Raw genomic sequence first — 87,504 nt, 5'->3', positions numbered from 1 at the left:
CCGCCATAAATGATAGTATCTTTATTATCTAACTTATTTAATATGTTAACTTGATGCTCGATTTTATTAGGATAATATATATCATCATGGCTAAGCCATGAAAAATACTCCCCTTTCATGTTTTTTATACCATAATTTAAAGCCGAACCGCAGCCGCCGTTTTCTTTATGAAAATAGCGTATTTTATCACCGTATGATAATGCTACGCGTTCTGTCTCTCCATTATCTTTTGAACCATCATTAACAACAATAATTTCAATATTTTTGTAAGTTTGTGCTAAAGCACTATTTATAGCTTCTTTCATATAATTAGCCCCATTATAGACAGGTATAATAATGGAAACTAAAGTATGATAAATATTTAGAGGTTTATCTTTTCTAGTTGTCATAACTTTTAAAAATAATTTATAAAATGTTAGTTTTATTGTTTAAATTTTTCTATAGAGCTTTAAAAAAATAGATTTTTCTTCTTCACTAATAATTAGTTTATTTTTAAGAATTTTTATTTCTTCTAAAGCATTATTTAGCTCTGTTACAGTATTATTTAATTTACTTTCATAGTTTAAGTTTTTCTCTTCGCTATTTTTAAATGCATCCCTAGTTTGCAGCAATTGTTTTAATATATCTTGGAATTGCAAACCTAACTTTTCTAAAAATTCCGGGTTCCAAGCTGAGATTGGATAGTTAAATAATTGTTTTATAGGCTTTAAATCTGAGTTACTGGATATACAGATTATAGAATTAGGAGGATTTTTTTCAGAATGCGTGTCGTTAGTTACGCCATCTAATCCTTCATATAAAAATTCTTGGTTCTGATATGATTCAAAGTCTTTTTCAGTAATCCAATTAACTAAATGATATATATTCCCTTCCGGTTCATTAAAAGGTACATTTACTATTAATCGTTTTTTATATTTAAGATTAAGCACCAGATTTAACCCATCTTTAATATGCTCAAGTGCATGTCTTGATACAATATAATCATATTCTTCTGCCTTTTTAATAAAACTAACTAAATCAGATTTAATATATTTTATATTAGATGCTCCATAATTTTGTTCAGCATAAATTATAGATTCTTTACTGATATCTATTGCTGTAATTTCTACTCCTAATATATCGCTAAGCATGAAAGTTCCGTGTCCTGTTCCACAACCTATATCTAAAATTTTTATTTTTTGATTTAGCATTAATGGGCTATTAAGTATATCGACTTCTATAATTTTTTTAAAAATCTTATAGCTACTTTTATGACGAATTACCTCTAAAATATCATGAGTTTTTCCAGGAATTAATCTTTCTCCGTCATTATAAATTTCTTCTAACATAAATTATTTAAACTATTATAATTTTAATAAATATTCGGCGATAAATGCAGCAGGGTTTTCTACAGGATCAAGCATCTTTTTAAATTGATTTCTGCCGCTACTATTTTCATGATAAGGCAAATAATGATTTTGCTTAATAAATTCTATATAGTTAATAATATCTTGCGGCTCATAAGCAAAATACATATATTTTTTTAATTCTTTAGATAGGGCATTGCTATTAAATTCATTATTCCAACCATTACTTAAGTAAATTATAGGCTTATCGGCAACTACTACTTCAGCAAGAGATGAAGTACCGTCACTTATTACAATATCTGACACCATTATATCATCTAGTAACGACCTGAATGCATGTGCAGAAACAGTAACATTCTTTAAAGAATTAAATCTACTTAATATATTATCCATATCACTTTGGCTTAAGTAATTTTTACCGACCGCATAGGTAAATAGTGTAACATGCGGTCTTATAATAAAATGAATATTAGGATGTTGTAATGCATAATTATAGAAAAAATAGTGATAATTTAAGAAAGTAGAACCTCCTTCATATAAATCTCTATTTTTAAATGATAATTCCCATCTAGGAAGCCATAAAATGGTTTCCGAGTTTGGTTTTTCTTTAATATTATAATTTCTTACTTCATAGTATGGTTGATAACCTGAAACAACAACTCTATCCTTAGGAAATTTATAATTACTAATAAAGATATCCTTTGTACTTTCTGAATCAACAAATACCGTCTCTATGAAACTTGATAACTTATCATCATCAATATTTTTTTGATGAAAGATATGCGGACCATAGACTATATACATAATTTTTGTTTTAGTTCCTCTAAAGCTCTTATACAAATTAGCAGCCGTAAAAGGTTCTGATATATAGCCTTGGAAATTTTCGTAAGGGTTTTGCGTAAAGATAAAATCCGGCTGATAATTTTTTAGTTCAGAAATTTCACATTTTGTATTAACATTTGAATAAGAAGCATACTTACCACATGGATATATCACATCTTGTGTATCAAATTTACTAATAAACCCGGTATCTATTCCTCCTTGAATATTAGGATGAGGATGAGGTACTATTACAATTTTGACATCATGACCTATTTTTTTCATCTCATTATACATTGCGTATACGCCTTTGCCGCCGAATGTCTCTGTACTAACAAGGAAAACTATTCTTTTATAAGAATTTTCGTTGGAATAGCAAAAAGAAGATATAAGAGTTATTAGTAAAAAAACACTTAAAAATAAAGTGTTAAGTTTTATTAATTTAAAGAATTTCATGTTTTTGATATGGTAATAATGAATAGGATTACTTTTTAAACCACACTGTGCGATTAACATAATCCACATAACTTAAAACTATACGCAATATTTTCTTTGATACAAGACCTGCTTCAGCATAATCCGGTACAATATCTTGCGTATTTTTATTATTCTCGTGTTCTTCCGTAATAGCTTTTACCGATTGCAGCACCCGCTCAGCCTTAAAACCTGACATAATAAGCGTGCCGGCGTCCATACCTTCAGGACGTTCATGTGCTTCTCTAATATTTAAAGCAGGTAAATTAAGTATTGATGCTTCTTCGGTGATAGTACCGCTATCGGATAAAATACAAAAAGCATTCATCTGAAGTTTGATGTAATCCGTAAAACCAAAAGCCGGTAAAAACCTTATTTTATCACCAAGCTCCTTAAATCCCTCTAAATCCTCAAGCCTTTTTTTAGTCCTTGGGTGTGTTGAGAAGATTACGGGGAAATTATACTCTTTAATAAGCATTTGTAAACTACTTAATAATTCTTTCAGATTATTTTTGACATCGACATTTTCTTCACGATGTGAACTAATTAAAAAATATTGCTTAGCGGTTAATGATAATTTATCTAAAATATCAGACTTTAATATTTTAGGCATAAAGCGATCAAGGACCTCAGGCATATGCGAACCTGATTTAAAAATAAGCTCAGCAGGTAGTCCCTCAGCAATTAAATAACATCTTGCATGCTCGGTTAACGTAATGTTAACGTCGCTAATATGATCAATGATTTTACGGTTTATTTCTTCAGGTACACGCTGATCAAAACAACGATTTCCTGCTTCCATATGAAAGATCGGAATTTTACGGCGTTTAGCAGCAATTGCCGATAAACAAGAGTTAGTATCACCGTAAAATAAAACGGCGTCAGGCCTTTCTTTCTCAAGTACTTCATCAACTTTTTCAATAATAAGCCCGATAGATTTTGCCGTATTATCTGCCGCTACTTCTAAGAAATAATCCGGTTTTCTAATTCCCATATCATCAAAAAAAACCTGATTTAATTCATATGCATAATTTTGACCGGTGTGAACTAGGATGTGATTAGTATATTTATCAAACTCGGAAATCACAAAGCATAGTTTAATAAGTTCAGGACGAGTACCGACAATCGTCATTACTTTAAGCATTTTTTAGCTCCTCTTGCACATAATCAAGATTTAGTAGCAGCTCTTTTACTTCTTCCAAATTTAAACGTTTTGTATTATGAGAATTGTAATCCTCTAAAAGAGCTACTTTCTTTTCACCCTCAACAAAATATTTGGCATAATTAAGATCGCGTCCATCCATAGGAATACGGTAATAACCACCTAAATCATCAGCTTTTGCCATTTCTTCCGATGATACTAACGATTCATAATGCTTCTCTCCGTGACGTGTACCAATAAAGCGTATTTCATTTTTGCTACCGAATATTTCTTGTAACGCTCTTGCAAGTACCTCGATTGTACTTGCCGGAGCTTTTTGTACAAAAATATCGCCTTGACGTCCATGCTCAAACGCATATAAAACTAAATCTACGGAATCTACAAGCGACATTAAAAAACGTGTCATTGAAGGTTCAGTGATGGTAAGGTCTTTATCCTGCTTAATTTGATTGATAAAAAGAGGAATTACTGAACCACGGGAAGCCATAACATTACCGTATCTAGTGACACAAAGCACGGTCTCACCCTGGCTACGCATACGAGCTTTTGCTACTGCTAACTTTTCCATTAACGCTTTTGATAACCCCATTGCATTAATTGGATATACAGCCTTATCGGTACTCAGTACTATAACTTTTGCAACTTTATTATTAATGGCTACACTTAAAACATTTTCAGCCCCTAAGACATTAGTATTTATTGCTTCCATAGGATAAAATTCGCAAGTCGGAACTTGCTTTAAAGCAGCGGCATGGAATACATAATCTACACCGTGCATTGCCTCATCAATACTTTTATAATTGCGTACGTCCCCGATATAGAATTTAAGTTTCGGATTATTTAAAACAATACGCATATCCTCTTGCTTTTTTTCATCTCTACTGAAAATCCTAATTTCTTTAATATCATTAATAATATCGGATTTCAGAAAACGAGAAAGCACCGCATTACCAAACGAACCGGTGCCTCCTGTAATCATTAAAGTTTTATCTACAAACATTATATATAAATACCTATTTTGTTATTATTCATTCTGTCATTGCGTAAATCGAGAAACACTCTAAGGTAGTCATCCTGTGGTCAAGCCACGGGATGACAAGAGTGGACAAACCTATATTCGCAATGACGGCCTTACTACCCAAACTCACACATACGCTTTACAAGCTCACGCCATTCAGGAGGCGTATATCCCGTTACCTCGTTAAAACGAGTAGCATCTAGTGATCGATCTATTACAAGCTCATCTGACGGAATAATATCGATTTCTTTATTATATATTTCCGCTACTAATTTTAATAATTCTAACTTATTAATCGGTTTTGATGCAACATGATGAAGCCCATGCAGCTCTTTATTAGGTAACACAAAATCCCTTATTATTCTTGCAAGCTCTACAGTCGGGAATCCTGAATAAATAGCTTTCTCAAAACCTTTCACTTGCCCTTCTGCACTTAAAAACCAATTGATTAAGCTTCTATTGCCTGCCAGCTCATGACCTATAATTGAAGTACGCAAAGTGATAGCATGAGGATAATCTACCTCACCAAGAAACTTAGAACGACCGTAAAGGTCATAACAATCAGGAAAATCGCTTTCCTTATAATTACCTTTTTTTCCTGAAAATACACAATCCGTACTAATATGGATTAACCTTGAATTAGCTAATTTACATAAATTAGCTAGCCTATGCGGTAACAAACTATTTATCGGCAATGTTTTTAACGGATTGTTTGCATCAGCTAGTTGTTTTACAAGCCCTATACAATTTATTACTATATCGGGTTTTGCTTTATTAAATACCTCAACTAATGAATCATGGTTCTCAACATCTACATTTGTAATTAATTTATCGGATAAATCCTTAGAAAAATAAGAACGAGCGGAATTATTTCGGGCTGTCGCAAAAATGTCAAATTTTTTATCACTACTTAAAAACCTGAATATGCTATTACCTAGCATACCGGTAACACCTAGAATTAATATTTTCATGGTATATCTTATTTATACCGGATCGGTTTTATCATAAATAATATATCTTTACAATAAGGTTTTTGAAAAGCTAGAAAGGCATTACTTAAAAAAGGGGATAATTTAAAAAGTTTACGTCATTGCGAGGAAGATTACAAAGTAATTGACGAAGCAATCCAGTTAAAAATTCTGATTTACATATTTTCTGGATTGCCACGTTCCTTACAGTCGCTCGCAATGACGATATTCAATTAATGATAATCTAAAGTTTTTTTATAGAATCAAGCACGGTTTCAAGAATCATACTAGCAGCTACTGCATCATCGTTATTATTACGGTCTTTTCTTTTCACGCCGAATGATTTAAGGAAATTATTTGCAGCTTTTGTAGTTAGCCTTTCATCTTGTAAATATATAGGCAAGTTTATAGATTCTGCTAGCTCCTCAGCAAATTTCATCACTATATTTGTTTGCTCCGTTACTGCTCCGTTCATATCAATCGGTAGACCTATTACCACGCCACAAACTTTATATTTTTTGATGATATTAAGCAAGGAAGTAATAACAAATTTTTTATTTATCTCGGTTATAGTATTTAAGGGCATAGCAATACTACGTTCTTGATTAGATAATGCGATTCCTAATTTTTTGCTTCCGTAATCAATAGCGATAAGCGGAGCATTTGGTATTAAAAGCCGATAAAATTCTTGAAGATTTTTTATGATCATGATAGTTATAAAAATTACTTTATTAATTTATTAATTATTATATATGCTAAAAACTATTCAAAAACACATAGATATCAAATTAATTAAATTATCGGCGATTTTAGCCTTTATTTATTGTTTGTTATTTAATACCGCAATATTGATTTATAAATTTGATTATTATAAAGCAACGATCTTTAGAGGGATATTAGAGTTATTAAAAGATTTTTGTTATATTTATATATTTTCTTTTATAGCATTTTTTGGTCTTAGCGTACATAGATTAGTGTTAAAAATCGGCGTGGGGTTTTTATTTATAACATCCGCTATTGCTAGTTATTACATTTATTTCTTCAAAATCAATCCTACTAAACAAGTAATAGGTAGTTTTTTCTCAACGGATTTAAACGAAGTTTATGAATTAACCAGCATTAAGTTAATAATATGGATAATTTTTTGTCTTTTTACTTGTTTTTATACTCTCAAATCTTTTGCCGCCGAAAATTCTAAATCATTCGTAACAAAACTATTATCTGCCGCTTGCTTACTTATTTTTGTATATAATATTATTACTCCTTCATTTAAAATACTAAAAAATTATTTTCCCATTCAGTATTTACATAATAGCTACCTTAATTTTGCTGGAAATTTCGGTGATAAAAATTATGCATGTATAGATATTAGCAAACAATATAACTTTATAGATAAGTCAGATAAAGATATTATCGGTGTTTTAGTTATAGGAGAATCAGCAAGATTTGATCATTTCGGTATTAACGGTTATGAAAGAGATACGACTCCTTACTTAAAGACTACTCAAAACCTAATTTCTTTCAAAGCTAAATCTTCTTCTAACCTTACCTATCTTTCCGTACCGTCATTACTTTCACGTTATCCTGCAAGTCAAATTGAAAATACTAGACAAGAGAACAGCTTTTTATCAATTTTAACAAATCTTGGATTTAATACTACCTGGATCGGTACTCAAACTTTAATGAGGAGTTTTGCAAATTTTGACCTCAGTAATATATATAACGACGTTAATTTTACTATAGTACCGGGCGGCTCTGCCCTATTCTCTTTAAATGATTATGATGAAAAAATATTGCCTTTTATAAAAGAAATAATAACAAATTCAGAGAAACAATTTTTAGTAGTTCACACCTCAGGAAGTCACTGGAACTATAACGCAAGATATCCAAAAGAGTTTGAGTATTTTACCCCTACCTGCCCTATTAAGGTTAAGGGGGATGCAAGTGATTGCGATAAGCTTGCTTTAGTTAACAGTTATGATAATTCAATTTTATACACCGATTTTTTTTTATCTAATTTAATAGATTTGCTTAAAGATAAAAATGCATTTTTATTATATGTATCCGATCACGGCGAATCGCTAGGAGAAAATGGTTATTACGGTCACGGTGGCCCACTACTTGCAGAACAAATAACCGTACCTCTTATAGTTTGGGTATCGGACGATTTTAAAGCAAAATATCCTGACTCAGTATCTTCAATTAAAAATTATGCTAATACCGAAATTAGCCATGATTATGTATTTCACTCAATCCTTGACTGTTTAAATATAGATTCCGACATAGTAGATAAAGACTTAAGTATATGTAAATCTAGTTAAAAATTATTGAATTATTAAAAAATTTATATATAAATTAAGATCTCAATAATTATATGATTTATTATTATGTCTGATATACCTAAACTAGACGACTATTATTATAGATTTTTACAAAATATTTTACTTAAAACACTAGAACAAAATAAAACTGCTGAAACTTATTTATTACAGAAAGATTTTAATAGTGCTTTAAATGAGATAAAAAATGTAAATGAACCACTTGAAGAATATTCAAGCATTCTTTCTTTACTCAAAGTAATTAAAACCCATTTTATTGATAAAAAAATATATAATTAAGTACCGTTTAACTTAAATCCTTTTTTTATAATTAAAAATAATATAGAGTGGAAATAAAAAAAGGTATTGAATTATGGAATATGCATTATTAATTTTCAGTATTATAGCGATTTTAGTTATAATACAAATGGTTAAAGTTGTACCGCAACAACAAGCATGGGTAGTAGAAAAATTGGGAAAATTCGATAAGGTACTGCAGCCTGGCTTAAATTTACTAATCCCTGTCATTCAAAGAGTAGCATACAAACATACTTTAAAAGAAGAAGCAATAGACGTTACCGCTCAAACAGCTATTTCAAATGATAACGTAACATTATCTATTGATGGCGTTTTATATGTTAAAATCATTGATCCAATGGCAGCATCTTATGGTGTTAATAATCCTTACTATGCCATAACACAGCTTGCTCAAACTACTATGCGTTCGGAAATCGGTAAACTCCCTTTAGATAGAACTTTTGAAGAGCGCGAAACTTTAAACGTAGCAATTGTAACAGCTATTAATCAGGCTGCTATAAATTGGGGTATACAATGTATGCGTTATGAAATTAAAGATATTCAACCTCCGCAAACTATACTTAAAGCTATGGAATTGCAGGTAGCAGCAGAGCGTCAAAAAAGAGCTCAAATTCTAGAGTCGGAAGGTAATAGACAAGCAAAAGTTAACCATGCAGAAGGTGAAAAAGCACAAATTGTACTGAATTCAGAAGCTTCTTATACAGATCAAGTTAACAGAGCAAAAGGTGAAGCTGAAGCAATAGGCTTAGTCGCTACCGCTACAGCAAATAGTATTGAGATTGTCGCAGCTGCCGTACAAAAAACGGGAGGAAGTGAGGCGGTAGCTCTTAAAGTGGCTGAGCAGTATATTAGTGCATTCGGTAATTTGGCTAAAGATACCAACACTGTAATTTTACCCGCAAACCTTTCAGAACCGAGTAGTTTTGTAACCGGAGCGTTAACTATATTTAACCAATTAAAAGCTTCTTCGGAAAAGAAAATAGATAAGTAGCAATTTATAAAGATTTATTATTGTAATAATAATTAGTTTTATATATCATATTAGATTATTAATTAATAAAAGGTTATGAATATGTCAGTATTTGTCGGCAAAACTGCTCCGGATTTTACAGCTAAAGCTATTATGCCTAATAATAATATAGACGATAAGTTTAAACTTAGCGATTATGCTGCGGGGGATAATATAGTGTTATTTTTTTATCCCCTAGATTTTACTTTTGTTTGTCCATCGGAAATTATAGCATTTCACAATAAGCTTGGTGAATTTACCGAAAGACGTACTAAAGTAGTAGCTGTTAGCGTTGATTCTCATTTTAGCCATTTAGCTTGGAAAAATACTCCGCATAATAAAGGCGGACTTGGACAAGTACAATTCCCAATGGTTTCCGATATAAAAAAGGATATTTCTTCAAAATATAACGTACTTAATGAAGACGGTGTTGCTTTGCGTGGAGCTTTTTTAATTGATAAGGATTTCATAGTACGTCACATGCTAGTTAACGACTTACCTATCGGTCGTGATATTAATTATACATTAAAAGTAATCGATGCTTTAACTCATCATCAAAAACACGGCGAAGTTTGTCCTGCCGGCTGGCGTAAAGGCGAGGAAGCAATTACCCCATCACATGAGGGTATAGCACATTATTTAAGCTCACATGCCGAGAAGCTGTAGTTGCTCTTATTTATGTCATACCGTGGCTTGACCACGGGATCTTGTATCACAGGCTGTGTCCTGAGATCCTGCGATCAAGTTGCGGGATGACACTAACTCATATCAAATAACCCTAAATAATGTTGAAAGAATTATTTTCTGCTCCTAAAATATCTTATGATATTGAAACAATTACGTCTTATTAGGAGTGAAAATATTGGTCCTAAAACTTTCTTTAGTTTAATTAAATTATTCGGTGATGCAGCAACTGCCATAGATAACGCTCCGGATTTTTCATTGCGAGGCGGAAAGTCAAAACCAATTAAAATTTTTAGTAAAAGCGATGCTGAAAAAGAGTTAGAACTTCTCGAAAAAGATAATGCTAAGATCATCACATATAAATCTCCGGAATATTCAAAATTGTTACTTGAAATTTATGATTCACCGCCAATATTAAGCTATAAAGGTAATATAGAGTTATTAAATCATAATAAATGCGTTGCAATAGTAGGTGCAAGAAACGCTTCTGCAAACGGAAGAAGCTTTGCTCATAAAATTGCAAATGATTATAGTAAAAGAAAGTTATATAACCGTTTCAGGGTTAACACGAGGAATAGATAGCAGCTACATCCAGCAGAAGTTTCTCGAACCATCGGAGTCATTGCCGGAGGTATTGATCATATATATCGGAAAACAAAAAACTATTTGGAAATTTAGCAGAAGAAGGTTTAATATTAGCTGAGTTACCTATCGGCTCTATACCGCTTGGAAAACATTTTCCACAGCGTAATAGGATAATATCGGGACTAGCCTTAGTAGAAGCAAGCTTAAAATCCGGTTCATTAATAACTGCAAAATTTGCACTTGAACAAAATAGGGAAATATTTGCTGTTCCCGGCTTTCCTTTAAATCCAAGATGTCAAGGTACAAATAAATTGATTAGAGAGGGAGCATATTTAGTGGAATCAGCGGAGGATATTGTAGCTAATTTACCGCAATATGAAAAATTTATCGAAAAAGATGATGGGTTATTTAAGGATTTTGTTGAGCTAGGAACAGTAAATACGAGATATGTTAAAGAACCGTCACAAAAGGAGCGTACTTGCTATATTGGAACTATTATCGGCAGTACCTATAGATTTTGAATATTTACAAAAAGAAATAGAATTACCGCTTCCTATCATATATACGGTAATATTAGAATTAGAACTCGCCGGAAAAGTAATGCGTCACGCCGGTAATAAAATATCATTAGTTTATAATAAGTAGATGAAATTAGTAATAGTAGAATCGCCGGCAAAGGCAAAAACGATAAATAAATATTTAGGTGATGAGTTTAAGGTCATTGCATCATTCGGTCATATTAGAGATTTACCTTCTAAAAAAGGCTCGGTGTTACCTGATGAAAACTTTGCAATGAAATATGATATTTCCGATAAAGCCGGTAAATATGTAGATGCCATAGTTAAGGATGCTAAAAAAGCTGATGCAGTATATCTTGCAACCGATCCTGATCGTGAGGGTGAATCTATCTCATGGCATGTTGCAGAGGTAATAAAAGAAAAAAATAAGGTTAAATCCGATGATTTTTTCAAAAGGGTAGCCTTTAATGAAATCACTAAAAAAGCAATTATTCATGCCGTTGAGAACCCTAGAAAACTTGACACTAACTTAGTAAATGCCCAGCAAGCAAGAAGAGCTTTAGACTATTTAGTCGGCTTTACCCTTTCACCTCTTTTATGGCGTAAGTTACCGGGATGTAAATCGGCGGGACGTGTGCAGTCCGTGGCTCTGCGATTAATATGTGAGCGAGAAGATGAAATAGAGCGTTTTAAGTCAGAAGAATATTGGGATATTAGCCTTAAAATGCAAAATAGTAATAACGAACTATTTACTGCTAAATTGACTCACGTAAACGATCAGAAACTAGAAAAATTCTCAATTATTAACGAAAAAGATGCCAAAGATTTAACCGAAAAATTAAAATCTCAAAATTTTCATGTTGATAAGATAGAAAAGAAACAACAAAAACGTCAGCCTCAACCTCCTTTTATTACTTCATCACTACAACAAGAAGCAGCAAGAAAACTAGGTTTTAGTGCTAAAAAGACTATGCAAATAGCACAAAAACTTTATGAGGGCGTTGACATAGGTAAGGAAACTATAGGACTTATTACCTATATGAGAACCGACGGCGTTACATTATCAAATGATGCAATAGCAGATATACGCAAGTTAATCGATAAAAGTTACGGCGATAAATATTTACCGACTAGCCCTAGAATTTATAAATCCAAAGTAAAAAATGCTCAAGAAGCTCATGAGGCGATAAGACCGACGAATATTACTTATACTCCAGATAGCTTAAAAGAAAAGCTAGAAAAGGATTATTATAAGCTCTATGAACTAATTTGGAAAAGAACTATAGCCTGCCAAATGGAAAATGTTATAATGGATTTGGTAGTTGCAAATTTAGCTTCGGAAAATAAAGAATATTTGGCAAAAGCAAACGGATCGACTATAGCTTTTGACGGGTTTTATAAGGTTTATCGTGAAAGTGTGGACGATGAGGCTGAAGAAGAAAATAAAATGCTGCCGCCTTTAAAAGAACAAGAACCACTTAAAACTAAAGAAGTTATTCCGAATCAGCATTTTACCGAGCCGCCTCCAAGATATTCGGAAGCAAGTTTAGTGAAAAAACTTGAAGAGCTTGGGATTGGTCGTCCTTCGACCTATGCTAGTATTTTATCGGTTTTACAAGATCGAAAATATGTTTCTCTTGAGAAAAAACGATTTATATCTGAAGAGCTTGGACGTTTGGTAACAGTATTTTTAGTCGGTTTTTTCAAAAAATACGTTGAATATGATTTTACTGCAGGACTTGAAAATGAATTAGACGAAATAGCAGCCGGCAAGCTTGAATGGAAAGCTGCCTTAAGTAATTTTTGGAGCGGTTTTAACCATAATATTGAATCGGTAAACGAGCGGAAAATAACCGAGATTATTAGCTATGTACAGAAAGCCCTTGATTATCACTTGTTCGGTGAGAATAAAGAATCTAAAGTTTGTCCATCATGTAAAACAGGCGAGCTTAGCTTAAAGCTTGGTAAGTTCGGGGCATTTTTAGCATGTAGTAATTACCCTGAATGTACTTTTAGAAAATCTATTGTTAGCGGTAACGATAACAACGAGAATAAAGGCGAGCCTTCCACTATTCCTAATGAGAATAAAGTTTTAGGTACGGATAAAGACGGAGTAGAAATATATCTGAAAAAAGGACCTTACGGACCTTATATTCAACTTGGCGAACAAGAAGGCAAAGTAAAGCCGAAACGTAGCCCCGTGCCTGCTAGCCTGAACCAAAACGATATTACACTTGATATAGCATTAAAGCTTCTAAGCTTACCGCTTAAAATCGGCGTGCATAAAGATAGTGGCGAGGAAATTATGATAGGATACGGTAAATTCGGTCCTTACATAAAATATATGGGTAAATTTATTTCAGTGCCAAAAAAATATGATTTTCTAAATTTAAGATTAGATGACGCAATGAAGCTAATTGAAGACGATAAAGCGAAGTTAGAGAAGAAACAGGCGTAAGAATGTCATAATCGTCATTGCGAAGAGGCATTGTTGCGTGGATCAATTTCACCCCTGTCATGCCGTGGTCAAGCCACGGCATGACATAGTTTTTTAGTAGGATGACAATTAATAAAATTACTTATTTATGACAAAAGTTATAACACGATTTGCTCCGTCACCGACCGGTATGTTACATGTCGGGAATATCAGGGCAGCACTGCTTAACTGGCTATATGCAAAGAAGCATAACGGACAGTTTATTTTAAGATTTGACGATACGGATTTAGAGCGTAGTAAACAGGAATATAAATACGCTATCGAGGAAGATCTAAAATTTTTAAATATTAATTGGGGTCAAACATTCAACCAATTAAGCCGTTTAAATAGATATGATGAAATCAAAAATCTATTACTAAACAAAAAAAGATTATATGCCTGCTATGAGACTTCTGAAGAGCTAGAATTAAAGCGTAAATTTCAATTATCTAAAGGTTTGCCGCCGATTTATGATCGAGCTAGCTTAAATCTAACTGAAGAGCAAACAAAGAAATATATAGAACAAGGAAGAAAACCGCATTATAGATTTTTGGTAAATCATGAACCAATTAGCTGGCATGATATGATCAAAGGCGAAGTTAAATATGACGGCAAGGCTTTAAGTGATCCAATAGTGATAAGAGCAGACGGTAGTATGACCTATATGTTATGCTCGGTTATTGACGATATTGATTATGATATTACTCATATTATTAGGGGTGAAGATCACGTTAGCAATACCGCTATTCAAATTCAGATGTTTGAAGCATTAAATAAGATTCCGCCGGTTTTTGGGCATTTGAGTTTAATAATAAATAAAGACGAGAAAATTTCTAAACGAGTGGGAGGGTTTGAGATCGCAACTCTTAGAAAAGAAATCGGAATCGAAGCTATGGCAATTGCTAGCTTTTTTAGTTTACTTGGTTCATCCGCACAAATCTTGCCTTATAAATCAATAGATAAGCTAGCAAATCAATTTGAGATAAGTAGTTTCTCTAAAAGTCCAACTATCTATCAGCCGGAAGATTTAGAAAAATTAAATCATAAATTACTTATAAGTTTAGATTTTGATGAAGTAAAAGAACGCCTTAAAGAAATAGATGCCGAGTATATTGATGAAAATTTTTGGTTATCGGTAAGATCTAACTTGCAAAAATTACGTGATGTAAAAGATTGGTGGGAAATTTGCCATCAAACTCCGAATGTTCAAAATCTAAATTTAGATAAGGAATATTTAAAGCAAGCAGCAGAATTATTACCGCCAGGTGAAATCACTAAAGATAGCTGGAGCATTTGGACTAAAGAAATAACAAATATAACAGACAGGAAAGGTAAGGAGTTATTTTTACCTCTTCGCCTTGCTTTAACCGGCAGAGAATCAGGACCAGAAATCGCAGACGTTTTACCTTTGATTGATAGAGAAGAGATAGTAAAACGATTAATTTGTCATACCGTGGCTTGACCACGGGGTGACAGAGGCGGAATTGATCCACGCAACAATGCCTCCTTGCAATGACGATTGAGTATGACAATATTTTAACTATAATACTCTATCATGTTAGTATTAATAGCACCGGCAAGCTCTGCGGTATCACCGTAAATATTATAGGCAATAAGAGAAACTATACCTTCTGCTACTAAACCTTCCACAGTTTCATAAGCTACATATCCTGCAGTTACTGTATTTTTTACACATTCGATAGAATCGGACGGCGAAATTAAAATTGTTCCTAAGGTAAAAGCACCGATAAGAACCGGAGGATTGTAATAAGCAAAAGTTGCAAGGCTTGCTAAAGTTGCTTGAGCAAATATAGATACAAAAGAATAATTAGAGTTGTTCACCTCAGAAACAAAACCTTGAACGGAACATACAGTTTTTGCACCGTTTTCTATCACATTAATAGCATGTTCCGTTGCTAAGGTAGCATAATTGTGAAATCTGTCGCAGCTTTGGTAGCATTTTGAAAATGAATTGTAGCACTATCAAAGTAACTAGATGTTTTTTTTGAGGTTTATGGCCCCGTATAGTTTTTTGTCATGATTTTTTCCCCTTAAAATTAAATCGTGACGCAATTATAACTTAAATGTTGGGTTGTGTCAATGGATATTATTAATAAATGATTAGATTATTAATAATATTTTAAGATAGAAGGAATGTTTAGTTGTTAAAAAACTTTTTGATTTTTAGCTTATCTTCTTTAGATAAATTAGGCTTGAACCTATATATCTTTTTTATTAGCACTTTCAGGTCTAAATTTAAACTCGCCTTTAGTTGTTTTGATTGTAACTATCTGATCAGGAGAACCCCATTTAGGAAAATCATATTTTATAACTATATCCCCGTTTCTAAGTCCAGATTTATAAGCATTATTATTTTCGTCAATATTTTTTATTGTATAATTATTTATTAAAGCATCTCTATCAAAACCACTATCATATGCCCCCATTTTTATTTTCTCGATCGGCAGCACTTTAGCAACATCAGCTAAATCTATAGTTTTACCTTGTTCTATATATTCGTTTATCTCTTTATCTATCCCTTTTGGAACATAATTTTTAACTATTTTTTTAAAATAATCGCTTGAAAATTCTTGTTCTTTTGAGGTTTTAAATAAATCAAGCATAACATTATCCAACGATTTACTCTTATTATTCTCTTTAATTAGGCTGTCCAAATAAAGTGCAAGAACAAATCCACGATAATACGGTAATTTCTCTACTGCATAATCTTTCCAGTTATCATCTTTTATTCTGCTATTAGGTTCATTTATAACAGGTGATAAATAATAATCCTCAAAGAATTGATTAAATTCTTCTATAAATTCCTCAAGCGTTATAACACTGGAACGTAAGGCTAAAACCCTGCTATAATAATCGGTAAACCCTTCACTCCAACAATAATTTAATCCTTCTAAGTTATTACGTATTTTCTTCCCTGTCCAATTATGTATATGTTCATGAGCAAGTAACGTTATATAATCCTATTTGTCTAAACCTTGAGGAATAAACGCAGTAAAACTATGAGTTAAACCCGTTGTACATATGTCTAGGTTGATCGCCTTCGAGCAAGCTTATTAGATAATAAGGAAAATCATTATCATGGAAAAATGTTCTTTGTCCCTTGATAATTTTATTTATATAAGAAGCTATTTCTTCATCTTTAAGATCAAATTGACCATGTAACGAAAGATGTACAGGATTTTTTTGATCGACAATTTTGTAAACACGTAAATCACCCGCTGCATAAACTGCACTATATAATTCAATCGGCGTAGCTTTAAATTTTACCCTTTTACCAAGACCATAATCTGATATTGTCCAGCTATCAGGAATATTATTCCATTCAATATTAAACTCTACTATGTCATTTCCATTTAGATCACCGTGAATAGCAAAAAGCCCATAACCCGGTAAATGAATTAAATTTTGTCTAATTATTGCTTCGTGGATATCACAAGGATTACGGCTTTTTGATATATTTCGTAGCTTAAACGGATAATATTAATTTTCCCCGTATTTAAAATAGCTTCATTAGAGTCTTGATTTCTAAATTGTAATTTTCCAATTGGATATTCAAGCCTAACATTTTTGATTTGCTTGTAATATGTAGCATTTGCTCATGCATAGGGTAAATCTAAAATAATCTCGTCGCTCATATCGCCTATTATTTCCGTCTCAACTTTGATAGCCGAAACAGGCGTGTTAGACAAAGGTGTTATTTTGTAGTTTATTTGCCGATAAGTGTTTGCGGATACTAGATTTGGAATTAGAATTACAAGTATTATCAAAAAATTTTTTAGAAAGTACGTTTTCAAAACTCATGGATTTTGAGGATTATTTAGAACGTTGCCTACCTAGATTCTTTTATGTTATTCTTAGCTAGAAGCGGCGTTGTTGCATGACTTTGATGTCATTCCCGCCTCCGCGGGAATGACATCGAGTAGGTTTTTCGAACCATGCAATAATGTCTATGCGGGAATGGTCTCAATCTTATTTTTTAAACTTCTGAATACACCCCAGTAGAATCATGTATTTTATTATTTTTAAAATCATCTATCCCTTCAGCAATAGCTATTTTCAATACTTGCTCTTTAAAAGCTTCTAATCGCCTGAATTCTTTATCAGACATATTAATAATCATTATTGTGATCCTTTTAAGTTAAATTATTCCTGACCATTAACCCATAAGCTTCTTCATCTTCAAGCCATTTAGCATTTTCTATTAAATATGATTCTTGAAATTCGGCGAGTTTTGGATCAGGTTCACCTGTTAAATGTTTAAGCCCATCAAATAAAATACCTAAAAAACCTATATTATTCTTTTTACAATAATCTCTTACATCTTCAACATGCTTCGTACGATCATCAACAAATACAATAAAGCTAGCCTTTAACTTATCAGAAAATTTTGATAAAGTACCGCTTTTTGAATGATTACCTGTTATGAATATCCCTTTATAACAAATAGCATCATCCTTTTGTCCTGAGTTATAAATTGCTAATTCTTCATTATCTGAAAATTCTATACCTAGATTCTTTATATCGCCAATCTTGCATAGAAGGAATATTGCCGAATTCTCCCGTATTCATTTGTGTAAGAGCGTAAACCGGAAACTTTGTTTTGAGCTTGTTTATAACTTCTACCCACTCTTCATCAATTAATATTACTTTTCGCTGCAGACGCCAATTACTGATAATTTCCTCATAATTGTCATAATTACTTTTATTTTCCTTAATTCTGTCAATCATTTAATTATAAGGTGGCTTCTTAAAAGTTTTTGATTTAGGAGTTATAATAGTATCGTCAACACCAAGGAATATATATGCATCAATAGGGGCATTTTTTATTATTAAATCATAGATTTTTGCAGCACTGTCAGCAGTTTCAAAATTTTTCATATATATTCCGAAGTAAAATGAAGAGTAGCTATACGAAGTTCAACTTGGAAAAGAGCAAGGAGTCTGTAAGCCGAGGAGCGGAGCGTATATTAAACGTTCAGCATCCGAGATCTTACAAAGACGACATAGCCAATTTTTCAAGTTCATCGAGTATCAAATTTAATATTAAGTTCTTCAGTTAAAATAGCCATTAATTCAAGCCCTGCTCTATTTTTCCATTCGCCTTGTTCATAAAAAAAATGATAAGGACCGCTAACTGGCGATGACAACCAAATTTCTTTGGCAGCACTTTGTTTATTTATTACATATATACCTTTATCAGTATCAAGATTTAATATATCGCCTTGTAAATCTATATCTATACTTGCTTCTTCATCCTGCTCTTCTATCTTGTCTGCTATATATGCAATTGTTATCTCGGCTATTTTACTAAATTCACTATTATTCATGATAACATCCCTTAAGTAGATAAAAATATACGAAGATCAACTTCAAAAAGAGCAAGGAGTCTGTAAGCCGAGGAGCGGAGCGTATACTTAATACGTGAGCACCACAGATCTTATAAGACGACGTAGCCAATTTTTCAAGTTCATCGAGTAGATGGTTTTTCAGGATCAATTTCCGACTCAGGTACTTTAATCAAACTTTTTCGATAAGTTTCAACAAATCTATTATGATCATTAGGATTATTAGAAAAATTATGCCCGCCTTTACCGTCAACTACAAAAAATAATGCATCCGTCTTAGCAGGTTTTACCACTGCTTCTAAAGATTTTAACGACGGACAAGAAATCGGACCGGGTGGTAAACCTTTTATATAATAAGTATTATAGGGTAGTTCTTGCAATAAATCTTTTTTTGTTAAAGCTCTTGCTAATTTAAATTTTCCTTCAGTCAAAGCATATATAGTAGTCGGATCGGCTTGTAGCTTCATATTTTTCTTTAAACGATTAATGAATACTGCTGCTATAATAGGCTTTTCTGCATTTGAGCCGGCTTCTTTTTCAATTATTGAAGCTAGCGTTAATACCTCAAGTCTAGTTTTTAACGGAGAATCTGGTGCAAGATTTTGCATTACTTTATCTAAATTAGCAGACATTAAATTTCTCATTTGATCGATTATCTGCTCTTTTTGATCACCGTAAGAAAAAAAATACGTGGAAGGCATTAAAAAACCTTCAGGTATTATCCCTTTTATTTCTCCAAGTAATCGACTTTCTTCATTAATTTTCTTTATAACCTCACTAACTACCGTACCTTCCGGTACAATTATCTTGTGTATTATAGATTTACCGCTTGCTAATATTCTTAAAGTTTGCAGAGGCGATATATTACGAGTAAACACATATTCACCGCTTTTAAGAGGTCTTTTTATAGAATAAATTTTAGCAATTACCTTAAAAATTCTCGGATATTTGATTACTTCATTAGAATAAAGTTTTGTAACTATTTGATTTACGGATAATTTAGGTTCAATAATTATCGTTTTATTTTGAGTAAGATTACCCGGCACAAAAATATAAAATATACTAAAATTTAGCAAAGTAATAAATATAGTTAGAGATACTATAACTAAAAAAAGTTTAGTTTTTAATAGGTTTTTTAACATAATAACTATTATTTTTATAAGGCTTAGAAATATTGATAAAAAAAAATTACCACAGAATATGGTTTTTTCTTGACATTTGAAATAACATATAGTAAAATTAACTTAAAGTTTGGTTGAAGTTAAATATTTGCTAAATAAACCAATAGTTTTAATATTTGGTAATTAAAATTAGATGACTAATGAGCAACAAATTAATAACGTAAACCAATTTACTATAACAATAGTATACTCCTGTAAAATGAAAAGTTGGAATTTTCATTACAAACAAAAAATATAAATCTTTATTCATAGTTCATATTACTATACCGGCGTTAATACTGATCTTATAATGGGCATTATATATTATGATACAAGATCACAATACCGATCTAAAACACGAAGAACATACTGAAAGGTTAAAAGCTTTACAAAATAAGTTAGGAAACTTATCCGGTTTCTTGACAACAATGCGTTCTGATAACAATGAGGAATACAAAAAAATTTCCAATGATTTAGAAATTTTAATGAAACAAATTAATACTATAAGAAAAAACATGGAAATATATTTTGTTATTATATTAATATTAATGTTTATTATAATTCAGAAAATGTTGTGGACCACCGGCTCAAGTACTAATCTTTCTCTTTTAACAACTTTATTTTAGGTTCTAAGAACTCCTGTTTAATAATTTCTGCAGCTATATAAGAAGGTACAGCGTCATCTCGATCACTTGATACAAGCGAATTTTCCAAGCTAAGCCTGTGCTCACGTACTTTTGTACGCCTATCTAGCTTGCCTTTAAATTCATCGTGTCTAAAGCTTTCTGAATTTAGCTGTAATCGGTTTGATTTAAATCCTAATTGCTGCAAAATTTTTTGGTTTTCTATTACCTGCTCATAAGCTTTTTTAGAATTAAATAATAACTCTTGAAGCTTATTACTAATAAGACTAGCTCGGCAATTAAATTGGATAAATTCTGGAATTATTTCTTTATCAGCTATAATATTTATTAACGTAACATATTTTATTTTTATCAATAGCCTAATGATAAGAAAACTTAAAATATTAACCTTATATGCTACAATCATAGGGGTACCGGAAGCTGCTATCTCTAAAGTATTAGTACCGGATTTTGCTAGAGCTACATCCGCAACAGCATAAGTTTTAAGTCTCTCACTTGAAAATAAATAATTAAACTTAACATCTTCTAAAAATGGTTTTATTATTGCCTCATGAGCAGGATTTGCAAGAGTAAATATAACTTTAAGATTATTACAACTCTTAAATATTTCTTCAATAGAAGAAACAAAAACCGGTAAATGCTTTAGAATCTCTCCTTTTCTGCTTCCGAGAGTAACACATAAAACTCTCTCATTCTCGTCTATTTTAAACTCTTCACGTAAAGCTATTTTATCGCTATAAAACTCCTGCTCCATAATCGGATGACCTATATATCTACAATCAAGACCGACTTTAGTAAAATATGGAGGCTCAAACGGTAGTAAAGCAAATAAACAATCATAAATTTTAGCGTATTTTACTGCTCTACCCTCTTTATATGCCCAAACTGACGGTGCAACGATATGAATCATTTTCAGCTTTGGTAAAAGTTTTCTTACCCGCTTTGCCACACGATAAGTAAACCCTGGTGAATCTATGGTAATTAATAAATCAGCTTTACTATTTATTATATCCTCCACAGTTTTATCAATTAATTTTTTAAGCTTAAAAATATGAGACAAAATTTCTACAAAACCCATTAAATTTATGGAAGTAATAGGAAATAAGCTTTTAAAGCTACCAGCTTCCTCCATATATTTGCTGCCAACACCAACAAACTGTACAGCATCATTCACAAAGCTTGATACAGGCGAATTTTTTGAGTTAAGTCTATGCTCACGTACTATTTGTACTGCTTTCGCAGACTTACTCTTAAATTCATCCTGTCTGAAGCTTTGTGAATGATGCTGTACTCCTATATTGTTTTTTAAATGCTGAATTATACGACCACCTACAAAGTCTCCTGACACCTCACCGGCTATAAAGTAAATTTTTGTCATTAAATATAGTTATTTTTTAAGGTTCTCAATTTCTGCTTTTAATCGCTCTATTTCTTTTATAGATACTTCAGTAATCTCATGTATTTCTTCTATCGAGTTTTTTTCATTAACATCTTTTTTGCTATTTTTATACTTTTTGTAACTTCGCCTTCTTGTATCCCTTCTTGTCTACCTTTTTCCCTCCCTTCTTCTATTCCTTTTGCCATACCTTGTTCTCTACCTTTTTCTTCAGCAGAAACTATATAATCACGCTCTTTAAAGCTTTTATTCATATAGGCACGATAAATAATTTGCTCTTTAGGAGTCATCTTAAGTATATCAAGACGCTTTGCTACTTTCTTCATATATGGTGATTTAAAATCTTTCTTAACTTCAGAATGTTTTACTACATATAGCCATTCATCCAATTCATCTCTTATAACATCATTAAATAATGGTACTGATATTACAAAATATTCTGGAAATACATTACATAAATCAAATATTTTATCTCCCAAAGAAAATTTCATAGGGTGTTTTTATCAACTTCTCTAAAAATAGTCTTACCGTGATATAAAGGTGCTTTCATATTATCAAAAGGAAAATACAATAAATTAATATGAAATATTTTTTTATAGTAGAATAATCCTCGCTCTTAGAAATACTATCAACTATTAATCTACTAGAATTAAAACAAGCTTTATGCATAAAAAGATTTGTATAGGATTTATCTATTTCTACTATATATTTATGCCCTTCTTCATCTTCCACAATTACATCTGCTACGCTAGATTTTAAGCTATCATTTTCTTTATTGCTGCTACTCTCAAGTAATGCTTTTATTTTAACGGCACTATAACCAGCATCTTTAAGTATTGCCGAGATAAATCCTTCAACTATCTCGTAATCACCTTTATCCTTAAGCAAATATTTTATAGCATAATCAAAACTTAATTATAGTACTCATATCTTTTATCCTTAAATCATCAAATCATCTTAAATATATTGCAAAAAATGAAGACAGTATACGAAGTCAACTTCAAAAAGAGCAAGGAGTCCACAAGGCGAGGAACGCAGCGTATACTTAATACGTGAGTACCGAAGCTCTTGTAGGACGACGTAGCCAATTTTTGAAGTTCTATCTACGTATACATATTATTAAATTCCATTTTACTATAGCTCAAAGCTTCAGCAATATGAATTTTCAAGACCTTATCAACATTCTCAAGATCGGCAAATCGTGCGTGCTACTCTAAGTATTCGGTTATAAGCACACATTGATAAACGAAATTTGCCGCTTCATTCAGTAAATCTCTACCTTCATCCGCAGGCATAGCGTAATCTATTAATAACTGCCCGTCTAATTTGTTATTTGTTTTAATATTATAGCCCTCATATCTCTTTTCTTGAATCAAACGCACTTTCTCGACTCTTGCAGCTATATATTCAGATTCTTCCTCAGAGTTATCTACAATCAAGTCATAATTATAATACTAGATACTTCTATATGCAAATCAAATCTATCCATAATAGGTCCCGATACTTTCATTTGATAGTCGCTAGCACATTTTGGAGCTTTCATACATTCTTTATAAGAATCGCCTAAATAACCGCATTTACAAGAATTCATAGCTGCTATTAACTGGAAATTTGCCGGATATTTTATATGAGCGTTTGATCTGGAGATTAGTATTTCACCGTTTTCAATAGGTTGTCTTAATGCATCAATAACATGCTGTGGAAATTCAGGTAGTTCATCTAAAAATAATACTCCGTTATGAACTAGCGTAATTTCTCCAGGCTTTACTTTTTTTCCGACACCGCCGCCGACCATAGCGGCAAGTGAGCATGAATGACGCGGAGTTCTGAACGGCCTTGCTTTGGTAAGTTTACCGTCTAAAAATTTTCCTGCAATACTTGTAATCGTGCTGCATTCTAAAATTTCTTTTGTAGACATTTTAGGTAGTATACTGGGAAGACAGGCAGCAAGCCTTGATTTACCGGTTCCGGGAGGACCGAACATTAAAAGGTTATGCCCACCTGATGCTGCAATTTCTAAAGCTCGTTTAGCAATTTTTTGACCTTTTATATCTTTAAAATCGGGATAATTTATCGGCTCATCTTGCAGCTTAGCTTCCGGAGGAGTTAAAACTTGTGAACCTATTAAGCGGTAAGTATCGAACAAGCAATCGCAAGATCAAAATGGCTTCCTTCTTTTACTAAATCTACCGGAGCTAAATTTATTAAAATCTTTTTAGTAGGTAGTGCAAGCCCTATAGAAGATAACGCTGCCTTAACTCGTTCTTTTGATTCAGCTATAGTTTTATCGGCAAGCCCTACTATAATAAAAGCAGGGATACCCGGTGATATTTGTACCTGCACGTCAACATCAATAATATCAATTCCATTAAACGTTAGACTTGCTATATGAATTATCATGAAATTTTTCTTAAAATGCCATTTTGCTAGGTTGTAGATGTTATTGCATGGATACTAAAGTCGTCATTGCGAGCAGCCATAGGCTGCGTGGCAATCTCATGAAATAATAACAAACTCCTGAGATTGCTTCGTCAATTACTTACGTAATTTCCTCGCAACGACGAAAAATAACAATCTTAGCTCGAACCATTAATTGAAAAAGCATACTATAGAACAAACTTAGCTAAGTCAAGATTAGTTATTATTTTTGATAATTGATTTTCTACGAATTTATCATCGATAGTTATTTTTTTGCCTTTCATTTCGCTAGCTTCAAAGCTTATATCCTCAAGCAAATTCTCAAGTATAGTATGCAATCTTCTAGCCCCTATATCTTCGACTTCTAAATTAACGTTGATCGCATAATCCGCTATCTTTTCAATAGCAGAAGCAGCAAATTCAAGATGCACGTCTTCAGTACCTATTAACGCCGAATATTGCTTTATTAAACTAGTTTCAGGCTCAAGCAATATTTTAATCATATCATCTTTGGTAAGCGAATTTAATTCTACTCTCATCGGTAATCTTCCTTGTAACTCCGGTAATAAATCAGAAGGTTTAGCAATATGGAAAGCACCGGAAGCAATAAATAATATATGATCGGTTTTAACCGGTCCATATTTAGTATTAACCGTCGTTCCCTCTATCAAAGGTAGCAAATCTCTTTGCACTCCCTCTCTACTTATTTCGGCATTTTTTGCTCCGGAACTACCGGTCGAAGCTATTTTATCAATTTCGTCAATAAAAACTATCCCGTCATTTTCAGCTAAATTTATAGCTTGCTGAATAATTTTTTCTTGGTCTATTAATTTTTCTGATTCCTCAGATATAATAATAGCCATAGCATCTTTAACTAGCATTTTTTTTGTTTTAGTCTTACTGCTACCAAGGGCTCGTCCAATCATATCGCCAAGATTAAGAACGCCCATAGATGCTCCCGGCATGCCCGGTATTTCAAAACTTCTACCGCCGACAGGTGTAGTATCAGCTACACTAATTTCAATTTCCGTATCATCAAGTTCGCCGTTTAAAATTTTTTCTTTGAACTTTTCTCTAGTCTCACTACTAGAAGTTTTACCTACTAAACTATCTAATATTCTCTCTATCGCTTTCTCACGGGCATTAATATCTACTTCTGTTTTTGCTAAAGTTTTTTCAGTATTAACGGCTATTTCGACTAAATCACGAATTATTGATTCTACATCACGCCCTACATATCCGACTTCGGTAAATTTAGTTGCTTCTATTTTATAGAAAGGAGAATTAGTCAGCTTTGCAAGGCGTCTTGCTATTTCCGTTTTCCCTACACCGGTTGAACCAATCATTAAAATATTTTTCGGTACTATTTCATTACGTAAATTACCTTCTACTCTTTTACGACGACAACGATTTCTAAGTGCAATAGCAACGGCTTTTTTGGCCTTTTCTTGACCTACGATAAACCTATTAAGTTCATTAACTATTTGAGAAGGGGTAAGCCCCATAGGGTCTTTTTTATAAGTAGTTTTAGTAGCTTTCATACAACTTTTTCCATTATAATATTATGATTAGAAAATACACACAAATCTGCAGCTATATTCATAGATTTTAAAGCAATTTCTTCAGCAGTTAAATTATTCTCGTAAGACATTAGAGCACGAGCAGCAGATAGTGCAAATAAACCGCCTGAACCTATTGCTGCAACATTATTTTCAGGCTCTACGACATCACCGTTACCGGTTAAAATTAATATATGACTACGATCAGCAACAATCATCATTGCTTCCAAACGTCTCAAATATTTATCGCTACGCCAATCTTTTGCAAGCTCAACTGCACTTCTAAGTAGATTATGCTTATGTTGCTCTATCTTTACTTCAAGTTTTTCAAATAACGCAAGACCGTCAGCCGTAGAACCCGCAAAACCGGCAATAATTTTATTATTTGCTATAGTCCGAAGTTTTCGTGCTGTAGATTTTAGTACGGTATTACCATGCGAGACTTGTCCATCTGCTGCTATAATTATTTCTTCGTTCTTTTTTAAACAAAGTATTGTTGTGCCGTGTAAGGCTAAATTATCTGACATAATATAAAATTTATTGATATTAAGTTGTTAATTAAGTACTATATAGTATTAGAATTACTCCTAAATAAAATGAAGAGTTATTATACTTCGATACAACTTCAAAAAGAGCTAGGAGTTCAAAGTCCTCGGAACGGAGCGTATACTTAATATAGTTCGTACCGTAGCTCTTGTAGAACGATGTAGCCAAATCTTGAAGTATCAAAGGCATACTAGACTGATTCAATTTAATTAATTATTGTCCCTTGAATTTTCAAGGCTTAAACTTAAATAATGAATATATACGCAATATACATTAACTCCACACAAAAAAATAATAATTTTATTGTTATTGAAGAAGGCTTTTCATGGATAGCTGCTCTTTTAAGTATATTTTGGGCATTATACCATAAAATGTGGTTAGTTGTTGCTATTACCGTAATAGCGAATATAATCGTTACGGAGATTAATATCGAAGAGTTAAAGTTTATATTTAAGATAGTCTTAATATTAGGCTTCGGCTTTTTTGCTTCAGATATTAGAGAAAATTATTTAAAAAGAAATAATTACCGACTAGAAGATATAATAATTGCCAACTCTAGAATTGAAGCTGAATTAAAATTTCTAAAACGTAATATACTCGTTTAATGAATAGAAAAATGTCCTTAATGTCATTCCTAGCTAAAAGCACATGAGTGTCAACTTAAGGATCGATGTCATTCCCGCATGGCATTGTTGCGTGGATCGATTTTTCCGTCATTGCGAGGAAAAATTGAAATTTTGACGAAGCAATCTCAGGAGTTTGTTATTATTTCATGAGATTGCCACGCAGTCTACGACTGCTCGCAATGACGATTAGGTGTCTACGCAGGAATGAAATAAACGAGCCATGCAATAAAGCTTTTAACAGGAATAAAATGATGTATAACAAAGAAAATGTTTTTGCAAAAATCATAGGTAAAAATCTTCCGGCAGAAATAATTTATGAAGACGAACAAATTTTAGCATTCAAAGATATAGCACCCGTAGCACCTGTACATATTATCGTTATACCTAAAAACGAATATATAGATTATGCCGATTTTATCTCTAAAGCTTCTATAGACGAAATAAAACATTTTTTTGCTAAAATTTCTGATATAGCAAATGAAGCGGGTTTAGATAAAGACGGTTATCGTTTAATAACTAATAAAGGCGAGAAATCGGGACAAACTATTTTTCATTTCCATTTCCATATTATCGGCGGCGAAAAACTCATCGGATTAATAAATAAAAATGACTGAAAAATACAATATTGCAGTAATTGGAGCTACAGGAAATGTAGGGCGTGAAACTCTAAATATTCTAGCTGAGCATAATTTCCCCATTAATAAAGTTTATGCTATAGCTTCAGATAGCTCTCTAGGGCGAGAAGTAAGCTTTGGAGAAAAAATACTACAAATTAATAGTTTAAAAAATTTAAATTTTGACGATATCGATATTGCTTTTTTTTGTGCAGGTTCAGAAGTTTCAAAAGAATTTATACCAAAAGCTACTGCTAGTAATTGTGTAGTTATCGACAAATCCTCACTTTTTAGGGTTGACGATCAAGTACCGTTAATTGTACCTGAGGTTAATTTATCAACACTTAAAGAGTTTAATACTAAAAATATCATAGCTAACCCTAACTGTATAGTAATTCCGCTTGCAGTAGCATTAAAACCGCTAGATAATGAAATAAAGATTAAAAGAATAGTGATATCTACTTATCAATCAGTATCAGGAGCAGGTAAAGCAGGAATGGACGAACTCTACGACCAAACAAAATCTAAATATGTTTTTGGAGAGAATGATCCTAAGAAATTTCCAAAACAGATTGCATTTAATCTTTTTCCTCATATAGGTGATTTAAATAAAGATGGCTATACAAGTGAAGAAGCAAAAATTGCTTTTGAACTAAACAAAATTATAGGTAATCACTTTAAAGCTAGCGTTACTTCTGTTAGAGTACCGGTATTTATCGGTCATTCTATATCGGTTAACATAGAATTTAACGACAAAATTGATGCCAAAGAAGTCGAAGAAATATTACAAGATGCCGATGGAATTGTTACAATTTCTAATAATAATGACCTTGCTTATATCTCACCCGTTGAAGTGGTAGGCGAAGATGCCGTATATGTCTCCCGCATTAGAAATGACGTAAGTAAACCTAATACGATAAATCTATGGATCACATGTGATAACTTACGTAAAGGAGCAGCTTTAAACAGCGTCCAAATTGCTGAAGAACTAATTAATAATTATTTATAATATAACTAATATGGATAATAAAAATAATAATCTAAATAAAAAAACCCCGCTAGTAATAGCATTAGGCGAATGTAGAACAGCTTTTTGGACAGTCTTTTGGTTTGCTTTTGTAATTAACTTACTAATGTTAATTACTCCTCTTTACTCACTACAAGTTCTTGATAGAGTCCTTGGAAGCGGTAATCTACAAACATTATTATTTTTATCAATAATAATCGCATATATTTATTTTGTTTATGGATTATTACAAATTGCCCGTTCTTTTACACTTATAAAGGTAGGAGAATGGCTTGATAGAACAGTAGCTCCCGTAATTTTTGCTTCTTCAATTTCTGCAGCTGCAACACGAGCAAATATGGGTTCTAGCCAATTATTACGTGATTTTCAAGCCGTCAAAACATTCCTAACAAGTACCGGAATTAATACCTTATTCGATGCACCTTGGAGCCTTATCTATATTGCGGTTATTTTTTCAATTCATCCATATATCGGTCTTATTACCGTTTTTGGTGCAATTATAATAGTTTCAACCGCTTTCTTTAACGCTGCAGCTACTAATAAAACGCTCGGTGAAGCTACCGAATTTTCGATAAAAGGTATGACACAAGCCGATATTGCAAACAGAAATGCAGAAGCAATTGAAGCAATGGGAATGATGAAGAATATTACAAAAAATTGGCATAAATTTAACATATTAGCACTTGATAAGCAATCGGTTGCTAGCTATCGTAACGGTGTTATTTCTAACTTTTCAAGGTTTATTCGTAATATAATGCAAATGGCTGTTACCGGAGTCGGTGCTTACATTGTTGTAAAATCTCATAGTGCAGATATGACTCCCGGTAATATGATTATGAGTTCTATCATAGTCGGTAGAGCTCTTGCTCCTTTCGATAATGCTATTGATTTATGGAAAAGTATGAGCGGCGCTATTAAATCATACAAAAACATTAATAATTTATTTAACACTTATTCTTCTAGAGACGAAGCGATGCCAATTCCGAACGTTGATGGTCATCTTACTGTTGAAAATATTTATTATGCTCACCCTATACCGAAACATTTACCGCAACCTCCCGCACCGAAATATATCTTAAAAGGTGTTAGTTTTGCAGTACAACCGGGCGAAGCTTTAGCAATTATCGGTCCTTCAGCTACAGGAAAATCAACTTTAGCTAAAATCATAGTCGGGGTATGGAAAGAATCATCAGGTTCCGTACGTTTAGATAGTGCTGAAATTTATCGTTGGAATAGAGAAGATTTCGGTAGACATGTCGGCTATCTTCCTCAAGGAATAGAACTTTTTAGCGGTAGTATTAAACAAAATATAGCTAGAATGGAAGAAGATGCCGATCCACAAAAAGTTATTGAAGCAGCTAAAATAGCCGGAGCTCATGAAATGATATTAAGATTCCCTGATGGTTATGATTCTGATATCGGTCCTGCAGGCTCTAATCTATCAGGTGGTCAAAGACAACGTATCGGGCTTGCTAGAGCTTTTTACGGTAATCCAAAACTCATCATTTTAGATGAGCCTAATGCTAATTTAGATGAAGCAGGTGAAGTTGCCCTTGCAAGTGCCTTAAAACAAGCAAAACTTAAAGGAATAGCAGTTCTTGTAATTTCACATAGACCATCCGTATTATCCGTTGTTGATAAAATTCTAATATTACAGGATGGAGCCGTTACATTTTACGGAACGGAAGAAGAGATTCAAAAACACTTTAAAACTTTAAAAAGCGGTACAATTCATATTAATAACTAAAGTGTCATATCAAAATAAGTTTAATTGTCATACCGTGGCCCCGCCACAGTATCCAGAAACAACTTAAAATACTAATAATTTCCTGGATCCCGTGAATAAATCACGGGATGACAGAGGAGAATAATGATTAAATATTATGCAGGACTTAAAACACAATAAACCTCAAATTACCCCGGAACAATTAAAACAATTATTGTCCTTAAGAGAAGATGCGTTAAACCTTAAAGGTCAGAGTTCTAAACGTAAAGCTTTAATAAACACTACATTAAAGAAAACCTCTCATGCTATAGAATTCTTATTAGTAAAACTTGATAGGTTTGTTAATTTTATTACCAAGAAAACCGATAAAGATCGTAATAACGTAGCCCAAACTGCAAGATCACCTATACTTTTCGGTATTTATGTTATTATCTTTTTAGTATTAATAGGCGGATTATGGTCGGCTCTTGCTCCGCTTGATAGCGGTGCTGTAGCTGTCGGTATCGTAATACCAAGCACAAATAAAAAAACGATTCAACATCATGAAGGCGGAATAATCAATGCTATTTATGTTAAGCAAGGTGATAAAGTCAAAGAAGGCGATAAATTAATAGAACTTGAAGAAACTAGAATAAAAAGCGAACATGAAAATATTCTTGGTCAGTACCGTAATTTTTTAGCAACTGAAAATCGTTTAATTGCCGAACGTGATAATTTAGAACAAATCGAATTCTCTGATTTTCTAATGCAGGATATAAATTTACCGGAAGTAGCTAAAATAATTCATACACAGGAAAATTTATTTAGATCTAGAAAAGAAGTATATAACTCAGAGAAAGATGCATTACATCAAAATATTGCTCAACTTGAGAAAAAAATTGAAGGTTTAGAAGCAAAAAAAGTTGCCGCCTCCAAAACTGCTGAAGTTTATCAAGACCGTTTAAAAGCTTTAAGAACGTTAAAAGAAAAAGGCTTTGTACAAAAAGCAGCCTTATTAGACCAAGAGGCAAAAGTTGCCGCTTCAAAAAGCGATGTTGCAATAACTGAAGCCGAAATAGCAGGAATACGCCATGCTATTACCGAAACTCAAATTAAAATTATAAATCAACAAAATAAATACACTGAACGGACTTTAACAGAGCTTCGTGAAGCTCAAGTACAAACAGCATCTCTTAAAGAAAAATATAATTCCCTGACGGATTCGCTTAATCGTGTGATAATCAGATCACCTGTTGACGGTATAGTTAATAATTTAAAATATCATACAATAGGCGGTGTTATAAGTCACGGACAACCTATTATGGAAATTTCGCCAATTAATGACCCATTAATAATAGAAGCAAAGGTATCTCAAAAAAACATTGACTCAGTACATGAGGGATTAGTTGCAAAAATACGTTTCAGTGCATTTAAATCAAGAACAACTCCAACATTTACCGGTAAAGTAGTAAGCATATCTCCCGATATAGTACAAGATGAAAGACAGCATCCGGGACAACAGCAAGATAATTATTATGTTGCAAGAGTTGAAATCGATATGGATGAATTTAACAAAGTTGCTAAAGTTAAAAATCTTGAATTACACCCCGGTATGCAAGCTGAGGTACAAATCGTAACAGGTACTAGAACACTACTTAGATATTTACTTGATCCCGTTACTGATACTGCATTTAAAGCTTTCAGAGAAAAATAGATAATTTGAAAATTTTAGGTTAGATAACTTTACGGAACCTAGATATTTTGTAACAATATTTATTAAAAATATTTATTAAAAATTATTAATCCTTTATTGACTTTTAACCAAAAAAGTATAACCTATTTGTAATCTAATTATATATATAAGGTTATGTTAGGCTACGAAAAAGAACAAAGAAGTTTAAATAAAGAACAAAAACAAGCTGTCGGATTACTTTCTATAGGTACATTTCTAGAGTATTTTGACCTTATGCTTTATGTGCATATGGCGGTGCTTTTAAATAATTTATTTTTTCCGGAATATGATTCTTTCACTTTTTCGTTGCTTACTGCCTTTTCTTTCTGTTCTACCTATTTGCTAAGACCTATAGGAGCATTAATATTTGGGTATATAGGTGATCGTTTTGGACGTAAGATTGTAGTTGTTTTAACTACCCTATTAATGGCTATTACTTGTGTGATTATAGGCAGCATGCCAACATATGCACAGATAGGTATAACAGCCTCTTGGGTTCTTACTATATGTCGTATAATTCAAGGTATGTCGGCAACTGCAGAAACACGAGGTGCAGAGCTGTATTTAACCGAAAATTCATCTCCTCCTATACAATATCCATTAGTAGCAATTATAACCGTATTTTCTGCCGTAGGCACGACGATAGCACTAGGTGTTGCATCAATTTTTACTAATCAAAATATTTATCACTATGAATCAAGTTGGCGTATAGTCTTTTTCGTTGGTGCAACTATCGCTTTTGTAGGTACTATTGCAAGGACTAGTTTAAAAGAAGCAGAGGCATTTTCAAATAAAAGAAACAAATTAAAACTAAGACTTCAAGAAAATAATATTATGCTTGAAGAAATTGACAAAGATATTCTAGATCAAAAAGTTCCAAACGCCACTTCTATTTGGTATTTTTTTATCCAGTGTGCTAGACCACCGTGTTTTTATTTCGTGTATATATATTGCGGTGATATATTAAAAAGAGAATGCGGATTTACTCCGAATCAAATTATAAATCAAAATTTTTGGGTATCTATAATAGATTTACTCGGTATTATCAGTCTTGCATTTATTAGCTATAAAATTCATCCTTTAAAAATCCTAAAGGTAAAATTATATCTATTTTTTACCTCTCTCATTTTTTTTCCTATAATGTTAAATTATAACCCTACTCCTTTATATATTTTTATTTTTCAATGTTTAGCTGCATTATTCGTATTTGATCACGTACCGGCAGCTCCTATATTTTATAAATATTTTCCGGTTTTTAAGAGATTTACATATACTAGTATGCTAAGTGCAATAGCAAAATTATTTACTTATATTATAACGTCATTTGGTTTAGTTTATATTACCAATTATCTAGGATATTGGGGATTATTTTTAATTTTCATTCCGGTAGGTATAACTTTCTTCATGGGAGTAACTTATTTTGATAGAATGGAAAAGAATCAAAGTTTATAATTTTATTAAAAGTAGAATTTATATTAAACTTTAAATTGTTTTTATAACATTCAGTATATATAAGCTCTGAAACTACAGGTATTTCAAGTATTTCACTTAACACTAAAAAGCTTTTTAATGTCTCTTTAATTATTTTATGAGCTTTTTCAGGCGATTTTGCTTCTAAAGTTTGTAAATTATGTATTCTATCAAAAAGTTTTATAAGAGCCGTATCGTATCTTTTTTGTTTAATTAATAAAATAAGACTTTTCTCGCTACTTATTTTTCCACAAGGTTTAATTCTAGTTAGACCTTCTACATGCCTTGCTACTTCTTCATCAAAAATGTTGCTAATCATTTCTTCAGTAAGTTCAGTATCTTCAATAGTGTCATGAAGTAATGCAGCTTGTAGCATTCTAAAAGTAAAGAGTTTAGGCACTTCTTTTGCTACAAATTCCGCTACCATAATTGTTACTGCGATTGGATGAGAATAATAAGGGTCACCCGATTGACGCATTTGCTCACCATGATATTTACGAGCATAATAAATACCTTTTTTAACTTCTCTAATATCGATAGGTTGTTTTACTTGAGTATTTAAAAACAAAAGCCTTTCGATTAATTTATCTGAATATTTACAGCTTTCAAAATTTTTTTCCCAATATTCTATATCTTTCATAAAATCTCCCAATTCTATATATTATTTTATTGGTTTTTCTTATGATTATCTTTTATATTTTCTTTTTAAAATCCAATTATTATTTATTAAAAATCTCTATATTTAATAATTTTTCTATTTTTAATGCTAAAAAATAACCATATATTAAAAATAGTTTTTTACAAAGGTTTATATGCCATCCTTAACTATCCACCTACATTTTTCTCATTACAACAATCTTAATATCTTTATTTTGTCGTGATAAAAGACCTGCATATTTAGGCATAGGCATTACAATTTTAGCCGCTTTATATCAAGGCGTAATAAATATTATAGGAGTTGGGGCTTTATCTATTTTTGCTGCTATTACCTATGCCTATTCTAATTTACAGTTAAATAAAGTACTAAAAACCTTATTATTTATATTAATCTCCCTTTGTTTTACTTTATTTGCTTTTCATAAAGTTCCGGGATTTTTTTAATATACTTGCTATTAATAAAGTACAGTTATCGGAATTATCCATACCGTTTTCTATGTATCTAAATTTTGATAAGGTAATGCCGGCTTTAATAATTTTCTCTATCAGTGATTTATATATTAGACATCTTTCTAGACCAGCTTATAGAGAGGAATTTAAAGGAGACACGGAACGCAGCACCGCATAGACCGTGAGGATGCGAGTACCGGTTCAACGTCTAAATCACCTCTAGAAGCGAAGTTTAGAAAGATGTCTTTAGAAAAACAAGAGAGTAGCGGCACTGTAAAATACACATTACTATCTTTATTACTGTGTATAATAATTATTATGGTTCTATCTTTAATAAGCGGTTACGTTTTATTTGAACCTAAAACACCAAGCACATTACCGATATGGGCAATTAATAATTTCTTTCTTGTTTGTATGGCTAAGGAAGTATTCTTTCGAGGGTTTTTACAAAGAATATTACAAAATCTTTTACCGAAACAGCAAATTCTAGCTTTTATTGTAGCATCTTTAATATTTGGGGTCAACACAATTTTCAAGGCGGGCTAATATATATAGCTTTAAGCACTATATGCGGTTTTTTCTATGGTTATGCATATTATAAAACAGGCTATGCTCTATGATAGTCCATTTTGGTCTAAATCTATGCCATTTATTGTTATTTACTTATCCTGCTCTTAAAACTTTGTGAAATAAATCTAATTTTAATAGACAAAGTTATAGAGTTTTTTTATTTACAAATAGTAAACATAATAACTAAGTTTTATGAACAAAGACATCCCTACGGATTTATTACCTTCAGAATATGAGCTAACAAGCTCTAGTAGTACTGCTTTGACTCTACTTTTAATGGGAGCAACTTTATTATTCTTGATAGATTATTGCTGCTATTGTTGTTTTGATAATGAGCGAAAAGATATGGGTCTTGAATTAATCGGTGATTACCACGAACATGATGAATAATATTTTTAAATTATTGCATGGTTCTTAATGTCATTCCTGCGAAAGGCTTGCCTACGTGGCTCGAAAATAGTCATTGCGAGGAAATTGCATAGCAATTGACGAAGCAATCTCAGGAGTTTGTTATTATTTCATGAGATTGCCACGCAGTCTACGACTGCTCGCAATGACGGGGTGGTATTGGTATCCACACAGGCAATGCCCAACCTACAATTTACTCGGATCAAAGCTAAAATTAATCTCTTTCCAATGGTTAAAACGAGCAGGATCAATGTTTTCGATAGGGCTTGCCTGCCATACTGCTCTAATTGCATTATCCGCTAAAGCTTCACAAACGCTAGCCAGAATATTAGGACAGATTTTTTCTTTAACCTTTGCCTGTTCAACATTACCTGCTTTATCTAGTGTAATGCTAATAATAACTTTTACCTTATTATTACCTCTAACCCCTGCCGGTACATTACTCCAATGTCTTTCAATTTGTCTTTTTATTAAAGATGTTTCACTATCGGAAAGAAGCAGCCCATCCGTATAAACCCCTTTAGCTTCTTTTGCATTATCAGCTTTTTTTGACCTTTGATGCTTATTGGATTTTACATTATTCCCTTCCGAAGATTGTTCTAAATTCTTCAGCAAAGAATCAAGCTCATCGGTTTTAGGCTCTTTTTTCTTCACCTCTTTAGGTTTCTCAGCCGGTTTCTTTTCCTCTTTCTTTTCTTCGGGCTTCTTCTCTTCTGCTTGTTTTTTTTCCTCTTCTTTAGGTTTTTCTTCCTTTACTTCTTCTTTTTTCTCAGGCAACGCTTCTTTCGCTTCTTCAGGCTTTGGTTCTTCTATAGGTTTTTTCTCTTCTATTTTAGGCTTTTCTTCTATTGTTTTAGCCTCAGGCTCTTTTGCTTTTTCTTCTTTAGGCAAATCTTGCGGTTCTTCTTCTTTTGGCTTACTCTGCTCAGATTTTTTAGCGTCTTCGTTTTCTATGGGGACTTCTTTTTGCTTTGTCTGAGTGATAATATTTGATTTATCGCTAACAGGTAACATTTCAAAAGTTATAGTTTGCTCTTCCGGTAATTTTTCAAAAAGTGACGGCATACTGAATAGAAAAAAATATAAAAGAAGTAAGTGCAGAACAACAGAGAAGGTAAGGAAAACCGTAAAATTATCCTTATTTTGATTACTTTTCATTATTCTTAATATTTGAAATAAGAGCTACACGAGAAAAGCCAGCAGCATGAATTTCGGCAACTATCTCTACTACCTGCCCATAAGAAACATTTCTATCGCCTCTTACAAAAATTCTAGCATCCTTTTTTTCTTTAGTGATATTTGCAAGCTTGTCGGTTAAATGCGTTCTTTCTATTGGAGTTTCAAGTAAGAAAATTTCGCCTTTATTATTGATAGTAACAACCAAAGGCTCATCCTGCCCTGAAATCGGGCTTGAATTTGTCTCAGGCAAATCCACATTTACCCCTGAAACAAGCATTGGAGAAGTAATCATAAAAATAATTAATAGCACAAGCATCACGTCAACAAGTGGCGTAACGTTAATTTCGCTAACTACCGCTCTTTTACTTTTTCTATTACTTCCGGCAAACTTTATAGCCATTACATTTTCTCCTGATCAATTGCCTTAGAAAGTATAGAATTTAACTCAATAATAAAATCTTCAATCTTATTATTGATAAGAGTAATACGGGAAATCAGATAATTATAAAAAATTCCTGCCGGAATAGCTGCAAATAAGCCTATCGCAGTTGCAAGTAACGCCTCGGCAATTCCGGGAGCTACTACGGCAAGAGAAGTATTTTTTGAAGTAGCAATCGATTGAAAGCTGTGCATGATCCCCCAAACGGTACCGAATAAACCCACGAAAGGAGCACTTGACCCGACGGTTGCCAAGAAGCTTAAATTCTTCTCAAGCTTTTCGACTTCTCTATTTTGAGCTAGATACATTGAATTTGTGATACGCTCTTTATGGTTATTTTTTAATGCATCAGAAAGCCCTTTAGTACTTAAACTCTTACACTCATCCATAGCGGATACGAATATTAAAGCTAGCGGATTATTAACCGACCTCTTTATGCTTTCATATAATTGCTCCAATACTCCACCGGACCAAAACACATTTTCAAAGTTCTTCATTCTTCGCTGTACTTGTGCTAGCTTAAATATTTTGTCCAAAATAATAGCCCACGACCAAATCGAGGCAATAAGAAGCATCAACATAACCGACTTACCGATAGTGTCGGATGAACTTATTAAAGAAAAAATCGATAAATGATCTTGCGTAACAATTTCTAAGCTATCGCTAATATTAGTATCTGCACTCATTGAATGTATATTATTTAATTATTCTAAAATTAAATAATATATTCATATTTTACTTTTGTCATTAGGTTATGTGAAAAATTTTTAGTGATCAATTCAGTGTCATACCGTGGCTTGACCAAGGTTATAGGAGACTCAAAATATGATACCGGATATTTTCATAAATATTTTGCTGGATTTGTATTTGAATAATACAAAAAAATATTGTACAAAATAGAAATTGGATTTATAATTTGTACAATATTAAATAAATTATATTATGTTTGATCGTGATATAACCGATTATATAAAATATTCAGCAAAATATTATCCGGTAGTTTACTGTTACAGGGCCTCGTCAATCCGGCAAGACTACTCTAGTAAAAATGATTTTTTCAGATAAACCTTATGTCTCGCTTGAAGATGTAGATGTAAGAGAATTTGCTAAAAAAGATCCTAGAGGTTTTTTATCTACTTATAGCCAAGGAGCAATTATTGATGAAGTACAATATTGTCCTGACTTATTTTCATATATACAAACGAAAGTAGATAACGACCAAATTGCCGGACAATTTATTTTAACAGGCTCACAGAATTTTTTATTACTTGAAAGTATCTCACAATCCTTAGCAGGTAGAGCAGCTATAGTATATTTACTGCCTCTTAGTCATAACGAAATCAATAGTAAATTACCTGTTACGGGAGAACCTCTAAATTTTATATTTAAAGGTTTTTACCCTAAACTTTACACTCAAGACTTATTGCCTACAATATGGTATAGAAACTATATACGTACCTACATCGAAAGAGATGTTAGGCAACTTAAAAACATTACCGACACTTCAACATTTCAAACTTTTTTGAAAATCTGTGCTACTCGTATAGGACAATTAGTAAATTTCTCATCTATAGCTACTGAATGCGGTTTAGCTATAACACGGTAAAGTCATGGCTTTCTCTATTTCACTATCATTTTAAATTAAGAACTCTATTGTCTTCTTAAGCTTCTTTGTTATTATTTTAGAGGCTATTGTAAATAATAATTCTATGTAAAACTTCAAAACTTTCTTATCATATTATAGCAGTTCTTAAGCCCAACTAATACTAAATTATATTCATGAAAAATGCAGAGCCTTCAATTACCTTTAAGCTCGATACTACTGAGATTTGTAGCAACGCTGATATATTATCGCAAACTAGTATAAAACAATTTAGAAAAAACTCTCCCGGTCTTAGTGTAGTAGAAATGGATAAAAACTTTTCATCTATACCAACTGTTGGTGCTGCTATAGAAGTGATGACCTATATATTTGGACATTTAAATAGTGAAAAAGCTAAAAATGTTAGTAGTAAAAAAGCTATAGAAATTAAGCATTCACTAATGCATAGATTAATGTCTAATTATCCGTATAAAAGCTACAAAAATCATGAATTGTTGAAAAATTATAAGATAATACAAGACCCGGCTTTTTTGAATATAAATTAGATGGTGAATCCATAAAATGGATACCGGATAAAATCATTACTATACCACCTGATACGCTAACCAAAATTCAAATAATGAGTCTCGCCTTTCAATGTAGTATATTAAATAGACATAATGAAGCTGCTAAAGAGATATTTAAATATATAATTACAGCAACAAATTTATATTTTAATCACTTTGCAAAAGAAGTTGAACAATATAGCAAATGTGCAGAATATATACTTCTTGTGCTAAAACTTATTGAACCGGAATCTAAACTTAAAATTACCCAAGCACTAGTACCATATATAAAATTCAGCTTAGATTTGTCAGGTCAATTCTCTGATTTATTAATAGAGAATAAGAATTTTGAAGAGGCAAAAGCGTTACTTGAGGAATCTATTTTTTCGTTAAATACTAATACTGAAAATCAGGTTTTAGCCCAGTAGTATTATAGAATAGGTCGTGCTTATGAGGAAACCGGAAGCTATGATATGTCTACTAAATGTTATGAATATGCCTTTGTGCTTCTACCCACACATCCAACAGCAGCCTATCATTTATGGTCTAATTATAGAATACAAGGCGAATTTGATAAAGCTAACGGCTTAATACAATATGTGCCGGTAGAATATATAAAATACATTCTAGAAATGTTAACTAATCCATATGAAATTTCTTATAAGAAGTTAGATGTAATTAAAAAAAATACCTTAGTTCCTTTCTATTCATCAATATATGATGGCTGTGAATACATGGCTTTTTATAACAGAATTTCCAATAAAAAAAATTCATCAATATTATCAACTAAAAAAGAAACATGAATTTTATCTAGCCATTCAAAAGATTACTCACTTCAATAATAATTCTTGGAATATTCCTAAAGAAGGTCAAACTAAAATTGATAATCAGGAAGTAACAAAAGGTACGGCTAAATTTATATAGAGGATTTGATTGTTACGGTACAATTTCTAAAAAAATCTATAATACCTTTGATAACAGTAAAATTACGCCTTTTATCTCTGCTTTAAAAAAAGAATAATATATCACAAACACGGAGTAAACGGAGTTAAACTTATTAAGGAAAATGCTTTTAAAGCTAAATGGGACTGTGATGACCGACTATTTACGAATATATTATATTTTAACGAACAAACAAGGGTTATTATTAAATTTTGATGAGTACGGTAAACATGCTGAAGTAAAAAAGTTTATTAGCGGTCATCATTTAGAGTTTTATAATGTGGAGTGATTAAATTTAAGATTCTGCTTTGTTGTATGACTCGATTTTCATCGTCATTGCGAGGAAAATTACGAAGTAATTGACGAAGCAATCTCAGGATATTTGACGAGATTGCCACGCAGCCTATGGCTGCTCGCAATGACGTGGGGTATCCACGCGGGCAATTCCTGCTCGCAATGATGATATCTATATTTAGTGAGCAATTTACCGTATTTCTCAATATAATCATCATATTTACCTTTAAAATCAACAATATTTTTCCTATGGGAAAGAGCAATAATTCTTGTTGCTATGGATTTTGCAAAATCACGATCGTGCGTTACTAATATTACCGTACCATCAAAATCAATTAGAGATTTTTTAAGAGCTTCTCTTGACTCTATATCAAGGTGGTTTGTCGGTTCGTCGAGTAGTAAAATATCGGGATTATTAAATAGATTTTGTGCGAGTAATACACGAAGCTTATAACCTTCTGACAACGCAGAAAGCGGCTCATAATGGTATTTTTCGGCTATTCCAAAACCTACAAGCAAGCTAGCTGCAAAAATTTCAGCAGTATAACCGTCATTATCGTATATTACCTGTTCAAGTTCACCAAGCTTATACCCATCTTCATCGCTACATTCTTGCCGATTTAATATCTCTTCTTTTTCCTGTAAAGCTTTCCATAACTCCTTATTCCCTGCTATTACCGTATCTATAATTTTAGTATTTTCATAAAGAAACTGATCTTGTTTTAAACAACCTATTTTAGAGTTTTTTGGTATGTTAATCTCATCGAAAGCCGGCTCTTCTTCCTTAGTTAAGACTTTGAAAAAAGTTGTTTTACCTGCTCCGTTGGCACCTACTAAACCATATCGTTTATTGTTTTTAATATGCAAATTTACTTCGGTAAATAGTCTTCTTGCACCATAACTCATGGCTAAATCGTTTATAATAATCATATTTTTAGATGTCGTGGTTAAATTTAGGGTAAAAAGAGATGGTTTTGTTTTATACAACCCTTAAAAAGAACCTTATTGGCAGCATTATTGCGTGGATACTGAGGTGTCATTGCGAGCAGCCGTAAGCGTTGTTGCGTGGATCGAAAAACGCACTAGGTGTCATCCCGTGGCTTGACCACGGGATCCAAAAAACTACTTAAAATATAGTATTTTTAACTGGATCCCGCGATCAAGTCGCGGGATGACAATGAGAATCCGATCCGTGCAACACCCTCTCCTCTCCTCGCAATGACGATATCAACTACTTCGGAGCAATGCTAATATTTCTTCAATAACTCAAGAGCTTTTGCAAAATCTACTATATATTCTTCTTCTTTTTTTAAGTCTTTGATTTTTAAGCTATTATTCGTCTGCTCTTCGTCACCTATAAAAATAATAAGTTTAGCATTTTCATTAAGAACGCGTTGCATTCTTTTAGCTATTTTACCTAGGGGTTCTATGATAGTAGCAATATTTTCTGTTCGCAATTTATCTACAATTTCTAAAGCATAGCAAATATTATTTTCGCCTATAGGTAATACAAATACCGGCTTTACTTCAGATATGTTATATTCTCGCATTAAAGCAATTCGCTCGATACCGGCAGCAAAACCGATAGCCGGTACATCATCGTTATTACCCATGATTTTAGCAAGCCCGTCATAACGTCCGCCGGCTAGAATAGTAGATTGTGACCCAAGCTTTTTCGTAGTGAATTCAAAAGCAGTATGACAGTAATAATCAAGTCCTCTAACCAAACGTGGGTTTATAGTATATTCTACGCCTAAAATATCTAGATACTTTATTAACTCCTCAAAATATTCTTTAGACTCATCAGTGTAATATTCAGATAAAACCGGTGCGTTTGCTATTATTTTCTGATCGGTCTCACTTTTAGAATCAAGTATCCGCATTGGATTTTTGGATAACCTTATTTTGCTTTCTTCTGATAATTGATCTTTAAAATCATTTAGATATTCTACTAATTTTTGCTGATAAACGTTTCTTGATTCACTACATCCAAGAGAGTTAAGCTCTAAGGTAGTATCCTGCTCTATTTCGAGTGCTTTTAATATATCAACGGCTAACTTCAAAGTTTCAGCATCAGTAATTGCTCCTTTAGCACCAATATACTCATAATTTAGTTGGTGAAATTGTCTTTGACGCCCTGCTTGCGGTCTATCATAACGAAAAACAGGACCGGTAGAGAAGAACTTTAATGGTAATTTATGTTGTAATCCGTTTGAGATAAGGCTTCTTATAATACCTGCTGTAAATTCAGGTCGTAATGCTACGGAATCATTGCTTTTATCTAAAAAACTATAGATTTCTTTGCTGATTACGTCAGAGCTTTCACCCATCGAGCGGTTAAAGACTTTAGTATACTCCAAAATAGGAGTACTCATTTGCTTATAGCCGTACAATACTCCAACATCTCTTGCTTTGTTAATTATATAGTCGTGAACTTTATAATCATCCGGCAAGAGATCTTTCATTCCTCTGAGTGGTTGCAGCTTTTCAGTCATTTGCTTAATTTTGTGGTTTTGTGTGGATTAACGTCATTGCGAGGAGGCGTTGTTGCATGGACCATTTTATGTCATTCCCGCGAAAGCGGGAATCCAGTAAAATCTAAAAAAACTTGTTTTTTAGACTTATTTTACCAAATATGTAACTTCTATATCAATATTGAAGTTATTTTTCTGGATCCCCGCTTTCGCGGGGATGACATCGAGTAAGTTTTTCGATCCACACAACAATACCTTGCGAGGAAAGGCAAAGCCTCAACGTGGCAACCTCAGGAATTTTCTACTACTTCATGAGATTACCACGCTCCTTTCAGTCGCTCGCAATGACGACTCGGGTATCCATGCAACAACGCCGACTTGACCACGGTATGACATACGTCCCTAATTTTGCTCTTTTTTCATAAAGAACGATCTTATAATATATAAAACAAATATCGTAATAAACCAATATATTAACGCACGACCTGCCGTTAATATATTAAAGCTTCCTTTATATATTTCATCACCATATATTTGTGTAAGTAATAGATAGATACAAGCAAACAAAATAAACGGTGCAATAACAAATACTATAGGACATTTAAATGCTCTTTGAGCAGTCGGTAATTTTATCCTAAACATCATTACTATTATTGCTACAACAATATAATCAATAAGTGCTCCCATTGAAGTTAATTGCGTTATAATTTCAGTAGGACAAAAACCTCCTAAAAACGCTGCAAGTGCAGAGAATATTATAATCGTAACATATGGGCTATCATATCTAGGATGCAATTTTGCAAAACTTTTCGGTAGTAAACCGTCACGTGCGATAGCATAAAAAATACGAGAAGTACCGTAAATATTCATCATCAACACCGTCATCATACCACAAACCGCTCCGGTTGAAATAATTGCTGAACCAATTTTACTATTATTGATAGTTAAGGCATAAGCAAGCGGACGATCATTATTTAGCTGATCAAAAGGAGCTATACCGGTAACTAAGCCTGACATTACCACATATACTAAAGTAGTTAAAACTAGTGATCCTATAATACCGATCATTATATCACGCTTTGGATTTTTACATTCTTCAGCTGCAGTTGCAATTGTTCCAAATCCCGTAAAAGCTAAGAACAAAATAGAAGAACCCATCACGACGCTACCGAAACCGAAAGGCATAAAATTACTCCAATTAGTAGCATCAAAATGCGGAGCAGCTGCCACAACAAAAGCAAATATTGCTGCCATTTTTACAAAAACTAAAATAGCATTTATTTTTTTACTATCTTTAGTACCTAAAAATAAAATAAATCCAATAAATGCCGAAATTAAAAATGCCGGTAAATTTATTACTCCACCATTTGAAGGTACGGTAGTTAAGACTTTTGGTAAATATACTCCGCCTGCTTCCAATATTCCTTGTATATAACCTGACCAACCGGCAGCTACTATTCCAGCAGATACTCCAAGCTCTAATATTATAACGCTACCGATCATCCAAGCGAATACTTCACCGAATGCAACGTAAGAGTAAGTATAAATACTGCCGGAAGTCGGAAGCATAACAGCAAGTTCGGTATAAACAAGTGCGACGAAAATACAGGTAATACCGGCAATCATATAAGATATCATCACTGCAGGCCCTGAAAATTTAGCAGCAATTATACCGGTAACAACGAATACGCCCGTACCAACCATTGCACCAAGACCCAGTAATATTAAATCGAATGCTCCAAGCGTCTTACTAAGACCGCTTGAGCTACCTATCTCTTTTACTGATTCAAAACTTTTCTTCTTAAAAAAACTCATTATTTTCTCCCGTTTTAGTGAGCTTATTTTTTTGTGAATTGTGTCATTGCGAGCGACTAAAAGGAGCGTGGCAATCTCAGAAGATCTAACTAGATTGCAACGTCGCTTCGCTCCTCGCAATGACGCAATTACCTCATATCCCTAGTAATCCATCCGCCGCCAAGTACCCTCTCTCCGGCATAAATAACGCATGCTTGTCCAGGGGCAACGGCTTTTTCTTCGGATAAAAATTTTATCTTCATTTTATCATCACCGAGTTTACTTACTTCGGCTAAACGAGGCGGTCTTGTTGAACGGATTTTAACTGCTACTTCTAGCTTTTCGTTATCTTTAGTCTCATCTGCAAGCCAATTCACGTCTTTAATTATAAACTCCTGCACATGTAATGCAGACTCCGATCCTACATATACTATATTGTCCTTAGGATCAATCTTTACTACATATAAAGGCTCGTTATAAGCTATACCAAGCCCACGACGTTGCCCTATAGTGTAATTAATTATACCGCTATGTTCTCCTAGCTCAAACCCGTTTACGTGAACAATCTTACCGCTTTCGCTGCTACCGGGACGTATTTTATTTATTACGCTCTTATAATTCCCGTCAGGTACGAAGCAAATATCTTGGCTATCCGGCTTATCCGCTACCTCAAGCCCAAATTTACTAGCAAGCTTTCGTGTTTCATCCTTAGTAAGTCCTCCAAGAGGAAAGCTTAAATATTCTAATTGTTCTTTAGTTGTCGTAAATAAAAAATAACTTTGGTCTTTTGCCGGATCAAGCCCTGTATGTAATTCCGCTCCATTATCACCGTTTATTTTTCGTACGTAATGACCGGTAGCAAGCTTATCTGCCCCAAGTTCTCTAGCCGTTTTAATTAGATCCCTAAATTTTACCGATTTATTACATTGCACGCATGGAAGCGGTGTTTCACCTTGTAAATAGCTATCGACGAAATTATCTATTACCGACTCTTTAAATTTGCTCTCATAACCAAGTACGTAATGGGGAATACCTAGCTTATTTGCTACCATTTTAGCATCGTAAATATCCTGACCGGCACAACAGGCATTTTTTTTCCCTACTGCCATACCGTGATCATATAGCTGCAAGGTAATACCTATAACATTATGTCCCTGTTCATGCAGCATTGCGGCAACCGCCGAACTATCAACCCCGCCTGACATTGCGACAACTATAGTAGACTGCTTATCCCCTAAATTAATCATACCAACCTTAAATAAACAGCAAGTTATACTAAATTTATAATTAAATTACAACACTATCTTTTAATATATTAAAATGCTATAATTGGCGTTGTCTAATAATTATCGATTTCGTCATTGCGAGCAGGCATTGTTGCGTAGGCCGATAAAATCCACTGTGTCACCCCGTGGCTTGACCACGGGGTCCATAAAAACAATTTAAAATACTAATAATATTAGTATTTTAAGCTGGATACCGTGGTCAAGCCACGGTATGACATCGCACGCATTTTTTGATCCACACAACAAGACACATAGCTTAAAAAAAATTAAAAATTATATGTTATTTAAAATATTATACAAAACAGTTATTACATTAGCTCTAATTTATTTTCTACTGATTATTTTAGAATATGCACGTCAAGGTTTTATTAATGACCTATCATTACAAAAAGTAGATTTATCTATTCATAATTCTATAAAAGAGCCTATTTATTTAGTTTCTTATGCCGACGGTCCGGAGTATGTTTATCGTAATCAAAATGCAACTACTCATTATACGATTAATAAAGGTATAGATTTCATATTTAACTATAAGAAAAAGCATATAAATCAAGCATTTATAGAAAAAAATCAAGAAATTTTTAATGAACCTGCAGGAGCGGGGTTATGGCTATGGAAGCCTTATATTATACTTGAAACAATGAAAAATGCACCGGAAGGAGCTATTATAGTATATTTAGACTCAGCATTTGTTATTAAAAAGCATATCAGTAATTTAACAAATCTTTTAGGCGATAATGATATATTACTGGTACATGATCGCAATCGTAAAAACGGTAGTTTTGTTAAAGGTGAAACTTTTGCTTTAATGGATTGTCTTACTGACGAATGCAGAAATGACGATCATATTTGGTGTGCCATTATTATTGTACGTAATACCAAGCTTTCTCGTTCTTTTATTGAAAAATGGCTAAAAAGTTGTGAAGATATTAGAATTCTTTCAGGCAAAGATTATAATATTTACCCTAATTACGATGAATATAAATGGCATCATTCCGACCAATCGGTACTTAGCCTTATATATCACAAAAATCCACAATCGGTTAAAGTAATAGAGTATAAAGAAACAACACCTTTTTTATCTTGGTTTCACCGTAAATATTCAAATAGCTCGCCGTTAAAGCCTTGGTATAGCATATACGGTATAGATCCTATAATTAACTTTAATACTAACGGCAAAGTTTTACCTTCTACTGCTCTTATAAATACTCCGCCGATTGTTAGACTTCGTAAATGGGTTATTGAACATCAATGATGGGCTTTGTTGCGTGGCTCTTGAAAAACGCTCCGTTGTCACCACGTGGTCAAGCCATGGGGTGACAGCTATAGTTCTCTTACTTTAAAGAAACTATAAGATAAAGTAAGTACTTTAATGTCTTGCATTTCAGGATCAAGCTCAAAATCCTTATCTATATAAAATGTAACCGGCATTAAGACTTTTTCGCCGGCTTTTAATAATTGTTCTTCAAAACAAAAACAATGAATTTTTACGAAATATTTTCCTGCTTTATTTGGAGTAACATTATATACGGAAGTACCTATTATATCGTTATCACTTAGATTCTCCGTTTCATAGAACACTAGAGTATTCTGCCCCGGAACAATTTGCACTCTTTGCTGCCTTGGGATAAAACGCCAAGGCAAATCTTTATCAACATTAGCATCGAACTCGATAATTATAGGTTTAGTGCCTTTTACCTTAGAATATACACTCACCGTTTCTTTTGCAGTAGTGCCGCCATATCCTGTAACTTTACAAAATAAATTATAGATAGGTACAGAAGCAAAGCTTAGTAACACCATGCTAATTATTAATCCCAGCAAGGAAAAAGCTAAATTTTTATTGGATTTTTTAGACATTATTTGATTTTATTTAAAAATACTCTAGAAAAAGTTTATTTTAGATCATATATGTGTTAGTATAAAGAAAAATAGTTTTTAAGGTTAGTATGACTAATAATATTAATGCATTAGAAATTTCTAGCGAATCAGGATTTTATAGCTACTTACAGAAAATCAATAAAATTCCTTCACTTACGCAAGAAGAAGAATTTTTATTAGCGAAATCCTATTTAGAAGAGAATGATTTACAAGCTGCACATAAATTAGTAACGAGCCATCTTAAGCTTGTTGCAAAAATTGCAAGCGACTATAGGACTTACGGTCTTCCTATTACCGAATTGGTTTCAGAAGGTAATATAGGTTTAATGCAGGCAGTAAAAAAATTCAATCCCGAACTTGGTTTCCGCCTATCAACATATGCGATGTGGTGGATTAAAGCAGCCATACAAGAATATATATTAAAATCTTGGTCATTAGTAAAGATGGGAACAACGGCTGCACAAAAAAAATTATTTTTTAGTCTTAATAAAGTTAAGCATAAAATTACTAATTTATACTCAAGGGCTATTACTACCGATGATTTTGCACAAATAGCAGATGAGCTAGGCGTTTCGGTTAATGAAGTTTCCGAAATGAATACTAGAATTTCAGGTCCTGATTTATCGTTAAATAACTCTATAAATAGTGACGATGCAGAATCCGGAGAGTTAATAGAACTACTACCGGAAACACGCCCTACTCCCGAAGCTATGGCTATTAATAAGCAAAATTCTACCAGTAAAAGGAAGTTACTATCAAATGCTATGAAGATTTTAAACGATAGGGAACTTCGTATTTTAACAGAGCGTAAATTAACAGATACTCCTAAAACTCTAGATATTCTAAGCAGTGAGTATAATATTTCTAAGGAACGTATTAGACAAATAGAAAATACGGCTTTTGAAAAAATAAAGAAGTTTATCTTAAACCATAGTAGAGAAGTAGCTTAACTTCATTCCTGCAGAGTTATGACCTTGTTGCACAACTCGTTTATGTCATTCCCACGAAAGCGGGAATCCAGTAAAAAAATGATAAAAACAAAGAAAATTATATAAAAATTTAGTATATAATTTGCTTAAAAACTGGATTCCTGCTTTCGCAGGAATGACATTAGTTCAGCACACCTGACCATTCCGGATCAGAAGCATCTGCCGGTGTTATAATTTCTCTTTCATTATGACCTGTTAGATCAATTGCAAAAATTTTATTCTTTCCTGGAGCTTTAGCTCTTGAAGGCCAACCTTTAGCAAACATAATAACTCGTCCGTTAGGCGACCAACAAGGGCTTTCGACTAAATACCCACTTGTTATTATCCTTTCGCTATTCTCATCATCTTGGGGGCATGCTTTCATAATTCCGATATTAAAAGTTTTTCCTCCGTCTCCTCTAGTAATCTTAGTAAATGCTATATAATCTCCTCTAGGCGACCAGCTAGGAGCAGTGTAAGAACCTCCACCAAAACTAATACGCTGAACGTCACTTCCGTCCGAATTCATGATATATAATTGAGGTACACCGTTTCTATCGGAATTATACACAATTTTTTTACCGTCCGGTGAATAGCTAGGAGATGTATTAATACCAAATCCGTCAGTTAATTTATGAAGCCGTTTAGTAGCAAGGTCGATTTCATAAATATGCGTCGAGCCGTTTTTAGCTATCGACATTACAGCTTTTCTACCGTCCGGTGAGAATCTAGGAGCAAAAGATATACCGGAAAAATCACCTACTACACTTTCTTTGCCTGTTTTTAAATCTTTTTCATAAACGAGTGCTCTTTTTTTGGTAGCATATGAAACATAAAAAATCTTATCCGCCGAACGAGCAAATCTTGGGGTTAAGACTAATGACTTTCCATTGGTAAGGTATTTATTATTAGCCCCGTCATAATCCATCAAAGCAATTCTTTTTATTTTCGGTAAAGAACTGCTTTCTGATACATACACTATTTTGGTATCAAAATAACCGGCATCACCGGTAATTTTTTCATAAATTTTATCAGCAATTTTATGTGCCGCTCTTCTCCATAAGGTTTCAGGTACTTCAAGAATTTCACCGGCGAGCTGTTTTTCAAGCAATGTATCCCATAATATAAAGCTAATTTTAAGTTTACCGCTTTCTAGTTTCTTAACTTCACCATTTACTAAAAGACTAGCATTAATTTGACGCCATGCAGCAAAAAGCGGTTTATATTCTATTCCTGTCTTCTCTTCTATAAAAGATGCAGAGGAAATAGGACGGAATAATCCCGAAAGCTTTAAATCATTAGAGATAACTTTAACCACATCGTGACCTACTACATTATCAGTAGAACTATCAGCATTAAATTTATTTACTGCTATAGGCGTAGGGTCGGCTCGCCCATGCTCAATATTTATTGTTTCAAGTGCATAGCCGGTAAAGCTAAATAATAGTGATAGTATAAAATATATAATATTTCTCACTCAAAATAATCCTTTTTATCAAATTCCGTCAGCACGGTGTCATCCCGCGACTTGTTCGCGGGATCCAGCTTGCAACACTATTATAAGTTATTTTTTTGGATACTGCGATCAAGTCACAGTATGACATTAAAGGTTACTAGATTCCTGCTTTCGCAGGAATGACATCCACTACCCAAAAATCTTCATTAATTCTTCCCATTCTCTTTTAGTCATGCCGCTAGTTTCATGGGTAACTTTTTCACCTTTTATCATTCTTTTAATTACATCTAAACCTTTACGTGAAATATTCGCTCCCTGCAAACGATATTCCTCAAAAGCTTCGTAAGTAAAAGGTACCCAAGCTTTAACTATTTCAAACATTTTTTCAGCATAAACTCTAATTTCATATTGTGCGTGAGGGTCGGCACGCAACCTTAAGAAATGAAGTAAATTATGTAAATTAATCTTCCAATACCATTCCGTATAATAATTTAAAGTTAAATTCATACGAGCAAGCTCTCTTGCTATCCCTGTGGCGTTCTCATTTATAATATTACCTTCTTCATCAGCATTCATCAATTCCTTATAATGCCCGTAGCACTGTCTAGCATCTTCCTCTAAAATTGCAAGGACCTTTTCAACCACTTCTTTCGGTAAGCTATCCCCTTCCCTACATTGTTTATTTACAGCAGATTGGGAAGCAACATTTGCCGGTTCGGGTAAATAAAATTCGTTGCCTAAAATAGAATACCTTGCCGAATATTCGTTAACGCTAGCTGTTCTATGCCTAATCCATTGCCTTGCAATAAATATCGGTAGTTTAATATGGAACTTGATGTCACACATCTCAAAAGGAGTGGTATGATAATGACGAAGCAAGTAGTTTATCAGCCCTTTATCTTGGTTTAATTGCTTCGTACCCTTACCGTAAGAAACACGAGCTGCTTGTACTATAGCACTATCATCCCCCATATAGTCGATAACTCTAATAAAGCCGTGATCTAACACTTTTATAGGCTCATATAAGATTTCTTCAAGTGCCGGGACTGTTACTCTTTTTGTGGTGTTGTGCATTCTATTTATCCTTTATGTTTTTCTTTAAATTAACCTTTCCGATGTCATTCCCGCTTGGTATTGTTGCGTGGATCAATTTCACCTCTGTCATGCCGTAGCTTGTCCACGGGATCCAGTTAAAAATACTAATATTATTAGTATTTTTTATTGTTTTTCTGGATGCCGTGGACAAGCCACGGCATGACATTTCATGACAAATAACTATATAAATTTTTACCGTTTCTTTTTAGCCATAATTTTACCGGTTGGTATTCAGGATATATATCCTCAACTAACTGCCAAAAATTTTTGCTATGGTTCATTTCTTTTAAATGTGCCATTTCATGAGCTACTAAATATTTTAGTACTTCAAAGGGGGCAAAAACTACCCGCCAATTAAAAGCAAGATTCCCTTTGCTACAACAACTCCCCCAACGGCTAACATTTTCCATTATTCTAATATTAGAATAAGTCAAATTATGTTTTTTGGATATATTCTCTACTATTATTTTTATTTCTGCTAATAATTTCTTTTTAAGGAATACTTCTATACTAAGTTTTTTTAGTACCTTACTGCAATACACTTCTAACGTAGAATCATTTAGTTTTATCTGATTTTTAGACGAATCAATATGTATTATTTCATAAGATTTACCCAAAATAGAAATCTTATCTTCATCCTTTGGTATCTCAGTTACATTACGACGTAATTTTTGCCTAACCCAATATTCTTTACTTAATAAAAAATTATGACCTTTTTCGACTTTTACCTTAAGAGGTAATACAAGCTCTGCACCTTTAGACGTAATTCGGATGGCTATATTTTTAGCTTTGCTACTCCTCCTTACTATAACATTTTGAGGTTCGCCGTATTTGGTAAGAGTAATAAAATCTTCCATTTAAAATTCTATATATTTGCTTGGATCAACCGCTATTTTGTTTTTACGCATCGCAAAATATAACTTATGTTCTACATGTCCGATAACACTATTTTTAGCAATTTTATCACCTTTTTTAAGTAACAAATCATCTAAACTCGCATATGCTACTTCCAAATCATCTTTATCTAACTTAACTATTACTAAATTACCGAATTGTTTATTAAAGCCTGAATATATTACCGTTCCTGCAGCAATAGATTTAACTTCGCTATATTCTTTAGCAGCAATATCTATCCCTTTACTTTTACCGGCTTTAAACTCGGTAATAATTACCCCATTTAACGGTTTTACAAAATTTAATTGTTCTATAGCTTCTTCATCTTCGTCTTCATTCCGAGATATAGGAATCTCAATATTATCATTATCATCTTCTATAATTTTTGCCTTTGGTTCTTCGAGTCTACCACTAACTTTTTCTGATACGTGATCGTCTTCCATAGTTCTTTGAACTATCAACCCCTCATCGTGTTCTAGTTCGGTAGAATTATTATTTGCAGTAACATCTCCTACTTTATACTCAATTGGAGCCGGTGGCTGATCAACACAAGCAACTAAACAAAAACATATAACGATACTAAGTGCAACAGGATATTTCATATACTTAACAAAACTATTATTTACATTAGAAAATAAATCTTACATAGTATATAATTTTTATCATTATTTTCCATCAAAAAATTAACTATGAAAACTTATAATATTGTCATAGCTAGTGATCATTCAAGTTATGAGCTTAAGTCTGAAATTATCAATTATTTAGAGCAGAAATCTCTAAAGATTTATGACTGCGGAACGAATAATACACAAACCGTTGATTATCCTGATTATGCTAAGAAAGTAGTAGATATTATTATTGAAAAATTAGCACCTATCGGTATTTTAATTAGTGATACGGGGATTGGTATGTCTATAGCTGCTAATCGTAGCTCGGAGATAAGAGCCGCTTTGTGCAATGATATATTAACTGCCGAAAATGCTAAAGCTCATAATGACGCTAATATTTTGATACTCGGAGCAAAAACCGTAGATCACAAAATAGTATTTGATATTATAGATAAGTTTTTAACTACCAAATTTGAAGGCGGCAGACATAGCACCCGCCTATCAAAGATAAAGTAGTTTTATATAGATAGACGTCGTCATTGCGAGCGGGCATTGTTGCATGGATATAAAAAAGCACTCGGTGTCATACCGTAGCTTGACCACGGGGTCCATAAAAACAATAAAAAATACTAATAATTTTAGTATTTTTAACTGGATCCCGTGATCAAGCCACGGTATAACAATTAGGAAACTGGTCTACGCTAAAGCCTATATCTGATAAACTAATATATAAGTTTGCTTAATATGAATCTTCAAGAGTTTAAACAAAAATATAATTACGATGTTGCAACGAAAATGATGCAGCAATATCTAGACATTAAATTTGCTCATTTAGATTGTTTATTATTATTTAGAATGGGTGATTTTTATGAGATGTTCTATGAAGATGCAATTCTAGCAAGCAATGTACTTGGCATTGCTTTAACAAAGCGAGGCAAAAACGGCGAAGAAGAAATTGCGATGTGCGGAGTACCTTATCATGCTCTTGAGAATTATTTAACTAAGTTAATTGAAGAAAATTATAAGGTTGCTATTTGTGATCAACTAGAAACACCTGAAGAAGCAAAGAATAGAGGCGGTTATAAAGCGGTAGTTACTAGAGACGTCACACGTATTATAACTCCAGGAACTATAATTGAAGAAAATCTAATTGCTTCAGCAGAACCTAATTATTTAGCAAGTCTCGTAATACCAAAAAATAAAGAAACGGCTAGCCTTTGTTATGTTGATCTTTCTACTTCCGAAATTTTTGTAGTTAATGTACCGGAAGCCGAAATTCTTAATGAACTTGCCCGTTTAAAACCTCGTGAAATTTTACTTAGCGAAAATCTAAGATCTTCTAATCTTGCGGATAGTATTTTTAAACAATTAAATTTTCGTATTACCTATCAAGTCGATAGTTTTTTTGCAGTTAATAAATGTGAAAAAATTATTTTAGATTTTTATAAAATGAAAGATATTAAAGGAGTTGGAGAAGTATCTAGCAGTCAAATTTGTGCCATAGGTAGCATTTTAGAATATTTATCGTTAACGCAAAAACAAAATATTCCTCGTTTGCCAATCCCTAGAATTATCAATTTTCATAGCTATATGACTATTGATTTTGCAACTAGACGCAATCTTGAAATTGTAACAAACTCACAAGGCGGCTCGAAAGGAAGTTTACTAAGCACCCTTAATCATACGGTTACTAAACAAGGCGGACGTTTACTATATAATTTTCTTTCAAGTCCTTTAACCGACATTGCTAAAATAAATCATCGTTTAAATATTACCGAGTTCTTTTATTCCAACTTAGAAATAGTAAAAAGAACTAGAGAACTTCTAAAAAAAACTAGTGATATAGAACGCTGCTTAACCCGTATTATGATGAACAGAAGTTCGGGTCGTGATTTACTTAGTATTAAATATACCTTGGAAACTGCAACGATTATTAAAGGAGTATTTTTTGATGCTTACGGTTTTAATTTGCCTGATTTTATTGAAAAAATTATTAAGCCACTGTCAGGTAATGAAGAGTTATATAATTTAATAGATGAAACAATACGGGAAAATGCACCGAATAATTTAAATGAAGGGGGTATAATAAAACATGAATATCATCCGAAAGTAGCACAATTACATGATTTAATTAATAACGGAAAATTACATATTGAAAAGCTAAAAGAGCAATATCGCAAAGAAACGGGAATAGACAGTTTAAAAATATCCCATAATAATGTTATAGGGCTTTTTATCGATATAACTGCTAAAAATGTCAATAAAATCACCGATTCCAAATTTATTCACCGTCAAACCACAGTTAATAATGTCCGTTACACTACTGCCGAATTACAAAAGCTTGAAAGCGACTTAGTCAATGCCAAAACCTTAGTAATAAGTTTAGAAAAAGAATTATATGCGGATATTTGTAGCCAAGTAATTGAAAAAGCTTCCTATTTACGAATACTTGCAAGCTCTTTAAGCGGACTTGACGTATTTTGTAATTTTGCTTACATCGCTGATGAATATGATTATGTTAAGGCTGAATTTACCGATGATTTAAGCTTTGACATCGTTAAAGGACGGCATCCTGTAGTAGAGAAAGCACTACAGCAAGAAAGCAAAAGCTTTGTATATAATGATTGTCATTTATCGGAGCTTGAGCGTATTTGGTTAATTACCGGTCCTAATATGGCAGGTAAAAGTACTTTTTTACGTCAAAACGCCATTATTGCAATCATTGCTCAAATAGGTTCGTTTGTACCGGCGAAAAGTGCTAAAATAGGAGTAGTCGACAAAATATTTAGCCGAATAGGTGCTGCCGATGACTTAATTAAGGGACAATCGACCTTTATGGCAGAGATGCTTGAAACCTCAGCGATTCTTGCCCAATCTACAAAAAACTCACTAATCATACTTGATGAGGTAGGTAGAGGAACATCCACTTATGACGGGGTATCTATAGCATGGTCGGTGCTTGAATATATCCATGATAAGCTAAAATGTCGCTGTTTATTTGCAACGCACTATCATGAGCTAACCGTTATGATTAATTTCCTGCCGGCTTTGCAAAATTATACTATTGCTATTGAGGAGTCAGGTAAAGATATTCTATTTTTACATAATATTATATCAGGTGCTACCGATAGGTCTTACGGTCTTCATGTTGCGGCTCTTGCCGGTCTTCCTGCGAGTGTTATAAACAGAGCTGAGCAGATTCTGCTTAAATTTGAAAAAACTTCTACAGGTAAAGGAAAAAATATCTTATCGACGGAATCAAATAATTTGAGTTTGTTCAATCTTGAGCCTAATAAAACTACTATAAGCAGCAAATTAGATGAAAAATTTAAAACTATAGATCCTGATAAACTATCCCCTAAAGAAGCACTTGAGTTAATTTATGAGTTAAAGAAGTTGGTTTGATGCGAGTTTGGCAGTGTCTGCGTGGATCGAAAAACGCGTTCGATGTCATACCGTGGCTTGACCACGGTATCCAGAAAAACAACTAAGAACACTAATAATTTTAGTATTTTTAACTAGATCCCGCGATCAAGTCGCGGGATGACATTTTTACCTCCCTTTCCAATCAATATTTACTACAGGCGAAAAAATTAGGATTAGCGAAATTTTCTTTACAGTAAGTAATTTCTTATCCATGCGTATCTAAAATATTACCGCCGCCGGCTTTATGACCTGCCGCTATGTCCCATTCCATAGTTTGACCGAATTTTGGATATATATCAGCTGCTCCTTCAGCAATTAAGCATAGTTTAATTGAACTGCCTATTGCATTTATTTGACCGAATGAATATTTACTTAAAAATTCTTTAGTAGCTTTATTTGAATTATAAAAACCTATTACCGCGTTAAGCTCTTCATGTTTAGATTCATGATTAACAAATATTTCTTTAGAATTCTGTTCGATTTTTAACCGACCGTTTACATCGGTATAATATAGTTTTGCTGTTTCAGGGTGTATATCAAGCCGATGGTTGGAAAATCGTTTTCAATAAGCCCTATATTTACCGTATATGTACTTTTACCGTTTACATAGCTCCGTGTCCCGTCAATAGGATCAATTAACCAAAAAGTATCACTGCTTAATATAGGTAGCGACTGCTCTTCACATACTATAGCTATTTGAGAAGTTAAGGTTTGTAGAGTTTGATAAATTATTTTACTAATTTCCTTATCGGCATTAGTGACTACTGACCCATCTGATTTAGTATCAGTCAATATTCCTGCCTTTTTTATATCTAATGCAACCTTACCGGTATTAATAATTAAATCTTTTAAAGCATTAATTAAATTGTCATTCATAATTATTTATTTAACATCTTTGCAGCTGTATCATCTTCTAACCACTGACCGGTATTTAAAAACGTAGATTGCTGCAACTCAGCGATTTGATGATCAGGTGACCCCGGTAACATTTGCCATCCCAAATATTCAATTCCATAATACCCTATATCAACCATACTTAAATAAGAGTCCATATTTTCTAAATCTTTTTTATTATTTGCAAAAATTACTATTTTTTTAGGTTGTTTTGGTATAATTTTTAAGAACTCTATAAGAGTTTTTACTCTATTTATATTACCGGTAAATATTATACCTAAATAAAAAATAGGAGCTCCAGCATCGCTTGGATTAAATCTAAATACATCTTTATCATTAACCTTATTAGTAAAATTAATATTGAGTCCGTAAAGTAAGGTATATAACCATCCTTCATAATTTTCAATTAAATTACATGGAGCCGTTATTTCTTGAAGACCTAAAACTGTTGCACCTTGCTGTTTCATCTTATTAATTAAATCTACCCACTTAGATTCAACAAGCATCATTTGACGCTGCACTATCAATTTTGCAATAGTTTTATTAACTGATGCGTTATCCGCTGCAAGACTATATAAATATTTAGTAAAATTTATATAAGAATTATCCTGATATCGAAATAATTTGGACTTCGGGGTTATAATAGTATTATCTATATTTATAAGTACCAGCGTATCTGCATCTATCTTCGGTAATAAATTTTTCATTGTTACTGAATCTACGGAGTAAGTAGGAATAATTTGACCGTAGCCCGCGCCCGCATACGAAATAACTAAGCAAAGTAAACTCAATAAAACTTTATTTATTCGTGTCATAAGGATTTTTACCTTTCACATTATTATTCTTTAAAGGTGGATTATTTCTTTTTAGCTTATTTATTTGAGGTATTAAATCACCAATGGTTTTATTATAATATGCAGCATCTTTATTTTCCGGGGTATTTTTATAATGATAACCAATAAATAATATATTAGAACTATAACTACTAAGTTGAAATTCCATTGAGTTTAGCAATTCTATGCTACTACTAATCATTATAAAGCATTTCGGTATAAAATTCATTTGAACAAGGAAATTGATCATCATTTCCGCTTCCGATATATTATTACTCGTCAATATACCCTTATAAAATACCGGATAAGTATTAGCAAAACTGTCTAAATTATTAAAAATAATATAATTATTGTTTGGAAAACTATTTGAAAAATCAATATCGAAATTTTTCTTTAAATAATCGGCAAACCATATTTCAAATTTAGGAATATTATTAAAATTACCGGTAAAGCCATCATTTACTGCTATTATAGGGATTTTACTATTACTCATTTCATTTACAAAATTTGGAAAATCAGATTCTTGTAATTCTTTCTTATAACTATCATTAGTTAAAATCAATTGATTTATATAAATAGCTTTTGGATTTTTATTAATATTACGCAAAAGAGGAATTAGTGTAAGATAAATATCTTTATCAATTTGTTCACCATTAGCCACTAAAGATTTAAACAAAAATTTATCTAAAACCGTTACTACTAATAAATCCTGAGGTACATAATTTTTATTATAATTTTCTTTAAAATCTTGTTTTATTTTATCTAAGTTATCTACTTCGATAATCTCTGCACAAGCTATAGACGTAATAAATAATATTAGAATAAATATATATTTTTTAAACATTTATGGTTCCGTTTTTTAAAGGCAGCGTGTCACCCCATGGCTTGACCACGGGGTCCATAAAAAAATTAAAAAGACTGGATACCGTGGTCAAGCCACGGTATGACAATTGTTATATACTACATCATACTGCTAATATCAATCCATATTAAACTATAATATGGTAAATATGTTTGGAAGTTTTTTTAGTTCGCTTGGTGGTACTGTTGGAAATACATTTGGCGGCGGCATATTATGGCGAAGCTATACCTCTAATTTTCGGTACTGCAAGAGTTAACGGAAAAATAATTTGGGCAGACACAATAAAAGAAGTCGCAAATAGTACCCGTCATAAAGAATATTTCCCTTATTTTCATAACTTAAAATCCGTTACTAATTTCACTGAATATAGCTATTTCTTTTCTTTTGCAGTTAGGATTTGTGAGGGAGAAATTACTGAAATTAATAGAGTATGGGCGGGTGATGAAGTTATAAATTTAGGTAAGTATAATTTTAGATTATATAAAGGATCAGAAATGCAATTACCTGATCCTTTAATTGAAACCAACTTAGGTAGCGGTAAAACTCCTGCTTTTAGGTCACTTAGCTATATAGTATTTGAAGAATTACCTTTAGAAGATTTCGGCAATATTATTCCAAATTTCTCATTTGAGGTAACAAGAAAACCAAATATTTATTTACCGAGTAATTATGCAAAAGTTGAAAATTTTAGCATTAACATGATCCCGGGATCAGGGGAATTTGTTTACGATACGGAAGTTCAATATAAAACTCAAGAAAGTTCTTACGGCGGTGTCATAAGCCATGAGGCCATTAACTCCCATAATCATTATAATATTGCAGATAGCGTATTTAGTCTTAATCAGCTACAAAACACCTGCCCTAATATTAAATAGATAGCACCTGTAGTTTCTTGGTTCGGCGATAGTTTAGATATAGGCTATTGCAGCATAAAACCGGCTATAGAGTTTAACGACCCTCTAACCTCATATTCATGCACTTGGCAAGTCGGTAGTTATAATAGAGAGAATGCTAAAATTATCTCTAAAGATGAGCGTGACAACCCTCATTACGGCGGCACGATTAATGATGCTAGTTTAGTGCGTTACTTAACCGAGTTAAAAAGACGTAATTTAAAAATTATGTTTTATCCAATGTTTTTCATGGATTTATCAGATAAACCGTGGCGTGAACATGTAACAGGTTCTGCAAATGCAGTAAGCAATTTTTTCATAAAGCGGACGGTTATAATAATTTCATCCTGCACTACGCACAACTTGTTAAAGATTATGTCGATGCCTTTATAATCGGCTCGGAGCTGATCGGCATAACTTCTATAAAAGATGCAGCCAATAATTTTCCGGCAGTAAACGAGCTTTGTAATCTTGCACATTTAGTAAAAAAATAGTAGGAAGTAATGTACAAGTTACTTATGCTGCCGATTGGTCGGAATATCATCACACTAGCGGTGGCTGGTATAATCTAGATCCGTTATTTGCCTCCCCTTATATCGATTTTGTAGGTATAGATGCTTATTTCCCTTTAACTAGTTCTTTAAGTTCTCAGATAACTAAAGAAGAAATTATGAAAGGTTGCCGTTCAGACGAAGGGTATGATTATTATTTAGACGGTAACGGTAATAAACAGCCTCTATCTGCTGCTTATGCTTGGAAGAATATAGGGTATTGGTGGGAAAACCATCATTATAATCCTGATGGAAATCGAACGGCTTGGGAGCCGAAAATGAAAAAATATGGTTTACCGAGTTTGGATTTCCGTCAATAAATAAAGCTCCAAATCAGCCAAACGTTTTCTTTGATCCTAAATGCACGAATGGCGGTAGCCCTAAATATTCCTCGGCAGGTATGGATTTCTCTGTACAACGCACGGCTATTAAAGGATTTATAGAATATTGGCAAATGCAAGAATATATAGAAGAAATGTTTTTATGGACTTGGGATGCACGCCCCTACCCTGCATATGGCCACACGGTAATATTTGGAGCGATAATCATTTATGGGAAAAAGGACATTGGGTTAACGGTAAGTTCGGAGCTTGTAGTCTTGCCGAGATAATCCTTGAGCTATCTGCTAGAAGCGGTATTGACCTACAAAAAATCGATATTTCTACTATTGACGAAGTGGTAGACGGTTTTATTTTGAATAAAATTTTATCTACAATAGATGTTATTAATTCTCTAAGAATATTTTACTTTCTTGATATGATAGCAAGCGAATGTGAAAAAATTAAATTTCTGAAGCGAGGAGCAGGTAATTTAGAGTATCTAAGCAGTGAGAACTTAATAAAAATTTCAGATAATAGTTATTTAAAGCAAACGGAAATACCTGAAGAAAATATTATTAGCAAACTTAGTATTAATTTTATCGATAGGTTTATAATTATACTAATTCCTATTGTTACATAAGTAATGAAGCAGGTTCAAATAGTCCAACCCTTAACGTCAAAATCCCTATTATCTTATCACTACCCGAAATAGAGATTAATTTTAAAAAATGCTTCTATTGAGAGCAAAGTAATTAAATTCCTAATACCAGCAATCTTTCATGGATTCAAACCAGGAGATTTTTTAATACTTCATTATAACAAACTTAAATCCCAAATTAGAATAGTAAATATACAACTACTTTCTCTAACTTCTTATGTTACAGGCGTTATAGATAATTTATCTTCTTATTATTTGCCTGCTGCAAATATTTTATCCGGTTTTGAGAAAACCGTAAATGAACAGGCTAAATGTATTATACTTGACTTACCTTTTAATATAGTAGAGGGAAATGATCAGCCTTATCTAGCCGTTTATTTACAAAGTAATATTAATAAGCCTTATATGTATCTACAAACGGCAGAGATTATACCAAAATAGCAAATTTAACTAATCGAACTTTCATAGGAAGCGTAGTGGGTTTTGCTTCTGATAATATTACTATTAATTGTAAAAATTTTGAAACGCTAGTTAATTATGATTGGAATTTGGCAGCTTTCGGTCTAGAAATTATAAAATTCAAAAGATGGGAAAAATTAGATACCGATACTTATAAAATAAGCGAAATAGTTAAAGGCGAATTTGCAACGCAAAACTTAATTCACTCTCATCTTCATCATGAAAATTTTATTTTACTTAAAAAGAATTTTAATATCATACCCGTAGCTAAAAAATTAAAAGGTAAAAAAATATATTTTAAAGTCGGTAACCTATCATCTATAGAAATTACTTTCCAAAACAAAGCAGGGTTATAGGTTTGCATAAAGGAATAGAAAAAATTACGGACGGTTATTTCAATTCCTCAATCTCTCTTTCGGTTAAACCTGTAAATTCAATAATTTCATCTAAAGGCTTATTTTTCTTTAACATTTTTTTCGCCATCTCAGCTAATTTCATTTCACCAATTTGTATGCCTTTTTCTATACCTTCTTGAAGCCAATGATGTGCAATACTTCCCATAATCTCCTCTTCTACTTTAGGATTTAAACATGTTTTAAGCATATTTTCTAACTCTATTTTATCAGTTTGATCTATTTTAGTCAAAGAGTAACTCAAAGCACTTTTTATATAATCAACACCGGTATTAGAATTAGCAATTATTGTCAAACAACTAGATATTTCTTGCCATTTATCAAATAAATTAGTTTTGTGAACATATTTCATTAGAATCTGTAAAACAGCTAGCCAAGGATTTTCTTTTAATTTCTCATCAGGTATATTTTGTAAATCTATAAGTTGATAATCATTGCTCCAAGTAGCTTTTACTAATTCACTATTTTCAAATAAGTCCCATAAATTTAAAGAAGCAGTATATTTTTGATTATCATTAAAAAATACTAACGGATATATAAACGGAAATTTCTTGGAACTAGGATACAAATTCGAGTACCACTCAGCGATATTTAACATATACTTAAACAAGCGAAAAGCCATCAAGTGATCGGAGCTACTTTGATGTTCCAGTAGTAGATATAAATAACTTTCGCTGTTATTAATTTTAACAGAAAATAAAACATCCATGATAGATTCTTTAAGGCTTGGCTCTATAAAACTATCATTTTCCAGTGTTAAGGTAGTAGGGGAAAATAAAGCTTTTATATGCGGCGGCAAATGCATATTAAAAAATTCTCTAGCGACGAAAGGATTTGCTAAAGCTTTTTGAAAAAACTTATCATGCTTTATTTTTTCTGACATATATTATTTAAAGTAGTATATTAGGATAATAGCAGAAAAAATTTAATAATCCAGAGTTGAGATTTATGTTTTAAAAATAAAGCAGGGTTGTAGATAAGTAATTTGCTATTGACGATATATAACTTATAAATTCACTTTAAGCCTTAAAGAACCTTGATTAACTATGTATTTCTTCGCAAGGGATAAATTATATCTAATACCAAACTCCATCATATTATATTGAACAGAAAGACTCCCGCCTAAATTATAATTTAGTTTTGTAGGTTTAAATTTAACTGTTGTAAGCGGCTCATCTATTCCATCAAGCCATGCATCGGTATTCGGTAATTTTCCTCTAAAATCATAACTTACAAAACCATGTAATTCCGGTTTTATTTTTACGTCTTTTACAAAGAAATTAGTTACGCCTTTTAACCCTACTATACCTTCAAATCTATCATATGATTTTTTTCTAACGGATAAATTCTGGAAAGTAGTTCCTACTTCAGTATAACTATTATTTTTAAACGTAGCATAACGAGTTCCAATCATCGGGGTTATAGCCGTGAGGTTAGATATTAAATAATTATAACCGCCAAGTAATTCACCACTATAAGAAGTGTTATTAAATTTACCGATTGCAGTTTGATCACTTATAGAAACCTTACGGTTTTCAAATTTTGAAGGCAGATTTCGTAAAAAATGCACCATATCAAAATAATTATAGAATATTTTCGCCTAAAAATTTTGAAAGCTTAAAGAGCTTAATTAATAATTCACATCAATATAGTAAAGCAGCAAAACCAATGCTTGATTTAACAGTAAATTTAATATTAGCACCAGAGGAAAGAAATGAAATTAGTAGTAAATATAAAGATAGTAAAGAATTGATTAAATATTTAAAAAACTAGACTATATTACCTATATTTTACTTTAACAATTATAGACCGGAGAAAGCAAATACAAGAGAATTAGGAAGTTATAAAAACTAATTCTCATGCCCATATTATGACTAATTTAATTATTAATTTACTAAAATTACCTTTTGTAAAAGAACAGAATTATCATGAATTATTTGCAACTGATCAAAAAATTCAATTACAATGTATATTAACCAAGATTCTACCGCAAATAATAAAAGATAAAATCTTACTAGCGAGCAAGTTTACTACTTAGAAAGAATTGGAGATCTTATACACAGAGAATCAGATGATAGAGCTGCAGAGTTCATAGTTAGGTATCTAGAAATTAGTATAGATAATTTATTACATTCTATTGAAGATTCACGTATTATTGATGCAATTCAACCGCTGGCAGATTTTTGGGAGGAACACATAGTTCCTAAAATGGAATCTACTATTATAGGATGTACAAAGGAATATAATTGTGACGCATTTGATGGAACGTAATTAATAATGCATAAAAGCGTTGTTGCATGGATACCAAATCGTCATTGCGAGCGACTAAAAGGAGCGTGGCAATCCAAAAAAAACACACAATAAAAAAATGCTAAAATTAGCATTTTTTACTGGATTGCTTCGTCAAAATTTTCAATTTTTCCTCGCAATGACGTTGAAAAGTGACCCACACAACAACGCCTTCGCAGGAACGACATGGTAACCATACGTACCTAATCACTAAAATTATAACTAATATTTTTTCTAGCAGAACTTATATCTTTTAAACGTTCACAAACCTTTTCAAAAACTTGTTTAGGCAAGATATTTGAAGCATTAATTTGTAAAAATTTATCGTCTTTTAATTTAATCGAAAAAGAAGGCTCTTGAAATTCCGGTCCATCAATTTCTCTAGCAATTTTTATATAATAACCGATTATATGACTGTTGTAATAATCACTTTTACTAATCATTTTCTTAGCTATTTTATTAATCTGCATGTCAGTTTTAGCAGTATAAGTAACTGTAAGGGCAATACCTAGCATAAGACGCTGTCTATGACTAAAAGGAATGTCTGAAGATAATATAAATTCCAAAACAAAATTTGCTCTGAGCGTTTTATCAATATTTTTATTATATTGTGCTAGCATTATAGCGAGTTCAATAATAATAAGAGTCGTGGCATCGGAATTAATTAAAAGATATTGTACTGCTTCAATATATTTTTCAATTTTACATATATTTCTATCAAATTTTACTAATCTCTTTACCCTCTCATAAATAATATCTTTTTCTGTTTCATGAGACGGCAACGAGTCAAATCTTACTCCTTCTTTTAAACCGTAATTTGAGATAATAATTTTTTCCGGTGAAAATACCTTAATCATCGCCTTTATTACTAAAACTGCATTATAATTTATGGCTTTCTGCTCATAATAACTTAGCTTTAATTTATCGATTTGCGATAATTTCTCTAAATATAACTCAAACTCTACACGATTTATTTCAAAATTATGTAAATTTTTAAGAGGATAATTTATAGACTCCATATATATACGGCTCATTAGACGTAATGCACCGCCAATTAAATATAAATTAGGATAATGTGCAGCTCCAAATTCCTCCTCTAGCATTTTAGTAATCAGCCCAACATCACCAAAATTGCTACTAGCAATAATTTTTGTACCAAGCGGCAATGATTTTAATTTACCGACTTTTTTATTTCCAATCTGTGCAAGCTCAAGACTTCCACCGCCAAGATCGGCTACAATACCGAAAGCATCACTAATACCGGAAATTAATCCAGCAGCAGTTAAATAAGCTTCACATTCACCTGAGATAATTTCAATATCAATATTGAATCTCTTTTTAATTATAGCTTTGAATTCATCCGCTTTAGGATGCCCTCTAAGTATAGCTGTTGCAACACATCTAATATTAGTAACGGACAGTTTGGTAAAAATATGGATAAGATATTGTAGAGATAAATATGTTTGATGTTTTACGTCTAAATTATCTAAATTAAGTAAATTTGTAAGATAATTTCTAAATTTATAATTAAAAATTTCCGGAGCTCCAAGCTCATCACTTTCATAAACTACAGCTCTTAAAGCATTTGAACCGATATCAATAATAGCTGAACGCATTTTTGGATCTTACTCATTATTTTCCGAAGCAGTTGTTGTTTCGGTCTCTTCAGAAGCCTCATTATTATTTTTATTTGCCCTAGGGTCAAAAGGTACTTGAGTAGGTACAAAAGTCGGCGGTAATAATCTACTAGTAAAAAACTTATCTTCGTAATATTTAATTTTACGAGATTTTATAGGCGGAAAGGATTCTATTAAAACAATTTGCTCATCTCTGGGTAACTGTATTACTTCTTGAGGTAAAAGTAAAGCTCTTTGAACTTGAGAAACGTTTTGGGTTCTAGTAGAAATATTAAGGTCAAAAAATAAAGGTTTACTAAATGATCTTTGTTCTACCGTCTTATTACCGACAAGCTGCGATATTAAATTTGCCGTTTCATAGTTATTAGCAGCAAAAGTAATACGATATGTTGCATTAGATAAGAAAGAATTCATCCCTGCATCTTCATATGTTCCTTTTAGCTGCTGCGTATCTTGAATAATCAAAAATAACCGAACTCTATAACCTCTAAAATAAGCTATACCGGCTTTAAAAGTATCCATCTTTCCAAGTGTCGGGAACTCATCAAGTAAGAACATTACCCCATGCGGTTCTTCCTTTAAATCCGGCATTTTGCGGCTTAAAAATTCTGTCGCCTGCTGATAAAACACCTGCATTAATTTTTGTAAACGCTGTATATTATCGGGTGTTAACCCTACATATACAGTTGTTTTTACTTTTTTAAATTCTTGTATGTTGAAATCAGAAGATGCTGTAGCTGAATCAATAAGCGGATTTGCCCATAATTCAAGCGATGAGTTCATTGTAGATATTACACCCGAACGCTCTTTATCGGCTTTTTGCAAAAACGCAGCAATATTCATATATGCAACAGGATGTATTACACCGCCAAGCGTATCGAGTACGACCGCTAGATTATAAACTACGTCGTCACTTCTCATGGTACGCACTACTTCACCGAAAGATTTAGTTTTAGTAGGATCGGCTATTAAATATAAAGTTACACCTAAAAATAAACTTCGTGCTTCGTTATTCCAAAAATCCTTTTCCGGCATTATAAGATTTGAAATTTTCTGCACGTCATCAACCATCTGCCCAGGCTTAGTACTAACCCAATCAATCGGATTGTAACAATGCGTAATACCGTCGGGATTAGAAGGCTCCCATACAAAAACCTTCTGACCTTGTTTCTCACGCCAACCGCTTGTTAAACCGTGGTTTTCAAGCTTTATGTCGTGCACTACTACCGAATCACTCCAAAATAACAGGTTAGGTATCACAAAACCCACACCTTTACCTGAACCTGTAGGAGCAAATAATAAAGCATGCTGGAACCCATCTGCAACAAAATATCCACCGGCATCAACACCTATTAACATACCTTTTTTGGATCTAAGACCAGCAGCCTCTATATCTGACGGATTAGCCCAGCTAGCATCTCCATATACTTTTTCCGGTTGCTCAAAAAATTGTAATGATTTTATTCTTTCAAAATTTTTAATGTAAAATATTATAACAACAATAGCGGGACCAAGAAGAGATGCAAGTAGCTTCAATTTTAAATAATTATAGTCGGCAATTTTTAACTGCCCCCAAACGTTAATAAGCCAGTAAACCCACTTATAAGCAATATTTATAGCATTTATATCTACACCTAAAGCTCCAACCTCATTAGTAAAAATTGCAACAAATGCACCGCTTATCCAAATGGTACAAAAAATAACAACCGGATGAATTATAGCATGACCGAATATATTCCTAGTAACTTTAAGTATCTTATGCCATTCCATGAATTGATATTCCTAGTTTTTACTTATCACTTAATATTGTTAATATTTTTAGTTATATTTCTGGATACCGTGGTCAAGCCACGGTATGACATCGCTCCTTAAACTAACACCTATGCATATTGCATAGAAAACGGTAGACAAAGTTTAATTTGGAAAAGAGCAAGGCGTTTCATATTTTTTGACCGCAGCGTACATACTATAATAGTACGTGAGGATCAAAAAATATGAAACAACGACGCCAATTTTTCAAATTAAACGAGTCTACACCATCCCCTCAGCGTTCTTGTTCTTCTTATAATATACTTCCGAAACATATCTTTTCCCACCGCTACCGCGTTTTAACTGCACAACGATATCTACAACGGTTAAAATATACTTCTTTACTTCTTCAGGCGGCATACCAAGATCTGCTTGCATAACCATAAGCTTTAACTGCTCAATAGCCATAGTGGGACTATCGGCATGCAGAGTTGATATTGAACCAGGGTGACCTGTATTAATAGCACGCAAAAAGCTAAAAGCTTCCTTACCTCGAAGCTCACCGACTATAATTCTATCCGGTCTTAAACGCAAACAGGCCTCTATTAAATCTTGAGTAGTAACATTTGCACGCCCCTGTCCTCCTTTGGAAGCAAGTAAATGCACTCTGTTAGGATGGCTTGATAGCACAACCTCACGAGCATCTTCTACAGTAATTAATCTTTCTATTGCAGGTATTTCAGTAAGTGCCGCATTAGTAAAAGTAGTTTTACCGGTTGAAGTACCGCCGCTAATTATGATATTTTTCTTTGAAACAACTGCATGTCTAATAAATTCTTTAATCTTTTTTTCAGCTAAGAAATTATTTAAAATTACTGCATCTTCATCTACTAAACTCTCTGTTGCAGTATCATCAAATGCCCCCATTTTAGCATATTCATCTAAAGTTAGATTCATACCGCTAGGCTTTCTTATAGAATAAATGATTTGTCCTATCTCACAAGCAGGAGGAAATACTATTTGAATACGGTAGCCATTCGGCAAAGTTGCCGAAAGAAGCGGTTTTTCTTCTGAAATCATCTGTTCGGTAGATTGAGCGACTAAACGCCCTAATGAAAGTAGATGTTCGCTATCCAGTTCCGGTATTTGCTTAGAATATATATCGCCTTTTTTTTCAACCCATGCTTCTCCAGGCTTATTAACCATAATTTCGTTAATACCGTCTTCAGCAAATAAATTTTTAAAAGGAAGTAAAAACGTCTCTAAGGCTGCAAATTCTTCATTCATTTCATTACCTTCGATTTTAATAAAACGGCTTTTGGGAATTTATAATCCTTATTAACGTATATTCTAACCGGCGTACCTTGATTAACCGTTGTCGTCGGCTTAAACTGCTGCTGAGTTACCATATTTTGTACAACATTCGTCACATCCGTAAAAGCTTGAGTAGAAGCTTGTTGTGCTTGCGTCGGAGTTGATGCTATAGAGGTAGTAGTAAGCAAACTTGAAGCTGCCGTATTAACTGCCTGTACTAAGGTTTGAAGTCTCTGCTCAGCAGTATTCGCTGAAGAAGCAGTTTGTGCTGTTGTACATGCTTGAGTCATAGTAGTATAAGCAGTCGAAGTTTTATCGGTAATAGCAGCAAGTATATTAGTACAAATTGTAACTATCCTAGTATTTGCATCCATAGCGGTATTAGACGCAATAGTTTGAGCAGTATTTAACAATTGTGTGGCTGTAGCACTATTAGTTGCTGCTGCCTGCGAATCTATAGGAGGCGGCACTAACTTATCAAGAATTTTAGCAAGACCTATATTAAAGCCGGATTGTAATACGGCATTTGCAAATTGTTCTTTATATTTATTATCAACTCTTCCTTGTAGTCCCGGTCTACCTAAATTATCAACTGCAGGTGAGTCGAATTCTATAGTATAACCGTTAGTTAAATCGATTCTATCCCATATTATAGAAACTCTACCGTAACTATCTAACGAAGTTGAGGTTGCATATTTACCGAATATTTTTGACCCTTTCGGTATCAATATAACTTTATCTTTCTCAGAAAATACGTCTCTACTAATAATGGCTCTTATTTCACCGCCGAGATCACTATTTATTGCCGTCTCAAGGACTGCATCAATTAATTTACCGCGTCCGAGAACCAAAGACATATCACCGCGATCTTTAAAGGCCGCTTCTGCCGTAATCTGTTCCGGTGTTTTTTTAGGCTCTACACCACCAACTAACACTATAGCTGATTTTCTTTTTGCTTCACGACGTTGCTTCTTTGCATCGCTCTCAACTAGCGTTCCTGGGGTCGAAGGCAATGAAATCGGCGGCAACGGAGTTTTGTCTTTATTCTCTTCTACAGGAGTAGTAAGAGGTAAGACCGGTGGAACTTCTACTACCGGAGGAGGAGGCAATGGAGAAGCGGTGGGCGTCTCAAGCTTAGGCGGATCAGGTAACTTTGGAATCTCCGGAATATTATCATCAACCTCCGTAACAGGTTTTACAATATTAGTCGGTATCTGAGTCTCCGGTATTTCTTCTTTTTTAGTACCGAAAAAAAGAGTATAAAAAATATATATAAAAATACCGCAAATTATGACTACTATAGCAATACTCTTATTAAAGCTAACTGAAACTTTTGATAATTCTCTTTGTACTTCAGGAAAATCTTCTCCTGATAAAGAACCGGTATTATTATTGTTATTTTGCTCTTCAGCCATATCTAAATTATATTAGTTAAAGTGTTTTATATTAAAAATTGTCATACCGTGGTCAAGCCACGGTATGACACAGTACCCTACTAAAACCTTGCCATGTAATTACTATTTTTCCTAGGATAGTAAAATTTAATTACATATACTAAATCCCTTTCGTTACCCATCATAAGTTCCGTAGAAGCGATATCAAATTCATATGTTCTTTTATTAGTTATAATAGTCATATTTGTACGGATATCTTTTTCAAGAGGCTTAATAAATAATCTATTTGCCAGAGGAGTTATTTTCCACGCATAAGCATCCCCAAGAATTATATTTTGGATTTCTTCGTTTTTAGCAAATTCTATATGCGATTGAAAGCCAAAATGCAAAACTAATAAATAAACTTCATTTGGATTATATATATAAGTTTTTATCCTATTATCTTTAGTTATAGATAAATCATCTACATAATTATTACTACTACTATTGCATGGATCATCTACAAGCGGACATTCTCGTTGTACTGTAAAACCGCTTAATAATATAAAAACTAAAAAATAAAATCTAACTATTGTCATCGTCTACCCTATATCCGTTAACTTGAAACCCTACCGGATTTACATCAAGTTCTGAATCTGTTAATTGCATAGGCACATAAGCATAACTTACTACCGCTATTTTATTATAAACTAATTGGCTTCCTGATGTTTCATTTACGGAAAATCTAACTATATATTTATCTGCTGCGATTTTTGACCATGATTTTATTACTAAAAATGTAGTATTATCTTCTTTATATTTTATCGTAGGATCAAAATCTTTATTTCTTATATAGCCAAGATAATTATAATAAACACCGCTTGTTGAGAATAATCTTATTGTCGTACGAGCTATAGTCGCAAAATCAACCGGATTATATGTTTCCCGTGCCGTTATGTATTTCTTTATAAAATACCTTGTAAGAGACTCATCTGCCGTTAACACCGGTGATGAAATAGGTTCTACCACCGAGGCACGTCCGGTATTACTATTAAGCTGAATAACAAAAGGATCAAACCGTTTAGATTTTACTACAAATGCTATTACTAAAGTTGATATAACCATAAAAATGGTTAGTAGTATTATTAATATGACAAGTAAGTTACGTTGAACAATTAACTTATCAGATCGCTCTTCATACCAATTCTGAGTAATTTTTAAAGGATTAGCCGATTTAATACTTTCTTGATTTTGTGTATCTCCTGAACCGCTTTTCGAGTTGTTACTTGATTTAAAGAAGCCAAATATATTATTCATATCAAAGGTATTTTTATTATTACATTGTTATTGTGTAAAACTATTACTGCTATATTTACTGAATTAACCGGTCTTCTTACACAAGGATTTACGCTTAAACTCGACCCATCATCTATATCAGCAGAAACGCACGGGCTTTTAATTTCATAAGGAGCTGAAGGGGTACATGACAACAATTGAGCAAGCATAATTAATACTAATAGAAACTTTAATGATTTTAACATTCTAATTATACATTATTAAATTATCTTGTTACTATTTTAAAATTACCTTACTATACAATAGTTCACAAGCATTTTTTGAAAAAATCTATTTATAAATATAAAAAAATATTAAAAAGATTGTAAACTATTATACTCTGAAGTAAATAAAGAGTAGTTATACGAAGTTCAACTTGGGAGCGAGCGTATACTTAATACCTGGCTACCTGCGGACTTATTAAAGACATTGCCGCCAATTTTTCAAGTGGGACGAGTATAACATAATAACTAACATCAATAATTGTTATTGTATAATTTTAATTTATAATTTATTTATTTTAATTTTAAAGTTAAATAATATTTGATATTGTAGCAACAATATAAACTTATTTTATAGCTTAAATAACATTAAATTAACAAATCATAATCATATTATAATAATTATGGTAGAGTTAAAACAAAATAAAATTAGATATTAATCTAGTAATTATGGACCCATTAACCAACGCAATACAAGAATATATAAAATCCGGTGAATATTTTATTGATGCAAGAAAATGGTATAATTTTAAATATATCTTACCGTTAAATCATAGAAGTCTTCTACTTTTAATATGCACGATTTTTACCTTATTATTAACCTTAATTTGTATAAATATCAATATATTGCTACCAATAAGCAAAAAAGTAAGTTATTTAATAAAAGATGATGCCGAAAAACAAGCTGCCGTTACTAATACTAACCATTCAACATTAGCAAATCCTTATATTTCTGTTGCAAATATTATGCTTCAGAATTATGTAAAACAACGAGAAGACTATAATTATGATATATTAAAAGAACAATTTACCTTTATTAAAAATAGCTCTACAAGCATTGTTTACATGCAATTTGCCAATTTTATGAATATTGATAACCCATTATCACCGGTCATAAGATATCAAAAACTATATAGACGCTCAATTAATATATTATCAATTAACAATATAAATAATAACGAGGCAGTTGTTACTTTTGAATCATTGGCAAAAAATAGTACGGGTAAAATTTTAGAAAATATGGTATGGGAGGCAAGAATCGGATTTATAATGGATTCTATCAGTACAAGTACCTCACCTGATATGCCGTTCAATTTTACCGTTACTAGTTACAAGCTAAAGTTATTAAGGAATAAAAATCAGAAATAATATGAAGCAACTAATAATATTTTGTACTTTTATAATACTTACATTAGATGTATTTGCTCTTACTATATCACGACCTCTAGGTCGAGACCCACGTCTAAGAGTTATGACTTATAACCCTGACGATGTTTTCAAATTCACAGGATATTACGGCTATCAAGCAAGTATAGAGCTAGCAAGAGATGAGGAAATAGTAAGTATTTCTATGGGAGATACTACTTCATGGCAAATAGTACCTGCCGGTCATAGGATTTTTATTAAACCGATGGAACCGGATGCTACTACTAATATGACTTTAATTACTAATAAACGGACTTACTTCTTTGAATTATATGCCGCTGAAACTCTTGATATGCGTGATCCTGAAATGGTCTTTAACGTAAAGTTTCTTTATCCGGATGACGAAAATGACAATATGAGCGGTCATATGCAAACTTTTTCTGCTTCCCTAGCAAGTCCCGATCTTACTCATCCTGAAAAATATAACTTTAATTACTATATTAGCGGTAGCGAAGAAATAGCTCCTATTAAAATTTTTGATGACGGCGAGTTTACCTATCTACAATTTAGGGATAAAAACGCTGAGATTTCCGGTATTTTTGCCGTAGACGATTCACTTCGAGAATCTTTAGTAAATTATCGCCTTGCTCAAGATAATCCTAATATGGTGATCCTTGAACAGGTTTTTCCTAAGCTCGCTATACGTAAGGGCAAAAAAGTCACATGCGTATTTAATCAGTCTTTCAAAGCATATTAACTATCATCCCGCAAGCTTGTAGGCGTTGTTGCATGGATCAGTTTTTCCGTCATTGCGAGGAAATTGCATAGCAATTGGCGAAGGCAATCCAGTAAAAAATGCTAATTTTTAGCATTTTTTTATTATTTTTCTGGATTGCCACACTCCTTGACAGTCGCTTGCAATAACGATTCGATGTCCATGCAACAACGCTGAGCTTGTAGCGGGATTTAGTCTTTTTTAAATTTTTTTTGGATACCGTGGTCAAGCCACGGTATAACAATGTTATGTCGCATTTAATATATTTCTTTGCCTCGATTTTACTAACTAGCGGCTTATTTATAATGCTTACAAGTCGTAATTATATTCACAAAATTATCGGGCTTGGAATCTTTCAAAGTTCGGTGTTAGTATTTTATTTAAGTATCGGAAAAATTAAAACTGGCGGTGTACCTATTTTACAAGAGGGCATCACTACTTACACTAGCCCTTTGCCTCATGTATTAATGTTAACTGCTATAGTAGTTGGGTTTGCTACTCTTAGCGTAGCTTTAAGTTTAATATATCAAATTTATAAATATTTTGGTACAATATCAGAAAATGAAATTAATTTTGATAAATGATTTTTTCAATTATGTCATTCCCCCATTCGATTATGTTATTCTTACCGTCCTTTATGTCATTCCCCCAAAGCATTGTTGTATGGATACCGGATCGTCATTGCGAGCGACTGCAAGGAGCGTGGCAATCCAGCAAAAATAATAAAAAAATTCTGATTTACAGAATTTTTTACTGGATTGCTTCGTCGAAACTTGCAGTTTCTTCTCGCAATAGACATCTTTCCAAATTCGCTTATAGAGAGGAATTTAAAGGAGACACTTCACCTCGAACCGCAGCGTACACAAGCGTACGTGAGGATTCGAGTACCGGATCGACGTATTTACCTCTAGAAGCGAAGTTTAGAAAGATGTCTAATGACGATGGAGAATAAAGCCCCATGATCCTAACTAACCATTTCCCTATCATACAAATATTATTCCCTTTATTCGGGGCTTTACTCTCAATAATATCTCTCCGCTTTACTATATTGGCACGAGTAATTACTGTAGTTTGCATTTTATCTAGTCTTTTAGTCAGTGTTTATGGATATAACATTATACAAAATACGGAACTATCTTACACCATGGGAGGATGGACTTCAACAATAGGAATAGAATATCGGCTAAATTCACTAAACCAAGCTATTATTATTTATCTTAACTTGGTTTTATTATTCTTTTTAGTTTTTTGTCATAAGATTACTAATCGAACAATCTTAAAATATATCAACAATAATAGAAAATCTTTATTTTACGGTATATTATTATTCGCTCATACGGGCTATTTAGGAATGATTAGTACTAATGATTTCTTTAATTTATATGTGTTTATAGAAATTTCGGCACTTAGTAGCTATGTCTTGATAGTCTCAGGTAATAATCCAAAATCTTTAATCGGAGCTTTTGACTACTTGATAATGGGTAGTATTGGTGCAACTCTTATTCTTATAGCCATAGGATTTTTGCTGAGCATTACAGGTAGCTTAAATATGTATGATGTTGCAGCTTATTTGCAAGAACATACTAATTCCCGTATAATCACTATAGCTATCGGTTTTTTCTTAATAGGAGCTATTTTAAAAACGGCTTTTTTCCCTATGCATTTTTGGATGATGAGAGCTTATAATAACACGGCTTCAGTCACTTTAGTATATTTAGCAGGGATTTCTACTATAATAGGAATATATATAATATATAAATTTACTTATATTATTATAGGCTATGAGACGATTAAAACTGCTATTACAAACTTTATAAGACCTATTGCTTTAGCTACTCTTATTATAGCCCCGTATTTTGCTTACCAGGCAAAAGATTTCAAGAATATTATAATTTATTCATGTTTCACTCAAATAGGTTATGTATTTCTATTGTATGTTACCGAGGGCGGTATAATAGTTTTGCCAAGTTTATTATTTGCAGATAGTATAAATAAAATAGCTCTTTTCTTGATAGATGCTTATAATGAAAGCTATAAAAAAAATCCTAACAAAGTTTTAACAATAATTGTTATTATTTGCAGTTGCGGCTTACCTATAAGCCCATTATTTTTTATCAAAATAAATATTCTTGAATTATTATTTAGACAAAGACTATTATTAGATTTTGTTATAATTTTACTCAGCTCCGTAGGATCACTATTTTATCATTATAAAATGGTACTATTGTCATTCCCGCGAAAGCGGGAATCCAGTAATTAAAATTTTTAAAACTACTGTGTCATGCCGTGACTTGATCACGGCATCCAGTAAAAATATTTAAATTATTAGTATCATAAGTTGTATTCTAGACCCCGTGGTCAAGCCACGGGGTGACAAGGGAAAGGAAAACATGATTACACAATTTACTACTCCGAGTCTTTTGATTCTATCAACTTTGCTAGTTGGTGCATTAAACTTAACCAGTCCGTATGCCACACAAAAAGATAGTTTTATACGTAATTTTTTACTTATTACTATCGCTATTTTTTTCTTCGGTAATATTTTAATTATAGACTGGTTGTTTTTAAAAGGTATTAGAGCAGGATTTGAATTTAATATATTCGGTAATTACTCTATAGGATTCCATCTTGAACCTTTAGGGCTTATTTTCTTAAGCTTAATAGGTTTTTTATGGATCTGTGCTTTACTTTACACTCCAAAATATCTTGCTATTAATAATATAGAACACTCTTCTAGATTCTTATTTTTCTTTAACTTAACTATTCTAACCGGTGTTTTAATTGCTCTGTCTAGTAACTTATTTACGATGTTTATTTGCTATGAGCTTTTAACTATTTCTACAGCTTTTTTAATAGGACATACCAAAAATAATATAGTACTAATACTTAGCGGGTTATATAAATATCTAAAAATTCTGATGATTTCTGCCACAATATTATTTTTACCGGCAGTGATAATTCTTTATACTAAAGTCGGTAACGGGAATTTTGCAAGTGGGAGTTTAGTAGAAAATTATTTTTCTAAAAACCAGTCAATTATTTTATTATTAATGTTTATTTTTGGAATTGCTAAAACTGCAATTTTTCCGGTACATTCGTGGCTTCCTGCTGCAATGGTTGCACATTATCCCGTTAGTAGCTTACTGCATGCCGTAATAGTGGTTAAAACCGGACTATTTTGTATTTACAAAATCCTATTATATATATTCGGTTTATCGTATTTACAAATGATATTTGCCGAGTTTAACTGGTTAATTTTTATACCGATAGTGAGCATATTTTACAGCTCAATCAAAGCACTAGGCACGGATAATATTAAAAAAATACTCGCCTACTCCACTATGAATCAACTAAGCATCGCCTTACTTAGTGCTCTTATGTTAACACCTAAGGCACTTGGAGCCGCAATACTTCATTTAGTTTCACATTCTTTTAGTAAAATTTGCTTATTTTATAGTATGGGAAGTATTTACAGTTTAAAGAAAGCCGATCAAATACAAAATTTACACGGAGTATCTAAAGAGTTTCCTTTAATTTCTTTTATTATATCTATCTCTTCATTATCATTAATCGGTATACCTATCTTTAGCGGATTTATTAGCAAATTCTCAATATTACTTGCTGCAAGCGAACAAAATCAAATTATCGTTATGATTGTCATAATAGCGAGTAGCATATTCTCAAGCCTTTACCTTCTCAAAATATTAAGCTCTATTTATAAACCTTCTTTGGTAGAATCTAGTGTAATAAAATCACTCCCCTACTCTATGCAAATCAGTATAATAATTTGCTGCTGTGCTGTAACTCTCTTCTATTTTATTCAAATCTTAATCAGAGAATTTTTAGCTTATATTACATAAACATATTTACATAATTTACATATAATCATATAATATGTATACCGCGGATACTTCAAAAGTTGGAAGTCAAATAAGCGGTGAGCCTGCACAGCAATAGTACATGAACACAGGAGAATCCCGAAATTTGACGTACCAAATCTTGAAGTATCAAAGGTATAAATATGGCACAAATTATTAGAGCAACAGAATTTGTACGATCTTTTTCAGATATTATGAATAGAGTTTACTACAAAGGCGAAAGCTTTGACGTTCAAAAAGGTAATAATATAGTAGCAAGAATTACGCCTGCAGAAATCAAGCCTTCTATAGCAGTAAGAGACTTAGAGGAAGCCTTTAAAAATGGTCCACATCTTGATCCTGAAGATGCTGATCAATTCATGAAAAATATCGAAGAAATAAGACGCAATACTAAACAAGATATTAAAAAATTGGTTGAAAGATGGGTTAATTATTGATACTTCTATAATCATAGCTTTAGAAAGAGGAAAGGTAAGTACTAAGCAATGGTCACATTACGGTCAGGCTTATATTAGCCTTATTGTGTTAACTGAACTATTAATAATAGGAATAGATAGAGTCAATAATGAGAATAAACGTATAAAATGTTTAGCTTTTATAGAATATGTAAAAAGTCTGTTTACTATATTACCTTTCGGTATTGAAAAAGTATATACATATGCACGTATTATTCATGATTTATCAACGTATAACTATAGGAACTCATGATATGCTTATTGCAGCAACGGCTATTACAAAAGGTTTTCCGATATTAACTCTAAATGTAAAAGACTTTAAAAGAATTCAGAGACTAGAGGTTTTAACAGTTTCTTCTAAAGATTAAAATGTTTATTCAAAATACCAAGTTTACATTTCCGCTTACTAATTTTGAGCTTATGTTTGGTTTTAACCCACAAAATCAGCTAATAGCTCTAGCATTTCTAATTGTTACTACTATCTTAAATCTTTATACAATTTCCCAAAATAGAAAATTAGAATGCTTAATAGGTGGTTTATACTGTTTATCCTCTATTATATGCGTATTTGCAGCTGATTTTATTTCCATGATAATCTCGCTTGAATTCATGACGATTTTTGCCTGCATAATTATTTTTTGCGACCAATTAAAGATAAAACCGGCACGTCAATATTTCCTCACTCATTTATTCAGTAGTGGGCTAATTTTAATCGGTATGACTCTTTTAATTCAAACAACAGGTAATACGGCTTTTACTTCTTTAACGGAATCAGTATATAATTTTGAGTTACCGGCAATATTCATACTTGCAGGTTGTTTAATTAATGCCTCGGCTATTTTTGTAAACGGCTGGGTGGTTAATTGCTATCCTGCAGCTTCAAGTAGCGGCGTGGTATATTTAATTAGTTTTACTACTAAAGTTACTTTAATTATCATTTTAAAATTATTTAGCGGTCTTGAGATATTAAAGTTTTTTGGGATATCAATGATCATTTACGGGTTAGTATTTTCTCTAATTGAGAAAAACCTAAAACGATTGATATGTTATCTTACCGTATCACAGCTTGGTTTTATATTAACGGCTATTAGCATAAACTCTCCAAATATAGCTTATCTTATTACAAGCTTTATATTCATACATATATTATATAACGGGTTATTTGCTTTATATTTCACTTATATAAAAGATGAGTATGATATTAAAAATTACCAAGATCTTCAGAATGCTCAAATTAATCTTATTTTGTTAATCGGATTTGTTATTAGTATATTGATATATACATCTATACTGCCTATTAGCTCTTCTTATATCAAAGATGGAATTGCTAATATTTTAAACGAGAATAATATAATGCTATTTTCTAAGATAGCAACTTGTACCGTGTTATTTGGATTATTGTTGGAAAGTTTGCTATCGTCATTGCGAGCGACTAAAAGGAGCGTGGCAATCCAGGAAAAAAATCGATCTATTTTTACTGGATTGCTTCGTCAAAACTTACAGTTTTTCCTCGCAATGACGTTAAGGGAGTTACTCTACCTCTCTTTCTGCATCATAACTTTATGCGTATGTTTATTCTACCCTATTCAAATATCACATACTGCTAACTTTAAGCTAGTTATCCCTGCAATCTCGCTATTATTAGCTTTAATATTTAAAAAAATACCACGCATTTCGACAGAAAACATAAACCTTGACCTATACCAATATATCGAAAAACTTATCTATTTCAGTATCGATAAATATAAAGAAATGGCAGACAATAACGAAGATGCGGAAGAATATCTTAATTCTAAGGTTATTTGGGATAATATTTTAAGTAAAATATCTGCTTGGCATAATCAGCAAACTGCTATATTCATTGTATTATTCCTATTAATTAGTTTGATTTTAACACTCTGTCATCCCGTGGCTTGACCACGGTATCCAGAAAAAAATTAAAAAAGACTGGATCCCGCTACAAGCTCGCGGGATGACACTAAAAAAAGAACAAAAACATGAAACCACCAATAACAGACAAACAAAATTACAGCTTTGAAGTTCACTCAGCAACAATAAACGATGATTATCACTGGCTGCGTGATCTTAAGTGGCCAAATGTAGAAGATTCTAAAATCTTAGACTACTTAAAGGCTGAGAATAAATATACCGAAAATTTCTTTGCCGATCTGCAAAAGGATAAGGAAAAGATTTTTGAAGAATTAAAAGGACGGGTCAAATTAGACGATGAGTCAGTTTATGTTAAGAAAAAAGATTATTACTATTACCATAGAGTAGAAGGCGATAAAAATTATCCGATATATTGCAGAAAGCATAATAGTATGGAAGCACATGAAGAGATAATATTAGATGTTAACCTTCTTGCTCCAAACGGCGGTTTTACCGATGTTGCCAAAGTCGCAATATCGCCTGATCAAAATTTAATGGCTTATAGCGTTAATTTTACAGGTAATGAGCAATATAATATCAAAATATACAATCTTAAAGAGCAAAAATACTTACCTGATAATGTAACGGATATAGCTCCTACTGTGATTTGGCATGAACAATTAAACGGCTTTTTCTATATTACTATTAATGAGAATCAACGCTGGGATAAGGTAATGTTTCACCGTCTAGGTGAAGATATTACTCAGGATAAATTAATATTTGAGGTAAAAAACCCTCTTCATTTTATCAGCTGCGAGAAATCAGCAAGCAGTGAATATATTTTTATAAATTCAGGTGATTATAATGAAAATGAAATTTACGTAATTTCTATGCAGGATGTTAGTTTTACGCCTAAATTAGTACGAGCTGCAGAAAACAAAATATTCTATGAAATAGAACATAATGGCGATTATTTTTATATTAAAACTAATTATAAAGCTAAAAATTTCCATGTTATAAAACTGCCGGTAAATAATTTTGAAAATACTAGCTGGGATGATATTTATATTAAGGAAGAACAAGACAAATATTTAAAAAGCTTTGATGTTACAAATAATTATTTAATCTTAAATTATCGTGACCAAGGTTTACCGCTAATTAAAATAAAGCGATTTAAAGATTTACAAGAAAACACAACTCATTTTCCTGACGAAAGTTTCCAAGCAAGTAGCTTTTCTACAAACTTTGAGGAAGACGATATCAGAGTAAATTACTCTTCTCTAGCAAGACCAAATACCACCTATAGCTACGATTTTGATAGCAATAAATTAACGATATTAAAGAGCCAAGAAATACCTTCAGGCTTTAATCCGGAAGAGTATAAAGTCGAGAGAATATTCGCAGATGTAAAAGTACCTATAACCTTGTTTTATAAAAAATCTTTATTTAAAAAAGACGGCTCGAATCCTTTATATTTAATGGGATACGGAGCTTACGGGATTAGCATGCCTGTCAATTTTAGAAATACAGCAGTGACACTTGCCGATCGTGGCTTTATTTACGCAGTTGCTCATATTAGAGGTGGCGATGATCTAGGTCATGATTGGTATGAAGCTGCTAAGTTTTTAACCAAAAAAAGAACATTTGAAGACTTCATAGCCTGTAGTAGAGCTTTAATTAACGAGCAATATACAAGTAACAACAATATAGTAATAATGGGCGGTAGTGCCGGCGGTATGTTAATCGGTTACGTACTCAACGAAAAACCGGAAATCTATAGAGCAGCAATCGCTCATGTGCCGTTTGTAGACGTGCTGAGTACCATGCTTGACGAAAGCTTACCGTTAACTCTCTTGGAATATAATGAGTGGGGTAATCCGAAAGAGAAAGAATATTTTGAATATATTAAATCATATTCCCCTTATGATAACGTAAAAGCACAAAACTACCCTGCTCTATTCGTTACTTGCGGTATATCCGACCCACGTGTAGGTTACTGGGAACCTGCTAAATGGGTAGCAAAATTACGAGAACTAAAAACGGACAATAATCCATTATTATTAAAAATAAATATGGATAAAGGACATAAAGGTTCTGCCGGTCGTTTTGATTATCTGAAAGAGATAGCCGACGAATTAGTATTTATTTTTAATATATTTAATGTGGGGGTTTAAAAGGTATATGTCATTCCTGCGTAGGCGGGAATGCATTGTTGCGTGGATCAAAAAAAGCACACATTGTCATACCGGGGCTTGTCCCCGGTATCCAGTAAAACAACTAATATTATTAGTATTTTTAACTAGACCCCGTGGACAAGCCACGGGGTGACGGTGGTGAAACCGATCCACACAAACAATGCCGTCCTCCTCCACGGTATGACAAAATAAATATAAAAAACCACATGCATAAAAATTATCTAGAACAATTACAAAAATTACCGATTACTTTAATTTTACTAATTAGCTTAATTTGCTGTATTGGTTTCATTGTGCTTTATTCTGCAGCGAATAGTAATTTGCAGCCTTGGGCTTACAAACAAATTATAAATTTTTGTATATTCTTGCCTTTAGCTATTATTATTGCATTAATTGATTTACGAATAATATTTAGGTTATCGTATATCTTTTATTTTTGCGTACTCGCTTTACTAGTAGCCGTGGAGCTTTTCGGCTCAACTGCCATGGGCGGTAAAAGATGGATCGATATCGGTATAGTTAAGCTTCAACCTTCCGAACCGATAAAAATCGCCGTTGTACTAATGCTTGCTAGATATTTCCATTCACTAACAATTGATGATCTTATAAAATTTCATATCATACCTATTATAGGAGTTTTAATACCGGCTTTTCTAATAATTAGAGAACCGGATTTAGGTACAGGAATGATTGTTTTAATTGTTTCGGCAATTATATTTTTTGCAGCAGGTTTTAGAATAAAATATTTTATAATACTAGCTCTTGCTGCTCTTATTAGCCTCCCTATTGCTTGGAATATGATGTATGATTATCAAAAAAAACGGGTAATGGTTTTTTTAGATCCCGAACATGATCCGCTCGGTGCTAGCTATAATATTATTCAGTCTAAAATCGCTATAGGTTCAGGTAGCCTATTTGGACGGGGTTTAAATCAAGGCAGTCAAAGCCATTTAGATTTTCTTCCCGAACATCAAACAGACTTTATCTTTGCTACCTTCGCTGAAGAATTCGGCTTTATAGGAGGAATGTTTTTACTAATATTATATTTTGCACTTATAACTATTTCTTTATTAATTGCCGCAAATTGCCGAGAGATTTTTAGTAAATTAATGGTAATAGGTATCACTTCAATCTTATTTAGTCACGTATTTATTAATATAGCTATGGTTATGAGCTTGCTTCCCGTAGTAGGCGTACCTTTACCGTTTATTTCTTACGGCGGAACAATGATCGCATCCATGCTAATCGGCTTTGGGCTTGTGATGAATGCTCAGGTACACAGACATACTGCTTTAAACTAGGTTCAATTATATTTATAAAATTGATAATATAAATTAATAATAAGTTGCACTTCACTTTCTTATTTATCGTGTAAAGCGAAAATTCCTATTGACTTTTATATAAAACAGTATGGATTTCTTTACAATTTAACTTTTATTAAAGAATTTATGCTAGGCTATTCACAAGAACAAAGAAGTTTAAATAGAGAACAAAAAGAAGCAATAGGACTATTATCTATTGGTACATTTCTTGAGTTTTTTGACTTTATGCTCTACCTACACATGGCTGTGTTATTAAATGATTTATTTTTTCCAAAAGGAAATGTACGTGTAGCTGCTCTTTTAGCTGCTACTGCTTTTTGTACCACTTATGCTGTCAGACCCCCTTAGGAGCATTGGTATTTGGGCATTTAGGAGATAGAATAGGACGTAAGTCTACTGTTATAATTACAACAAGTATGGTGGCATTAGCATGTTTTACAATGGCTAACTTACCGTCAAATAGGCATTACAGCTTCTATTGCTATAACGGTCTGTCATATTCTTCAAGGTATGTCTTCTATTGGTGAAATAATTGGAGCAGAACTTTATATTACAGAAATCACAAAACCTCCTATACAATATGTTGCCGTAGAAGTAATCGCAGTTTTAGGAACTACCGCTGCTTTAGGTATTGCTTTTCTTGTTACTTTTTTGGGGCTTAATTGGCGGTTAGCTTTTTGGTTTGGAACAATAATTGCAATAGTTGGTATAGTTGCAAGAACTACCCTTCGAGAAACACCAGAATTTATTGATGCTAGACTACGAATTAAGAAAAAATTAGAACTTGCTTCTGTAAACGAAGAGAATCTAAAGGATAATATTGTTTATAAAATTAAAGTTAATAAAAAAACAGCTTTATCTTATTCCCTTTTAGATTGCTTTTGGCCTTTATGTGCATACTTTACTTATTTTTACTGCGGAGGTATTTCAAAAAACTCCTTAGGCTATACAGCAGAACAAGTTATAAGCCAAAATTTCATAGTATCTTTATTACAACTATTCTCATGGATAATACTAATACAGCTAAGTTATAAAATATACCTACTAAAGCTATTAAAAATTAAATTTTTTATTTTTATACCTTTTGTTTTGCTTATTCCTTTCTTGATGACTAATGCTACTACTCCTTTTTATATATTTTTAATTCAATGTTTCTGTGCTATGTTTGCACCAGCTACTACTCCAGCTCTACCAATTATTTTTAAAAATTTTCCACTTTTTAAGCGTTTTATTAGTACAGGAGTGATATACGCTTTATCACGTGCAAGCATTTATATTGTTAGTTCATTCGGACTTATATATTTAACAGAGTATTTTAAGTATTGGGGTTTACTATTTATTATGATACCTATAGCTATTGGATATTGGATTGGACTACGTCATTTTTATAAGCTAGAGTCAATGGCTGAAATTGATCATTAAAATAAAATTCTCTATACTTATATGAATTTTTTATTCCTAAGTATTCAAAACATAATACACTTAATTTTTCTTCAGCTTTATGTAAGCCAAGGTACATACTTAAAGTTACAAAATTAATTAAAGTTTCTTCAATAATCTTCTTCGCTTTCTCAGGTGATTTAGCACCTAAAGTTTGTAAGTTATGAATCCTATCGAAGAACTTTATTAATGCTGTGTCATGTTTTTTTGTTTGATTAATAAGTTTAAACTTTCTTTAGCAGTAATTTTACCATAAGGTTTGATCCTAGTTAAACCCTCTACGTGGTTTGTAACTTCTAGCCCAAAAATTGTAGTTATTACTTCTTCAGTAAGTTCTGTATCTTCAATAATATCATGCAGTAAAGCAGCTTGCAGCATAATAGCGTTATAAAGTTTAGGGGCTTCTTCAGCTACAAATTCAGCAAACATATAAGCCACCTCAATTGGGTGAGAATAATAAGGTTCATCCGATTTACGCATTTGTAACCCATGATATTTACGAGCGTAGTAGATGCCTTTTTAACTTCCTCTATATCAACAGGATTTTTTACTTTAGTGTTCAAATATTCTAGTTTATCAAGTAGCTTTTTAGCGTAAACACATACTTCAAACTTTTCTTTCCAAGAGCTTAAATCTTCCATAAAAGTTATTTTCTTATTTTTGTTAATAATAGTTGATTACAATTATAGTAAAAATTAAAAAATTGCAATAACAAATAGCTTTTTAACTTTAAATATATTATTAATATTAATTTAAGCTCTTTCCTTGCGTTTTCAGCTTTTAATCTCTTTTCTTCCTCTTCATCAATATAAGATTCAGAGGTTAAAATTTCTTCTTCTTTATTTTCCATATTTTAACTCTTTTAAATTAACTTATATATGAATGATAGAGCTTAATTATCACCTGAGAGAAGTAATCTATAGAAGTAATTAAAATAAATCAATAACTATAATTGTTGATTGTAATAATTATATATTTAATAAATCCTCTTTCCCTAAAATACTATACGTTCTATTTGACGACGTTTAACGAGCCTTTCTAGTTTTTTAACATAGAACAAATAAGCTCGATTCATTAGCAGATGGGATTATAACCAGAGAAGAGTTTGTACGTAAGAAAACATAATGAAAAAAACATCAAAGTAAAGTAATGCTAGAAATAGCGGAGCATAATAAAGGTGATGATTGTTTTACGAAAAAAAAATGATAGATGTACTAAATTTAGTTGCCAATGCACATCAATATTTTAATTTGTCGAATGCCCAAGGAAAAAGACGTTTAATAAAAACTGTGTTTTCGACAATTAAATTAACAGGCAAAAAGCTTGACTTTATGCTGCATCCGCCGTTTGATTCATTCATAAATTTGTTGAAAACCGAAGAATGGCTCCCCGGGCCGGACTCGAACCAGCGACCGAACGGTTAACAGCCGTTTGCTCTACCACTGAGCTACCGAGGAACATTAGAAGCATCTGGAAAATTCAGATACTTCCTTATAACAAATCTTTATTATAACGTCTAGCGTTTTCTTTATATAAAATAAAAAAAAAGTTTTATTCATCACCTATTTTTAAAGCTGCAATAAACGCAGATTGCGGAATTTCGATATTACCGTACTGTCTCATTCTCTTTTTACCTGCTTTTTGCTTCTCAAGTAATTTACGTTTACGGCTTATATCACCGCCGTAACATTTAGAT

The 87,504-nt window shown here is 32.6% G+C and carries 87 protein-coding genes, 1 tRNA gene and 14 pseudogenes; 52 read left to right on the top strand and 50 right to left on the bottom strand.

The window, feature by feature from the left end; translation table 11 throughout:
• From MB29_RS06660 to ruvX, 7 genes and pseudogenes are all read right to left on the bottom strand, one after another.
• Positions 1 to 389, bottom strand: a 389-nt coding sequence (locus tag MB29_RS06660; protein WP_032139571.1) for a glycosyltransferase family 2 protein, incomplete at its 3' end; no start/stop codon positions are given.
• A gap of 456 nt (positions 390 to 845) precedes the next feature.
• A pseudogene (locus MB29_RS13105) lies at positions 846 to 1,328 on the bottom strand (class I SAM-dependent methyltransferase); the annotation flags it as partial.
• A gap of 15 nt (positions 1,329 to 1,343) precedes the next feature.
• Positions 1,344 to 2,690, bottom strand: coding sequence for a glycosyltransferase family protein (locus MB29_RS06650; RefSeq protein WP_032139570.1), 1,347 nt, complete (start codon positions 2,688 to 2,690; stop codon positions 1,344 to 1,346).
• A complete protein-coding gene (wecB, locus tag MB29_RS06645) occupies positions 2,650 to 3,783 on the bottom strand; it encodes a non-hydrolyzing UDP-N-acetylglucosamine 2-epimerase (protein WP_032139569.1) in 1,134 nt (377 codons plus the stop codon). The genes MB29_RS06650 and wecB overlap by 41 nt, the downstream gene beginning before the upstream one ends.
• The gene (locus MB29_RS06640) at positions 3,776 to 4,801 is read right to left on the bottom strand and encodes a polysaccharide biosynthesis protein (protein WP_032139568.1); all 1,026 of its coding nucleotides are present in this window, start codon (positions 4,799 to 4,801) and stop codon (positions 3,776 to 3,778) included. The genes wecB and MB29_RS06640 overlap by 8 nt, the downstream gene beginning before the upstream one ends.
• 134 nt (positions 4,802 to 4,935) lie before the next feature.
• Positions 4,936 to 5,790, bottom strand: coding sequence for a dTDP-4-dehydrorhamnose reductase family protein (locus MB29_RS06635; RefSeq protein ID WP_032139567.1), 855 nt, complete (start codon positions 5,788 to 5,790; stop codon positions 4,936 to 4,938).
• Between the two features lie 241 nt (positions 5,791 to 6,031).
• Positions 6,032 to 6,496 carry a Holliday junction resolvase RuvX gene (gene ruvX, locus MB29_RS06630; RefSeq protein ID WP_032139566.1) on the bottom strand — a complete coding sequence of 155 codons (465 nt, stop codon included), beginning with the start codon at positions 6,494 to 6,496 and terminating at the stop codon, positions 6,032 to 6,034.
• A 43-nt stretch (positions 6,497 to 6,539) separates the two neighbouring features.
• Here ruvX and MB29_RS06625 point away from each other — a divergent pair, with 43 nt between their 5' ends.
• From MB29_RS06625 to gltX, 9 genes are all read left to right on the top strand, one after another.
• The gene (locus MB29_RS06625) at positions 6,540 to 8,108 is read left to right on the top strand and encodes a phosphoethanolamine transferase (RefSeq protein WP_032139565.1); all 1,569 of its coding nucleotides are present in this window, start codon (positions 6,540 to 6,542) and stop codon (positions 8,106 to 8,108) included.
• A gap of 66 nt (positions 8,109 to 8,174) precedes the next feature.
• Positions 8,175 to 8,405: a hypothetical protein gene (locus MB29_RS06620; RefSeq protein WP_032139564.1), complete on the top strand. Its 231-nt coding sequence runs from the start codon at positions 8,175 to 8,177 to the stop codon at positions 8,403 to 8,405.
• A 73-nt stretch (positions 8,406 to 8,478) separates the two neighbouring features.
• Entirely contained in the window at positions 8,479 to 9,414 is a 936-nt protein-coding gene (locus MB29_RS06615; RefSeq protein ID WP_032139563.1) for an SPFH domain-containing protein, read from the top strand.
• Between the two features lie 81 nt (positions 9,415 to 9,495).
• Complete coding sequence (locus MB29_RS06610; RefSeq protein ID WP_032139581.1) at positions 9,496 to 10,098, top strand: peroxiredoxin; 603 nt, start codon at positions 9,496 to 9,498, stop codon at positions 10,096 to 10,098.
• 162 nt (positions 10,099 to 10,260) lie between these two features.
• Positions 10,261 to 10,698, top strand: a complete 438-nt coding sequence (locus tag MB29_RS13525) for a DNA-processing protein DprA (RefSeq protein ID WP_215426274.1) — start codon at positions 10,261 to 10,263, stop codon at positions 10,696 to 10,698.
• 62 nt (positions 10,699 to 10,760) lie between these two features.
• Positions 10,761 to 11,222, top strand: a complete 462-nt coding sequence (locus tag MB29_RS13520; protein ID WP_324607286.1) for a DNA-processing protein DprA — start codon at positions 10,761 to 10,763, stop codon at positions 11,220 to 11,222.
• Complete coding sequence (locus MB29_RS13095; protein WP_233418998.1) at positions 11,149 to 11,346, top strand: DprA-like winged helix domain-containing protein; 198 nt, start codon at positions 11,149 to 11,151, stop codon at positions 11,344 to 11,346. The genes MB29_RS13520 and MB29_RS13095 overlap by 74 nt, the downstream gene beginning before the upstream one ends.
• Entirely contained in the window at positions 11,347 to 13,677 is a 2,331-nt protein-coding gene (gene topA / locus MB29_RS06595) for a type I DNA topoisomerase (protein WP_032139562.1), read from the top strand.
• A gap of 127 nt (positions 13,678 to 13,804) precedes the next feature.
• Positions 13,805 to 15,157 (top strand): glutamate--tRNA ligase, encoded by a 1,353-nt coding sequence (gene gltX, locus MB29_RS06590; RefSeq protein WP_032139561.1) that lies wholly within the window; start codon positions 13,805 to 13,807, stop codon positions 15,155 to 15,157.
• A gap of 74 nt (positions 15,158 to 15,231) precedes the next feature.
• Here the strand turns inward: gltX and MB29_RS11880 are convergent, their stop codons facing one another.
• From MB29_RS11880 to mltG, 7 genes and pseudogenes are all read right to left on the bottom strand, one after another.
• Entirely contained in the window at positions 15,232 to 15,591 is a 360-nt protein-coding gene (locus MB29_RS11880; protein WP_032139560.1) for a hypothetical protein, read from the bottom strand.
• 323 nt (positions 15,592 to 15,914) lie between these two features.
• The gene (locus tag MB29_RS13090) at positions 15,915 to 16,370 is read right to left on the bottom strand and encodes a hypothetical protein (protein WP_233418997.1); all 456 of its coding nucleotides are present in this window, start codon (positions 16,368 to 16,370) and stop codon (positions 15,915 to 15,917) included.
• A 165-nt stretch (positions 16,371 to 16,535) separates the two neighbouring features.
• Positions 16,536 to 16,622: pseudogene (locus MB29_RS13085) on the bottom strand (peptidase); the annotation flags it as partial.
• A 1,070-nt stretch (positions 16,623 to 17,692) separates the two neighbouring features.
• Positions 17,693 to 17,824, bottom strand: coding sequence for a hypothetical protein (locus tag MB29_RS13515; protein WP_032139579.1), 132 nt, complete (start codon positions 17,822 to 17,824; stop codon positions 17,693 to 17,695).
• Positions 17,825 to 17,849: 25 nt separating this feature from the next.
• A pseudogene (locus MB29_RS13855) lies at positions 17,850 to 18,594 on the bottom strand (DUF2608 domain-containing protein).
• Between the two features lie 143 nt (positions 18,595 to 18,737).
• Positions 18,738 to 19,043: an iron donor protein CyaY gene (cyaY, locus tag MB29_RS06560; protein ID WP_032139559.1), complete on the bottom strand. Its 306-nt coding sequence runs from the start codon at positions 19,041 to 19,043 to the stop codon at positions 18,738 to 18,740.
• Positions 19,044 to 19,183: 140 nt separating this feature from the next.
• The gene (gene mltG, locus MB29_RS06555; protein WP_032139558.1) at positions 19,184 to 20,203 is read right to left on the bottom strand and encodes an endolytic transglycosylase MltG; all 1,020 of its coding nucleotides are present in this window, start codon (positions 20,201 to 20,203) and stop codon (positions 19,184 to 19,186) included.
• A gap of 344 nt (positions 20,204 to 20,547) precedes the next feature.
• Here mltG and MB29_RS06550 point away from each other — a divergent pair, with 344 nt between their 5' ends.
• On the top strand, positions 20,548 to 20,847 hold the full coding sequence (locus tag MB29_RS06550; protein WP_032139557.1) for a hypothetical protein: 300 nt from the start codon (positions 20,548 to 20,550) through the stop codon (positions 20,845 to 20,847).
• On the opposite strand, the gene lpxB is transcribed toward MB29_RS06550, so the two are convergent.
• From lpxB to hslV, 6 genes and pseudogenes are all read right to left on the bottom strand, one after another.
• Complete coding sequence (gene lpxB, locus MB29_RS06545) at positions 20,816 to 22,243, bottom strand: lipid-A-disaccharide synthase (RefSeq protein ID WP_032139556.1); 1,428 nt, start codon at positions 22,241 to 22,243, stop codon at positions 20,816 to 20,818. The genes MB29_RS06550 and lpxB overlap by 32 nt on opposite strands.
• Before the next feature lie 9 nt (positions 22,244 to 22,252).
• Positions 22,253 to 22,832 (bottom strand): annotated as a pseudogene (locus MB29_RS11875) (hypothetical protein).
• Entirely contained in the window at positions 22,808 to 23,149 is a 342-nt protein-coding gene (locus tag MB29_RS10675; RefSeq protein ID WP_233418993.1) for an Rpn family recombination-promoting nuclease/putative transposase, read from the bottom strand. Before MB29_RS10675 ends, MB29_RS11875 begins: the two are co-directional and overlap by 25 nt.
• Positions 23,150 to 23,364: 215 nt before the next feature.
• Positions 23,365 to 24,661, bottom strand: a pseudogene (locus MB29_RS13065) (YifB family Mg chelatase-like AAA ATPase).
• 206 nt (positions 24,662 to 24,867) lie between these two features.
• Positions 24,868 to 26,220 (bottom strand): ATP-dependent protease ATPase subunit HslU, encoded by a 1,353-nt coding sequence (gene hslU, locus MB29_RS06525; RefSeq protein ID WP_032139555.1) that lies wholly within the window; start codon positions 26,218 to 26,220, stop codon positions 24,868 to 24,870.
• Positions 26,217 to 26,765 (bottom strand): ATP-dependent protease subunit HslV, encoded by a 549-nt coding sequence (hslV, locus tag MB29_RS06520; RefSeq protein ID WP_032139554.1) that lies wholly within the window; start codon positions 26,763 to 26,765, stop codon positions 26,217 to 26,219. The genes hslU and hslV overlap by 4 nt, the downstream gene beginning before the upstream one ends.
• A 270-nt stretch (positions 26,766 to 27,035) precedes the next feature.
• Between hslV and MB29_RS06515 the strand changes: the two genes are divergently transcribed.
• The 6 genes from MB29_RS06515 to MB29_RS06490 all read left to right on the top strand — a co-directional run bounded on the left by MB29_RS06515 (position 27,036) and on the right by MB29_RS06490 (position 33,940).
• Positions 27,036 to 27,389, top strand: coding sequence for a DUF2628 domain-containing protein (locus MB29_RS06515; protein ID WP_032139553.1), 354 nt, complete (start codon positions 27,036 to 27,038; stop codon positions 27,387 to 27,389).
• Positions 27,390 to 27,661: 272 nt separating this feature from the next.
• Complete coding sequence (locus MB29_RS06510; RefSeq protein WP_032139552.1) at positions 27,662 to 28,024, top strand: HIT domain-containing protein; 363 nt, start codon at positions 27,662 to 27,664, stop codon at positions 28,022 to 28,024.
• The gene (gene asd, locus MB29_RS06505; RefSeq protein WP_032139551.1) at positions 28,017 to 29,033 is read left to right on the top strand and encodes an aspartate-semialdehyde dehydrogenase; all 1,017 of its coding nucleotides are present in this window, start codon (positions 28,017 to 28,019) and stop codon (positions 29,031 to 29,033) included. Before MB29_RS06510 ends, asd begins: the two co-directional genes overlap by 8 nt.
• 10 nt (positions 29,034 to 29,043) lie before the next feature.
• Entirely contained in the window at positions 29,044 to 30,798 is a 1,755-nt protein-coding gene (locus MB29_RS06500; RefSeq protein WP_032139550.1) for a type I secretion system permease/ATPase, read from the top strand.
• A gap of 136 nt (positions 30,799 to 30,934) precedes the next feature.
• Positions 30,935 to 32,470, top strand: coding sequence for an HlyD family type I secretion periplasmic adaptor subunit (locus tag MB29_RS06495; RefSeq protein ID WP_032139549.1), 1,536 nt, complete (start codon positions 30,935 to 30,937; stop codon positions 32,468 to 32,470).
• A gap of 153 nt (positions 32,471 to 32,623) precedes the next feature.
• Positions 32,624 to 33,940: an MFS transporter gene (locus MB29_RS06490; RefSeq protein ID WP_032139548.1), complete on the top strand. Its 1,317-nt coding sequence runs from the start codon at positions 32,624 to 32,626 to the stop codon at positions 33,938 to 33,940.
• Here MB29_RS06490 and MB29_RS06485 read toward each other — a convergent pair.
• The gene (locus MB29_RS06485; RefSeq protein WP_032139547.1) at positions 33,891 to 34,598 is read right to left on the bottom strand and encodes an HD domain-containing protein; all 708 of its coding nucleotides are present in this window, start codon (positions 34,596 to 34,598) and stop codon (positions 33,891 to 33,893) included. The two genes, MB29_RS06490 and MB29_RS06485, sit on opposite strands and share 50 nt — an antisense overlap.
• A gap of 573 nt (positions 34,599 to 35,171) precedes the next feature.
• Between MB29_RS06485 and MB29_RS14515 the strand changes: the two are divergent.
• From MB29_RS14515 to MB29_RS06475, 3 genes and pseudogenes are all read left to right on the top strand, one after another.
• Positions 35,172 to 35,240, top strand: a pseudogene (locus tag MB29_RS14515) (palindromic element RPE1 domain-containing protein); the annotation flags it as partial.
• 65 nt (positions 35,241 to 35,305) lie between these two features.
• Positions 35,306 to 35,611, top strand: coding sequence for a CPBP family glutamic-type intramembrane protease (locus MB29_RS13845; RefSeq protein WP_032139546.1), 306 nt, complete (start codon positions 35,306 to 35,308; stop codon positions 35,609 to 35,611).
• Between the two features lie 216 nt (positions 35,612 to 35,827).
• On the top strand, positions 35,828 to 36,025 hold the full coding sequence (locus MB29_RS06475; RefSeq protein ID WP_032139545.1) for a hypothetical protein: 198 nt from the start codon (positions 35,828 to 35,830) through the stop codon (positions 36,023 to 36,025).
• A gap of 204 nt (positions 36,026 to 36,229) precedes the next feature.
• Here MB29_RS06475 and MB29_RS06470 read toward each other — a convergent pair whose 3' ends face one another.
• The 3 genes from MB29_RS06470 to tolQ are packed head-to-tail and all read right to left on the bottom strand — an operon-like array spanning position 36,230 to position 38,347.
• Entirely contained in the window at positions 36,230 to 37,201 is a 972-nt protein-coding gene (locus MB29_RS06470; protein WP_032139544.1) for an energy transducer TonB, read from the bottom strand.
• Positions 37,191 to 37,622, bottom strand: a complete 432-nt coding sequence (gene tolR, locus MB29_RS06465) for a protein TolR (protein WP_032139543.1) — start codon at positions 37,620 to 37,622, stop codon at positions 37,191 to 37,193. The genes MB29_RS06470 and tolR overlap by 11 nt, the downstream gene beginning before the upstream one ends.
• Positions 37,622 to 38,347 carry a protein TolQ gene (gene tolQ / locus MB29_RS06460; RefSeq protein ID WP_032139542.1) on the bottom strand — a complete coding sequence of 242 codons (726 nt, stop codon included), beginning with the start codon at positions 38,345 to 38,347 and terminating at the stop codon, positions 37,622 to 37,624. The genes tolR and tolQ overlap by 1 nt, the downstream gene beginning before the upstream one ends.
• A gap of 362 nt (positions 38,348 to 38,709) precedes the next feature.
• On the opposite strand from tolQ, the gene MB29_RS08750 reads away from it, so the two are divergent.
• From MB29_RS08750 to MB29_RS11850, 5 genes and pseudogenes are all read left to right on the top strand, one after another.
• Positions 38,710 to 39,267 carry an ATP-binding protein gene (locus MB29_RS08750; protein ID WP_233418992.1) on the top strand — a complete coding sequence of 186 codons (558 nt, stop codon included), beginning with the start codon at positions 38,710 to 38,712 and terminating at the stop codon, positions 39,265 to 39,267.
• Positions 39,268 to 39,440: 173 nt separating this feature from the next.
• Complete coding sequence (locus MB29_RS13055; RefSeq protein ID WP_233418991.1) at positions 39,441 to 39,809, top strand: hypothetical protein; 369 nt, start codon at positions 39,441 to 39,443, stop codon at positions 39,807 to 39,809.
• A 74-nt stretch (positions 39,810 to 39,883) separates the two neighbouring features.
• Positions 39,884 to 40,237 carry a hypothetical protein gene (locus MB29_RS13050; protein WP_233418990.1) on the top strand — a complete coding sequence of 118 codons (354 nt, stop codon included), beginning with the start codon at positions 39,884 to 39,886 and terminating at the stop codon, positions 40,235 to 40,237.
• 334 nt (positions 40,238 to 40,571) lie between these two features.
• Positions 40,572 to 40,907: pseudogene (locus tag MB29_RS13045) on the top strand (hypothetical protein); the annotation flags it as partial.
• Entirely contained in the window at positions 40,903 to 41,040 is a 138-nt protein-coding gene (locus MB29_RS11850) for a hypothetical protein (protein WP_215426271.1), read from the top strand. The pseudogene MB29_RS13045 and the gene MB29_RS11850, both read left to right, overlap by 5 nt.
• A 59-nt stretch (positions 41,041 to 41,099) precedes the next feature.
• Here the strand turns inward: MB29_RS11850 and MB29_RS06435 are convergent, their stop codons facing one another.
• From MB29_RS06435 to mnmA, 4 genes are all read right to left on the bottom strand, one after another.
• Positions 41,100 to 41,975, bottom strand: coding sequence for an ATP-binding cassette domain-containing protein (locus MB29_RS06435; RefSeq protein WP_084686973.1), 876 nt, complete (start codon positions 41,973 to 41,975; stop codon positions 41,100 to 41,102).
• 317 nt (positions 41,976 to 42,292) lie between these two features.
• Entirely contained in the window at positions 42,293 to 43,540 is a 1,248-nt protein-coding gene (hisS, locus tag MB29_RS06430) for a histidine--tRNA ligase (protein ID WP_032139541.1), read from the bottom strand.
• Between the two features lie 381 nt (positions 43,541 to 43,921).
• Positions 43,922 to 45,334: an amino acid permease gene (locus tag MB29_RS06425; protein ID WP_032139540.1), complete on the bottom strand. Its 1,413-nt coding sequence runs from the start codon at positions 45,332 to 45,334 to the stop codon at positions 43,922 to 43,924.
• A 128-nt stretch (positions 45,335 to 45,462) separates the two neighbouring features.
• Positions 45,463 to 46,560 (bottom strand): tRNA 2-thiouridine(34) synthase MnmA, encoded by a 1,098-nt coding sequence (mnmA, locus tag MB29_RS06420; protein ID WP_032139539.1) that lies wholly within the window; start codon positions 46,558 to 46,560, stop codon positions 45,463 to 45,465.
• Between the two features lie 316 nt (positions 46,561 to 46,876).
• Between mnmA and MB29_RS06415 the strand changes: the two genes are divergently transcribed.
• Positions 46,877 to 47,854: a hypothetical protein gene (locus tag MB29_RS06415; protein WP_032139576.1), complete on the top strand. Its 978-nt coding sequence runs from the start codon at positions 46,877 to 46,879 to the stop codon at positions 47,852 to 47,854.
• A gap of 68 nt (positions 47,855 to 47,922) precedes the next feature.
• Here MB29_RS06415 and MB29_RS06410 read toward each other — a convergent pair whose 3' ends face one another.
• On the bottom strand, positions 47,923 to 48,459 hold the full coding sequence (locus MB29_RS06410) for a cytochrome c oxidase assembly protein (protein WP_008580370.1): 537 nt from the start codon (positions 48,457 to 48,459) through the stop codon (positions 47,923 to 47,925).
• Between the two features lie 89 nt (positions 48,460 to 48,548).
• Here MB29_RS06410 and rpoH point away from each other — a divergent pair, with 89 nt between their 5' ends.
• Positions 48,549 to 49,430 carry an RNA polymerase sigma factor RpoH gene (gene rpoH / locus MB29_RS06405; RefSeq protein WP_032139538.1) on the top strand — a complete coding sequence of 294 codons (882 nt, stop codon included), beginning with the start codon at positions 48,549 to 48,551 and terminating at the stop codon, positions 49,428 to 49,430.
• A 160-nt stretch (positions 49,431 to 49,590) separates the two neighbouring features.
• On the opposite strand, the gene tolB is transcribed toward rpoH, so the two are convergent.
• From tolB to MB29_RS06385, 5 genes are all read right to left on the bottom strand, one after another.
• Entirely contained in the window at positions 49,591 to 50,925 is a 1,335-nt protein-coding gene (tolB, locus tag MB29_RS06400) for a Tol-Pal system beta propeller repeat protein TolB (protein WP_032139537.1), read from the bottom strand.
• A 168-nt stretch (positions 50,926 to 51,093) separates the two neighbouring features.
• Entirely contained in the window at positions 51,094 to 51,978 is an 885-nt protein-coding gene (thyX, locus tag MB29_RS06395) for an FAD-dependent thymidylate synthase (protein ID WP_032139536.1), read from the bottom strand.
• 1 nt (position 51,979) lies between these two features.
• Positions 51,980 to 52,165, bottom strand: coding sequence for a hypothetical protein (locus MB29_RS13040; protein WP_233418989.1), 186 nt, complete (start codon positions 52,163 to 52,165; stop codon positions 51,980 to 51,982).
• 1 nt (position 52,166) lies between these two features.
• A complete protein-coding gene (locus MB29_RS06390) occupies positions 52,167 to 52,856 on the bottom strand; it encodes a M48 family metallopeptidase (RefSeq protein ID WP_032139535.1) in 690 nt (229 codons plus the stop codon).
• Positions 52,857 to 53,495: a murein hydrolase activator EnvC family protein gene (locus MB29_RS06385; RefSeq protein WP_032139534.1), complete on the bottom strand. Its 639-nt coding sequence runs from the start codon at positions 53,493 to 53,495 to the stop codon at positions 52,857 to 52,859.
• 87 nt (positions 53,496 to 53,582) lie between these two features.
• Here MB29_RS06385 and rpiB point away from each other — a divergent pair, with 87 nt between their 5' ends.
• The 4 genes from rpiB to MB29_RS14360 all read left to right on the top strand — a co-directional run bounded on the left by rpiB (position 53,583) and on the right by MB29_RS14360 (position 57,023).
• Positions 53,583 to 54,017 carry a ribose 5-phosphate isomerase B gene (rpiB, locus tag MB29_RS06380; RefSeq protein WP_023507749.1) on the top strand — a complete coding sequence of 145 codons (435 nt, stop codon included), beginning with the start codon at positions 53,583 to 53,585 and terminating at the stop codon, positions 54,015 to 54,017.
• A 43-nt stretch (positions 54,018 to 54,060) separates the two neighbouring features.
• Complete coding sequence (locus MB29_RS11845; RefSeq protein WP_215426278.1) at positions 54,061 to 54,165, top strand: proline/betaine transporter; 105 nt, start codon at positions 54,061 to 54,063, stop codon at positions 54,163 to 54,165.
• Between the two features lie 80 nt (positions 54,166 to 54,245).
• Positions 54,246 to 56,906 (top strand): DNA mismatch repair protein MutS, encoded by a 2,661-nt coding sequence (gene mutS / locus MB29_RS06375; protein ID WP_032139533.1) that lies wholly within the window; start codon positions 54,246 to 54,248, stop codon positions 56,904 to 56,906.
• Between the two features lie 21 nt (positions 56,907 to 56,927).
• Positions 56,928 to 57,023 carry a palindromic element RPE4 domain-containing protein gene (locus tag MB29_RS14360; protein WP_233419002.1) on the top strand — a complete coding sequence of 32 codons (96 nt, stop codon included), beginning with the start codon at positions 56,928 to 56,930 and terminating at the stop codon, positions 57,021 to 57,023.
• Between the two features lie 46 nt (positions 57,024 to 57,069).
• Here MB29_RS14360 and MB29_RS08735 read toward each other — a convergent pair.
• The 3 genes and pseudogenes from MB29_RS08735 to MB29_RS06360 all read right to left on the bottom strand — a co-directional run bounded on the left by MB29_RS08735 (position 57,070) and on the right by MB29_RS06360 (position 59,498).
• Positions 57,070 to 57,803, bottom strand: a pseudogene (locus tag MB29_RS08735) (3'(2'),5'-bisphosphate nucleotidase CysQ family protein).
• Positions 57,804 to 57,805: 2 nt separating this feature from the next.
• Complete coding sequence (locus tag MB29_RS06365) at positions 57,806 to 58,636, bottom strand: DUF2608 domain-containing protein (protein ID WP_032139532.1); 831 nt, start codon at positions 58,634 to 58,636, stop codon at positions 57,806 to 57,808.
• Positions 58,620 to 59,498: a DUF2608 domain-containing protein gene (locus tag MB29_RS06360; protein ID WP_032139531.1), complete on the bottom strand. Its 879-nt coding sequence runs from the start codon at positions 59,496 to 59,498 to the stop codon at positions 58,620 to 58,622. Before MB29_RS06360 ends, MB29_RS06365 begins: the two co-directional genes overlap by 17 nt.
• 2 nt (positions 59,499 to 59,500) lie before the next feature.
• Between MB29_RS06360 and MB29_RS14510 the strand changes: the two genes are divergently transcribed.
• The 6 genes and pseudogenes from MB29_RS14510 (at position 59,501) to MB29_RS06340 (ending at position 62,753) form a co-directional block, all read left to right on the top strand.
• The gene (locus MB29_RS14510; RefSeq protein WP_233418988.1) at positions 59,501 to 59,647 is read left to right on the top strand and encodes a palindromic element RPE4 domain-containing protein; all 147 of its coding nucleotides are present in this window, start codon (positions 59,501 to 59,503) and stop codon (positions 59,645 to 59,647) included.
• A gap of 17 nt (positions 59,648 to 59,664) precedes the next feature.
• Positions 59,665 to 59,785: pseudogene (locus MB29_RS13830) on the top strand (host specificity protein); the annotation flags it as partial.
• Between the two features lie 810 nt (positions 59,786 to 60,595).
• A complete protein-coding gene (locus tag MB29_RS11830) occupies positions 60,596 to 60,802 on the top strand; it encodes a hypothetical protein (RefSeq protein ID WP_215426268.1) in 207 nt (68 codons plus the stop codon).
• A pseudogene (locus tag MB29_RS14345) lies at positions 60,754 to 61,570 on the top strand (baseplate megatron protein TIM-barrel domain-containing protein). The gene MB29_RS11830 and the pseudogene MB29_RS14345 overlap by 49 nt, the downstream one beginning before the upstream one ends.
• A gap of 623 nt (positions 61,571 to 62,193) precedes the next feature.
• Positions 62,194 to 62,379, top strand: a complete 186-nt coding sequence (locus MB29_RS11825; protein WP_215426277.1) for a hypothetical protein — start codon at positions 62,194 to 62,196, stop codon at positions 62,377 to 62,379.
• 35 nt (positions 62,380 to 62,414) lie between these two features.
• A complete protein-coding gene (locus tag MB29_RS06340; protein WP_233418987.1) occupies positions 62,415 to 62,753 on the top strand; it encodes a hypothetical protein in 339 nt (112 codons plus the stop codon).
• Positions 62,754 to 62,787: 34 nt separating this feature from the next.
• On the opposite strand, the gene MB29_RS06335 is transcribed toward MB29_RS06340, so the two are convergent.
• Positions 62,788 to 63,693 carry an Rpn family recombination-promoting nuclease/putative transposase gene (locus tag MB29_RS06335; protein WP_032139528.1) on the bottom strand — a complete coding sequence of 302 codons (906 nt, stop codon included), beginning with the start codon at positions 63,691 to 63,693 and terminating at the stop codon, positions 62,788 to 62,790.
• 123 nt (positions 63,694 to 63,816) lie between these two features.
• Entirely contained in the window at positions 63,817 to 64,383 is a 567-nt protein-coding gene (locus MB29_RS06330) for an autotransporter outer membrane beta-barrel domain-containing protein (protein ID WP_051965332.1), read from the bottom strand.
• On the opposite strand from MB29_RS06330, the gene MB29_RS06325 reads away from it, so the two are divergent.
• Positions 64,353 to 64,583 (top strand): hypothetical protein, encoded by a 231-nt coding sequence (locus MB29_RS06325; RefSeq protein ID WP_032139527.1) that lies wholly within the window; start codon positions 64,353 to 64,355, stop codon positions 64,581 to 64,583. The two genes, MB29_RS06330 and MB29_RS06325, sit on opposite strands and share 31 nt — an antisense overlap.
• A gap of 97 nt (positions 64,584 to 64,680) precedes the next feature.
• Positions 64,681 to 64,848 (top strand): hypothetical protein, encoded by a 168-nt coding sequence (locus tag MB29_RS13025; RefSeq protein ID WP_233418986.1) that lies wholly within the window; start codon positions 64,681 to 64,683, stop codon positions 64,846 to 64,848.
• Between the two features lie 454 nt (positions 64,849 to 65,302).
• Here MB29_RS13025 and MB29_RS06315 read toward each other — a convergent pair whose 3' ends face one another.
• From MB29_RS06315 to MB29_RS06285, 7 genes and pseudogenes are all read right to left on the bottom strand, one after another.
• Positions 65,303 to 66,715 (bottom strand): Ppx/GppA phosphatase family protein, encoded by a 1,413-nt coding sequence (locus tag MB29_RS06315; RefSeq protein WP_032139526.1) that lies wholly within the window; start codon positions 66,713 to 66,715, stop codon positions 65,303 to 65,305.
• 9 nt (positions 66,716 to 66,724) lie between these two features.
• Positions 66,725 to 68,506 (bottom strand): type IV secretory system conjugative DNA transfer family protein, encoded by a 1,782-nt coding sequence (locus MB29_RS06310; protein WP_032139525.1) that lies wholly within the window; start codon positions 68,504 to 68,506, stop codon positions 66,725 to 66,727.
• 261 nt (positions 68,507 to 68,767) lie between these two features.
• Entirely contained in the window at positions 68,768 to 69,772 is a 1,005-nt protein-coding gene (gene virB11 / locus MB29_RS06305; protein WP_032139524.1) for a P-type DNA transfer ATPase VirB11, read from the bottom strand.
• Positions 69,769 to 71,214: a TraB/TrbI/VirB10 family type IV secretion system protein gene (locus tag MB29_RS06300; protein WP_032139523.1), complete on the bottom strand. Its 1,446-nt coding sequence runs from the start codon at positions 71,212 to 71,214 to the stop codon at positions 69,769 to 69,771. The genes virB11 and MB29_RS06300 overlap by 4 nt, the downstream gene beginning before the upstream one ends.
• Before the next feature lie 80 nt (positions 71,215 to 71,294).
• The gene (locus MB29_RS06295) at positions 71,295 to 71,771 is read right to left on the bottom strand and encodes a TrbG/VirB9 family P-type conjugative transfer protein (RefSeq protein ID WP_032139522.1); all 477 of its coding nucleotides are present in this window, start codon (positions 71,769 to 71,771) and stop codon (positions 71,295 to 71,297) included.
• Positions 71,758 to 72,489, bottom strand: coding sequence for a VirB8 family type IV secretion system protein (locus tag MB29_RS06290; RefSeq protein WP_032139521.1), 732 nt, complete (start codon positions 72,487 to 72,489; stop codon positions 71,758 to 71,760). The genes MB29_RS06295 and MB29_RS06290 overlap by 14 nt, the downstream gene beginning before the upstream one ends.
• Before the next feature lie 50 nt (positions 72,490 to 72,539).
• Positions 72,540 to 72,713 (bottom strand): annotated as a pseudogene (locus MB29_RS06285) (DUF2706 domain-containing protein); the annotation flags it as partial.
• Positions 72,714 to 73,178: 465 nt separating this feature from the next.
• Between MB29_RS06285 and MB29_RS06280 the strand changes: the two are divergent.
• From MB29_RS06280 to MB29_RS06215, 14 genes and pseudogenes are all read left to right on the top strand, one after another.
• The gene (locus MB29_RS06280) at positions 73,179 to 73,877 is read left to right on the top strand and encodes a VirB8 family type IV secretion system protein (protein ID WP_032139519.1); all 699 of its coding nucleotides are present in this window, start codon (positions 73,179 to 73,181) and stop codon (positions 73,875 to 73,877) included.
• Between the two features lies 1 nt (position 73,878).
• Entirely contained in the window at positions 73,879 to 74,631 is a 753-nt protein-coding gene (virB9, locus tag MB29_RS06275) for a P-type conjugative transfer protein VirB9 (RefSeq protein ID WP_008580257.1), read from the top strand.
• 266 nt (positions 74,632 to 74,897) lie between these two features.
• Positions 74,898 to 75,233, top strand: coding sequence for a Na+/H+ antiporter subunit C (locus MB29_RS06270; protein WP_032139518.1), 336 nt, complete (start codon positions 74,898 to 74,900; stop codon positions 75,231 to 75,233).
• Positions 75,230 to 75,601: a palindromic element RPE1 domain-containing protein gene (locus MB29_RS09200; RefSeq protein ID WP_032139517.1), complete on the top strand. Its 372-nt coding sequence runs from the start codon at positions 75,230 to 75,232 to the stop codon at positions 75,599 to 75,601. The genes MB29_RS06270 and MB29_RS09200 overlap by 4 nt, the downstream gene beginning before the upstream one ends.
• A gap of 6 nt (positions 75,602 to 75,607) precedes the next feature.
• Entirely contained in the window at positions 75,608 to 76,909 is a 1,302-nt protein-coding gene (locus MB29_RS06260) for a proton-conducting transporter transmembrane domain-containing protein (RefSeq protein WP_032139516.1), read from the top strand.
• A 130-nt stretch (positions 76,910 to 77,039) separates the two neighbouring features.
• Entirely contained in the window at positions 77,040 to 78,509 is a 1,470-nt protein-coding gene (locus MB29_RS06255; protein WP_032139515.1) for a proton-conducting transporter transmembrane domain-containing protein, read from the top strand.
• A gap of 37 nt (positions 78,510 to 78,546) precedes the next feature.
• Positions 78,547 to 78,665 (top strand): annotated as a pseudogene (locus tag MB29_RS10615) (palindromic element RPE5 domain-containing protein); the annotation flags it as partial.
• A gap of 5 nt (positions 78,666 to 78,670) precedes the next feature.
• Positions 78,671 to 78,964 carry a type II toxin-antitoxin system antitoxin VapB gene (gene vapB / locus MB29_RS06250; RefSeq protein WP_032139514.1) on the top strand — a complete coding sequence of 98 codons (294 nt, stop codon included), beginning with the start codon at positions 78,671 to 78,673 and terminating at the stop codon, positions 78,962 to 78,964.
• A pseudogene (gene vapC / locus MB29_RS06245) lies at positions 78,942 to 79,350 on the top strand (ribonuclease VapC). Before vapB ends, vapC begins: the two are co-directional and overlap by 23 nt.
• Before the next feature lies 1 nt (position 79,351).
• The gene (locus tag MB29_RS06235; RefSeq protein ID WP_032139511.1) at positions 79,352 to 80,899 is read left to right on the top strand and encodes a proton-conducting transporter transmembrane domain-containing protein; all 1,548 of its coding nucleotides are present in this window, start codon (positions 79,352 to 79,354) and stop codon (positions 80,897 to 80,899) included.
• Positions 80,900 to 80,979: 80 nt separating this feature from the next.
• Entirely contained in the window at positions 80,980 to 83,025 is a 2,046-nt protein-coding gene (locus MB29_RS06230; RefSeq protein ID WP_032139510.1) for a S9 family peptidase, read from the top strand.
• A gap of 227 nt (positions 83,026 to 83,252) precedes the next feature.
• The gene (gene rodA, locus MB29_RS06225) at positions 83,253 to 84,347 is read left to right on the top strand and encodes a rod shape-determining protein RodA (protein WP_032139509.1); all 1,095 of its coding nucleotides are present in this window, start codon (positions 83,253 to 83,255) and stop codon (positions 84,345 to 84,347) included.
• Between the two features lie 147 nt (positions 84,348 to 84,494).
• Positions 84,495 to 84,716 (top strand): hypothetical protein, encoded by a 222-nt coding sequence (locus tag MB29_RS13825; protein ID WP_032139508.1) that lies wholly within the window; start codon positions 84,495 to 84,497, stop codon positions 84,714 to 84,716.
• Between the two features lie 162 nt (positions 84,717 to 84,878).
• Positions 84,879 to 85,790, top strand: coding sequence for an MFS transporter (locus MB29_RS06215; protein WP_084686961.1), 912 nt, complete (start codon positions 84,879 to 84,881; stop codon positions 85,788 to 85,790).
• Here MB29_RS06215 and MB29_RS09195 read toward each other — a convergent pair.
• From MB29_RS09195 to MB29_RS10600, 4 genes and pseudogenes are all read right to left on the bottom strand, one after another.
• Positions 85,723 to 86,449: pseudogene (locus MB29_RS09195) on the bottom strand (HD domain-containing protein). The gene MB29_RS06215 and the pseudogene MB29_RS09195 sit on opposite strands and share 68 nt — an antisense overlap.
• Positions 86,450 to 86,454: 5 nt before the next feature.
• A complete protein-coding gene (locus MB29_RS06205; RefSeq protein ID WP_032139507.1) occupies positions 86,455 to 86,658 on the bottom strand; it encodes a hypothetical protein in 204 nt (67 codons plus the stop codon).
• Between the two features lie 532 nt (positions 86,659 to 87,190).
• Positions 87,191 to 87,265: transfer RNA gene (locus MB29_RS06200), tRNA-Asn, on the bottom strand.
• A 94-nt stretch (positions 87,266 to 87,359) separates the two neighbouring features.
• On the bottom strand, positions 87,360 to 87,504 hold a 145-nt coding region (locus MB29_RS10600), incomplete at its 5' end, for a hypothetical protein (RefSeq protein WP_215426275.1).

Origin of the sequence: Rickettsia tamurae, assembly GCF_000751075.1 — a bacterium.
GTDB classification, from domain to species: Bacteria; Pseudomonadota; Alphaproteobacteria; order Rickettsiales; family Rickettsiaceae; genus Rickettsia; species Rickettsia tamurae.
This window is presented reverse-complemented; position numbering and strand designations above follow the sequence as displayed.

Bases quoted from the DNA above. Each gene is read 5' to 3' on its own strand.
- MB29_RS06650 (WP_032139570.1), bottom strand. From the start codon at position 2,690: ATGTGGATTATGTTAATCGCACAGTGTGGTTTAAAAAGTAATCCTATT.
- wecB (WP_032139569.1), bottom strand. From the start codon at position 3,783: ATGCTTAAAGTAATGACGATTGTCGGTACTCGTCCTGAACTTATTAAA.
- MB29_RS06640 (WP_032139568.1), bottom strand. From the start codon at position 4,801: ATGTTTGTAGATAAAACTTTAATGATTACAGGAGGCACCGGTTCGTTT.
- MB29_RS06635 (WP_032139567.1), bottom strand. From the start codon at position 5,790: ATGAAAATATTAATTCTAGGTGTTACCGGTATGCTAGGTAATAGCATA.
- ruvX (WP_032139566.1), bottom strand. From the start codon at position 6,496: ATGATCATAAAAAATCTTCAAGAATTTTATCGGCTTTTAATACCAAAT.
- MB29_RS06625 (WP_032139565.1), top strand. From the start codon at position 6,540: ATGCTAAAAACTATTCAAAAACACATAGATATCAAATTAATTAAATTA.
- MB29_RS06620 (WP_032139564.1), top strand. From the start codon at position 8,175: ATGTCTGATATACCTAAACTAGACGACTATTATTATAGATTTTTACAA.
- MB29_RS06615 (WP_032139563.1), top strand. From the start codon at position 8,479: ATGGAATATGCATTATTAATTTTCAGTATTATAGCGATTTTAGTTATA.
- MB29_RS06610 (WP_032139581.1), top strand. From the start codon at position 9,496: ATGTCAGTATTTGTCGGCAAAACTGCTCCGGATTTTACAGCTAAAGCT.
- MB29_RS13095 (WP_233418998.1), top strand. From the start codon at position 11,149: ATGTTAAAGAACCGTCACAAAAGGAGCGTACTTGCTATATTGGAACTA.
- topA (WP_032139562.1), top strand. From the start codon at position 11,347: ATGAAATTAGTAATAGTAGAATCGCCGGCAAAGGCAAAAACGATAAAT.
- gltX (WP_032139561.1), top strand. From the start codon at position 13,805: ATGACAAAAGTTATAACACGATTTGCTCCGTCACCGACCGGTATGTTA.
- MB29_RS13515 (WP_032139579.1), bottom strand. From the start codon at position 17,824: ATGTCTGATAAAGAATTCAGGCGATTAGAAGCTTTTAAAGAGCAAGTA.
- cyaY (WP_032139559.1), bottom strand. From the start codon at position 19,043: ATGAATAATAGTGAATTTAGTAAAATAGCCGAGATAACAATTGCATAT.
- mltG (WP_032139558.1), bottom strand. From the start codon at position 20,203: ATGTTAAAAAACCTATTAAAAACTAAACTTTTTTTAGTTATAGTATCT.
- MB29_RS06550 (WP_032139557.1), top strand. From the start codon at position 20,548: ATGATACAAGATCACAATACCGATCTAAAACACGAAGAACATACTGAA.
- lpxB (WP_032139556.1), bottom strand. From the start codon at position 22,243: ATGACAAAAATTTACTTTATAGCCGGTGAGGTGTCAGGAGACTTTGTA.
- hslU (WP_032139555.1), bottom strand. From the start codon at position 26,220: ATGAAAGCTACTAAAACTACTTATAAAAAAGACCCTATGGGGCTTACC.
- hslV (WP_032139554.1), bottom strand. From the start codon at position 26,765: ATGTCAGATAATTTAGCCTTACACGGCACAACAATACTTTGTTTAAAA.
- MB29_RS06515 (WP_032139553.1), top strand. From the start codon at position 27,036: ATGAATATATACGCAATATACATTAACTCCACACAAAAAAATAATAAT.
- MB29_RS06510 (WP_032139552.1), top strand. From the start codon at position 27,662: ATGTATAACAAAGAAAATGTTTTTGCAAAAATCATAGGTAAAAATCTT.
- asd (WP_032139551.1), top strand. From the start codon at position 28,017: ATGACTGAAAAATACAATATTGCAGTAATTGGAGCTACAGGAAATGTA.
- MB29_RS06500 (WP_032139550.1), top strand. From the start codon at position 29,044: ATGGATAATAAAAATAATAATCTAAATAAAAAAACCCCGCTAGTAATA.
- MB29_RS06495 (WP_032139549.1), top strand. From the start codon at position 30,935: ATGCAGGACTTAAAACACAATAAACCTCAAATTACCCCGGAACAATTA.
- MB29_RS06490 (WP_032139548.1), top strand. From the start codon at position 32,624: ATGTTAGGCTACGAAAAAGAACAAAGAAGTTTAAATAAAGAACAAAAA.
- MB29_RS06485 (WP_032139547.1), bottom strand. From the start codon at position 34,598: ATGAAAGATATAGAATATTGGGAAAAAAATTTTGAAAGCTGTAAATAT.
- MB29_RS13845 (WP_032139546.1), top strand. From the start codon at position 35,306: ATGTCTTTAGAAAAACAAGAGAGTAGCGGCACTGTAAAATACACATTA.
- MB29_RS06475 (WP_032139545.1), top strand. From the start codon at position 35,828: ATGAACAAAGACATCCCTACGGATTTATTACCTTCAGAATATGAGCTA.
- MB29_RS06470 (WP_032139544.1), bottom strand. From the start codon at position 37,201: ATGAAAAGTAATCAAAATAAGGATAATTTTACGGTTTTCCTTACCTTC.
- tolR (WP_032139543.1), bottom strand. From the start codon at position 37,622: ATGGCTATAAAGTTTGCCGGAAGTAATAGAAAAAGTAAAAGAGCGGTA.
- tolQ (WP_032139542.1), bottom strand. From the start codon at position 38,347: ATGAGTGCAGATACTAATATTAGCGATAGCTTAGAAATTGTTACGCAA.
- MB29_RS08750 (WP_233418992.1), top strand. From the start codon at position 38,710: ATGATTTTTTCAGATAAACCTTATGTCTCGCTTGAAGATGTAGATGTA.
- MB29_RS13055 (WP_233418991.1), top strand. From the start codon at position 39,441: ATGAAAAATGCAGAGCCTTCAATTACCTTTAAGCTCGATACTACTGAG.
- MB29_RS13050 (WP_233418990.1), top strand. From the start codon at position 39,884: ATGAGTCTCGCCTTTCAATGTAGTATATTAAATAGACATAATGAAGCT.
- MB29_RS11850 (WP_215426271.1), top strand. From the start codon at position 40,903: ATGACCGACTATTTACGAATATATTATATTTTAACGAACAAACAAGGG.
- MB29_RS06435 (WP_084686973.1), bottom strand. From the start codon at position 41,975: ATGATTATTATAAACGATTTAGCCATGAGTTATGGTGCAAGAAGACTA.
- hisS (WP_032139541.1), bottom strand. From the start codon at position 43,540: ATGACTGAAAAGCTGCAACCACTCAGAGGAATGAAAGATCTCTTGCCG.
- MB29_RS06425 (WP_032139540.1), bottom strand. From the start codon at position 45,334: ATGAGTTTTTTTAAGAAGAAAAGTTTTGAATCAGTAAAAGAGATAGGT.
- mnmA (WP_032139539.1), bottom strand. From the start codon at position 46,560: ATGATTAATTTAGGGGATAAGCAGTCTACTATAGTTGTCGCAATGTCA.
- MB29_RS06415 (WP_032139576.1), top strand. From the start codon at position 46,877: ATGTTATTTAAAATATTATACAAAACAGTTATTACATTAGCTCTAATT.
- MB29_RS06410 (WP_008580370.1), bottom strand. From the start codon at position 48,459: ATGTCTAAAAAATCCAATAAAAATTTAGCTTTTTCCTTGCTGGGATTA.
- rpoH (WP_032139538.1), top strand. From the start codon at position 48,549: ATGACTAATAATATTAATGCATTAGAAATTTCTAGCGAATCAGGATTT.
- thyX (WP_032139536.1), bottom strand. From the start codon at position 51,978: ATGCACAACACCACAAAAAGAGTAACAGTCCCGGCACTTGAAGAAATC.
- MB29_RS13040 (WP_233418989.1), bottom strand. From the start codon at position 52,165: ATGTCATGCCGTGGCTTGTCCACGGCATCCAGAAAAACAATAAAAAAT.
- MB29_RS06390 (WP_032139535.1), bottom strand. From the start codon at position 52,856: ATGGAAGATTTTATTACTCTTACCAAATACGGCGAACCTCAAAATGTT.
- MB29_RS06385 (WP_032139534.1), bottom strand. From the start codon at position 53,495: ATGAAATATCCTGTTGCACTTAGTATCGTTATATGTTTTTGTTTAGTT.
- rpiB (WP_023507749.1), top strand. From the start codon at position 53,583: ATGAAAACTTATAATATTGTCATAGCTAGTGATCATTCAAGTTATGAG.
- MB29_RS11845 (WP_215426278.1), top strand. From the start codon at position 54,061: ATGGATATAAAAAAGCACTCGGTGTCATACCGTAGCTTGACCACGGGG.
- mutS (WP_032139533.1), top strand. From the start codon at position 54,246: ATGAATCTTCAAGAGTTTAAACAAAAATATAATTACGATGTTGCAACG.
- MB29_RS06365 (WP_032139532.1), bottom strand. From the start codon at position 58,636: ATGACACGAATAAATAAAGTTTTATTGAGTTTACTTTGCTTAGTTATT.
- MB29_RS06360 (WP_032139531.1), bottom strand. From the start codon at position 59,498: ATGTTTAAAAAATATATATTTATTCTAATATTATTTATTACGTCTATA.
- MB29_RS14510 (WP_233418988.1), top strand. From the start codon at position 59,501: ATGGTTCCGTTTTTTAAAGGCAGCGTGTCACCCCATGGCTTGACCACG.
- MB29_RS06335 (WP_032139528.1), bottom strand. From the start codon at position 63,693: ATGTCAGAAAAAATAAAGCATGATAAGTTTTTTCAAAAAGCTTTAGCA.
- MB29_RS06330 (WP_051965332.1), bottom strand. From the start codon at position 64,383: ATGGTGCATTTTTTACGAAATCTGCCTTCAAAATTTGAAAACCGTAAG.
- MB29_RS13025 (WP_233418986.1), top strand. From the start codon at position 64,681: ATGACTAATTTAATTATTAATTTACTAAAATTACCTTTTGTAAAAGAA.
- MB29_RS06315 (WP_032139526.1), bottom strand. From the start codon at position 66,715: ATGCGTTCAGCTATTATTGATATCGGTTCAAATGCTTTAAGAGCTGTA.
- MB29_RS06310 (WP_032139525.1), bottom strand. From the start codon at position 68,506: ATGGAATGGCATAAGATACTTAAAGTTACTAGGAATATATTCGGTCAT.
- virB11 (WP_032139524.1), bottom strand. From the start codon at position 69,772: ATGAATGAAGAATTTGCAGCCTTAGAGACGTTTTTACTTCCTTTTAAA.
- MB29_RS06300 (WP_032139523.1), bottom strand. From the start codon at position 71,214: ATGGCTGAAGAGCAAAATAACAATAATAATACCGGTTCTTTATCAGGA.
- MB29_RS06295 (WP_032139522.1), bottom strand. From the start codon at position 71,771: ATGACAATAGTTAGATTTTATTTTTTAGTTTTTATATTATTAAGCGGT.
- MB29_RS06290 (WP_032139521.1), bottom strand. From the start codon at position 72,489: ATGAATAATATATTTGGCTTCTTTAAATCAAGTAACAACTCGAAAAGC.
- MB29_RS06280 (WP_032139519.1), top strand. From the start codon at position 73,179: ATGGACCCATTAACCAACGCAATACAAGAATATATAAAATCCGGTGAA.
- virB9 (WP_008580257.1), top strand. From the start codon at position 73,879: ATGAAGCAACTAATAATATTTTGTACTTTTATAATACTTACATTAGAT.
- MB29_RS06270 (WP_032139518.1), top strand. From the start codon at position 74,898: ATGTCGCATTTAATATATTTCTTTGCCTCGATTTTACTAACTAGCGGC.
- MB29_RS09200 (WP_032139517.1), top strand. From the start codon at position 75,230: ATGATTTTTTCAATTATGTCATTCCCCCATTCGATTATGTTATTCTTA.
- MB29_RS06260 (WP_032139516.1), top strand. From the start codon at position 75,608: ATGATCCTAACTAACCATTTCCCTATCATACAAATATTATTCCCTTTA.
- MB29_RS06255 (WP_032139515.1), top strand. From the start codon at position 77,040: ATGATTACACAATTTACTACTCCGAGTCTTTTGATTCTATCAACTTTG.
- vapB (WP_032139514.1), top strand. From the start codon at position 78,671: ATGGCACAAATTATTAGAGCAACAGAATTTGTACGATCTTTTTCAGAT.
- MB29_RS06235 (WP_032139511.1), top strand. From the start codon at position 79,352: ATGTTTATTCAAAATACCAAGTTTACATTTCCGCTTACTAATTTTGAG.
- MB29_RS06230 (WP_032139510.1), top strand. From the start codon at position 80,980: ATGAAACCACCAATAACAGACAAACAAAATTACAGCTTTGAAGTTCAC.
- rodA (WP_032139509.1), top strand. From the start codon at position 83,253: ATGCATAAAAATTATCTAGAACAATTACAAAAATTACCGATTACTTTA.
- MB29_RS13825 (WP_032139508.1), top strand. From the start codon at position 84,495: ATGCTAGGCTATTCACAAGAACAAAGAAGTTTAAATAGAGAACAAAAA.
- MB29_RS06215 (WP_084686961.1), top strand. From the start codon at position 84,879: ATGTCTTCTATTGGTGAAATAATTGGAGCAGAACTTTATATTACAGAA.
- MB29_RS06205 (WP_032139507.1), bottom strand. From the start codon at position 86,658: ATGGAAAATAAAGAAGAAGAAATTTTAACCTCTGAATCTTATATTGAT.